This window comes from Arthrobacter sp. 01L42, assembly GCF_056400005.1.
In genome coordinates, this window is the sequence record NZ_JBFTSL010000007.1 from 55,750 (window position 1) to 167,885 (window position 112,136).

General features: G+C 68.4%; 106 protein-coding genes and 1 tRNA gene (2 of these 107 only partly in view). 37 read left to right on the forward strand and 70 right to left on the reverse strand.

Annotation, left to right across the window (positions count from 1 at the left end):
• The 5 genes from AC1DN2_RS07680 to AC1DN2_RS07700 all read right to left on the reverse strand — a co-directional run.
• Positions 1-148 carry the 5' portion of a hypothetical protein gene (locus AC1DN2_RS07680; protein ID WP_223914633.1) on the reverse strand. Its footprint begins 92 nt before the window's first position, so only the first 148 of its 240 coding nucleotides appear in the window; it begins with the start codon at positions 146-148; its stop codon lies beyond the left edge, outside the window.
• A gap of 108 nt (positions 149-256) precedes the next feature.
• The gene (locus AC1DN2_RS07685; protein ID WP_476849852.1) at positions 257-568 is read right to left on the reverse strand and encodes an AzlD domain-containing protein; all 312 of its coding nucleotides are present in this window, start codon (positions 566-568) and stop codon (positions 257-259) included.
• Positions 565-1,374 (reverse strand): AzlC family ABC transporter permease, encoded by an 810-nt coding sequence (locus AC1DN2_RS07690; RefSeq protein ID WP_476849853.1) that lies wholly within the window; start codon positions 1,372-1,374, stop codon positions 565-567. The genes AC1DN2_RS07685 and AC1DN2_RS07690 overlap by 4 nt, the downstream gene beginning before the upstream one ends.
• Complete coding sequence (locus tag AC1DN2_RS07695) at positions 1,335-1,781, reverse strand: DoxX family protein (protein ID WP_476849854.1); 447 nt, start codon at positions 1,779-1,781, stop codon at positions 1,335-1,337. The genes AC1DN2_RS07690 and AC1DN2_RS07695 overlap by 40 nt, the downstream gene beginning before the upstream one ends.
• Before the next feature lie 96 nt (positions 1,782-1,877).
• Positions 1,878-2,777, reverse strand: coding sequence for a glycerophosphodiester phosphodiesterase (locus AC1DN2_RS07700; RefSeq protein WP_476849855.1), 900 nt, complete (start codon positions 2,775-2,777; stop codon positions 1,878-1,880).
• A gap of 50 nt (positions 2,778-2,827) precedes the next feature.
• On the opposite strand from AC1DN2_RS07700, the gene AC1DN2_RS07705 reads away from it, so the two are divergent.
• Entirely contained in the window at positions 2,828-4,165 is a 1,338-nt protein-coding gene (locus AC1DN2_RS07705) for a DUF445 domain-containing protein (protein WP_476849856.1), read from the forward strand.
• A gap of 24 nt (positions 4,166-4,189) precedes the next feature.
• Here AC1DN2_RS07705 and AC1DN2_RS07710 read toward each other — a convergent pair whose 3' ends face one another.
• From AC1DN2_RS07710 to AC1DN2_RS07740, 7 genes are all read right to left on the reverse strand, one after another.
• Positions 4,190-5,413 carry an MFS transporter gene (locus AC1DN2_RS07710; RefSeq protein WP_476849857.1) on the reverse strand — a complete coding sequence of 408 codons (1,224 nt, stop codon included), beginning with the start codon at positions 5,411-5,413 and terminating at the stop codon, positions 4,190-4,192.
• A 75-nt stretch (positions 5,414-5,488) separates the two neighbouring features.
• Entirely contained in the window at positions 5,489-6,301 is an 813-nt protein-coding gene (gene narI / locus AC1DN2_RS07715; RefSeq protein WP_476849858.1) for a respiratory nitrate reductase subunit gamma, read from the reverse strand.
• Positions 6,302-6,303: 2 nt separating this feature from the next.
• Positions 6,304-6,924, reverse strand: coding sequence for a nitrate reductase molybdenum cofactor assembly chaperone (gene narJ / locus AC1DN2_RS07720; RefSeq protein ID WP_476849859.1), 621 nt, complete (start codon positions 6,922-6,924; stop codon positions 6,304-6,306).
• Positions 6,921-8,663, reverse strand: coding sequence for a nitrate reductase subunit beta (gene narH, locus AC1DN2_RS07725; protein WP_476849860.1), 1,743 nt, complete (start codon positions 8,661-8,663; stop codon positions 6,921-6,923). Before narH ends, narJ begins: the two co-directional genes overlap by 4 nt.
• A complete protein-coding gene (locus AC1DN2_RS07730; RefSeq protein WP_476849861.1) occupies positions 8,663-12,373 on the reverse strand; it encodes a nitrate reductase subunit alpha in 3,711 nt (1,236 codons plus the stop codon). Before AC1DN2_RS07730 ends, narH begins: the two co-directional genes overlap by 1 nt.
• Positions 12,374-12,503: 130 nt before the next feature.
• Positions 12,504-13,253 (reverse strand): LamB/YcsF family protein, encoded by a 750-nt coding sequence (locus AC1DN2_RS07735; protein WP_476849862.1) that lies wholly within the window; start codon positions 13,251-13,253, stop codon positions 12,504-12,506.
• A complete protein-coding gene (locus tag AC1DN2_RS07740; protein ID WP_476849863.1) occupies positions 13,244-14,152 on the reverse strand; it encodes a hypothetical protein in 909 nt (302 codons plus the stop codon). Before AC1DN2_RS07740 ends, AC1DN2_RS07735 begins: the two co-directional genes overlap by 10 nt.
• A 126-nt stretch (positions 14,153-14,278) precedes the next feature.
• Here AC1DN2_RS07740 and AC1DN2_RS07745 point away from each other — a divergent pair, with 126 nt between their 5' ends.
• Complete coding sequence (locus tag AC1DN2_RS07745; protein WP_476849864.1) at positions 14,279-15,670, forward strand: MFS transporter; 1,392 nt, start codon at positions 14,279-14,281, stop codon at positions 15,668-15,670.
• A gap of 58 nt (positions 15,671-15,728) precedes the next feature.
• Here AC1DN2_RS07745 and AC1DN2_RS07750 read toward each other — a convergent pair whose 3' ends face one another.
• From AC1DN2_RS07750 to AC1DN2_RS07765, 4 genes are all read right to left on the reverse strand, one after another.
• A complete protein-coding gene (locus AC1DN2_RS07750; protein WP_476849865.1) occupies positions 15,729-18,059 on the reverse strand; it encodes a glycoside hydrolase family 65 protein in 2,331 nt (776 codons plus the stop codon).
• 63 nt (positions 18,060-18,122) lie between these two features.
• Positions 18,123-18,866 (reverse strand): HAD family hydrolase, encoded by a 744-nt coding sequence (locus tag AC1DN2_RS07755; RefSeq protein WP_476849866.1) that lies wholly within the window; start codon positions 18,864-18,866, stop codon positions 18,123-18,125.
• Positions 18,867-18,984: 118 nt separating this feature from the next.
• Positions 18,985-19,356 carry a substrate-binding domain-containing protein gene (locus AC1DN2_RS07760; protein WP_476849867.1) on the reverse strand — a complete coding sequence of 124 codons (372 nt, stop codon included), beginning with the start codon at positions 19,354-19,356 and terminating at the stop codon, positions 18,985-18,987.
• A 307-nt stretch (positions 19,357-19,663) separates the two neighbouring features.
• A complete protein-coding gene (locus AC1DN2_RS07765) occupies positions 19,664-20,281 on the reverse strand; it encodes an alpha/beta hydrolase (protein WP_476849868.1) in 618 nt (205 codons plus the stop codon).
• Between the two features lie 261 nt (positions 20,282-20,542).
• On the opposite strand from AC1DN2_RS07765, the gene AC1DN2_RS07770 reads away from it, so the two are divergent.
• From AC1DN2_RS07770 to AC1DN2_RS07795, 6 genes are all read left to right on the forward strand, one after another.
• Positions 20,543-20,806 (forward strand): DUF6458 family protein, encoded by a 264-nt coding sequence (locus AC1DN2_RS07770; RefSeq protein WP_476849869.1) that lies wholly within the window; start codon positions 20,543-20,545, stop codon positions 20,804-20,806.
• Positions 20,807-21,436: 630 nt separating this feature from the next.
• A complete protein-coding gene (locus AC1DN2_RS07775) occupies positions 21,437-22,255 on the forward strand; it encodes a DeoR/GlpR family DNA-binding transcription regulator (RefSeq protein ID WP_223914650.1) in 819 nt (272 codons plus the stop codon).
• Entirely contained in the window at positions 22,252-23,238 is a 987-nt protein-coding gene (locus AC1DN2_RS07780; RefSeq protein WP_230008209.1) for a 1-phosphofructokinase family hexose kinase, read from the forward strand. Before AC1DN2_RS07775 ends, AC1DN2_RS07780 begins: the two co-directional genes overlap by 4 nt.
• Before the next feature lie 2 nt (positions 23,239-23,240).
• Positions 23,241-25,319, forward strand: a complete 2,079-nt coding sequence (locus AC1DN2_RS07785) for a PTS fructose transporter subunit IIABC (RefSeq protein WP_476849870.1) — start codon at positions 23,241-23,243, stop codon at positions 25,317-25,319.
• Between the two features lie 67 nt (positions 25,320-25,386).
• Positions 25,387-25,668 carry an HPr family phosphocarrier protein gene (locus AC1DN2_RS07790; protein ID WP_018774864.1) on the forward strand — a complete coding sequence of 94 codons (282 nt, stop codon included), beginning with the start codon at positions 25,387-25,389 and terminating at the stop codon, positions 25,666-25,668.
• Positions 25,669-25,990: 322 nt separating this feature from the next.
• Complete coding sequence (locus tag AC1DN2_RS07795) at positions 25,991-26,278, forward strand: DUF7218 family protein (RefSeq protein WP_476849871.1); 288 nt, start codon at positions 25,991-25,993, stop codon at positions 26,276-26,278.
• 35 nt (positions 26,279-26,313) lie between these two features.
• Here the strand turns inward: AC1DN2_RS07795 and ku are convergent, their stop codons facing one another.
• Positions 26,314-27,312 carry a non-homologous end joining protein Ku gene (gene ku, locus AC1DN2_RS07800; protein WP_476849872.1) on the reverse strand — a complete coding sequence of 333 codons (999 nt, stop codon included), beginning with the start codon at positions 27,310-27,312 and terminating at the stop codon, positions 26,314-26,316.
• Positions 27,313-27,421: 109 nt separating this feature from the next.
• Here ku and AC1DN2_RS07805 point away from each other — a divergent pair, with 109 nt between their 5' ends.
• Positions 27,422-30,007 (forward strand): ATP-dependent DNA ligase, encoded by a 2,586-nt coding sequence (locus AC1DN2_RS07805; protein ID WP_476850004.1) that lies wholly within the window; start codon positions 27,422-27,424, stop codon positions 30,005-30,007.
• A 25-nt stretch (positions 30,008-30,032) separates the two neighbouring features.
• On the opposite strand, the gene AC1DN2_RS07810 is transcribed toward AC1DN2_RS07805, so the two are convergent.
• Complete coding sequence (locus AC1DN2_RS07810) at positions 30,033-30,290, reverse strand: hypothetical protein (RefSeq protein WP_476849873.1); 258 nt, start codon at positions 30,288-30,290, stop codon at positions 30,033-30,035.
• Positions 30,291-30,660: 370 nt separating this feature from the next.
• Here AC1DN2_RS07810 and AC1DN2_RS07815 point away from each other — a divergent pair, with 370 nt between their 5' ends.
• Together AC1DN2_RS07815 and AC1DN2_RS07820 are read left to right on the forward strand one after the other, a co-directional pair.
• Complete coding sequence (locus AC1DN2_RS07815) at positions 30,661-32,262, forward strand: MFS transporter (RefSeq protein ID WP_476849874.1); 1,602 nt, start codon at positions 30,661-30,663, stop codon at positions 32,260-32,262.
• A 215-nt stretch (positions 32,263-32,477) separates the two neighbouring features.
• Positions 32,478-33,533 (forward strand): FUSC family protein, encoded by a 1,056-nt coding sequence (locus AC1DN2_RS07820; RefSeq protein ID WP_476849875.1) that lies wholly within the window; start codon positions 32,478-32,480, stop codon positions 33,531-33,533.
• 12 nt (positions 33,534-33,545) lie between these two features.
• Here AC1DN2_RS07820 and AC1DN2_RS07825 read toward each other — a convergent pair whose 3' ends face one another.
• From AC1DN2_RS07825 to AC1DN2_RS07860, 8 genes are all read right to left on the reverse strand, one after another.
• Positions 33,546-34,328: an SDR family NAD(P)-dependent oxidoreductase gene (locus AC1DN2_RS07825; protein ID WP_230008345.1), complete on the reverse strand. Its 783-nt coding sequence runs from the start codon at positions 34,326-34,328 to the stop codon at positions 33,546-33,548.
• A 25-nt stretch (positions 34,329-34,353) separates the two neighbouring features.
• A complete protein-coding gene (locus AC1DN2_RS07830) occupies positions 34,354-35,118 on the reverse strand; it encodes a hypothetical protein (RefSeq protein WP_230008346.1) in 765 nt (254 codons plus the stop codon).
• A gap of 123 nt (positions 35,119-35,241) precedes the next feature.
• On the reverse strand, positions 35,242-35,586 hold the full coding sequence (locus tag AC1DN2_RS07835) for a GNAT family N-acetyltransferase (protein ID WP_028276599.1): 345 nt from the start codon (positions 35,584-35,586) through the stop codon (positions 35,242-35,244).
• Positions 35,583-36,923: an acyltransferase family protein gene (locus AC1DN2_RS07840; RefSeq protein ID WP_476849876.1), complete on the reverse strand. Its 1,341-nt coding sequence runs from the start codon at positions 36,921-36,923 to the stop codon at positions 35,583-35,585. The genes AC1DN2_RS07835 and AC1DN2_RS07840 overlap by 4 nt, the downstream gene beginning before the upstream one ends.
• Positions 36,924-37,045: 122 nt before the next feature.
• On the reverse strand, positions 37,046-37,930 hold the full coding sequence (locus AC1DN2_RS07845; RefSeq protein WP_476849877.1) for a class II fructose-bisphosphate aldolase: 885 nt from the start codon (positions 37,928-37,930) through the stop codon (positions 37,046-37,048).
• Positions 37,930-39,396 carry a GntP family transporter gene (locus AC1DN2_RS07850; protein WP_476849878.1) on the reverse strand — a complete coding sequence of 489 codons (1,467 nt, stop codon included), beginning with the start codon at positions 39,394-39,396 and terminating at the stop codon, positions 37,930-37,932. The genes AC1DN2_RS07845 and AC1DN2_RS07850 overlap by 1 nt, the downstream gene beginning before the upstream one ends.
• Positions 39,397-39,514: 118 nt before the next feature.
• Complete coding sequence (locus AC1DN2_RS07855; protein ID WP_476849879.1) at positions 39,515-40,414, reverse strand: NAD(P)-dependent oxidoreductase; 900 nt, start codon at positions 40,412-40,414, stop codon at positions 39,515-39,517.
• An 88-nt stretch (positions 40,415-40,502) separates the two neighbouring features.
• A complete protein-coding gene (locus AC1DN2_RS07860) occupies positions 40,503-41,990 on the reverse strand; it encodes a four-carbon acid sugar kinase family protein (protein WP_476849880.1) in 1,488 nt (495 codons plus the stop codon).
• A gap of 190 nt (positions 41,991-42,180) precedes the next feature.
• Between AC1DN2_RS07860 and AC1DN2_RS07865 the strand changes: the two genes are divergently transcribed.
• Entirely contained in the window at positions 42,181-42,891 is a 711-nt protein-coding gene (locus AC1DN2_RS07865) for a FadR/GntR family transcriptional regulator (RefSeq protein WP_223914664.1), read from the forward strand.
• A gap of 31 nt (positions 42,892-42,922) precedes the next feature.
• Here the strand turns inward: AC1DN2_RS07865 and AC1DN2_RS07870 are convergent, their stop codons facing one another.
• A complete protein-coding gene (locus AC1DN2_RS07870) occupies positions 42,923-43,180 on the reverse strand; it encodes a metal-sensitive transcriptional regulator (RefSeq protein ID WP_018774886.1) in 258 nt (85 codons plus the stop codon).
• A gap of 133 nt (positions 43,181-43,313) precedes the next feature.
• Between AC1DN2_RS07870 and AC1DN2_RS07875 the strand changes: the two genes are divergently transcribed.
• The 5 genes from AC1DN2_RS07875 (at position 43,314) to AC1DN2_RS07895 (ending at position 46,644) form a co-directional block, all read left to right on the forward strand.
• Complete coding sequence (locus AC1DN2_RS07875; protein ID WP_476849881.1) at positions 43,314-44,276, forward strand: SGNH/GDSL hydrolase family protein; 963 nt, start codon at positions 43,314-43,316, stop codon at positions 44,274-44,276.
• A gap of 52 nt (positions 44,277-44,328) precedes the next feature.
• The gene (locus tag AC1DN2_RS07880) at positions 44,329-44,538 is read left to right on the forward strand and encodes a dodecin (protein WP_223914666.1); all 210 of its coding nucleotides are present in this window, start codon (positions 44,329-44,331) and stop codon (positions 44,536-44,538) included.
• Positions 44,539-44,634: 96 nt separating this feature from the next.
• Positions 44,635-45,606: an aldo/keto reductase gene (locus AC1DN2_RS07885; protein WP_476849882.1), complete on the forward strand. Its 972-nt coding sequence runs from the start codon at positions 44,635-44,637 to the stop codon at positions 45,604-45,606.
• Between the two features lie 149 nt (positions 45,607-45,755).
• Complete coding sequence (locus tag AC1DN2_RS07890; RefSeq protein ID WP_018774889.1) at positions 45,756-46,019, forward strand: GlsB/YeaQ/YmgE family stress response membrane protein; 264 nt, start codon at positions 45,756-45,758, stop codon at positions 46,017-46,019.
• 169 nt (positions 46,020-46,188) lie between these two features.
• Positions 46,189-46,644, forward strand: a complete 456-nt coding sequence (locus tag AC1DN2_RS07895) for a hypothetical protein (RefSeq protein ID WP_476849883.1) — start codon at positions 46,189-46,191, stop codon at positions 46,642-46,644.
• A 38-nt stretch (positions 46,645-46,682) separates the two neighbouring features.
• On the opposite strand, the gene AC1DN2_RS07900 is transcribed toward AC1DN2_RS07895, so the two are convergent.
• Complete coding sequence (locus AC1DN2_RS07900; protein WP_476849884.1) at positions 46,683-47,513, reverse strand: putative protein N(5)-glutamine methyltransferase; 831 nt, start codon at positions 47,511-47,513, stop codon at positions 46,683-46,685.
• Between the two features lie 267 nt (positions 47,514-47,780).
• Here AC1DN2_RS07900 and AC1DN2_RS07905 point away from each other — a divergent pair, with 267 nt between their 5' ends.
• A complete protein-coding gene (locus AC1DN2_RS07905) occupies positions 47,781-48,881 on the forward strand; it encodes a lactonase family protein (RefSeq protein WP_476849885.1) in 1,101 nt (366 codons plus the stop codon).
• 66 nt (positions 48,882-48,947) lie between these two features.
• Here the strand turns inward: AC1DN2_RS07905 and AC1DN2_RS07910 are convergent, their stop codons facing one another.
• From AC1DN2_RS07910 to AC1DN2_RS07920, 3 genes are all read right to left on the reverse strand, one after another.
• The gene (locus AC1DN2_RS07910; protein ID WP_476849886.1) at positions 48,948-49,295 is read right to left on the reverse strand and encodes a hypothetical protein; all 348 of its coding nucleotides are present in this window, start codon (positions 49,293-49,295) and stop codon (positions 48,948-48,950) included.
• Between the two features lie 64 nt (positions 49,296-49,359).
• Positions 49,360-49,854, reverse strand: coding sequence for a MarR family winged helix-turn-helix transcriptional regulator (locus tag AC1DN2_RS07915; protein ID WP_028276609.1), 495 nt, complete (start codon positions 49,852-49,854; stop codon positions 49,360-49,362).
• A gap of 193 nt (positions 49,855-50,047) precedes the next feature.
• A tRNA-Lys gene (locus tag AC1DN2_RS07920) sits at positions 50,048-50,120 on the reverse strand.
• Positions 50,121-50,323: 203 nt separating this feature from the next.
• Between AC1DN2_RS07920 and AC1DN2_RS07925 the strand changes: the two genes are divergently transcribed.
• From AC1DN2_RS07925 to AC1DN2_RS07935, 3 genes are all read left to right on the forward strand, one after another.
• Positions 50,324-50,977, forward strand: coding sequence for a hypothetical protein (locus tag AC1DN2_RS07925; RefSeq protein WP_018774895.1), 654 nt, complete (start codon positions 50,324-50,326; stop codon positions 50,975-50,977).
• A gap of 374 nt (positions 50,978-51,351) precedes the next feature.
• Entirely contained in the window at positions 51,352-51,969 is a 618-nt protein-coding gene (locus AC1DN2_RS07930; RefSeq protein WP_476849887.1) for a DUF47 domain-containing protein, read from the forward strand.
• Between the two features lies 1 nt (position 51,970).
• Positions 51,971-52,987 carry an inorganic phosphate transporter gene (locus AC1DN2_RS07935; protein ID WP_476849888.1) on the forward strand — a complete coding sequence of 339 codons (1,017 nt, stop codon included), beginning with the start codon at positions 51,971-51,973 and terminating at the stop codon, positions 52,985-52,987.
• Between the two features lie 11 nt (positions 52,988-52,998).
• Here AC1DN2_RS07935 and pstB read toward each other — a convergent pair whose 3' ends face one another.
• The 4 genes from pstB to pstS form a co-directional block, all read right to left on the reverse strand.
• A complete protein-coding gene (pstB, locus tag AC1DN2_RS07940) occupies positions 52,999-53,778 on the reverse strand; it encodes a phosphate ABC transporter ATP-binding protein PstB (protein ID WP_018774898.1) in 780 nt (259 codons plus the stop codon).
• A gap of 46 nt (positions 53,779-53,824) precedes the next feature.
• Complete coding sequence (pstA, locus tag AC1DN2_RS07945) at positions 53,825-54,934, reverse strand: phosphate ABC transporter permease PstA (protein WP_476849889.1); 1,110 nt, start codon at positions 54,932-54,934, stop codon at positions 53,825-53,827.
• Entirely contained in the window at positions 54,935-55,867 is a 933-nt protein-coding gene (gene pstC, locus AC1DN2_RS07950) for a phosphate ABC transporter permease subunit PstC (protein WP_230007456.1), read from the reverse strand.
• Positions 55,868-56,077: 210 nt separating this feature from the next.
• Positions 56,078-57,199, reverse strand: a complete 1,122-nt coding sequence (gene pstS, locus AC1DN2_RS07955) for a phosphate ABC transporter substrate-binding protein PstS (RefSeq protein ID WP_476849890.1) — start codon at positions 57,197-57,199, stop codon at positions 56,078-56,080.
• A gap of 291 nt (positions 57,200-57,490) precedes the next feature.
• Here pstS and AC1DN2_RS07960 point away from each other — a divergent pair, with 291 nt between their 5' ends.
• From AC1DN2_RS07960 to AC1DN2_RS07975, 4 genes are all read left to right on the forward strand, one after another.
• Positions 57,491-58,618, forward strand: a complete 1,128-nt coding sequence (locus AC1DN2_RS07960) for an FUSC family protein (RefSeq protein WP_230007454.1) — start codon at positions 57,491-57,493, stop codon at positions 58,616-58,618.
• A gap of 86 nt (positions 58,619-58,704) precedes the next feature.
• Positions 58,705-60,078: a DNA repair protein RadA gene (gene radA / locus AC1DN2_RS07965; protein WP_476849891.1), complete on the forward strand. Its 1,374-nt coding sequence runs from the start codon at positions 58,705-58,707 to the stop codon at positions 60,076-60,078.
• Positions 60,079-60,235: 157 nt separating this feature from the next.
• The gene (locus tag AC1DN2_RS07970; RefSeq protein WP_476849892.1) at positions 60,236-62,362 is read left to right on the forward strand and encodes a copper-translocating P-type ATPase; all 2,127 of its coding nucleotides are present in this window, start codon (positions 60,236-60,238) and stop codon (positions 62,360-62,362) included.
• A gap of 16 nt (positions 62,363-62,378) precedes the next feature.
• Positions 62,379-63,014, forward strand: a complete 636-nt coding sequence (locus AC1DN2_RS07975) for a class I SAM-dependent methyltransferase (RefSeq protein WP_476849893.1) — start codon at positions 62,379-62,381, stop codon at positions 63,012-63,014.
• An 89-nt stretch (positions 63,015-63,103) separates the two neighbouring features.
• Here the strand turns inward: AC1DN2_RS07975 and AC1DN2_RS07980 are convergent, their stop codons facing one another.
• Positions 63,104-64,315: a fatty acid desaturase family protein gene (locus tag AC1DN2_RS07980; protein WP_243178328.1), complete on the reverse strand. Its 1,212-nt coding sequence runs from the start codon at positions 64,313-64,315 to the stop codon at positions 63,104-63,106.
• Between the two features lie 13 nt (positions 64,316-64,328).
• Positions 64,329-65,408: a ferredoxin reductase gene (locus tag AC1DN2_RS07985; protein WP_028276907.1), complete on the reverse strand. Its 1,080-nt coding sequence runs from the start codon at positions 65,406-65,408 to the stop codon at positions 64,329-64,331.
• A 97-nt stretch (positions 65,409-65,505) separates the two neighbouring features.
• On the opposite strand from AC1DN2_RS07985, the gene AC1DN2_RS07990 reads away from it, so the two are divergent.
• Positions 65,506-66,714, forward strand: a complete 1,209-nt coding sequence (locus AC1DN2_RS07990; protein ID WP_476849894.1) for a PucR family transcriptional regulator — start codon at positions 65,506-65,508, stop codon at positions 66,712-66,714.
• A gap of 26 nt (positions 66,715-66,740) precedes the next feature.
• Here AC1DN2_RS07990 and AC1DN2_RS07995 read toward each other — a convergent pair whose 3' ends face one another.
• Both AC1DN2_RS07995 and AC1DN2_RS08000 read right to left on the reverse strand, forming a co-directional pair.
• Entirely contained in the window at positions 66,741-68,099 is a 1,359-nt protein-coding gene (locus AC1DN2_RS07995) for a protein kinase domain-containing protein (protein WP_476849895.1), read from the reverse strand.
• A gap of 172 nt (positions 68,100-68,271) precedes the next feature.
• The gene (locus AC1DN2_RS08000; protein WP_028276909.1) at positions 68,272-69,885 is read right to left on the reverse strand and encodes a peptide chain release factor 3; all 1,614 of its coding nucleotides are present in this window, start codon (positions 69,883-69,885) and stop codon (positions 68,272-68,274) included.
• A gap of 376 nt (positions 69,886-70,261) precedes the next feature.
• Here AC1DN2_RS08000 and disA point away from each other — a divergent pair, with 376 nt between their 5' ends.
• A complete protein-coding gene (gene disA, locus AC1DN2_RS08005; RefSeq protein WP_476849896.1) occupies positions 70,262-71,338 on the forward strand; it encodes a DNA integrity scanning diadenylate cyclase DisA in 1,077 nt (358 codons plus the stop codon).
• Positions 71,339-71,392: 54 nt separating this feature from the next.
• Here the strand turns inward: disA and AC1DN2_RS08010 are convergent, their stop codons facing one another.
• A complete protein-coding gene (locus AC1DN2_RS08010; RefSeq protein ID WP_476849897.1) occupies positions 71,393-72,109 on the reverse strand; it encodes a hypothetical protein in 717 nt (238 codons plus the stop codon).
• A gap of 275 nt (positions 72,110-72,384) precedes the next feature.
• On the opposite strand from AC1DN2_RS08010, the gene AC1DN2_RS08015 reads away from it, so the two are divergent.
• Both AC1DN2_RS08015 and AC1DN2_RS08020 read left to right on the forward strand, forming a co-directional pair.
• On the forward strand, positions 72,385-73,221 hold the full coding sequence (locus tag AC1DN2_RS08015; RefSeq protein ID WP_476849898.1) for an HhH-GPD family protein: 837 nt from the start codon (positions 72,385-72,387) through the stop codon (positions 73,219-73,221).
• A 16-nt stretch (positions 73,222-73,237) separates the two neighbouring features.
• On the forward strand, positions 73,238-73,735 hold the full coding sequence (locus AC1DN2_RS08020) for a hypothetical protein (protein WP_476849899.1): 498 nt from the start codon (positions 73,238-73,240) through the stop codon (positions 73,733-73,735).
• A 3-nt stretch (positions 73,736-73,738) separates the two neighbouring features.
• On the opposite strand, the gene dhaM is transcribed toward AC1DN2_RS08020, so the two are convergent.
• From dhaM to lysS, 10 genes are all read right to left on the reverse strand, one after another.
• Positions 73,739-74,410 (reverse strand): dihydroxyacetone kinase phosphoryl donor subunit DhaM, encoded by a 672-nt coding sequence (gene dhaM, locus AC1DN2_RS08025; protein ID WP_476849900.1) that lies wholly within the window; start codon positions 74,408-74,410, stop codon positions 73,739-73,741.
• On the reverse strand, positions 74,407-75,039 hold the full coding sequence (dhaL, locus tag AC1DN2_RS08030) for a dihydroxyacetone kinase subunit DhaL (RefSeq protein ID WP_223914688.1): 633 nt from the start codon (positions 75,037-75,039) through the stop codon (positions 74,407-74,409). The genes dhaM and dhaL overlap by 4 nt, the downstream gene beginning before the upstream one ends.
• A gap of 2 nt (positions 75,040-75,041) precedes the next feature.
• The gene (gene dhaK, locus AC1DN2_RS08035; RefSeq protein WP_476849901.1) at positions 75,042-76,043 is read right to left on the reverse strand and encodes a dihydroxyacetone kinase subunit DhaK; all 1,002 of its coding nucleotides are present in this window, start codon (positions 76,041-76,043) and stop codon (positions 75,042-75,044) included.
• A gap of 157 nt (positions 76,044-76,200) precedes the next feature.
• Positions 76,201-76,482, reverse strand: coding sequence for a hypothetical protein (locus AC1DN2_RS08040; protein WP_476849902.1), 282 nt, complete (start codon positions 76,480-76,482; stop codon positions 76,201-76,203).
• A gap of 231 nt (positions 76,483-76,713) precedes the next feature.
• The gene (locus tag AC1DN2_RS08045; protein ID WP_230009315.1) at positions 76,714-77,247 is read right to left on the reverse strand and encodes an amino-acid N-acetyltransferase; all 534 of its coding nucleotides are present in this window, start codon (positions 77,245-77,247) and stop codon (positions 76,714-76,716) included.
• Between the two features lie 61 nt (positions 77,248-77,308).
• On the reverse strand, positions 77,309-79,432 hold the full coding sequence (locus AC1DN2_RS08050; protein WP_476849903.1) for a S9 family peptidase: 2,124 nt from the start codon (positions 79,430-79,432) through the stop codon (positions 77,309-77,311).
• Positions 79,433-79,684: 252 nt separating this feature from the next.
• Positions 79,685-82,177, reverse strand: coding sequence for an ATP-dependent Clp protease ATP-binding subunit (locus tag AC1DN2_RS08055; RefSeq protein WP_028276917.1), 2,493 nt, complete (start codon positions 82,175-82,177; stop codon positions 79,685-79,687).
• A 583-nt stretch (positions 82,178-82,760) separates the two neighbouring features.
• Positions 82,761-83,087: a histone-like nucleoid-structuring protein Lsr2 gene (locus tag AC1DN2_RS08060; RefSeq protein ID WP_028276918.1), complete on the reverse strand. Its 327-nt coding sequence runs from the start codon at positions 83,085-83,087 to the stop codon at positions 82,761-82,763.
• A gap of 152 nt (positions 83,088-83,239) precedes the next feature.
• Positions 83,240-83,410 carry a hypothetical protein gene (locus AC1DN2_RS08065; RefSeq protein WP_223914693.1) on the reverse strand — a complete coding sequence of 57 codons (171 nt, stop codon included), beginning with the start codon at positions 83,408-83,410 and terminating at the stop codon, positions 83,240-83,242.
• A gap of 2 nt (positions 83,411-83,412) precedes the next feature.
• Positions 83,413-84,945, reverse strand: a complete 1,533-nt coding sequence (gene lysS / locus AC1DN2_RS08070; protein WP_476849904.1) for a lysine--tRNA ligase — start codon at positions 84,943-84,945, stop codon at positions 83,413-83,415.
• A 100-nt stretch (positions 84,946-85,045) separates the two neighbouring features.
• Here lysS and AC1DN2_RS08075 point away from each other — a divergent pair, with 100 nt between their 5' ends.
• From AC1DN2_RS08075 to AC1DN2_RS08085, 3 genes are all read left to right on the forward strand, one after another.
• The gene (locus AC1DN2_RS08075; RefSeq protein ID WP_459383604.1) at positions 85,046-86,023 is read left to right on the forward strand and encodes an alpha/beta fold hydrolase; all 978 of its coding nucleotides are present in this window, start codon (positions 85,046-85,048) and stop codon (positions 86,021-86,023) included.
• Positions 86,024-86,079: 56 nt separating this feature from the next.
• On the forward strand, positions 86,080-86,706 hold the full coding sequence (locus AC1DN2_RS08080) for a thymidine kinase (protein WP_028276920.1): 627 nt from the start codon (positions 86,080-86,082) through the stop codon (positions 86,704-86,706).
• A gap of 138 nt (positions 86,707-86,844) precedes the next feature.
• Positions 86,845-87,678 (forward strand): alpha/beta fold hydrolase, encoded by an 834-nt coding sequence (locus AC1DN2_RS08085; RefSeq protein ID WP_028276921.1) that lies wholly within the window; start codon positions 86,845-86,847, stop codon positions 87,676-87,678.
• Positions 87,679-87,793: 115 nt separating this feature from the next.
• Here the strand turns inward: AC1DN2_RS08085 and AC1DN2_RS08090 are convergent, their stop codons facing one another.
• The 15 genes from AC1DN2_RS08090 to dacB all read right to left on the reverse strand — a co-directional run bounded on the left by AC1DN2_RS08090 (position 87,794) and on the right by dacB (position 103,241).
• A complete protein-coding gene (locus tag AC1DN2_RS08090; RefSeq protein WP_476849905.1) occupies positions 87,794-89,293 on the reverse strand; it encodes an MDR family MFS transporter in 1,500 nt (499 codons plus the stop codon).
• Between the two features lie 184 nt (positions 89,294-89,477).
• Positions 89,478-90,380: a pantoate--beta-alanine ligase gene (gene panC, locus AC1DN2_RS08095; protein ID WP_476849906.1), complete on the reverse strand. Its 903-nt coding sequence runs from the start codon at positions 90,378-90,380 to the stop codon at positions 89,478-89,480.
• A 1-nt stretch (position 90,381) separates the two neighbouring features.
• On the reverse strand, positions 90,382-91,302 hold the full coding sequence (locus tag AC1DN2_RS08100; protein ID WP_476849907.1) for a Rossmann-like and DUF2520 domain-containing protein: 921 nt from the start codon (positions 91,300-91,302) through the stop codon (positions 90,382-90,384).
• The gene (locus tag AC1DN2_RS08105; RefSeq protein WP_476849908.1) at positions 91,295-92,893 is read right to left on the reverse strand and encodes a PH domain-containing protein; all 1,599 of its coding nucleotides are present in this window, start codon (positions 92,891-92,893) and stop codon (positions 91,295-91,297) included. The genes AC1DN2_RS08100 and AC1DN2_RS08105 overlap by 8 nt, the downstream gene beginning before the upstream one ends.
• An 18-nt stretch (positions 92,894-92,911) precedes the next feature.
• A complete protein-coding gene (locus AC1DN2_RS08110) occupies positions 92,912-93,424 on the reverse strand; it encodes a PH domain-containing protein (RefSeq protein WP_476849909.1) in 513 nt (170 codons plus the stop codon).
• Positions 93,405-93,929, reverse strand: a complete 525-nt coding sequence (locus AC1DN2_RS08115; protein ID WP_476849910.1) for a DUF3180 domain-containing protein — start codon at positions 93,927-93,929, stop codon at positions 93,405-93,407. The genes AC1DN2_RS08110 and AC1DN2_RS08115 overlap by 20 nt, the downstream gene beginning before the upstream one ends.
• On the reverse strand, positions 93,926-94,495 hold the full coding sequence (gene folK / locus AC1DN2_RS08120) for a 2-amino-4-hydroxy-6-hydroxymethyldihydropteridine diphosphokinase (protein ID WP_476849911.1): 570 nt from the start codon (positions 94,493-94,495) through the stop codon (positions 93,926-93,928). Before folK ends, AC1DN2_RS08115 begins: the two co-directional genes overlap by 4 nt.
• Positions 94,492-94,851 carry a dihydroneopterin aldolase gene (gene folB / locus AC1DN2_RS08125; protein WP_476849912.1) on the reverse strand — a complete coding sequence of 120 codons (360 nt, stop codon included), beginning with the start codon at positions 94,849-94,851 and terminating at the stop codon, positions 94,492-94,494. Before folB ends, folK begins: the two co-directional genes overlap by 4 nt.
• A gap of 13 nt (positions 94,852-94,864) precedes the next feature.
• The gene (folP, locus tag AC1DN2_RS08130; RefSeq protein WP_476849913.1) at positions 94,865-95,806 is read right to left on the reverse strand and encodes a dihydropteroate synthase; all 942 of its coding nucleotides are present in this window, start codon (positions 95,804-95,806) and stop codon (positions 94,865-94,867) included.
• A gap of 11 nt (positions 95,807-95,817) precedes the next feature.
• Complete coding sequence (gene folE / locus AC1DN2_RS08135) at positions 95,818-96,462, reverse strand: GTP cyclohydrolase I FolE (RefSeq protein WP_476849914.1); 645 nt, start codon at positions 96,460-96,462, stop codon at positions 95,818-95,820.
• Positions 96,463-96,471: 9 nt separating this feature from the next.
• Positions 96,472-98,538, reverse strand: a complete 2,067-nt coding sequence (gene ftsH, locus AC1DN2_RS08140) for an ATP-dependent zinc metalloprotease FtsH (protein WP_223914706.1) — start codon at positions 98,536-98,538, stop codon at positions 96,472-96,474.
• 198 nt (positions 98,539-98,736) lie between these two features.
• Positions 98,737-99,288 carry a hypoxanthine phosphoribosyltransferase gene (gene hpt / locus AC1DN2_RS08145; RefSeq protein ID WP_018774939.1) on the reverse strand — a complete coding sequence of 184 codons (552 nt, stop codon included), beginning with the start codon at positions 99,286-99,288 and terminating at the stop codon, positions 98,737-98,739.
• A 30-nt stretch (positions 99,289-99,318) separates the two neighbouring features.
• Positions 99,319-100,353, reverse strand: coding sequence for a tRNA lysidine(34) synthetase TilS (gene tilS / locus AC1DN2_RS08150; protein ID WP_476850005.1), 1,035 nt, complete (start codon positions 100,351-100,353; stop codon positions 99,319-99,321).
• Between the two features lie 98 nt (positions 100,354-100,451).
• Complete coding sequence (locus AC1DN2_RS08155; protein WP_476849915.1) at positions 100,452-101,612, reverse strand: zinc-dependent metalloprotease; 1,161 nt, start codon at positions 101,610-101,612, stop codon at positions 100,452-100,454.
• A gap of 135 nt (positions 101,613-101,747) precedes the next feature.
• Positions 101,748-103,241 carry a D-alanyl-D-alanine carboxypeptidase/D-alanyl-D-alanine endopeptidase gene (dacB, locus tag AC1DN2_RS08160; RefSeq protein ID WP_476849916.1) on the reverse strand — a complete coding sequence of 498 codons (1,494 nt, stop codon included), beginning with the start codon at positions 103,239-103,241 and terminating at the stop codon, positions 101,748-101,750.
• A gap of 142 nt (positions 103,242-103,383) precedes the next feature.
• On the opposite strand from dacB, the gene AC1DN2_RS08165 reads away from it, so the two are divergent.
• The 3 genes from AC1DN2_RS08165 to AC1DN2_RS08175 all read left to right on the forward strand — a co-directional run bounded on the left by AC1DN2_RS08165 (position 103,384) and on the right by AC1DN2_RS08175 (position 105,437).
• Positions 103,384-103,875, forward strand: coding sequence for an inorganic diphosphatase (locus AC1DN2_RS08165; protein ID WP_018774943.1), 492 nt, complete (start codon positions 103,384-103,386; stop codon positions 103,873-103,875).
• Between the two features lie 127 nt (positions 103,876-104,002).
• Positions 104,003-104,758: a DUF429 domain-containing protein gene (locus AC1DN2_RS08170; protein WP_476849917.1), complete on the forward strand. Its 756-nt coding sequence runs from the start codon at positions 104,003-104,005 to the stop codon at positions 104,756-104,758.
• A gap of 79 nt (positions 104,759-104,837) precedes the next feature.
• Entirely contained in the window at positions 104,838-105,437 is a 600-nt protein-coding gene (locus tag AC1DN2_RS08175; RefSeq protein ID WP_223915353.1) for a hypothetical protein, read from the forward strand.
• 51 nt (positions 105,438-105,488) lie between these two features.
• Here the strand turns inward: AC1DN2_RS08175 and AC1DN2_RS08180 are convergent, their stop codons facing one another.
• Both AC1DN2_RS08180 and serS read right to left on the reverse strand, forming a co-directional pair.
• Positions 105,489-106,424, reverse strand: coding sequence for an HAD family hydrolase (locus AC1DN2_RS08180; RefSeq protein ID WP_476849918.1), 936 nt, complete (start codon positions 106,422-106,424; stop codon positions 105,489-105,491).
• A 144-nt stretch (positions 106,425-106,568) separates the two neighbouring features.
• Entirely contained in the window at positions 106,569-107,849 is a 1,281-nt protein-coding gene (serS, locus tag AC1DN2_RS08185) for a serine--tRNA ligase (protein ID WP_230008894.1), read from the reverse strand.
• Between the two features lie 78 nt (positions 107,850-107,927).
• Here serS and AC1DN2_RS08190 point away from each other — a divergent pair, with 78 nt between their 5' ends.
• Positions 107,928-108,992: a diacylglycerol/lipid kinase family protein gene (locus AC1DN2_RS08190; protein WP_230008895.1), complete on the forward strand. Its 1,065-nt coding sequence runs from the start codon at positions 107,928-107,930 to the stop codon at positions 108,990-108,992.
• 35 nt (positions 108,993-109,027) lie between these two features.
• On the opposite strand, the gene AC1DN2_RS08195 is transcribed toward AC1DN2_RS08190, so the two are convergent.
• The 3 genes from AC1DN2_RS08195 to AC1DN2_RS08205 form a co-directional block, all read right to left on the reverse strand.
• Positions 109,028-109,249: a hypothetical protein gene (locus tag AC1DN2_RS08195; protein WP_018774949.1), complete on the reverse strand. Its 222-nt coding sequence runs from the start codon at positions 109,247-109,249 to the stop codon at positions 109,028-109,030.
• Positions 109,250-109,343: 94 nt separating this feature from the next.
• Positions 109,344-110,327 carry a prephenate dehydratase gene (pheA, locus tag AC1DN2_RS08200; protein WP_476849919.1) on the reverse strand — a complete coding sequence of 328 codons (984 nt, stop codon included), beginning with the start codon at positions 110,325-110,327 and terminating at the stop codon, positions 109,344-109,346.
• An 18-nt stretch (positions 110,328-110,345) separates the two neighbouring features.
• The gene (locus AC1DN2_RS08205) at positions 110,346-110,672 is read right to left on the reverse strand and encodes a rhodanese-like domain-containing protein (RefSeq protein WP_223914713.1); all 327 of its coding nucleotides are present in this window, start codon (positions 110,670-110,672) and stop codon (positions 110,346-110,348) included.
• Between the two features lie 288 nt (positions 110,673-110,960).
• Here AC1DN2_RS08205 and AC1DN2_RS08210 point away from each other — a divergent pair, with 288 nt between their 5' ends.
• On the forward strand, positions 110,961-112,136 hold the 5' portion of the coding sequence (locus AC1DN2_RS08210; protein WP_476849920.1) for an amidase. 300 nt of this gene lie beyond the right edge of the window; only the first 1,176 of its 1,476 coding nucleotides appear in the window; the start codon lies at positions 110,961-110,963; its stop codon lies off the right edge, out of view.

The following is a 112,136-nucleotide window of genomic DNA, read 5'->3' on the forward strand; positions in this document are numbered from 1 at the left end:
CCCGGGTGGACTCAGCCCCGCCGGAAACATACGGCTCGTGCTGCTTGGTGCGCTGATCCTTGCGCGGCTCCGCGGCCTGCTGCTCCGCGGCCTGCTCGTCGGCAGCCTCCCGGCCGGCAGCCGGCAGCTCGCCGTCGTGTTCAGTCATGTTCGAATGCTCCCATGCGATCCCGGCACCAAGTAGGGACTAAAGACCGTTCCGGCGGCACCCACAGCCCATCCGCGCTCCAGCGCGGTCAGGCGTTCCACTGGCGGGTCAGTCCCAGCCGAGCAGCCGGAGCCCGGCGGCCGCGGCCGCGCCGGCGATCACCACCACCAGGAACGGCGCACGCAACCACAAGGCGATGCCCGCCGCCGCCAATGCGCCCAGCCGGGCGTCCAGGACGAGCGACTGGCCGGAGGCGACAGCATTGACCACCGTCAGGGACGCCAGCAGCCCGATTGTCATGGTCCCGGCAATCCTGGACATCCGCGGGTTGCGGAGCAGGCTGGCCGGCACCAGGTAACCGAGCAGCTTCCAGGCGTAGGCGAGCAGGCAGGAGAGCAGCAGCCACATCCAAAGAGTCATGCGTCGTCTCCGGAGCGGTCACCGCGGGATTCGCGGGCCGGGTCGTGGCGGTGGTGCACGTGGTCCTCCGCGTACGGATCGACGTCCGGTTCCAGGCCCTCATCGCTGCGGCCGTGGCTGAACCAGCCGATCCCTGCCGCGACCACGGCGGCGACGAGGATCGGCACTCCCGGGGGCACGAACGGCACGGCCAGCACGGTGGCCAGCGCGCAGACCACCGCGATGGCCACAGGTTCCCTGCCTTTCAGCCGCGGCCAGAGCAGGCCCAGGAAGGCCGCCACGGCGGCGCCGTCCAGTCCCCACTGTTTGGGATCCCCGAGCGCCCCGCCGGCCAGTGCGCCGAGGGCGGTGAACAGGTTCCAGAGGACAAAGACGCCGATTCCGGCGGTCCAGAAGCCGCGTTTCTGCTCGTCGGGGTCCGTCTGCCCTGTGCTGGTGGCGGTGGACTCGTCGATGGTCAGCTGGGCCGCGGCAAACTTCCGCCACCCGCGCGGCTGCAGGAGGGCATTGATCTGCATGCCGTAGATGCCGTTGCGCATGCCCAGCAGCGTCGCGGCGCCCATCGCTGCGACGCCGGACCCGCCTCCGGCCACCACACCGATGAAGGCGAACTGCGAGCCGCCGCTGAACAGCAGCAGGCTCAGTGCCATGGTCTGCCAGAAATCCAGGCCCGAGGTTACGGACAGCGCGCCGAAGGAGACGCCGTAGAGACCGGTGGCGATGCTGATCGACAAACCGATCCGCACCGCCGGTGAGTGCAGGATTTTCACGGGCGCCGGTTCCGCCGCGTCAAAGTCCAGGCCCATGCGATGAGGGGCGCCTGGAGCGGGAGCCGCAGGGTGTGCATGCGTCGCCGGCGCGGCGAGCCCTCCGGCCCGTAGGCTTTGCGCAGGGCATCCACGTGGCCGGCGAGGAAGGCGGCGAACATCGCCGTGACGCAGCCCGCGGCGGCCCTCCGGGTGGCCGGGACCAGGAGCCCGACGGCGGCGGCGGCTTCCAGCAGCCCGCTCACTGCCACCCATTCCTCACGGGACAGGACGGCCAGGGGCCCGTTCGGCTGCTCGCCGGAGTCGTCCCGGCACAGGAAGTCGGGTACCACCGGGTGGAAAAATTCAGGCTCGCGGAAGTGCTTGGCGGCACTGGTGAGCAGCAGCGCGCTCATCGCTGCCGCGGACAGCGTCTGGAGGTCCGGGACGGGCCGGCGAAATGGCATGCAACAACTCAACCACAGCGGCCACGCCGGCCGTAATCCGCCCGGGACGCGGGGATGTAAAGATGTCAGCCCGGGATCCGTGGTGCGGCCAGGCGGCTACCGTGGGGGCCGGCTGTCCGCCATGAGCTGGGAGAGGACCTGGGCGGGCCAGTTGGTGGTGATCTCCTGGATCCCGAGTTTCCGGCACCGTTCGACGTCGTCCTCGGTGTCAACCGTCCACACCCGGCACCGCAGCCCCGAGGCGAGCCAGCGCTGAACGGCCGGGGTGTGCGTGCGGACGTACCCGATGCCGGGGCCGGCAATGCCGGCCCCGGCCGCCGCCAGGATCCGTTCCCCCTCAGCCTGGGCGGCCTTCATCACGTTGGCCAGCGCCCCGCCGGTCAGGGCACCGAGGCCCAGTTCCTCCCGGATGTCCGCCACATTGACGTCATCCACGAGCTGGCAGACGGCCGCGGCCGGTACGGACTCCAGGAGGTGTTTTACGGAGTCGGGGCTAAAGCTCATGAAGGAAACCGTGATGTTCTCCAGCATCGACGTCCGCGGATCCCAGCCCTGGGCCCTCAGGACCTCGAGGGCCCGGTCCTCGAGTCTGAGCTGGTACGGGCTCGGGTGTTTGAACTCGATCGCCAGCCCGATCCCGCGGCCGGCCGCGCGCAGGATGTCGAGCAGGTCCGGCAGGGTCAGGAACTGCCCGGACTTGGCGCCGTAGGCCTCCGGGATCCGGGCTCCCTTCCAGGAGGAGAAGTCCAGTTCCTGGAGTTCTTGCAGCGTCCGGTCGGCCACCTGGCCGGTGCCGTCCGAGGTGCGGTCCAGGGTGGCATCGTGCAGGAGCACCACGTGCTGGTCCCGGGTCAGGTGGACATCGCATTCGACGCCGTCGGCGCCGTCGGCGATTGCCTGCAGGTACGCGGCCCGGGTGTGCTCGGCGAAAGTTCCGCTGGCGCCGCGGTGGGCATAGACCAAAGGCCGGGCGGCGGCAGGCTCATCAGTGGTCATGGTGCCACGTTAGCGGACCGTCCGTTTCCGTGGCGGGCTAGGCTGGGCTCATGCAGGTCAATACTGAGTCAACTTCCCTGACCGGCGCCGCGGGACGTCCGGGCGGCGCCCGGCCGGGCGGTCCCCCCGGACAGCGTTCCGCTGCCTCCAGTGACGTCGAGAAGGCCGCGGCGCTGCGCCGGATGAAGCTCCTGGCCCTCTCGCTGCTGGTCGTCATGGCGGTGATCTTCATCGTCGCGTTCGCCCTGCAGAAGCAGTATCCGGGGTTCGAATACGTCCGCGCCGCGGCCGAGGGCGGCATGGTCGGTGCCCTCGCGGACTGGTTCGCCGTCACGGCCCTGTTCAAGTACCCCATGGGCATCAAGATCCCGCACACCGCGATCATCCCGCGCCGCAAGGACCAGATCGGCGCCTCGCTGGGCGAATTCGTGGAAACCAATTTCCTCTCCGAACAGGTGGTCCAGGAGAAGCTGGCGTCCGCAGACATTGCGCGCAAGGCCGGCGCCTGGCTGTCCAGCCCCGGCGGCCCGGACCGGGTCGCCAAGGAGGGTGCCGCCGTCATCCGCGGCGCGTTCAAGGTCCTCAACGACGACGACGTCCAGGCCGTGATCGAGTCCATGGTCCGCAAGCACCTGCTCACCCCGCCGTGGGGGCCGCCGGTGGGCCGCCTCGCCGAGCGGATTTTCGACGACGGGCACCACCATGCGCTGGTGGACCTAATGGTGGACCGCACCGTGGACTGGGTGCGGGACAACCAGGAGACGGTCAACAGGCTGGTCACCGACCGGTCCCCGACGTGGGTGCCCTCGTTCGTGGACGGGCTGGTGGGCGACAAGGTGTACGTGGAGATCCTCAAGTTCACCCGCGCCGTGCAGTCCGACCCGCAGCACCAGGTCCGCCTCTCGATCGACAAGTACCTCAAGGAACTCGCGCAGGACCTGCAGCATGATCCTGTCATGATCGCCCGCGCCGAGGGCATCAAGGCCCAAGTGCTCGGCGACCCGGAGGTCCGCGAGCTCGCCTCCCGCACCTGGGACACCATCAAGACGGCCCTGCTCACCGCCGTCGATGACCCGCACAGCGAACTGACCGTCAAGTTCAAGGCGGCCGTGCATGACTTCGGCACCCGGCTGCTGGTCGATCCCGAGCTCGCCGGCAAGGTGAACGCCTGGATCGGCGACGCGGCCGGCTACCTCGTGAAGACCTACCGCTCGGACATCGCGGGCGTCATCACGGACACCGTGGCCCGCTGGGATGCCGACGAGACGTCGCAGAAGATCGAGCTGCAGGTCGGCAGGGACCTGCAGTTCATCCGGATCAACGGCACAGTGGTGGGCGCCCTGGCCGGGCTGGCCATCTTTACGCTGGCCACCCTCCTGTTCGGCTAGCCGGGCCCCGCTCCGCGGCACGGGCTAGGCGGCCGCGACCTTGGCCTTGGTCCGGCCGTGCATGGCGAAGATGGTGAAGGCCAGCGCCGCGAGCGCGGTCACGACGAGCAGCAGCAGCCCGATCGCGTAGCTGTGCGCCGCGGCGTCATAGGTGGCGCCCATGATCAGCGGCGGGAAGTAGCCGCCCAGGCCGCCGGCCGCGCTGACCACCCCGCTGATGCTGCCGACCTTGCCCTCCGGCGCGAGGACCCCCACCCAGGCGAATACCCCGCCCGTGCCCAGGCCCAGCGCCGCCGCCATGGCGACGAACGTCAGGCCGGCGGGGACGTCGCCGTCGGGTTGCAGGTTCACCACCCAGGCAAGGACGGCGACGCCGGCGAGGGCAGCGATCACCACTGGCTTGGGACCGATCTTGTCGGCGAGTACGCCGCCCACCGGCCGCGCCAGCACGGCGGCGAGCGCAAACCCCGCGGTACGGGCGCCGGCCGCGCTGGGATCGAAGCTGTACACATCCCGGAGGTACGTGGGCAGATACGTGGCGAAGGAAACGAAGCCACCGAAGAGGACTGCGTAGAGGAAGCACAGCTTCCACGTGACCGGGGTCTTCGCGGCGTCGATCAGCTTGGGCATCACGGGCGCGTTGCTGCGGGTCCAGCCCGGCGCCTCCTTCAATCGGAACCAGATGATGGCGGCCATGACCGCCAGAATCGCGGCGATCAGCAGGTGGGTGGGAACGTAGCCGATGGCGGCGACAAGCCGGGGGTTCAGGAAAGCGGCCAGGGCCGTTCCGCCCATGCCCGCGCCGAAGACGCCGGTGGCGAAACCCCGCCGGGCGGGCTCGTACCAAGCGCTGACAAAGGGGATCCCGACGGCGAAGACGGTTCCGGCGACCCCCAGCAGCACGCCGGCAGCCAGCACCAGGGCGAAGGAGTCGAGGCTGCCGCCGACGGCCACCAGCAGGATCGGGACGATGGAGGCCAGCAGGACAAAAGTGAACATGGCGCGGCCGCCGTACTTGTCCGTCAAGGCGCCGACGACGATCCGCCCCAGCGAGCCGACGAAGACGGGCATGGCCACGAGCACACCGGTGGTGGCCGGATTGAGGTGCAGATGCTGGGTGTAGAACGCGCTCAGCGTGGCGATGGAGTTCCAGGCCCAGAAGCACACCACGGAGGTCGAGGTGGCGAGCGTCAGATTGAGCGCCCGGCCCGCAGGGGCGGCGACGGGCGGGGACACTGCTCCGGCCACGGCGGTCTCCTTCCTGGTTCAGCAAAGCGGTTCAGCAAAGCGGTTCAGCAAAGCAGCTTCAGCGATGGCACCGGGTCACCGGTTCCTGGTGTCCCGGTCCCGGGTTCCGACGGCGGACCAGCCCCGCCGGGCGCCGGCCGTGGAGCTCCGGGCGCCGGCGGCGTCCCGGTCCCGGGAGCGGTAGACGATGTAGGGGCGGAAGAGGTAGTGGAACGGGGCCGTGAAGGCGTGGACCAGGCGCGTGAACGGCCAGATCACGAACAGCGCCATGCCTACCAGGGTGTGCAGGTGGAAGGAGAACGGCGCCGCGGCCATCGCCGCGATGTCGGGCTGGAAGATGAACAGCGAGCGGAACCACGGGGCCACGGTCTCGCGGTAATTGTGCCCGTGCTCGCCCTCGAAGACACTCGCCAAGGTGGTCCACAGCCCGAACACGATGGCCGCGGTGAGCACCACGTACATGGTCTTGTCATTGCCGGTGGTGGCCATGAAGACCGGCCCGGTGGTCCGGCGGCGGTAGATCAGCAGGAGGATCCCGCCCAGCGTTCCGACCCCGGCGATCCCGCCGACCAGCAGGGCGTTGAAATGGTAGAACTCCTGGCTCATCCCGGCCGCCTGGGTCCACGCCATCGGAATGACCAGGCCGAAGAAGTGACCGGCGATCACGGCGAGCAGGCCAAAGTGAAACAACGGGGACGCAATCCTCAACAGCCTGGACTCATAGAGCTGGGAAGACCTCGTGGTCCAGCCGAACTGGTCGTACTTGTAGCGCCAGAGAAGTCCGCCGACCAAAACCACCACCATGACGTACGGCAGCACGCCCCACAGCACGATGTCCAGTGCGGTGAGTCCGACGGCGGATCCGGGTTCCGCTTCGAATGCCAGCATGCTCAGGCCCCCTTCACGGGCAGCAGGCGCGGATCGTACGGGTCCAGGCCCACGGCCTCCGTGGGCGGGCCGTAGCCGGCCATCCGCATGACGGCCTGCTCGTCCGCCGGGGATTTCCCGGGCAGCGTGGCGCAGACGGCCTGCAGGATCCGGGCGTGCGGCAGCTGGTCCCGGAGCAGCCCGAAGCGGAGCATCTCCAGGCTCGCCCGGAAGCGCGTCAGCAGTTCGCGGCCGGCCTCGAGGTCCACCAGCGCGGCGTATTCGAGGACCATCGGGAGGTAGTCGGGCAGTTCGCCGTGGGTGTCCACCAGGATGTCGCTTTGCCGGTAGGTCTTCTTGAAGTTGCCCAGAACCTCGCCGCGGCGCCGGGTGTCCCCATCAGTCCAGTAGGACAGGTGCAGGGCGTGGCGCTTTCCGAGGTCGAACTCGCGCACGTACTGGGACTGGAGCTGGATCGGCGGCGTGGACTCCAGCTGGTCCAGGACCGCAACGAAGTCCGCCGTGGCGCCGGGGAACTCGGCCAGCGCGGCCCGCATCAGCGGGACCCGGCCGGTCAGTTCCTCGTCAGGGTAGGACAGGCACCAGGCCGCGGCGAGGTAGAGGACCTGCTGGCGGCGGGTCATGGCTGCTCCCCCGCCGGAGGGGATTCCGCGGGGCCTGCCGGTTTCGGCGGCGGCGGTTCCGCCGGAGGCGGTTTTTCCGGAAGCAACGCCTTTTCCGGAAAAAGCCCGGAGGGTGCTCCGGTGCCGTCCCAGTTCAGCAGGTTCACCCTGCCGCGCAGGGTGGTTTCGCCGGGCGCGGTGCCGGAGGTCTGCCGGTCCCGGAGGGCGTTGAAGGTTTCCACCGCCACGGGGACGGGCCGGCCGCTGGCTTCGCCGAAGTGGGCGGTATCCTGCATGCCGGGGCCGCCCTCGAAGTCGAGCGAACAGCCCATTTCCTCGAGGTCGTGGGCCTGTTCCACGTGGGCCTTGGGGATGACGTAGCGCTCCTCGTATTTCGCGATCGCCATCAGCCGGTACATCTCGTACATGCTCTGGCTGTCCATCCCCACGGCCTCCGGGATGGCGTCGTCCGGGTCGTTGCCGAGGCTGATGCCGCGCATGAAGGAGCGCATGGCGGCGAGCTTCTTCAGCACCGCGGTGACCCGGTCCGCGTCGCCGGCGGTGAAGAGTTCAGCGAGGTATTCCACCGGGATGCGCAGCGCGTCGATGGCGCCGAAAAGGTTGCCGGTGTCCTCGCCGTCGTGGCCTTGGTCGCGCAGCAGGTCCACCACGGGTGAGAGCGGCGGCACGTACCAGACCATCGGCATGGTCCGGTATTCCGGGTGCAGCGGCAGCGCCACCTTGTAGACCTTGGCCAGGGCGTAGACCGGCGAGCGCCCGGCGGCGTCGATCCAGTCTTCGGGGATGCCCTGGGCCCGGGCCTCAGCCTGGACGGCGGGGTCGTTCGGGTCCAGCAGCACGTCCATCTGGGCGTCGTAGAGTTCCCGGGGGTCCGTGACGGCGGCCGCCGCGGTGACGGCGTCGGCGTCGTACAGGAACAGCCCCAGGTACCGCAACCGGCCCACGCAGGTCTCGGAGCAGACTGTCGGGAGCCCCACCTCCACCCGCGGGTAGCAGAAGGTGCACTTCTCGGCCTTGCCGGTCTTGTGGTTGAAGTAGATCTTCTTGTAGGGGCAACCGGTGACGCACTGGCGCCAGCCGCGGCATTTGTCCTGGTCCACCAGCACAATCCCGTCCTCCACCCGCTTGTAGATCGCGCCGGAGGGGCAGGAGGCCATGCAGGACGGGTTCAGGCAGTGCTCGCAGATCCGCGGCAGGTAGAACATGAAGGTTTGTTCGTACGCGAACTTGATCTTGTCCTCGGATTCCCGCCGGACCTTCTCCACGATCGGGTCCAGGTGGCCGTTCTCGGCGGAGCCGCCGAGGTCATCGTCCCAGTTCGCGGACCAGGTGATCTTGGTGTCCTCCCCGGTGATCAGGGACTTGGGCCGGGCCACCGGGAAGTCGTCGCCCAGCGGCGCGTCAACGAGGGTCTTGTAGTCGTAGGTCCACGGCTCGTAGTAGTCCTTGAGCTCGGGCTGGACCGGGCTGGCGAAGATCCCGAAGAGCTTCTTGACCCGGCCGCCGGCCTTGAGCACCAGCTTCCCGCGCTTGTTCAGCGCCCAGCCTCCGCGCCACTTCTCCTGGTCCTCGTAGCGGCGCGGATAGCCCTGCCCGGGCCGGGTTTCGACGTTGTTGAACCAGACGTATTCGGTGCCGGCACGGTTGGTCCACGCCTGCTTGCAGGTTACGGAACAGGTGTGGCAGCCGATGCATTTGTCCAGGTTCATGACCATGCCCATTTGGGCCATGACACGCATCAGTACTGCACCTCCTGGGAACGACGCCGGACGGTGGCCACCATGTCGCGCTGGTTTCCGGTGGGGCCAAGGTAGTTGAACGCGTAGGCGAGCTGGGCGTAGCCGCCGATCAGGTGCGAGGGCTTGACCAGCAGCCGGGTCACGGAGTTGTGGATGCCTCCGCGCCTCCCGGTGGCCTCGGACTTCGGCACGTCGATGGTGCGTTCCTGCGCGTGGTGGACGTAGACCACACTGGCCGGCATCCGGTGGCTGACGATCGCCCGGGCCACCAGGACGCCGTTGATGTTCAGGCACTCCACCCAGTCGTTGTCCTTGACCTCGATGGCCGCCGCGTCGGCGGGGCTCATCCAGACCGTGGGCCCGCCGCGGGAGAGCGAGAGCATCAGCAGGTTGTCCTGGTATTCGGAGTGGATGGACCATTTGGAATGTGGCGTCAGGTAGCGGACCACCACCTCCATGGACCCGTCCTGGCCGAGCCTGGGTTCGCCGAAGAGCCGGTGCATGTCCAGCGGCGGCCGGTAGATCGGCAGCGCCTCGCCGATGTCCCGGATCCAGTCGTGGTCCAGGAAGAAGTGCATCCGGCCGGTCAGGGTGTGGAAGGGCTTGAGCCGCTCGACGTTGATGGTGAAGGGTGCATAGCGCCGGCCGCCAGTCTCGGAGCCGGACCATTCCGGCGAGGTGATCACCGGAACCGGGCCGGCCTGGGTCTGGGCGAAAGTGATGTATTTTTCCTCGGAGCCCTCGGCCAGGTCCGCCAGTTTCCTCCCGGTGCGGATTTCCAGGTCCTTGAAGCCCTGCACGGCCAGCGCCCCGTTGGTGGTGCCGGAGAACGCCAGGATGGCCTCGGCCATCTTCGCGTCCGTATCGATCGCGGGACGGCCGTCCGCGGCGCCGCCGAGCATCACCCCGTTGGAACGGCTGAGCCGGTCCAACGGGCCGGCAAGTTTGTACGTGACGTTCTTGACCGTGAAGCCCAGTTTGTCCGCCAGCGGCCCGACGGCGGCGAGCTTGTCCGCGATGGCGGTGTAGTCCCGCTCGACGACGGAAAAAATGGGCATGTTCTGACCCGGGACCGCCGGGACGGACATGTCCCGCCAGTCCCGCACAATCCCGCCGGGCTGGGCCAACTGGCCGGGCGTGTCGTGCTGCAGCGGCACGCTCACCAGGTCCCGGCGGACGCCGAGGTGGGTTTTGGCCTGCCGGGAGAACTCCTGGGCCAGCAGGTGGAAGGTGTCGAAGTCCGTCTTGGTCTCCCACGGCGGGTCAATCGCGGGGGTGAAGGCATGCACGAACGGATGCATGTCGGTGGAGGACAGGTCGTGTTTTTCGTACCAGGTGGCGGCCGGGAACACGACGTCGGACAGCAGGGTGGTGGAGGTCATCCGGAAGTCCGCGGAAACCAGCAGGTCGAGCTTTCCTTCGGGCGCCTGCTCATGCCATTTCACATCCTTGGGCTTGAGCCCCTCGGCATGGTCCTGGCCCAGGACATTGTTGTGGGTTCCCAGCAGGTTCCGCAGGAAGTACTCGTTGCCCTTGGCCGATGAGCCGAACAGGTTGGAGCGCCACAGCACGAGGGTCCGAGGCCAGTTTTCCGGGGCGTCCACGTCCTCGATCGCCGGGTTCAGGGTGCGGCTCTTCAGGGCATCGGCGATGTAGCCGGCGGCGTCCGTAGCGGTGCCGGCGGCGACGGCCGCCCCGGCTTCGTCCGCGAGGTCCAGCGGGTTCCGGTCGAACTGCGGGTAAAACGGCATCCAGCCGAGCCGGGCGGACTGGGCGAGGGCATCCGCGGTGTGCATGCCGTCCAGGGCCCCGGTGGAGAGCGGGGACTTCAGCGCATCCGCGGAGTAGCCGTCCTGCCGCCACTGGTCCGTGTGCATGTACCAATAGCCGGTGCCGATCATGGTCCGCGGCGGCCGGGACCAGTCAAGGGCGTTGGCCAGCGACAGCCAGCCGGTGACCGGCCGGGTCTTTTCCTGGCCGACGTAGTGCGCCCAGCCGCCGCCGTTGCGGCCCATGCAGCCGGTCAGCATCACCAGGGCCAGCACCGCCCGGTAGGTGGTGTCGCCGTGGAACCACTGGCAGATCCCGGCGCCCATGATGATCATGGACCGGCCCTTGGACTGTTCGGCGTTGCGGGCGAATTCGCGGGCCACCCGGATGCAGGCCTGCGCCGGGACGGAGGTGATCTCCTCCTGCCAGGCCGGCGTGTAGGGCGTCGCGGCGTCCTGGTAGCCGGCGGCCCAGTCCCCCGGAAGCCCGTCGCGGCCGACCCCGTACTGGGCCAGCATGAGGTCGAAGACGGTGGTGACCAGCTGGCCTTCCACCGCCAGGACGGGCACGCCGCGGCGGAGCACGCTGCCGTCCCCGCCGGCGTCCTCGAAGCACGGCAGCAGGATCTCGGCGCTTTCCGTTGACACTTCCCGGAGGGACAGCGCCGGTTCGATCGCTCCGAGATCCAGGTTCCACTTGCCCTCGCCGCTCTCTGAGTAGCGGAAGCCCATCGAGCCGTTGGGGACCGCCGGCAGCCCGGTCTTCTTGTCGAACACGACGGTGCGGAACGCCGCGTCCTCGGCCAGCGACTCGGCGGGAAGGTCCTTGGCGGTGAGGAACTTGGCCGGGGTGAGGGAGCCGTCGTCGCGCCGTTCGAGACGGACCAGGAACGGCAGGTCGGTGTACCGGCGGACGTAGTCGGCGAAGAACGGCACCTCACGGTCGACGAAGAATTCCTTGAGCATGACGTGCCCCATCGCCATGGCCAGCGCGGCGTCGGTTCCGGCCTGTGCGGGGAGCCATTCGTCGGCGAACTTCGTGTTGTCCGCATAGTCCGGGCTGACCGTGACCACCTTGGTGCCGCGGTACCGCACCTCGGCCATCCAGTGCGCGTCCGGGGTGCGGGTGACGGGGACGTTGGAGCCCCACATCATCAGATACCGGGCGTCCCACCAGTCCCCCGATTCCGGGACGTCGGTCTGGTCCCCGAACACCTGCGGGCTGGCCACGGGGAGGTCGGCGTACCAGTCGTAGAAGGACGTCATCACCCCGCCGATCAGCTGGATGAAGCGGGTTCCCACGGCGTGCGAGACCATGGACATCGCCGGGATGGGCGAGAAGCCGGCGCAGCGGTCCGGGCCGTAGGCCTTGATGGTGTTCACGTGCGCGGCGGCGGCGATTTCGATCGCCTCCTGCCAGGAGACCCGCACCAGGCCGCCCTTGCCGCGGGCGCGCTGGTAGCGGCGGCGCCGCTCGGGGTCGCCCACGACGTCGGCAAAGGCCAGCACCGGGTCATCCAGCCGGGCCTTGGCCTCGCGGTACATCTCGACGAGGACGCCCCGCGCATACGGAAAACGCACCCGGGTGGGTGAGTAGGTGTACCAGGAGAAGGCCGCGCCGCGCGGGCAGCCCCGCGGCTCGTATTCCGGGCTGTCCGGGCCCACGGAGGGGTAGTCGGTCTGCTGGGATTCCCAGGTGATGATGCCGTCCTTGACGTACACCTTCCAGGAGCAGGAGCCGGTGCAGTTCACCCCGTGCGTGGACCGGACCACCTTGTCGTGGCTCCAGCGGTCCCGGTAAAAGATGTCGCCCTTGCGGCCACCCTCGCGGAACACCGCCCTGCCGTCGTCGGTCTGGTCCCATTTCGTAAAGAATCGGCCCAGCTTCAACATTGCATCCGAGGCGGGCCCGTCCAGCCCCGCCGCGTCTCCGGCAGTCATTCCTTCAAGCTAGGGTGCCCCTTCTGGCCGGAACAGGGCCTTAGGACACTGTGGCGGGCCCGGGTCCGGGCGGCCCGGGAGCTGCCCGGCCGGCCCCGCAGTTCAGGGCCCGCGGGTCAGGGCCAGCGGGTCAGGCGAAGCTCTCCAGCTCGACGCCGGCAGCCTCCAGCGCCGCACGGATCGCGGTCGCCGTGGCAACGGAGCCGGGGGTGTCGCCCTCGAGGCACAGCGACTGCGGCTCGATCCGGAGCACCGTGCCGTCGACGGCCTCGATTTCGCCCTTCGTGGCGAGCCTGACCGCCCGCTCGGCAACCTGTCCGGCGTCGAGCATCACCGCCCCCACCTCGGTGCGCGGCACGAGGGTGCCGTCGGGGAAGTAGGCGCGGTCGGCGAAGGCCTCGGAGAAGACGGGGTGCCCGGCTTCCTTGGCGATTTCCAGCAGGGCTGAGCCGGGGAAGCCGAGGACGGGCAGTCCGGGATCGTACGCCTGGATGGCGGCGATCACGGCGGAGGCCTGCTCGCCGTCGTGCACGGTGCGGTCGTAGAGCGCCCCGTGCAGCTTGACGTAGTCCACCGAGGCGCCCACGGCATGGGCGACGCCGTCGAGCGCCCCGAGCTGGTAGAGGACCGCGCCGAAGAGATCGTCAAAGGTCATGTCCAGCGAGCGCAGGCCAAAGCCGGCCAGGTCCGGGTAGCCGATGTGGGCACCGACGTTGACGTCTAGCTCGTACGCCGCCCGGCAGGTGTCCAGCATGGTCACAGGGTCGCCGGCGTGCATCCCGCAGGCCACGCTGGCGCTCGTGACCAGCGGAAACATCGCGGCGTCGGAGCCCTTGGTCCAGGTCCCGAAGGACTCCCCCAGGTCAGTGTTCAGATCCAAAACGTGCCGCCGTCCTTCGTTGAAGTCTTCGGGGCGCCGCCGCCCGGGGCGCCCCCGCCGTGAGCGCCGCCGTCCGGGGCGCCACCATTCGGCTGCGCGTCCAGGGAAGTTTCGTAGAGCGCGGCCGGCCCGGTGGTTTCCGCAAGGGCCTGCAGTTCTCCCGGAATCGTGTCCGGGATGGGCCCGAATGCTTCCTTGGCGTTCGCGACGACCGCATGGCCCATCACCCGGTTGCCCACGCCGCCTACGACGGCGCCGATACCGAAGGGCAGGGCACGGCCCAGCCAGGCTGTGCCCTGGGTCTTGAGCAGGGAGCGCAGGAACATCGTCTGGATCTTGGCCCGCACTGTACCGAAGCCGGCGAGGGGGACGCGGCGGGTGAAGGCCGCGGTCCAGGCCTGGGTGGGCCCCTTGCCCCGGCCCGCCGCTTGTCCGCTCAGCGAACTCAGCAGCTGGGTGCCTTCCTCGCCCAGCATGACCGCCATGACCAGGGTGCTGGCTCTGTCCGGGTCCACCATCCGGATGCCGTGCAGTTCAGCAAGGGCCGTGGAATACAGTGCGGTGGCTTCGAGGAACCCGACTGCTGCGGCGGCCGAGAGACCCAGTGCGGCCGCAGTTCCGACGCCCGGAATCACGGCAGCCCCGCCGACCAGCGCACCGCCGCCGGTAACGGCCAGCAGGTAGTCGCGCTCCAGGATGGCGGCGAGCTGCGCCGCGGTGGCCTGCGGGTGCCTGCGCTGAAGCCTGCGGATATTGGCCAGCACCAGCGGCCGCTGGACTTCAACCGCCCGCAGGAGCACCTTGTGCAGGCCGGGCCGGGGCTGGCCTGCCGCGTCGAACATCGCGCTGTGGGCTGTTTCCTGGGCAATCTTCATTGCCGGGTTGCTGCGCTTGGCCATGATCGCCTCTCGTCGGAACCATAAAACTAAGTGCACTTAACACTACACACGGGCAGGCAGGCGGGGTCGCCGCTGCGCCCCGGAGGGGTCCAGCCCGGCCGCGCGGCTGGCTACTAGACTGGGCCCATGCCCGCCCTGCGAGCCCTCCGCCCCTTCGCGCACCGGGAGTACCGCGTGCTGATCACGGCGCTGGCCATCTCCATCTTCGGTTCCGGGATGTGGGCCGTCGCGATGGTCTACGAGGTGATCCACCTGGGCGGCGGACCGCTGGAGCTTTCGGTCGTGGCCGCGGCGGGCAGCGTCGGGCTGGTGACGTTTCTGCTCGCCGGCGGCATCGCCGCGGACCGCGTGCCCCAGCGGCTCCTGATCATCGCGGTCGAGGGCGCCAACCTCGCCGTCGTTGCCACTGTCAGCGGGCTGGCCCTGGCCGGCTTACTCGAGCTGTGGCATCTCGCGCTGGGGGCCTTCGTGCTCGGCGTCGGGGCTGCGTTCTTCTTCCCCGCCTACTCCGCCATCCTGCCGCGGATCCTGCCGCCTGAGGACCTGCTGGCGGCCAACGGCCTGGAAGGCACCATGCGGCCGCTGTTGCAGCAGGCCGCCGGACCGGCCGTCGCGGGCATCCTGGTGGCGGCCCTGTCCCCCGCCTACGCCGTCACCGGAGTGGCGGCCTGCCATCTGGTGGCCTTCTGCATCCTGAACCTCCTCCACCGCCAGCCCGCGGCGGGAGTCCCGGTCAGCGGCGAGGCTACCGAATCTGGCCAGCCGCGGGCCAAGACGTCCCTGCGCCACGACCTCCGCGAGGGCGTCAGCTACACCGTCCGGACGCCCTGGCTGCTGTGGACCCTGCTCTGGGCCTGCATTTCGGTGCTGTTCCTGATCGGCCCCATCGAGGTCCTGATCCCCTTCGTGGTCCGGGACCAGCTCCGCGGGGACGCGCGCATGTTCGGCTTCCTGCTCGCCATCATGGGCGTGGGCGGTGCCGCAGCCTCGCTGGCCACGGCTTCTTTTCCCCTCCCGCGCCGCTACCTCACCGTGATGATGGTGTCCTGGGGAGCTGGAAGCCTGCCGATCGCCGCCGTCGGAATCATGGACAGTTTCTGGGCCGTGGCCGCCGCCCTCTTCATCTTCGGCGCCACCGGCGGCGTGGGCATGGTGATCTGGGGAACCTTGCTCCAGCGCCGGGTGCCGCCGCATCTGCTGGGCCGCGTCTCGAGCCTGGACTTCTTTGTATCCCTGGCCCTCATGCCGGTCTCCATGGCACTCGCCGGGCCGGCCGCCGAGGTGCTGCCGGTGTGGCTGATCTTCCTCGTCGCCGGGACCGTGTGCCCGGCGATGGCCGTCGTCGCGATGGTCGTGGCGCGGATGCCTGCCGATGAACTGGCCCACCCCCTCGCCGGCGGCGAGGAGCCCACCGGCGGTGAGGAGCCCGCCGGCGGTGAGGAACCCGCCGACGCCCCGGCGCCTGCCGAATCCTCCGGACCAGGGCAGCCCGGCCCAGACCAACGCGGGGTCACCTAGCGCCCATGTCCGGGGGGATCATGGGCGATAGGTGACCCCGCGTTGCTTCGGCGGCGGTTTAGACTGCGGCGCGCACCACCGGGATCGACGACGTCGGAAGGCCGCTGGGGAAGATGGTCGGTTCCGGGACGGTGACGGGCGCCAGCGGGACCCGGACCGGGCCGCCGTCGACCGTGAGCAGTTCCCCGCGCACGTCGACCTCCAGCGGCGCGCCGTCGCGGACGGTCAGGCTGATCGAATCCTGTTCGAGCCCGACGTGCAGGAGCCTGCCCTGGATCTTCAGGTGGAACTCGAGGCCGTCCCATTCGGCAGGCAGCCGGGGGTCGAAGTACGGCACAGCGCCCTGGTCCCGCAGCCCGGCGAAGCCGCTGACCAGCGAGCTCCACACCCCGCCGGTGGAGGCGATGTGGACGCCGTCGATCGTGTTGCCGTGGGTGTCGTCGAGATCGATGAACAGGGCGTGGGTGAAGTGGTCCAGCGCGGCCTTGCCGTAGCCGACCTCGGCCGCCATGATGCCCTGGACGCAGGCGGACAGCGTGGAGTCGCCCGTGGTGATGGGGTCGTAGAAATCGAAGGCGCGGCGCTTTTCCTCGGCGGTGAAGTCCTGCCACTGCAGGAACATGGCCAGCACGGTGTCGGCCTGCTTAAGGACCTGGTGCCGGTAGATCACCAGCGGGTGGAAGTGCAACAGGAGCGGGTACTTGGACCGGGGCGTGGTCCAGTCCCACGGTTCCAGGGTCATGAAGTCGTTGTCCTGGGAATGGACCTGGAGGTCCTCGTCGTAGGGCAGCTGCATGCGGTTGGCTGCCTGCTCCCAGAGCTGGCGTTCGGCGTCGTCGATCTCCGGGTGGTCCAGTGCCGCCGCGGCGCGCAGGTTGAAGCGCGCCATGACGTTCGTGTACAGGTTGTCGTTGACGACGGCGGTGTACTCGTCGGGACCCGTGACGCCGTGGATGTGGAACAGTCCGTCCTTGCCGAAGAAGCCGAGTGAGACCCACATCCGTGCAGTCTCGATCAGCAGATCGGAGCCCAGGGTGGCCTGGAACTCGGTGTCCCCGCTGGCCCACATGTACCGGTTGGTCGCGAAGGCGATCGCGGCGGCGATGTGGAACTGCGCGGTGCCGGCCGCGTAGTAGGCGCTGGCCTCGAGTCCGTTGATGGTGCGCCAGGGGAAGAGGGCGCCGTCGACGCTGAGTTCCTTGGCGCGGATCTTCGCCTCGGGCAGGAGGTCGTGGCGGAATTCCAGGACCTGGCGGGCGTTGCCCGGGTTCGTGTAGGTCAAGTAGGGCAGCAGGTACACCTCCTGGTCCCAGAAGTAGTGGCCGTCGTAGCCGGAGCCGGACACGCCCTTGGCCGGGATGCCGGCCACATCGGCGCAGGCCGTGGCCTGCGCGAGCTGGAAGAGGTTCCAGCGCACGCCCTGCTGGAGCTCGGTCTGGCCCGCAAGGACGATGTCGCTTGTGCTCCAGTAGGCGCGGTAGTGGTCCTCGCTCTCGGTGAAGATCTCGCTGACCGGCTTGAGGCTGGCTTCGGCGTTGTCGGCGAGGTCCTCGGCGGCCTGACCCACGGCGTAGCTGACGCTTTTCTCCAGCACGAACGGTGCGTCCGCGCTGACGGCGAGCACGTAGCGCACGCTGCTGTCGTCCTGGTCCACCTGGGTGTCGAACGGCTGCACGCCGGCCGAGGTCCAGTGATCCACGGCCATCCCGAGCCGCTGCTTGGATTCCGAGGCTTCCCAGGACAGGCGCAGGGAGCCGTCCCCGCCGTCGAGCCGCAGGGGCAGCAGCACACGGCCGGCGTGGCGGCCGGCGCGGCGCGGATCATGGGCGGAGTGGTCCTCCACCGGCTGGTCCTGGCGGTTGATGACCGAGGACGTGACGTCCGCGGAGATATCCCGGTCGGCCGCCACTTCGAGGCTGATGCCCAGCGCCCCGCGGGTTGCGTAACCGACGGCGCGCCGTTCGGTGGTGGTCACGGTCGCGCCGGAACGGCACTGCCAGGTGATCCGGCACTCGTAGATACCCGTGGCGAAATCCACCGAGCGGCGGTAGTCCAGCACGGTGGACTCCTCCAGGCTCAGCGGCTCGCCGTCGATGATGACGGTGAAGTTGTTGGCGTCCGGGACGTAGAGGATCCGCTGGCCGGTGCGGGCGAAGCCGTACGCGTTTTCCGCGTGCTTGATGTCCCAGGTCTCGTGGAAGCCGTTGATGAAGCTGCCCGGAAGTTCGGCGTCCGCGGCACCCCAGTGCGCGCCGCGGATGCCCAGGTGCCCGTTGCCGAGGCTGAACAGCGTCTCCAGGGTGCCGGCATTGCCGGGGAGGTGAACGGTCTCGACCAGCTGCCAGGGATCGTTGGGGAACCGGGCGCGGTCCGAGGTGATGAGAGCCATGGTTTAGGGGGTTCCTTCGGCGGGAGTGGGCAGTGGGCTGGGCGGTGGGGTGAGCGGGCCGGGCTAGAGCAGTTCGGCGAGGTCGTTGACCACGACCGTGGCGCCGGCGTCGAGCAGGGTCTGCCGGCCGGCGCCGCGGTCGACGCCGATCACCGAGCGGAAGTCTCCCGCGCTGCCGGCCTGGACGCCGGAGACGGCGTCCTCCACCACGACGCACTCCTGGCTTGGCAGGCCCAGAAGCCGCGCGGCGTATTCGTAGGTGGCCGGGCTGGGCTTGCCGGGCAGCCCCTCGGCGACGGCGACGACGCCGTCGACCACCACCGGGAAGTAGTCGGACAGGCCGGCAGCCTTCAGCACGGCAGGGGCGTTGCGGGAAGAGGAGACGACGGCGAGCTTGAGCCCGCGGGCCAGCGCGGCCTCAACCAGCCGGACGGAGCCCTCGTACGGCTGGACTCCGCCGGCCTCGACGATGTCGTTGAAGACCTTGTTCTTGCGGTTGCCGAGTCCGTGGACGGTGTCATGTGCGGGCTCGTCGTTCAGCGGGCCCTCGGGCAGCACGATCCCGCGGGAGGCCAGGAAGTCCCGGACGCCGTCAAACCGCGGCTTGCCGTCGATGTGGTCGAAATAGTCGCTCTCACGGTAGGGCTCAGCACCGGGGACCGACGCCAGGAAGCCTTCAAAGAGCTGCTTCCAGGCGTGCTCGTGCACCACGGCGGTGGGGGTCAGGACGCCGTCGAGGTCAAAAAGGATGGCGGTTGCACCGGAGAGCGCACCGGCGAGGCCGGAGGTGTCGGGAACTACAGTCATGAGTCGAGGTCCTTTCAGACGACGGGCAGGCAAGACGGTTTGGTCAAAGCGATGGTCTAAGGCAGGCAGTTCAGGGCTGCTCTGTTGGGGGCCGTTCCGGCGTCGGACGCCGTCCGGATCAGCGTCGGCGCGTGCTGGTGCGCTCTACCAATTTGGTGTCCAGCAGATGGTTCGACGGCGGACTGGCAGGCGGCGTGGCAAGTCCTGAGCGATGAAGTCTTTCAATCAGCAGGTTGGCCGCGAACGCGCCCTGGCCGGCCAGTGGCTGGGCAATTATGGTCAGGCCCAGGAACCAACTCATCTGATGATCGTCTATTCCTATGATGGACACGTTTTCCGGCGCTGACAAACCGAGCTCCCGCATGGCCATGAGCGCACCGCAGGCTGTCTCGTCGCAACCGGCGAAGACCGCGGACGGCATCCCGGGGTTTTCCACAGGCTGCACCATGGCCAGCCGGCCGCCTTCGATGCTGGAGCCGGCGTCGAGCACGAGGTCCGGAGGAGACGGTGCAGATGGGGAGTCCGGGGAGCGCGGGGAGCGCGGGGACGTGCTGGATACTCACGCGCGGGGTATTGGCCTGCGGCACGGGCTCAGCCCTTTCTTCCCCCCGAAGTAGTGGGCCCGGTGTTCATGGCCGAGGTCGATTGTAAGCGCTTACATATTTGGCATGCAAGTGGATGATCCGGAGTTTGGCAGCGGAGCGGGAACGGGCTGGCAGGCCTGCTTGGCCGTGGGTTGGCGGGGCCGGGCGGGCGTCCTGGTCAGCGCCCGGTCAGCGCAGGACGTAGTGCCCTGGTCAGCGCAGGACGTAGTGCCGCAGGAACGCACTGACGTCCACGAGTTCGGCCAGCGAGATCGTGTGGCCCATGCCCGGATAGGTCCTGGCTGTGAGCTGGGTATTCCGGTTCAGCCAAGCCTCGGTGTGCTCGGTAGCGGCGTCGTTGATGACGACGTCGCCCTTGTCCCGGCCCCAAAAGAACGGCGGCCGGGCGGTGAACGATTCACTCATCGCCAGCAGTTCGTTGTCCAGGACAAAACCCGAGAGCCCCACAGCTGCGCGGAATTGTTCCGGCCGGAGCCGCAGGAGCGTGCTGGCCATCGCCATCCCCTGCGAAAATCCGAACAGGCTGACGCTGCTGTGCCGGGCTTTGACCGACTCGATCCAGGCGAAGACCGCGTTCGTGGAGGCGATGACGTCGGCAAAGTCATGGGTGAGGAAATAGTCCAGCAGGAACCAGCCGTAGTGGTCTCCAATGTCCTTGGGTCCACGCAGGGCGGCGCAGCTGAACTCGGGCGGCAGGGAAGCGAACAGCTTGGACATGCGGAATTCGTCCGTGCCGTAGCCGTGCAGCATCACCAGCAGCGGGGTGCCGCCGCGTTCGTGTTCGGGTTTTGACCAGATCACCGTCTCCATTGGCTCAGCCTATCCAGCACCGCCACGCGTCCCGCCCCGCACGGGGCCGCGCTCCGCGGCTTCCGCGGCGGAAACGGACCTCCGCCCCTCGGATCCGTGGCGCATCCGTCCGGAAAAGGCGAGGCTGGCCGAAACCGGCGCCGAAATTTTCCCCGCGGGGCGGAGGGCGCTTCATTGAAACAGTATGAGCGGGGTTGTAGCGTGACGCTGGACAGCATGCTTACCATCATCAGTCCGCCCCCGGGCATCAAGGAGCACGTTATGAGAATCGGTTCCGCAATCTTCCTCATCGCCATCGGCGCCATCCTCGCCTGGGCCGTCGCCCCGGGGCTGATCCCCAATGTGAACCAGGCCATGATCGGCTACATCCTGATGGCGGTCGGCGTGATTGGACTCATCGCTTCTCTCGTCCTCGCCGGCCCCGGACGCGGCCGCACGCGCCGGGTCAGCGAGAGCCGCACGGTAGTGGACCCCAGCACCGGCGAGACCATCACCCGCAATGAGAGCCGCGACGCAGGCATCTGAGATTTCCCCGCACCCACTGAGCGGCGCGGAATCAAACGACCCGGAAGCCGGGCCGGACCTCGAGGTCGGGCCCGGCTTCCGCCATCCCGGCCCACTACCACCACAAGCGCAGCGCATGCCCAGTCCCCGCGGCGGCCCATGGACACATTGCCCAAATGCCCACTCCCCGGCCCGAACACTGGACATGTCCCCCGGCAGCAGGCCCGCAACCACCACAACCGCAGCGCATGCCCAGTCCCCGCGGCGGCCCATGGACACATTCCCCAAATGCCCACTCCCCGGTCCGAACACTGGACATGTCCCCAGGCGCCAGGCCCGCAACCACCACAACCGCAGCGCATGCCCAGTCCCCGCGGCGGCCCATAGACACATTGCCCAAATGCCCACTCCCCGGTCCGAACACTGGACATGTCCCCAGACGCCCGGCCCCAACACTGGACATGTCCCGCGGCGAAAGCCCACCCTTCTGCGTTCATGTGGTTTTTCATTGACAAACCAACAAGAACAAAGATAAAGTCAAATAATTCCACTTCATGTGACGGGAGTCACCGAAGCGGCCAGGGCGCAATTCCAGCTCAACGCACGGCAAGAACAAGAACCAAGTCAGACGCAGTACGCAATGGAGGGTAAGTGTTCGCCGAAGAACGCCAGCAGCTGATCGTGGGGCTCATCTACGCCAGCGGCCGGGCCAGTGTCACGGACCTGGCCGAGCGCTTCAGCATCACCACCGAAACCATCCGCCGGGACCTCGCCGCCCTGGAAGCCTCCGGCAGCGTGCGCCGGGTGCACGGCGGCGCGGTCTCCCCGGACCGCTTCAGCACCACGGAAGAAAGCATCCTGGAGCGGACCGTCCAGCGGCAGCCCGAGAAGACCCGGATCGCCGAGGCCGCCTTGGCCCTCATTCCCCAGGGCCTCACCGGCAGCATCCTGATCGACGCCGGCTCCACCACGGAGGCCCTCGCCGAACTCCTGTCCGCCCGGGCCGCCGGAGCCGCCGCGCAGGGCACCGTTGCGGCGTCCGGGTCCGACGCCGAACTCGTCGTCATCACCCACTCCCTGCCCATCGCATCCCGGCTGTCCGGCGGACCCGGGATCGCCCTGCACCTGCTCGGCGGCAAGGTCCGCGGCCTGACCCAGGCCGCCGTCGGCCAGTCCACGGTGGAAGCCGCCCGCCGGATCCGCCCGGACATCGCCTTCATCGGCACCAACGGCATCCATGCAGCCTTCGGGCTGAGCACACCCGATCCTGAAGAAGCCGCCGTCAAGGCTGCCTTCGTCCAATCAGCGCGCCGCATTGTGGTGCTGGCTGACTCCTCCAAGCTGGACGCGGAAACGCTGGTCCAGTTCGCCTCGTTGAAAGATCTGGACACCGTGATCACAGACTCGCAACCCAGCCGGGAACTCGCCGACGCCCTTGCGGAAGCCGGAGTGGAGGTGGTGGTCGCGTGATTGTCACCCTCACCGCCAACCCCAGCCTGGACCGCACCGTGGCGCTGCCCGGCCCCCTCCTCCGCGGGGAAGTTCAGCGGGCCATCTCCGTCCGCCAGGAATCCGGCGGCAAGGGAGTCAACGTCTCCCGCGCCCTCGTCGCGTCGGGGCTGAAGACAGTCGCCGTTCTCCCCGGCGCCGAGGCCGACCCCGTCCTCACCGGCCTGCGGGAGACCGACGTTCCGTTCGCGGCCCTCCCGATTGGCGAGCCGCTGCGCAGCAACGTGGCCCTCACCGAGCCCGGCGGCGTCACCACCAAGATCAATGAACCCGGACCGGCCCTCAGCGAGGAGCAGCAGGAGGCCCTGATCAGCCTGCTGCTGGACCACGCCCGCGGTGCCGCCTGGGTAGTCCTGGCCGGCTCGCTCCCACCCGGGGTCCCGGCCGACTTCTACGCGACCGTCACCCGGCGGCTGCGGTCCATGTTCGACGGCGAGGCCGCACCACGGGTCGCCGTCGATTCATCCGGCGAACCCCTCGCCGCAGCGGTCTCCGGCGACACCTCGGGAAAGCCGGACCTCTTGAAACCCAACGCCGAGGAACTGGTGGAACTGGCTGCCGCAGCCGGTTTCGCCACGAACAAGTCCGCCGAGGAGCTCGAAGCGGACCCGGAGGCTGCAGCAGCCGCCGCCTCCGCCGTCGTGCGCTCCGGAGTGGGTGCCGTACTGGCCACCCTCGGCTCCAAGGGTGCCGTTCTTGTGACGGCCGACGGCGCGTGGCTGGCCACGCACCCGCCGGTCACCGCGGTCAGCACTGTCGGCGCCGGCGATTCCTCGCTGGCCGGATACCTGCTCGCATCCAGCCAGGGCGCCGCCCCGGTCGATTGCCTCCGACAGGCGGTGGCCCATGGTGCCGCCGCCGCTTCCCTGCCTGGCTCCACTGTCCCGGCAGTCAACCAAACCACCCCTGATGCCGTAACCATCACGGCCCTCCGGAAGGATTGACAGTGACACAGCTCATTACCACCGAACTGGTCGAGCTCGACCAGAATCTGGGCAGCTCGCCCGAGGACGTGATCCGGCATCTGGCAGGCAGGGTTGCAGCCACCGGACGCGCCACCGAGGCCGAAGGGCTTTTCGCCGATGCCTTCGCCCGGGAATCCAAGACCGCCACGGGCGTCCCGGGCGGCATCGCGATCCCGCACTGCCGCTCGACGGCGGTCACCGAACCCACGCTGGCGATGGCGCGGCTGTCCCAGCCGGTAGACTTCGGCGCCAAGGACGGGCCCGCTGACATCATCTTCTTCATCGCCGCTCCTGAGGGCGCGGACCAGGACCACTTGAAGCTGCTTTCGAAGCTGGCGCGGTCGCTGATCAAGAAGGACTTCACAGCCAGCCTGCGCGCCGCGACCTCCGAGGCGGAAATTGTCGACCTCGTCGACGCCGCCCTGGCGGACAAGCCGGCCGCCCACACCGCTGCCGAAGCGACCGGCGCCGCATCCGCGGCCGGCGCCTCAGCCGCGGCGGCCGCAACCGGTGAAGGTGCCGGCGCGGCGAAGGCCAAGGGGCCCAAGCGCCTCGTCGCCGTCACCGCGTGCCCCACCGGCATCGCCCACACCTACATGGCCGCCGACTCGCTAGTCGCCGCGGCCAAGGAAGTCGGCGTGGACCTGCAGGTCGAAACCCAGGGATCCTCCGGCGCCAAGGCACTTGACCCCGCCGTGATCGCCGCCGCCGATGCCGTGATCTTTGCAGTGGACGTGGACGTGCGCGGCAAGGAGCGCTTCGCCGGCATGCCGGTGATCAACGCGCCGGTCAAGCGCGGTATCGACGAACCGGACAAGATGGTCGCCGAGGCACTCGCCGCAGCGGACAACCCGCACGCCCACCGCGTGCCCCACTTCGGCGCCGAGGAGCAGGCTGAGATGGCCGCCGAGGAAAAGAGTGAGCACATTGGCACGAAGCTGAAGAAGGCCCTCCTGACCGGTGTCAGCTACATGATCCCGTTCGTGGCTGGCGGCGGTCTGCTGATCGCCCTCGGCTTCCTGCTGGGTGGCTACAACATCACCGCCTTCGCGGACAAGATCCTGGCGGAGAACAGCCTCACGAACTTGCCCACCGCGTACCCGGAGCTGGCCTGGGGCCCGCTGGGCGCCTACCTGGGGGCCGTGCTCTTCAAGATCGGCGCCCTGTCCCTGGGCTTCCTCGTACCCGCGCTGGCCGGCTACATCGCCTACGCCATTGCTGACCGGCCCGGCATCGCCCCGGGCTTCGTTTCCGGCGCCGTTGCCGTCTTCATGGGTGCCGGGTTCCTCGGCGGCATCGTGGGCGGCCTGATCGCCGGCTACGTGGCCCATTCGATCGGCAAGCTTAAAGTGGCCCGCTGGCTGCGCGGCCTGATGCCGGTGGTCGTTATCCCGCTCGTGGCGTCGCTCGCGGCGTCGGGCCTGTTGTTCGTGTTCCTGGGCGCTTACATCGCCCGGGTCACTGTCGGGCTCAACGAGTTCCTGTCCGGCCTCACCGGTGCCAGCGCCATCGCCCTGGGCGTCATCCTGGGCCTGATGATGTGCTTCGACCTCGGCGGTCCCGTCAACAAGGTTGCCTATTCCTTCGCAGTCGCCGGCCTGGGCGCAGCCTCCATCACCAACCAGGCCCCGTGGCAGATCATGGCGGCCGTCATGGCCGCCGGCATGGTCCCGCCGCTGGCCATGGCGTTGGCCGCGACCGTGCTGAACAAGAGGCTCTTCAGCCTTGCGGAACAGGAAAACGGCAAGGCTGCCTGGCTGCTGGGGGCCTCCTTCATCACCGAAGGCGCCATCCCGTTCGCCGCCGCGGACCCGCTCCGCGTCATCCCCGCCAGCATGCTCGGCGGCGCCGTGACCGGTGCCATCTCGATGGCGGCCGGCGTGGGCTCGAAGGCCCCGCACGGCGGAATCTTCGTCTTCTTCGCGATCGATTCGTTCCTGTGGTTCTGCATCGCCATTGCGGCCGGTACCGTTGTCGGCGCCTTCGCCGTGATCGGGCTCAAGCGCTGGGCAGTCAAGAAGCCGGTTGATACGGTGGAAACGGTTCCCGTAGCCGCCTGAACCGGGACGATTTTCCAAGCAGATACTCACAGCTGACAAACACCCAAGCTGACTTCAAGGAGCAGAAATGACCGAACGTAACGCCACCATTGCCAGCCGGGTCGGGCTGCACGCCCGTCCGGCCGCCATCTTCGCCGAGGCTGCAGGCGAGTTCGACAACCTCGAGATCACGATTGCCCGGCTGGGCGAGCCCGAGGACGAGGCGATGGACGCCGCCAGCATCCTGTCGCTGATGAGCCTCGGCGCATCGCACGGCGAAGTTGTGGTGTTGCGTGCCGAAGGTGAGGGCGCCGACGCCGCACTTGACCGCCTCGTGCAGATCCTTGAGACGGATCACGACGCCGAATAGCCCCACCTTCCGGCCCCGCGCCGGAACACCGGCAACTTCAGTTGGCCCGGCCGGCCCCGATCAGGGGCCGGCCGGGCCTTCGCGTTGCCTGCCGCTTCGTTCAGAAGCAACGCGGGGTCATTTACGGCCCATTCCGGTGGGGAACTTGGGCGCTAAGTGACCCCGCGTTGCTCTGGCGACGGACCGTCGGGGCAACTTTTATAAGCGGCCTTAGCAAATGCTTGTCACGGCCCCGCGGCGCGGCTAGTTTGGAATCCCCCGCGGCACCGACCGCGGGACGCCGCCCAGGTGGTTCCCGGCCGAAGGAGATGATCGCGCAGCCATGCCAACGACGAAAGGCGAGCCACAAGGCTCAGAGAGCCCCAGCATCAAGGACCCCGAGCTCTATGAGAAGTTGCTCGAGGACGGCGCCTCCAAGCAAAAAGCCGCCAGGATCTCCAACGCCGCCGCCAAGCGGGGCCGTTCCTCGGTCGGCCGCAAGGGCGGCAAGGCCGGAGACTACGAGGACTGGACAGTGCCGCAGCTGAAGGCACGCGCCAAGGAGATCGGCCTCAAAGGTTACTCGGCCAAGAAGAAGAGCGAGCTCATCTCCACCCTGCGGAACTCCTGATTAACGTGCACGACGGCGCCAGCCGGCATCCGGGCTCAGGCACGCTTTCGCGCCGTCTTCGACGCCGTCACTTTAGGCGCCGCTTCAGTCTTGGAAGCCGCCGCAGTCTTGGAACCAGTCCTGGTTGCCGCCGTCTTGGCGGCCGTGGATTTAGTGCCCGTGGACTTGGCTGCCGCCGTCTTGGCGGAGGTCCTCGGGGCGGCCTTGGCAGCAGAACCGGAGCCCCCGGCAGGAGTCTCCGCCGGCCCGCCGCCGCGCTTTTTCTCGATGCTGCGCTTGAGTGCTTCCATCAGGTCGATAACTTCGCCCTCGCCGGCCTCGGCGGGGGCGCCGAAGGTCTCCTCCGTGTCCAGCGACTCCCCCTTGTCCAGCTTGGCCTCAATCAGCTGACGCAACTGCTCCTGGTAATCATCCGTGAACTGGTCCGGCTCAAAGTCGGAGGCCATCGAGTCAACCAGGGCCGCGGACATCTCGCGTTCCTGCGCCGAGATCCGGATGGAGGTCTCGAGTGCAGAAAAGCTGGCCTCGCGGACCTCGTCGGCCCACAGCAGCGACTGCAGCACCAGGACCTCGTCGCGAATCCTCAGCGCGCCAAGCCGGGTCTTGTCCCGGAGCGCGAACTGCACAATTGCCACCCGGTCCGTGTCCTCGAGGGCGCGCCGCAGCAGCACATAGGCCTTGGGCGACTTGGAGTCGGGTTCAAGGTAGTAGCTCTTTTCAAACATCATCGGATCGAGCTGGTCGACCGGAACGAACTGGACCACTTCGATTTCGTGGCTGTTTTCCGCCGGGATGGACTTGAGCTCGTCGCGCGTCAGGACCACCGTGCGGCCGTCGTCCTCGTAGGCCTTGTCGATGTCCTCGTAGTCGATGACCTTGCTGCAGACCTCGCAACGGCGCTGGTAGCGGATCCGGCCGCCGTCGGCGTTGTGGACCTGGTGGAGGCTGATGTCGTGGTCCTCGGTGGCGCTGTAGACCTTGACCGGCACGTTGACCAGCCCGAACGCTATTGCGCCTTTCCAGATGGCTCTCATGGATCAAGTGAACATCACAGTTGCGCGGAGGTGAAGGGTTTTGCCCAACGGTAAGGAACGCGTCCGCGTGGACGGGCGCGAACTGGTGCTCACCAACCTGGAAAAAATCATGTACCCGGAGACGGGCACCACCAAGGCCGACGTCCTGGCCTACTACGCCGCCGTCGCGCCGGTGCTGATCCCCGCCGCCCGCAACCGGCCGGCCACGCGGAAGCGCTGGGTCCACGGCGTCGGGACCGCAGATGCCCCGGGAGAGATGTTCTTCCAGAAGAACCTGGACCATTCAACGCCCGGCTGGGTGCCCCGTGCCGCCATCACGCACAAGGACCGGACCATCCAATATCCCCTGGTCAATGATCCCGCCACCCTCACCTGGCTGGCCCAGATCGCGGCCCTGGAGATCCACGTGCCGCAGTGGCGGGTTGACTCCCACGGCAACGCCATGCCGCCCGACCGGCTGGTGCTGGACCTGGACCCGGGCGAGGGCGCGGGACTGGCGGAGTGCGTGGAGGTGGCCAGGCTGGCCCGCACCATCCTGCAGGACGTTGGCCTGGACCCCGTACCGGTGACGAGCGGCAGCAAGGGCATCCACCTCTACGCGGCCCTGGACGGGTCCCAGAGCTCGGACCGGATTTCCGACTTCGCCCGCGAACTGGCCCGCTCGCTCGAGGCAGACCACCCGGATCTCGCCGTCAGCGACATGAAAAAGACCCTGCGCACGGGCAAGGTGCTGGTGGACTGGAGCCAGAACAACGCCGCCAAGACCACGATCGTGCCGTACTCGCTGCGCGGCCGGCTCCGGCCGACGGTGGCCGCCCCGCGGACATGGCGGGAACTCAGCTCCGCGTCGCTGCACCAGCTGGATTTCCAGGAGGTGATGAAGCGCGTCGCAGCCGGCAAGGATCCGTTCGCCCCGGTTTCCGGTGGCCGGCACGGCGCCGGAGCCCCGGCGGCGCACGCGCCGGACCGCCGGGTGGACCACCGGGACGTCCACCTGCCCGGAGGGCGGGCCGAAATCTCTCCCGAGCCGGCCGGCGACGGCGGCGACACCGATCCGCGGCTGGAAAAGTACCGCACCAAACGGGACAGGTCGGCCACTCCCGAGCCCTTCACCGCGGACCGTCACCACGCCGGGGACGACGGCGGGACACGGCGGGAGAAGTTCGTCATCCAGGAGCACCACGCCAGCCGGCTCCACTACGACTTCCGGCTGGAACGCGACGGCGTGCTGGTGTCCTGGGCGCTGCCCAAGGGCGTCCCGACCAGCAAAACCAAGAACCACCTCGCGGTCCAGACCGAGGACCACCCGCTGGACTACGCCGACTTCGAGGGTGACATTCCCAAAGGCCAGTACGGCGCCGGGACGGTCAGCATCTGGGACCACGGACACTACGAATGCGAAAAATGGATCGCGGGCAAGGAGGTCATCGCCACCCTGACCGGCGCGGAGGGCGGCGGCCTCGGCGGACCGTGCAGGTTCGCCCTGATCCACACCGGCCGGGCCGATGACCAGTGGCTGATCCACCTGATGGACCCTGCGGGCCCGCAAGGCCGTCCCGGCCCGCGGCCCCCGGCCGGGACAGCGGACAACCCGGCCGGCACGGCGGAGCATACCGAGAAAGACACTGACGAGGCAGCGGACGACGGCGGGGAGGACGGCTCAGCGGACGGCCGCGGCCACCGCGAGGGCGGAGCGGAAACCGCCGCCGGCACCGAACGTGCCCCCGGCGCCTCCGGATTCAGCCCGATGCTGGCCACATCCGGGACCCTGGCGGACCTTCCGGACCTGGACTGGCAGATCGAGCTCAAGTGGGACGGGGTGCGGGCCCTGGTGATCGGCGACGCAACGACAGTCCGGCTCATCAGCCGCAATGGCATCGACATGTCAGTGAGCTACCCCGAGCTGACGGACCGGTCCTGCTGGCCGGAGCAGGGCTTCGTCGCCGACGCCGAGATCATCGCCGTCGGCCGCTCCGGCCGGCCCGACTTCGGGCTGCTGCAGGGCCGCATGAAACTGAGCAGGGCCGCCGACGTCGCCCGGGCGCAGCAGTCGACGCCCGTGCGGCTGATGCTGTTCGATCTGCTCTTCGACGCCGGCGAGGACCTGCGGCGCCAGCCGCTGAGTGAGCGGCGCCGCCGGCTGGAGCAGTTTTTCCGCCCTTCCGCCGCCCCGGTGGAGCTTTCCGGCGTGATCGATGGCGACGTCGCGCACATCCTGGAAAGCGCCGCCGAGCTCGGACTCGAGGGGGTCATGGCCAAGCGCACGGACGGGCGCTACGTCGGCCAGCGCAGCCGGTCCTGGCTCAAGCTCAAGGTTGAACGGACCCAGGAGGTGGTGGTGGGCGGCTGGCGGCCCGGGAAAGGGGGGCGCCGGGAATCCGTGGGCTCGCTGCTGCTGGGGATTCCGGACGGCTCAAAACTACGGTATGTGGGCCGGGTGGGCAGCGGCTTCAGCACCCGTGAACTCAAGGAACTCAGGCAACAACTCGACGCCCTGCCACGGAAGACCTCCCCGTTCCGGGACGTGCCGGACGCTGACGCGGCAGACGCCAACTGGGTGAGCGCAAAACTCGTCGGCGAGGTCACCTTCGGGGAATGGACCGGCAGCGGGAAGCTCCGGCACCCGGTGTGGCGCGGCTGGCGCCTGGATAAGGCGCCAGCCGACGTCGTGGCTGACCCTGCCGCCGGCCCCTAGTCGTGTGGGGCCAGCGGTGATGGGGCTAGTCGTGGTGGGGCAGCTGCGGACGGCTTTGCCGGTGCATGGCGCCGGCGGCCACCTGCTGGCCCCGCCGCCCGCGGGCGGTGTCGCGGTCCTTGGGGTGCCGCTGCTTGCCGCTGCCGTCCGGCCATTGCTGTCCCTGGCCGGGCCCGGGGGGAGCGTGGTGCAGGGCCTCGGGTCCCGGGGCTTCAGCCATGGACTGCGCCAGATGGCTCGCGACCTCGGGCTCGATTTCTTCTCCGAACTGATGATCCGCCATTGATCTTCCTTCCCGCTGTAATTAACCGCTGTGAAATGAAGTGTCCATCAATCGTAGGACTGCCCCGGGGAGATGTCTGTAGCGCCCGCCGTCGGACTTTCCGTCGGCCCGAATCCCGTCGGAAACCCCCGCAATCGAGGGCTGGCGCGGAAAATTTTGGGCGCGGCGCCGCCCGGATGGCCGGTTCCCAGTATCCGCGCGGCGAAAGCGGGCAAAAGAAATTAGTGAATTGCCCCCAATTTGCACGCGAAATGGGCGATCATACGGCACGCAACTCGGAAACTCCAGAGAATTCCCGTAAAATTGAAAGCCTGCCCAGAGCGGGGCAGCTACAAGTCGCAAGCAAATGATCTCCCTAGGAGCTTCCCAAATGCCCACAGACCGAAGCACGACCGACTCTTCAGCAGGCGTCATCGACGCCAGCAGAACCAACCAAGGCGCACCCAAGGGTGTGAAGAAACCGAAGCTACGTCGCCGTCGACTCCGCGAGTCCGACGTCAACGTTGTCGACCAGCCGATGCTCAAGAAGGCACTCGGCGGCACCATCGTGGGTAACACCATGGAGTGGTACGACGTCGGCGTGTTCGGCTACCTGATCACCACCATGGGACCGGTATTCCTGCCGGAGGCGGACAAGTCCGTCCAGACCCTGTTCCTGCTCGGAACCTTCGCCGCCACCTTCATCGCCCGCCCCCTCGGCGGAGTCGTGTTCGGCTGGCTTGGCGACAAGATCGGCCGCCAGAAGGTCCTCGCCGCGACCCTGATGATCATGGCCGCCAGCACCTTCGCCGTCGGGCTCCTGCCCGGCTACGCACAGATCGGCATCTGGGCTGCGGTCCTGCTGGTCCTGTTCAAAGTTATCCAGGGCTTCTCTACCGGCGGTGAATACGCCGGCGCCACGACCTTTGTGAGCGAGTACGCCCCTGACAAGCGCCGCGGATTCTTCGCCAGCTTCCTGGACATGGGCAGCTACCTCGGTTTCGCCCTTGGCGCGGCCCTCGTTTCGGTGCTGCAGCTGACCCTCGGCCAGGACACCATGGAGCAGTGGGGCTGGCGCATCCCGTTCCTCCTTGCCGGCCCGCTCGGCCTGATCGCCGTGTACTTCCGGAGCAAGATCGAGGAATCCCCGCAGTTCCAGGCAACCCTGGATGCCCAGGAGAACCTCGCAAAGGACGCAACCGCCTCGGACACCACAGCCTCCAAGGGCCCGGTGGGCATCGTGAAGGCGTACTGGCGCTCCCTCATCGTCGCGATGATCCTGGTCGCGGCAGCAAACACCGCCGGCTACGCACTGACCTCCTACATGCCGACGTACCTGACGGAGTCCAAGGGCTACGACGAGCTGCACGGCACGCTGCTGACCATCCCCGTGCTGGTCATCATGAGCCTCTGCATCCCGCTGACCGGCAGGCTTTCTGACCGGATCGGCCGCCGCCCCGTGCTGTGGATCGGCGCCATCAGCACCGTCGTCCTCGCCACCCCCGCCTTCCTGCTGATCGGCATCGGTGAAATCTGGTCAACGCTGGCCGGCCTTTCCCTGATTGCCTTCCCCGTGACGTTCTACGTGGCCAACCTGGCGTCGGCCCTGCCGGCCCAGTTCCCGACGGCCAGCCGCTACGGCGCCATGGGCATCGCGTACAACTTCTCGGTGGCCATCTTCGGCGGCACCACGCCGTTCATCGTTGCCGCCCTGATCAGCGCAACCGGCAACGACATGATGCCGGCCTACTACCTGATGGCCACCTCGGCGATCGGCGCAGTAGCGATCTACTTCCTCAAGGAATCCGCGCAGATGCCGCTGCCCGGCTCCATGCCGAGCGTGGACACCCAGGCTGAGGCCCGCGAGCTGGTCGCGACGCAGGACGAGAACCCGCTGATCGACCTCGAGCACATGGACATGCCCATGGTCGCACCGGCCGTCGATTCCACCGCAGGGCGCGGGGATGCCGAGAAAGTCCCGGCCACAGCCTAAGCCTGCCGGTCCGCCCGGACCGGCAGCAGCAGTCCAGGCTACGTAGCTGACAGCCCCGCCCTTTGAGGCCTGTTCCGGATGCTTACCCGTTGGGGGACGCATCCGGGCAGGCCTTAGGCGTGTCCGAACCACTATCAGCACCCGGGCCCCGCGAACCCCGCAAACCCCGGGCCCCCGGGGAAACCACAGGAACCACAGGAATCGGAGAGGCAGTTGTGAAGTCCCTGCTGCACCACATCCGTTCGCTGCACAGCCTGGCCCCGGCCAACAAGGACCACGTGTCGGCTTGGCGGGTGGCGATCAGCGTGGCCGTTCCGTCCCTGGCGCTCCTGGCGGCCGGTCGCCCCGGGCTGGCGGGCTACGCTGTTTTCGGCGCGCTGACCGGCATGTACGGCCGCACCGAGCCTCACCAGCTCCGGCTCCGGCATCAAGGCCAGGCGGCTGTCCTTTTGGTTGCCGGCGTAGGAGTCGGCGTCTTCCTCTCGGCCCACCACATTCATTCGTGGGCCCTGGTGATCATTGAGGCCGCGTTCGCCGGCGTGGGCTCGGTGTTCACGGACAAGACGGCCCTGAAACCCGCCGGCCCCTTCTTCGGGATCCTGGCCCTGGGCGCGTGCGCCTCCGTTCCCGCCGCCGTCCCCTGGCACACGGGCGTTCTCATCGCCGCGGGATCGGCCGCGTTCTCCATCATGGTCGGCTTTGGCGGCTGGTTTGTCGGCCGCACCTGGCAGCGCGGGAGGCGGCGGGACGTCACAGTGCTGCGCGGGGCCGGGCGCCGGGCGGCGTGGCTGCATGCCGCCCGCTACGTCACCGCTGTCGGCGGCGCCGGGACCCTGGGGGTCCTCAGCGGCAGCGGCCACCCGCACTGGGCCATGGCCGCGGCGGCGGTGCCGCTTGCCGGTGCGGACCTGCCCAGCAGCGTGTACCGCGGCGTCCACCGGATCGTCGGGACACTGGGCGGTCTCGTGGTGGTCGCGGCGGTCCTGTTCCCGTGGCCGGGGTCACCGCTGCTGGCCTTCCCCGGGCAGGACGCCGCCGTCCTGGTCTGCCTGGTGATCGTGTTGCAGTTCAGCACCGAGCTGTTCATGACCCGGCACTACGGCCTTGCCATGGTCTCCTTCACCCCGGTGATCCTGCTGGTCGGACAGCTTGCCGCGCCGGCCGATCCCGCCGTGCTGGTGACCGAACGGGCCGTCGAAACACTCGTGGGCGCCGCCGTCGGGATCGCCGTCGTCGTACTGATCCGCCGACGGCGCCTGGCCGTCCGCTGATGTACCCGGCGGCTACTTGGCGCGCCGCGCCGGCCCGGCGATGAGCTTTGAGGGCAGCACCCGCGAAACCGAGGTCAGGACTTTGTAGCGCTTGCTGGGGATCGAGACGGCCTTGCCCTTGGCGTTGTCCGCCAGTCCCTCGCTGACCACTTGCCGGGCCTCGAGCCACATCCAGCGCGGCGTCGCCGTCTTGTCCATCCCCATCCGGTCGTGGAACTCGGTGTGGGTGAAGCCGGGGCACACGGCGGTGACCTTCACCCCGCGCGCCGCATAGGCCATGTTGGCCGAGCGCGAGAAACTCAGCAGCCAGGCCTTCGCTGCGGAATAGGTGCCGCGGGGCAGGAAGGCCGCCACGCTGGCGACGTTGATGATCCTGCCGGACTGGCGCCCGAGCATGCCTTGCAGGGCGGCGTGGCTGAGCTCCATGGCGGTTTCGACATGGAGCTTCAGGTGTTTCTTCTCCTCGGCAATGTCGTTGTCCTCGAAGGGCCGCAGCAGGCCGATTCCCGCGTTGTTGACCAGGATCTCCACCGGCCGCGCGGGGTCGGTCAGGCGCGCGACGACGGCGGCAATCCCTGCGTCGTCGGTCAGGTCCGCGGCGATCGTCTCCGTCGCGGTCCCGTAGCTGTTCTCCAGCTCCGCAGCGGTGGCCGCGAGGCGGCCGGCGTCGCGGGCCACGAGCACCACGCGGTGGCCCTGCTCGGCGAGCTGGCGGGCGAACTCGGCGCCAAGGCCCGCCGTCGCGCCCGTGACCATGGCTGTGCTGCCGGATGTAGAGGCTGTTTGAGGGTTCATAGCGACAGCCTAGTCTCGTCCCGGCTCAGGCCAGGGCCGTGTCCTGCGCCAGTTCGTCCCCTGCCGGGTCACCGTCATCGAGCAGGTGGCGGTTTTGAAGCTCTTCGGCCGCAAGCTCGTACCAGGTGTGCGCCCCGAAAGAGGGGCTGCTGGTGTCGAGGTGGCGGTAGAGAGCGTCAGCGAGCCGGCACAACGCCGTGTCGGACAGTGCCCGGACCGTGGCCACAGGATCCAGCGTTCCCTCGAAGTACTCCGAAAGCGCCAGCCCGTCGATGGAGCCAAGGTCGCTGGCGCCGCCGGTTTCCGCGGCCAGCGGGCTGTTGGCCTCCCCCAGCCCGGAGTCGGATCCGGAGCCGGGCCCGACGTCGAGCAGTCCGGCAGCTTCGCTGTCTCCGTTCCCGGCGACGGCAACGGGGGCTGGGCGGTCGTCGGTGTCGAGTCCGGCGAGGACTTCGGCGTCGGCGCCGACGTGCACGAGGCAGATTGGCAGCACCGCCGGCTCGTCGAGGGTGAAACGAAGCGGTCCGGACTCTGCGGAGCCCCCGGCATCGGGAGAGGGCAGGTGTCCGGCATCAGCGAGACGCCGGAGATCCAGCAGCACCTCAGGGTCCAGGTGGGAGGCGCCGTGGAGATCGATGACCACGGCGGCGCCCGGTTCGAGGCGGCAGGCGCGGCGCACAATGTGCAGGAGGGTTGCTGAGTCAGACTGGGTAACGCAGCCGGTAATTTCGAGGGTGACCTGTGCGGGATCGACGTCCACCCGGACAAGCACACGCAGTTTATGGTTCATGGGGTACTCCAAAGTCACCTGTCCAAGAGCCAACTGCATAACTCTGGTCAAACTTTACGAGGTTGGTCCGCTGCCCACAAGCGGGCAGGCCGATGATGCCGTTCCGGCCCCCGCGCCAGGCGCTCAGGCTCCCTCTGGGACCCGCTCCGGCCAGTCCACATACTGGTGGTACGACTCATGTTTGCGCAGGTAGCGGTACATGAACGGGCAATTCGGGATGATCCGCTTGCCGGAGGCAACCACGTCATCGAGGGCGAAGTGCGCCAGCACTTTGGCGAGCCCTTGGCCCTGGAACTGCTCTGCGGTATCCGTGTGGATAAAGTCGATATGGCCCGGCCTGTCGATGAAGCGCACCTGGACGGCCAGCTTGTCGCCGACACGGAGTTCGTAACGGTGCAGCTCGTCGTTCCGGGTGGTGGAGACGTCCGGGGTGAAGGTGTCTTCCGTGGTTGCCGAGTTCTCCGTCATGGTTCGACATTGGCACTTAATGGCGGGCGTGGCAATGGCGGTTCCGATCCGCCCTGCCCGTCAGGTGGCGTCGTGAGCCGAACCGGAATCCGGCCCAGGAGCACGACGGCGAGCGCGAAGCAGGCGGCACCCCCGCCGAGGAGCCCGGGCGTGAGCCCGGTGAGCGCGGCGTTGACTGCCGGGACAAAAACGGCGACGGCGGCGAGCAGCACGGCGGCCGCCGGCCGGCTCGGCGACGGGCCGGACGCCGTCGGCCGCTCCTCCAGCCTGCCAAACAATGCCACCACCGGCAGCAGCAGGGCGATGACGCCCAACAGCACCAGGGGCCGCCCCCACCACCAGGCCGCACTACCCCCGGGGGGCTGCGGGAAATCCGTCAGCAGCAGCACACCGGACATCGCCGCCAGCAGGGGCAGATGCCACAGATAAACAGTCATGGACCGCCGGCCGGCCACGCCCATCATCCGGCGCACCCCGGCCACGGACGCGATCCGGGACAGCACCGGCCGGAAGAGCTGGAGGGCGGCGGCCTGCGAGATGCCCAGGAGCAGCAGCGTCACATTGGGCGGATTGAGGTTCACCAGCATGTTCCCCGAATACAGCCCCAGCAGGACTATCAGCCCCAGCAGCATGTTGCTGGCAACCATGATGCCCAGGTGCGCCGGCCGGCCCGGCAGCAGCCGCGGGCCATCCGCCACGATGAATCCGAGCTGCTGCACGGCGCACCACAGGAACAGCATGTTCAGGTATGCCAGCAGCGGCAGCACTCCCCGCAGGCAATCGACCGTCACCACCAGGGCGGTGAGGCCGGCGAAGGTCAGCCATGGCGCGCGGGTGTGGAGGGCCGCCAGCCAGGGAAGGTTGAGTTGCGCGGCGAGGTACGCGGCCAGGAACCACAGCGGCATGCCGGCTCCGCTGGTGAGCAGCTCGATGACCTGAGGGTCAACCCCTGCGAGGCGGGCCGCCGACAGGCCAACGAACATGACCGCCAGCAGGACGGCGGCCGGCCGGATCAGGCGCAGCAGCCGGGCCTGCATGAAATCGAAGGCGTTGCCGCCCCTGGCGCGGAGCCGGCGCCAGGACTGCAGCCCGGTGATGCCTCCGGCCACAAAGAACAGCGGCATGATCTGGAAGACCCACACCACTGGTTCAAACCAGTGCTGATCGCCCAAGGTGTTCTCGGACGTCACGGTGCCGTCCGGGTGCAGTACGGGACTCACCATCATGGTGTGCGCGACCACCACCAATGCCAGGCAAAAGAACCGGACAAGGTCGATCACCGGGTCTCGGTCCGGCATCGGCGCCGGGTCGCCGGTTGGCCGCTGCTGCGCAAGCATGGCACCCCTCGGGAAGACAGGCTGTGTTGCCATCATTGTCGGGCCGCGGCGCCCTGGCTGCCAGAGCAGTATGGCCCGGATGCGCGCCGGCTGCGGGCCATACTGCTCTGGCAGTCACAGTGTCAGCGCGAGAGTGTGGCCAGGGCGGTGGCCGCGAAGGTCCTGGCCGAGGCATTCCACAGGCCCAGCAGTGCCTGGAGGTTCTCGCCGTCGGCCCGGTGCGCTGTGGTCTGTTCCTCAAGGACCGCCAGGACGCCGGTGCGCAACTCCGTGTTGAAGTTGACCTTGCCCACGTTCATCGCGGCGGCCTTGACCAGTTCCTCGGCCGGAATGCCGGAGGCGCCGTGCAGGACCAGCGGGATCCGGGTCCGCACGGCGATGTCCTGCAGCACGTCCCAGCGCAGCCGGGGCTCCCCTTTGTACTTGCCATGGACATTGCCCACAGCCACGGCGAGCAGCTGCGCCCCGGTGCGGGCCACGAAGTCCTCCACCTGGGCGGAGTCGGTGAGCCCGGCGGGGGCGTCCGCCACTGTGCTGCCTGCGTTATCCGCGGCGTCGGTCCCGAAGGCCCGGTCCTCGTCGCCGGCGAGTCCGCCGAGTTCTGCTTCAATGACGACGTCGGCCCGGCCCTGCGCTGCCAAGGCCGCGCGGACGTTCCGGACCAGGGCGATGTTGTCCTCGTACGGCAGCGAGGACCCGTCGACCAGCACCGAGTCGGCCCCGGCACTGACGGCGTCGGCGATCACCTGCGGGTCGGTGGCATGATCCAGCTGCACCGCAATCGGCACGGAGGCTGCGTCGGCGAGTCCGCGCAGGGCGGCGATCAGCCGCAGCCCGTTGGGCGTTGCCGCGGTTTTCGGTGCGACCAGCAGGATGGCGCCCCGGCCGGATTCCTCGGCCGCCCCCACAACGGCGAGCGCGGTGGTGAAGTCGTAACAGGTGAACGCCGGAACGGCAGAGCCTTGCTGCAGGGCGCCGGTCACCAGGGTGTCCAGTTGGGTACGCATCAGGCGCTCAGTCCCCCCACCAGCATCCAGGCGACGAATGTCAGGGCGAAGCCTGCCAGTCCCAGCACGGTGGTGAGCACGGTCCAGGTCCTGAGGCCGTCAGCGACGGTCAGTCCGTAGTAGCGCACAACCACCCAGAAACCGGCGTCGGTCACGTGGGAGAGGCCGAGGGCGCCGAATCCGATGGCGATCACGATCACGGCGGTCTGCGCCGGCGTGTAGCCGCCGCCGGCGACGGCGGAGGAGAGCAGGCCGGCCGTGGTGACGATCGCGACGGTGGCCGAGCCCTGGGCTGCGCGGAGGGCGAGGGAGATGATGAAGCCAAGCAGCAGCAGCGGAACGCCGAGCGTGTCGAGGGATTCGGAGAGAGCCTTGCCGATTCCGCTCACCTGCAGGACGCTGCCGAACACGCCGCCTGCCGCAACAACCATCAGGATGGACGCGATCGGAGGCAGGGCGCCTTCGAAGATTTCGCCGGTTTCCGTCAGCGACCATTGCCGGCGGACGGCCAGGAGGAAGAAGCAGAGCGCAACGGCCACCAGCAGGGCGAAGACGGGGTTGCCCACGAACGCCGCGACGCCGTACCAGAAGTCGTTCTTGTCGATCACCAGGGTGCCGACGGTGCCGAGGAGGATCAGCACGATCGGGGTGGCGATGAGGAAGATGATCAGTCCCGGGCGGGGCGGGGCGATGGCTTTGCTGCCCGGGCCCTCGTGGCCGACGCGGACCATGGTGGCGGAGCCGAACTCGTCCACCTGGGTTTTGACGGCCGGCAGCAGTTCGTAGGTCTTGCGGTTCATGATGGACGCGACCCAGTAGGACAGGAAGCCCAGCGGCACGCAGATCGTCAGCGAGATCAGGGCGATCAGTCCGATGTCGGCGCCGAGCACGCCGGCACCGGCAACAATCCCCGGGTGCGGGGGCACGGCCACGTGGATGGCCAGCATGATGCCGGCCATGGGCAGGCCGAACTTCACCGGGTGGACGTTGGCAATTTTAGCGAAGGCGTAGACGACCGGCACCAGGACAATGATGCCGACCTCGAAGAACACCGGAATCGCCACCAGGAAGCCGACTGCGGTGAGGGCGACGGCCACCCGGGTGGCCCCGAGCTTGGCGGTGAAGTGGTCGGCGAGGGACTGGACGCCGCCGGATACCTCGATCATCCGCCCCAGGATCGCGCCGAGCGCAATCAGGAGGGCGACCTTGCCCATGGTGCCTCCCACCCCGGCGGCCACCACGGTGAACACGTCCTTGAGCGGGATCTGCGCGGCCACGGCCACCAGGATACTGACGGTCAGCAGGGCCACGAAGGCCTGGATCTTGAAGCGGATGATAATCACCAGCAGCAGGGCGACGCCGGCCGCCGCGATTGTCAGCAGCAGCGGAGTTCCCAGCTCCACGGCCGGCTTGATGACGGGCGCGTCGGCTGCGCGCACCATCAGGGAATTGAGCAGGGGGGTCATGAAGAGGTGTCTCCTTTGACAGGAAGGTCGCCCAGCGAGTCAGTCGCCGGGAACAGTGGGGTGGGGACCCGGCGACGGCGGAGGGGGGACCGCCGTCGTCGGGGATGGGGGTGGCTGGTTAGGCGGTGCGCCTGGTGGGCGCGACGACCTTGATGACGGCGGAGTCATCGGCGGCGGCGAGGCCCTGGGCCTGGCCAAGGAGGTAGAGCTGCTCGGCGGCGGCGGCCACCGGGGCGGCGAGGCCGGCGGCGCGGGTGGCCTTGCCGACGATCCCCATGTCCTTGACGAAGATGTCCAGCCGGCTGAGGACTTCGGCGCCGTCCTCGGTGTAGGCCTCCAGGATGCGCGGTCCGCGGTTGGAAAGCATGAAGGAACCCGCCGCGCCGGCTTCAAGGGCGGCGAGGGTCTTGGCCTGGTCCAGGCCGAGGGCGTCGGCCAGGGCCATCGCCTCGGCGGCGGCGGCGATGTGGATGCCGCAGAGCAGCTGGTTGACGGTCTTGAGAGCCTGGCCGTCGCCGGGCTTGTCGCCGACCACGGTCAGGGTGGAGGCCAGCAGCTCAAGGGCCGGGCGGGCCTTTTCCTGGGCCTCGGGCGAGGCGCCCACCACGATCAGGAGGTCGCCCTCGCCGGCACGCTTGGGGCCGCCGGACAGCGGGGCATCAACCAGTTCGACGCCGTATTCGGCCAGGCGGTCGACGGCGGCCGGGATGGCCTCGGTGCCCACGGTGCTGCCCAGGATCACGACGGCGCCCGGCTTGAGCACGGAGGCCACGCCGTTCTCGCCGAACAGGACATCGTTTAGCTGTTCACCGTTGCGCACTGCCAGCAGCAGCGCGTCGGCGCCTTTCGAGGCTTCCCGTGCGGAGGCGAAGGTGCGGATGCCGGCCTCTTCAGCCAGCTTCAGGCGCGGTTCGGCGATGTCGAAGCCGTGGACGGTGAGCTCGCTTGCCAGGCGCGTGGCCATGGGCAGGCCCATGGCGCCAAGGCCAAGGACGGTGATGGTGTAGTTGCTGGTCATGGTGTTCTCCATCGAATGACGTGTGGTGCTGGGCCCATACCGGCGAGGGGCCCTGCCTGAGGTTGTGAAGGCTGGGAGCCGGCGGGGATTAGAAGGTGTTGCTGAGCTTGCGCGTGACATCGGCGAGGGACTGGTCGTCGCCCACGTTGCCGGCGAAGACGATGTACGGGATGCCCTTGGCGGGACCGTCCACCGGTTCCCACAGGCTGACGATGCCCGGCAGCATGGGCCCGCGGACTATCGCGTGCCGGATTTCCAGGCCGTGTGCGGCCACGTCCGAGGACGTGATGCCGCCCTTGGCGATCACGAAGCGGGGCGGGAAGGTCTTTAGCGTGCGGTTCACCACGGCAACGACGGCGGCAGAGACGGTGCGGGCGATCCGCAGGCTTTCGGCGGCGTCGGAGGTCTTGATCAGGAGCCGGCTCGTGTGCACGATCACGTCGCCGCCGCGGAGGGCAGCGACGACCGTGTCCACGGTTTCGTCCAGGTACTCCCCCGCGTTGTCGCCGAGGAGCTTCTCGACGTCGATCTCCACGATCCGGGCCGCGCTGTGCTGCTCGGTGAGGGCGTTGAGCTGGCGGGTGGTGACACCGACGTGCGAACCGACCACGATCAGGCCACCGGCTTCCGAGGGGATGTTGCCCGCATAGGCTTCCTCGCCGCTGAGTTCGGTGCGGATTTCCTGGCCGATCCGTGCCCGAACAAACGGCGGGCCCACGCGGTAGAGCAGCTTCTTGCCGCGGCTTTCCGCTTCTTCCAGGCCCAGGGCCAGCGCCCGCAGGTCGTTTTCGGTGACGATGTCCGCCACGATCGGAGTCGAATCCGTGGCGGCGTCGATGGCATCGGCAATGGCCTTGGCGGAGATCATCGGATCGGCGGACGCCCGGATGATGTCCAGATCCAGCACGATCACCGAATCCGCGGGGAACCGGCCGTTCGACTTCTCCTCGACATACTTGGCCATCTCCGAGTTGGCGAAGCCGAAGCTGGCGTCCCGGGCGAATTCGGTCTCGGCCACGGGGGTGAGCTGCCCGGCGTCCGGGCCTGTGCCGCGGGTGAAGTGCACGCCGCCGACCGTGACGCGGCCGGCGTCGGGGAACGCGGGAACAATCACGACGCCGTCCGTCTTCTCGCCGTTGACGGCGGTGACGGTGGCTGCGATGACGTCCGGTTCGAGCGGGTAGTGTCCGCGGAGGGTGGAGTCGCTGCGGCTGACAAAGCTGAGCCGAAGCGCGGGTTCAGCGGACGCTGCGGCCGCGAGTGCGTTGCGGACGATCTCCTCGTTGCGGGCAGCCGCCTCGGCAGGGTCAAGGCTGCGGGTGTTGGTGAGCACGTAGACCGCGCGCTGGCGCTGGCCGTCGACTTCGTAGGCGAACGCCCAGGCAAAGTCCGCCACTTCCCAGCGGGTGAGGACCGGCAGGTTCGCCACGGACTGGGTGCCGGTGGGGTCGTCGTCGAGTACGACCAGGACACGGGGGGATGCCTCGGAGGAGGCGGCCACGCTGTCTGCCACCAGCCGGGCGGGGATCTGTACTTCCGCGGGGAAAGCGGCCAGCACGTCTGCTTCGAGGGGCACTATGCACTCCATTGTGTGTGGATCTTTCAGTGGAAAACTGCGGTTCTCCGCGAGCCGCAGCAGGAACAAAATGTAAGATGTCAGACATCTTGCATATGAATGCTAGTGTGGCATATGGCACAACGACGCGCAAGTAGACTTGGCCATCACGGAGCACGCCATCAGGCAACAAGTCGCTGGACGGGGAGAATTGGCTAGGAAATCGCTGGTCGGCGTTGTGGCCGACGAACTGCTGGACCGGATTATTGGCGGCGAGTTCCCGCCCGGCGCGAGCGTCCCCGGCGAACTGGAGCTCAGCTCCCGGCACGAAGTCAGCCGCATGACCGTGCGCGAAGCCATGAAAACCCTTGAAGCCCAGCGGATCCTCAGCGTGGAACGGGGCCGGGGCACGTTCGTGAACCCGGTGAACCGCTGGGGCTCCCTGGACGCCGTGCTGCGGGCAGCCTCGGAGGGCACGAACGACGCCTCGGCCGCCATCCAGCTCATCGAGCTCCGGCGGATGCTGGAGACGGGCGCCTGCGAACTGGCTGCCGGGCGGATGTCGGACACGGACATCCAGGCCCTCCGCGCGCACGTCGACAGGATGCGGCTGGCCCACGAGAGGAATGATCTCGCGGCATTCGTGGAGGAAGACCTCGCTTTCCACGACCTCATCCTGCAGGCCTCGGAAAACGTCTTCGTCGCCGTGTTATTCGAACCCTTGCACCGCGTGCTGGAAAAACGGCGGACGGAAACTTCCAAGGTGCCGGAGATCCAGGAGCACGCCATCGGGCACCATCAGAACATCGCTGACGCCCTGGCCTCCCGCGACCCGCACCGCGCCCGCGACGCCATGGACGCCCACATGCAGCAGACCCTTGACGATCTGAAGACCTTCGTGCTGGCCGGAGGCCCCGCCTGACGCGGACCCGCGCTTTGCCCGGATAATGAACTCAGGCGAGCGAGAGGAAGAGCTTCTCGAGTTCGGCGCGGTCCAGGCTGGGGTCTTCCTGCTGCATGCACTGCTGCAGGCCCGTCGCAATGATGGAGAATCCAGCCTTGTCCAGGGCACTCGACACGGCCGCCAGCTGGGTCACGACGCTCTTGCAGTCACGGCCCTCCTCGATCATCCTGGTGACGGCCGCGAGCTGGCCCTGGGCGCGGCGAAGCCGGTTAATAACAGGCTTCATGTCGGTGGGATCGAGTTCCATTGGTTCCTCCGGTTCGATGCGTCAGGCTCCACATTATACCCCCCTGAGTATTTCGCCTCCCGGGTGGCGGACGGCCGGGGGTGGCCGCGCGGCCGCATGCCGCCCCGCTAGGGGCATAAGTACCTAGCGAGGCATGGAATATCGGCGTATTGCTGGTGATGTGAACGCCGCCAGGTTCCTAGAGCCGGACGCCGGCGGTACCGGCGTCAACCTCCCCGCCGCGGGGCCGTGGCATCCAGGGGATCAGAGCTCCGCACGCGGCCGTGCCGGTGACCTGCGTTCCCGGCCCTGGAGCCGGTATGTCGCTTTGGGCGACTCGTTCACGGCAGGCGTCGGCGACCCGGAACCGCTGAGCCCCGGGGGCATTCGGGGGTGGGCGGACCGCATCGCCGAGGAACTCGGCGAGGGCCGCCGCGAGTTCGGGTACGCAAACCTTGCCATCAGCGGCCTGGTCCTGCGCGAAATACTCGACCAGCAACTCGGACCGGCCCTGAACCTGAAGCCTGACCTCGTCTCGCTCTCCGCCGGCGGGAACGATCTCGTGTTTCATCGCGGCGATCCGGACCGGATGGCCGCGGCCCTGGACGACGCCGTGGCAGCCCTCTCTGCCACCGGGGCCACGGTGGTCCTGTTCACCGGGCCGGACTGGGGCGAAACCGCTGTGTTCGGACACATCCGGGGGAAGGTCGCGGTATTCAACGAGAACATCCGTGTCATCGCCGCCCGGCGTGATGTCGTCATCGCCGATTTGTGGGCCCTGCGGCAACTGAGCGATCCGCGGATGTGGGATCCGGACCGCCTGCACTTCTCGCCGCTGGGACACCACACCATTGCGGCCATGGTCCTGGACACGCTCAGCGTGCCACACCGTCTGCGGCCGCTGGAACCGAAGCCGATGCCGCCGGGCAACTGGCGGGAGACCCGGGCCGGTGACCTGGCATGGATGGCGCACTACATGCTGCCCTGGATGGTGAGCCGGATCAGGCCGCGCGCAGACACCCCGCCCCGGCAGGCCAAACGCCCGCTGCCCGGACCGCCTCCCGGGGTCCCGGACTCCGGGCACAAACCCCTAGTCCGGCCGGGTTCGGTCGGCTAGTCTGCAGGAACGGCCCACAGCCGGGCATCGATGGCGATCACGAGGAGCGAAGTTGCCTAATCACACTTACAGCATTTCTGAAATTGTCGGAACCTCGAACGAGGGCGTCGATGCGGCCGTCCGGAACGGCATCGCCGAGGCCGCCAAGACCCTCCGGAACCTTGACTGGTTCGAAGTCAAGGAGATCCGCGGCCACCTTGAAAACGGGCAGGTCGCCGACTGGCAGGTCACCATCAAGCTGGGGTTCCGCCTGGAGCGTTGACGCCAGACTCCGGAGCGGGCCGGCACGCACCGTCCCGCTCCGGAGAAACCCGCAACCCGTCAGGGCAGAGGAGGCCAGGGCGGAGAGGAAAACTTCATGCGCTATACGCATCTGGGCCGCTCCGGCCTGACAGTCTCGCGCCTTTGCCTGGGCACCATGAACTTTGGCCCGCAGACCGAGGAGACGCAGGCCTTCGCCATCCTGGACTCCGCGCAGGCCGCCGGCATCAACTTCGTCGACACGGCCAATGTGTATGGCGGGTCCAGCCACCGCGGCTGGACGGAGGAAATACTCGGCCGCTGGTTCGCCCAGGGGGGCGAGCGCCGCGAGCGCACGGTGCTTGCCACCAAGTTGTTCGGCACCATGACCGACCGGCCCAACGAGTCCAAACTCTCGGCACTGCACATCCGCCGGGCGCTCGATGCCAGCCTGAAGCGGCTGCAGACGGACTATATCGATCTGTACCAGTTCCATCACGTGGACCGGAACACGCCCTGGGATGAGATCTGGCAGGCTATCGAGGTCGCCGTCCAGCAAGGCAAGATCCTGTACTCCGGCAGCAGCAACTTCGCCGGCTGGCACATCGCCCGGGCCCAGGAAACAGCCGGCCGCCGCAACTACAACGGGCTGGTCAGCGAGCAGTCGATTTACAACCTGCTGACCCGGGACGTGGAATTGGAGGTCATCCCGGCCGCCCAGCAGTATGGCCTGGGGATCCTGCCATGGTCGCCGTTGCACGGCGGCCTGCTCGGCGGAGTGCTGAAGAAGGAGAACGACGGCGTCCGTCGCATCGCGGGCCGGGCCCTCGAGGCGCTCAAGTCGCACCAGAAACAGATCCGGCGATACGAGGAATTCGCCGCCGAACTGGGTCAGGAACCCGCGGACCTGGCACTCGCGTGGCTGCTCCACCAGCCGGCAGTCACCGCTCCGATCATCGGCCCGCGTACCCTCGAGCAGCTCGAAGCCTCCGTCAGGGCGCACAAATTGAAGCTCGACACCGATGCGCTCAAGCGCCTCGACGAGATCTTCCCGGGCCACAGGACGGCTCCGGAAGACTACGCATGGTAGGGCGCAGTCGGCTGTTTTGGCACCCCGCCCGGCGAACCCACGGGTGTCGGGTGGCTCTTTGATACTAAGCATGATTAGTATTAGGGCAGAAGGATGTAGCGCACCCGGCGATCCGGGTGCCTCCTCTATGAAAGAAGAAGGAACGAAAAATGGGTTTTCTCGCATTTCTGATTCTGGGCCTCATCGCCGGCGCCATCGCTAAGGCTATCCTCCCGGGACGTCAGGGCGGTGGCATCATCATCACTCTGATCCTGGGCGTCGTCGGCGCCCTGCTCGGCGGATTCATTGGCAGCGCACTGTTCGGCGTTGGCATCAACGAGTTCTTCTCGCTGTCGACCTGGCTGCTGGCCATCGGCGGTGCGATCATCGTCCTGCTCGTTTACGGCATGATCAGCAAGCGCTCAGCCCGCTAACACGGAAGCTGACCGGAAACCGGCCCTGGGTTATTCCCGGGGCCGGTTTTTTGCACTATTTTGACAGCAAGGCGGCCTGCCGGCCGCATGGTCCGGCACTGCCACCCACTGTCCACGAACTGTTCAACAACGTCTACTTTTCACCTACGTCAGGGAGCAGGAGCACAGCATGAAGGGCAAATTTCTTTTCGCCACCGGACTGGCAGCAGGGTACGTCCTGGGATCGCGGTCAGGCCGCGCAGCCTATGACAAGCTCAAGGCCAGGTCGGCAGAGCTCTGGAACAGCAAGCCGGTCCAGGACAAGGTGGCCGCGGCAGCAGAAACGGTCAAAGACAAAGCCCCCGAGGTCTCCGAGCATCTCGGCGAAGCCGCGCGCCGCGCCGGTACCGTCATAAGCTCCGCTGTCCACCGCGATGCCGGCCACGGAAGCACGTCCGCGGCCACGCCCGGAACGGCCACGCCAGGAAAACCGGGAGCAGCCACGCCCGGAACGCCGGCACCCGCGGCCCGCGATGTCCATTCCGACCCTGCGCTCACCGACCAGACCGGCCAGGACTGGTCAGACGAGGGCGGCGCCACCCCGGCGGGCCCCGCCACCAACGTGGACGGGGACAAACTGCCCTAGGAGTTTCTTTGAGGGGCCACCGTCGCCGCCCCTGCCGGCTACCGCCCGCCGGAGGGCAGCAGCACGCCGGCCACCACGGTGGCCCCCAGTTCCTCCGAGTGCAGCACCCGGGCCGCCAGTCCGTGCCCGCGGAGGATTCCGGCCGTCTGCGCGGACTGCCGGCGGCTGGTCTCTATCAGCACGTGGCCGCCGGGCGCCAGCCACTGCCGCGCGCCGGCGGCGACCCGCCGCTGCACCTGAAGCCCGTCGGCGCCGCCGTCGAGGCAGGCCCGCGGCTCGTGGACGCGCGCTTCCTGCGGCATGGTTTCGATGTCTGCCGAGGGAACGTAGGGGGCGTTGACGGCCAGCAGCCGGACCCGGCCCCGGAGGGCCGCCGGGAGGGGAGCATAGAGATCACCCTCGTGGACCTCCCCGCCCAGGGGCAGGACGTTGGTGCGTGCACAGGACACGGCCGCGGGGTCGATATCGGCGCAGTGGAGTTCGGCGGGGCCGGCGAGGGCCGCGAGCGCCGCACCGACAGCGCCGGACCCGCAGCACAGATCGACAACGACCGGTGCCGGGGCGTCGCCCCGCGCCATGCGGCTTGCGTCCAGGAACGCAGCGGCCTGCCGGACGAGGAATTCCGTCCGGCGGCGGGGCACGAAGACTCCGGCGTCGACCGCGATGCGGAGTCCGCAGAATTCCGCCCAACCGAGAATGTGTTCAAGGGGAAGGCCGGCGACCCTCCGGCCGGCCATCCGTTCGAGCGCCTCCGGGGTCGGGGCCGCGTCGATCAGCAGGCGGGCCTCGTCTTCGGCAAACACGCAGCCGGCTGCCCGGAGCCTGGCCGTGAGTATCTCGTGCGGGGAAAGATGGCGGATTACTGGCATGGGTGCGCCTTTCGGTCGGGTGTCAGACGCCCTCACCGTGAGCTGGCCGAGGCCGGCACTGCTGGGCGGGCATCCTTTCTGGACTTGCGTGAACGGGACCCACCTCCTTTTGCTGCAGTTGCTCGATTGCCCCATGCTACCGAAGCCGCCCGCGGCCAGCTGTGATTGGGTCTGCTGTGATTAGTCCGGGTTTTGCGGCGGACTGCGGCGGCGGATTGTGACGCCTGCTTGGGATGCCTTGGCGGCGGCGGCTGGCAGGATGGCAGCATGGACTCCCTCCCTGCCCACGATCTCATCTGGACCGGCTCCTACACGGCAGATTCCGGCGGCCGCGGCACGGGGATCGGCGCGGTTGCCGCGGCGGCCGACGGCACATTGCGCTGGTTGGGTGTTGCGGCGGCGGCCGACTCGCCGTCCTTCCTGGCGGTCCACCCGTCTCTCCCTGTGGTCTATGCCGTGGCCGAGCAGGCCAGGACCGTCCGGGCCTACCGCCGGGCCGGCGCGTTTGGACTGGAGCCCGCGGGCCCGGCGTGGCCGGCCGGTGACGCGGCCTGCCATGTCGCCGTCGAGCCTTCCGGCCGTTTCCTCGTTGTCTGCTGCTGGGGCGACGGCCAGGTGCTGTTCTATGAGCTCGACGCCGACGGCGGCATCGTTGACCGGACGGCCGGCGTCGAATCGCGCGACCCGTACGGTGAGACTCCCGGCGGCGGCCCCGGCGAACGGGAAAAACGGCCGAGCCGCGCTCATGCGGCACTTATGCTGGCCGACGGCAGGGTGATGACCACCGACCTCGGCCACGACCTGCTGCGGATCTGGAATGTCGGATCCGGACCGGGGCTGGCTCTGGGGCCGGCCCTGGACCACGAGGTGGTCCTGCCGCGGGGCAGCGGCCCCCGGCACCTGGTCCAGCATCAGGGCGGCCATGTCTTTGTAGTGACCGAGTATTCAATCGAGGTGGCTGTGGCCGGGTTGTCGCCGGACTCCGGGGACTTCCGGCTCGGATTCGTCGGGCCCGCCGCCGCCGCCGGGGCGCAGCCGGATGATTCGGCGGCAGAGATCGCGTTGGCGGCCGACGGCAGGTACGCCTATGTGGGCGTCCGCGGTTCGAACCGGGTCTGCGTGCTGGAGGTGGAGGCCGGGGGCGCGGCGCTGCGTCCGGTGGCCGACGTCCCCAGCGGCGGCGACTGGCCCCGGCACCACCTGGCCCGCGACGGCTTGCTGCACGTCGCCCACGAACGCTCCGGCGACATCGTGACGTTTCCTCTGGACGCGGCATCAGGGTTGCCGGGTATCCCTGCGGACCGGCTGCAGGTGGCCTCCCCCACCGCGCTGGTGCCGGCCCGGCCCCGGTTGGTGCACCGGGGGTGAGAAGCCGGCGCCCGGCTGACGCGGTGCTGCGGTGAAGAGCAGGCCGGCGAAGAGCAGGCCGCCGGGTCAGCAGGCCGCGGCAAGCCCCGCAGCAGCCTGATGGACGCCCTGTTCGCCCCCATCCAGCTGGATCCCGCCCAGCTGAAACCCTCCCTCCGGCTGGAACACGCTCTCCGCCTGGAAACCGTCGGCGAAGTGGAGTCCGTCCCCCGGCTGGATACCGCCGTCGAGCTGGAAGCCACAGGGACAGCGCCACAGGGCCGGAAGATCGAGGGACGGGTCCGCGGGCCCGAACGAGTAGGAGGGCATCGCCGGCTCCGGCGAGGTCCACTGCATGGGTGCGCCGCAGTGCAGCGGGGCGCCGGGCGGGAGCACTGTCGCAGGGTCCCCGGTCAGGGTTGCGGATTCAGCCACGGCGCCTACTCTCGTTGAGATCTAAAAAACAAGTAGTAAGCATACATATAACTAGTTAAACGAGCTAGTTATGCCGCTCGGCGCCGATGGCCGCGCTCATCCGGCGGAGGAAAGTAATGACCACGCGGGCGTCCTCCGCGCTCATGGACTCTGCCACCTCCATCATGCGCCGGTGCATGTGTCCAAGCGTGGCGCGGACTTCGGAATCCGTCGCCACCGTCGGCACGATCACAAGGGAGCGCCGGTCCGTCGGGTGCGGCTCCCGCCGGACGTGCCCGCTTGCTACCAGCCGGTCGATCAGGGACGTTGTGGAAGCGGTGGTGATGCCCAGGACGCGGCTGAGATCCTTCGGGCCAACCCGTTCGCCTGTCGCCTTAGCCCGCAGCAGGTAGCGCAAAGCCAGCAGGTCCGTCTCTCCCATGCCCATCGAATCGCGGGTGGACCGCCTGGTCGCCACCTCCGAGATCCGATAGTCGCGGAGGGCCTGCAGGATCGCCGCCGGAGGATCCAGGCTGTCATCGGGGCCATACCAGTATCCGGAGGCGCCGTGGGAGTCCATTCGCCAAGCCTAGCGGAACTGGTAACTAGCCAGCCGTGCAATCCGGGTGGCTGCAGCCACAGGGCCCCAGGGCCCCGGAGCCCTGGCGGCTAGGGCCCCGAACCGCCCGGACTGGACCCCGGTGGCGGGCACAAAAAAACCCCGGCCTCCTGTTGCCAGGAAACCGGGGTTTTTCCACTCTTCGCTAAAAGAGTGGGCCCTGTGGGGATCGAACCCACGACCCACGGATTAAAAGTCCGATGCTCTACCAACTGAGCTAAAGGCCCCAGCCGACAGCCCCGAACCAGCGGATAAATCCGCTGATGCAGCGCGTTTCGGCCCAGTCCATTTCTGGACGTTAACACTGTACCCCAGACCCGGGCCGGCTTTTTTCACGTTGGCCGCACCGGCGGCGTCGGCCCCCGGCGTCTACGGGCAGCAGCGCGCACCGATCCTCGATTCCCTTGCGGCACTGGAGTAGCGTGGGGGCATGAGCGAGCAAGCAGGATCAAGCGCCCCCGGCCCGCGGCACCACAAGCCGAAACCCTTCGCACCGATCGACTTTGAGCCTTTCGCCGGAGGGGCCGATCCTGCCCGCGTCTCGGAGGCGGCCCATCTGGCCGCGCAGGCTCTCGTGCGCCGCGGCCGGGACAGCGACGACCCCAAAGTCACCAAACGGCTCGTCAAACTCGCCGATGAGCAGGGCCTGGAAGCAATCGCCGAAATGTGGGCCGAAAGCCCCGCCCGGTCCCTCCCCGGCGCGCTGTGGCGCCTGTACGCCCTGCGGGCCGCCACCATCCAGGATCCCGAGCGGATCTCCGTCTACTTCAAGGCGGGCAAGGACACGGCCCAGGTTTCGCATGTGGTCGCCGGCGCGGCCGAACCGCCCGGCGCCGATGAGATGAAATCCATGGCGGACGCCATCCTCTCCGGGGCGTTCGACGGCGAATTCGACGTCGCCCTGGAACGCTCCGCAGCGTTCTGCCGCGTGGTGGCCCTGGGCCAGGCAACGCTTGCGGATAACGCCGAGCACAGCAACGAAAACCACGCCAGCAAACTCACCCGCAACTCGCATCTGCTCGTCAAGACGGCCGAGGACCTCGAGCACGCCGCCAACGCGTGGCGGCTGGGCGAACTGGACTGAGGGGCCGGGCGGCAAGGGCCCGGATGACGGGCCCGCAGCACCCAGGACACGCACGACGCGGGCAGGCTGTCAATGTTGACTTGCATGAACCTACGTAGAAAACTAAAAGCGGTGCCGAACCGCGAAACCCCCGGGCTTCAACATTTAGCCGCCTAGAGCGGCCTACCGCCGAGAGGCGTATCCGGTTCGGCACCATTTTCATGCCTTCTTACCCTGATGTTCGCCCGGTTTTCACCTGCGCCGTCACACGCCGCGTCGGGCCGGGCCGGACCCGCCGGGGACGGTAAAGTGATGCGTATGCACTGGTCACCGTCAAGTCACACGGCCGGCCGACTCAACCCGCGAACCTCCTCCCGGAAGACCGGTGACACCACGTGAAGCTGCGCCTGTTCCCCCAGGAGTCCGCCGGACTGCACCTGCTCTCCCAAATGGCGCGCCAGATCGTGCTCGGGACCGGAACACTCTCGGAGATCCTCGGCGCCCCGGCCAGCGAGCATGCCCGGCTGGTGGAGGACATGCACAACCACGAGGCCAAATCCGCGGAGCTGCACTTTGCCCTCCTGACCCACATGCGCACCAGTTTCGTGAACCCGCTGCCGCGCGAGGACATGTACACGCTGTCCCGGTTCCTCAACGAGGCCATGGAGAAGCTCGACGCCGCCGCCGAGCTCGTCTCCCTCTACAAGCTCGAACGGCTGCCCAGGCGGGCCGCCGACCAGCTGGAAATCATCAGCCGCCAGGCCGAACTAACGGTCGATGCGATGCGGCGGCTGAACAATCTGGACGACCTCGAGGACTACTGGATCGAGATCCTGCGCCTGGCCAAGCGTGCCGAGCGCACGCACCGGGTCTGGGTCGCGGACATGCTCCACGAGATGAAGGCCATGCAGTACGCGCGCAACCGCGACGTCGCGAACCAGCTCGTGGAAGTCACGAAGGACATGCGCCGGATCGCCACCCAGGTGGGCAGCATCATCGTCAAGGAATCCTGACGTGGTGCTCTTCTTCCTTGCCCTGGTGCTGCTCTGCGCCGGGGCCTTTGCATTCCTCAACGGGTTCAGGGACGCGTCCTCGTCGGTGGCGCTGGCCGTGCGGACGCGGGCGCTGACCCCAACAGTGGCGGTGATTCTGGCCAGCCTGTTCAACTTCATCGGCGCCGGGCTGAGCGCCGCCCTGGCGCTGGCCGTCAGCCAGGCGTGGCTGTCGCTGCCGCCGGGCACAAACGGCCTGACGATTCTGCTGGCCGCGCTGCTGAGCGCCATCCTCTGGGGCGTCTACTTGTGGTGGCGCGGCATTCCCTCGTCCTCCACCCATGCCCTGGTCGGCGGCCTCGCCGGGGCGGGGGTCGCGAGCGTCGCCGTCGGCGGAAACCCCGTCATGGGCGTTGACGCCTCGCTCCTGTCCCAGGTGGTGCTCCCGCTGCTGATCTCACCGGTGATCGCCTATGCGGGGTCGTTCCTGCTGGTCTGGCCCGCGGGCTGGGCGGCCCGGTACACGCCGCCCAATGTCGTCAACACCCGCTCCCGGCGGGCCCAGGCCATTGCCGCGGGCGCCGTCGCCTTCGGGCACGGGCTGCAGGACGGCCAACGCACCAGCGCGGTGGTGATCCTGGCGCTGCTGGCGGCCGGGCTCTCCGACGGCGGTTCAGTGCCGGTGTGGGTGGCCCTGCTGACGGCCGTCTTGCTGTCGGCGGGAACCCTCGCGGGCGGGTGGCGGATTTCCTACACCATCGGCTACCGGCTGACCCGGGTCGATCCCCTGCGCGGATTCGTCGCGCAGATGTACAGCGCGGTGATGCTGCTGGTGGGCGCGATCGGGCTGCACTGGCCCGTCTCCACCACGCACACGGTGACGGCGGCAACCCTTGGCGCCGGCGCCAACCAAAGTTTCCCGGGCACCGACCGGCGGCTGGTGATCCGCATCCTGGTGTTCTGGGTAGCGACCCCGGTTGTCACCGCCGCCGCCGCGTTCGTCCTGCAGTTGGCGCTCTCGACGGTGGCCGGCCTGTAGGACTCGGTTGGTTATCCGAAGCGGCCGGAGACGTAGTCCTCGGTGGCCTTCTCTGTCGGGTTGCTGAAGATCGTGGGGGTGTCGCCGAACTCGATCAGCTTGCCCGGCTTGCCGGTGCCGGCAATGTTGAAGAAGGCCGTCTTGTCCGACACGCGGGCTGCCTGCTGCATGTTGTGCGTCACGATCACCACCGTGTACTGGTCCTTGAGCTCGTTGATGAGGTCCTCAATGGCCAGCGTCGAGATCGGGTCCAGGGCGGAGCAGGGCTCGTCCATGAGGATCACCTGGGGTTCAACGGCAATCGCGCGCGCAATGCACAGGCGCTGCTGCTGGCCGCCGGAGAGCCCGGAGCCGGGCTTGGCCAGACGGTCCTTGACCTCGTTCCAGAGGTTGGCCCCCTGCAGGGACCGCTCCACCAGGACATCGGCCTCGCCCTTGGAGATCTTCGTGTTGTTCAGCTTCACGCCGGCCAGCACGTTGTCCCGGATGGACATGGTGGGGAACGGGTTGGGGCGCTGGAACACCATGCCGATCTGGGACCGGACGGTGACCGGATCGACGCCGGGGCCGTACAGGTTGTCCCCGTCCAGCAGCACTTCGCCTTCAACCCTCGCGCCGGGAATGACCTCGTGCATGCGGTTCAGGGTGCGCAGGAAGGTGGACTTGCCGCAGCCCGAGGGGCCGATGAAGGCCGTGACGGACTTGGCGTCGATGTTGATGTTGACGCCTTCGACGGCCAGGAATTTGCTGTAGTAGACGTTCAGGTCCTTGACGTCGATGCGCTTAGACATGGTGTTCCTTCACTTGCTGGAGGTAGGGGCGGCGGGCGCGGATGGCCTAGCGGCCTGTCTTGGGGGCGAAGATGCGGGCAATCAGGCGGGCGCCGAGGTTGAGCAGCATCACCAGGATGATGAGCACCAGGGCCGCCCCCCAGGCCCGTTGGGAGGACGGATCCGGGTTGGACGGCGAGGTGGGGTTCAGGATCTGGGTGTAGATGAAGGTCGGCAGCGAGGCCATCCAGCCGCTGAACACGTTGGTGTTGATGGTGGTCGCGAATCCGGCGGTGACCAGAATCGGCGCGGTTTCGCCGATCACGCGGGCGATCGCCAGGGTGATGCCGGACGCGATGCCGGAGATCGCCGTCGGGAGAACCACCTTGAGGATGGTCCGCCACTTGCGGACGCCGAGGGCGTAGGCGGCCTCGCGGAGTTCGTTGGGCACGATCTTGAGCATTTCCTCGCTGGAGCGGACCACCACCGGGATCATCAGCACCGACAGTGCGACGGCGGCGACGGCGCCGGTCTTGGTGCCCGGGCCGACCACCGCGAAGAACGCGGCGGCGGCGAACAGGCCGGCGACAATCGAGGGGATGCCGGTCATGACGTCCACGAAGAAGGTGATGGCCCGGGCCAGTGCGCGGTCCTCGCCGTATTCCACGAGGTAGATCGCGGTCAGCAGGCCCACGGGGACCGAGATGAGGGTGGCGAGCACCGTGATCAGCAAGGTGCCCATGAGCGCGTGGTAGATGCCGCCCAGCAGGGGGGCACCTTCCTCGACCGTCTTGTTGTCAAAGGCGCCGGTGACACCGTTCATGGAGGTGGTGAGGAAACCGGGATCCAGGAGCCCGGGTAGCCCATTGATCAACACGGTCCAGATCACCGAGAACAGGGGCAGCAGGGCAACCAGGAAGGCCCCCACAACCAGGCAGGTGGCCAGCTTGTCCTTGGCTTTGCGGGCGCCTTCCACAATAAGGCTCCAGCCCACCAGGCCGGCGGCGAAGAGGATGGCGGAGACGATTCCCCAGCCGAAGGCATTGAAGCCGATCAGCGCGAGGATCGCGGCGCCGAGGATCAAGGCAACGGCCAGGACGATGTACGGCGCGGCCTTGGGCAGTTGGCCCCTGGTCAGCGCCGAGCGCTTGCGTACCGGAGTCAGGGTGGAGGTCATTTAGTTGGCTCCCGAGAATTCTTTGTGCCGGCTGATGATTCCCCGGGCAATCATGTTCACTCCGAGGGTAATGACGAACAGCACCAGGCCCGCGGCGATCAGCGTGCTGACCTTGAGCCCGCTGGCCTCGGGGAAGTTCAGGGCGATTTCGGCGGCGATGGTCTGGTTGCCGGTCTGGATCAGGCTGGCGGTCAGGGCTCCGGAGGACAGCACCAGCGCGACGGCCATGGTCTCGCCGAGGGCCCGGCCCAGTCCCAGCATCACGGCGCTGATGATTCCCGGCCGGCCGAACGGCAGCACGGTCATCCGGATCATCTCCCAGCGGGTGGCCCCGAGCGCCAGCGCGGCCTCTTCGTGCAGCTTGGGGGTCTGCAGGAAGATTTCGCGGGTCAGGGAGGTGATGATCGGCAGGACCATGACGGCGAGCACGATGCCGGCCGTCAGGATGGTCTTGCCGGTGGCGGAGGCGGGGCCCTGGAAGATCGGCAGCCAGCCCATGTTCTCGGCCAGCCAGTTGTACGACGGCGAGATTTCCTTGGCCAGGAACGCGACGCCCCAGGCGCCGTAGACCACGGACGGGATGGCGGCGAGGAGGTCAATCACGTAACCCAGGCCGGAGGCGAGCTGGCGCGGCGCGAAGTGCGAAATGAACAGCGCGACGCCGATCGCGATCGGCGTCGCGATCACGAGAGCGATCACCGAGGCGATGAGGGTGCCGATGACGAGCGGCCAGATGTAGGTGAAGAATCCTTCGCCGCCCTGGATCTTGTCCGCCGGAGCCACGAGGGCGGGGAGCGCCTGGATCACGAGAAACAGTGCCACGCCGAAGAGCACGACGAGGATCAAACACCCTGCTGCCAAGGTGGCTGCGGAAAAGACTTTGTCACCGGCGTGGCCTGCGCCCCGGGACTTGGTCAGGGAGGTGGTGGTCACTTCACGGTCCTTCGGTTTGGATGGGATCCGGGCGCCGGGTGCGGAGGCCTCCGCGGCCGGTGCCCGGCAAATCTAGATGTATGGAACAAACGCGTCAGTTCCCTGCTCCATGGCGGCCGCCGGTGACGGCCGCCATGGAGCAGGGAACCTCGATCAGGCCGGTGTTTCCACTATGCCTTTTTCCACTTCGCCTCGCGGCGCAGCGTATCCCTAGGCCTTGGCCTTGACGGAGTCGACGGCAGCCATGGCCTTGTCCTGGAGGGTCTTGGACAGCGGCGCCGACTTGGCGGCGTCGGCGGCGGCCTGCTGGCCCGCGTCGGAGGCGGCGTACTTGACGAAGGCCTTGACCAGGTCAGCGGTGGCCTGCGTGTCGTAGCTGGTGCAGACGATGTGGTAGGACACCAGGACGATCGGGTAGGCACCCGCGACCGTGGTGGTGCGGTCCAGCTTGATGGCGAGGTCGTTGGCGTTGCGGCCCTCGACCGGCTTGCCCTGGTCGACTGCCTTGGAAGCTGCCTCGGCGGAGATCTTCGTGAAGGAGTCGCCGACCTTGATCTGCGCGGTGCCGAGCTTGCCGCTGACAGCGGAGTCGTCGGCGTAGGTCACGGCGCCGGGGGTGTCGGTGACAGTCTTGACGACGCCGGAGGTGCCCTTGGCGTTCTCGCCCTTCAGGCTGGCGGGCCAGACGCCGGCTGCCTTGTCGGTCCACACGGAGGGGGCTACGGCGGACAGGTAGTCGGTGAAGTTGGTGGTGGTGCCCGAGTCATCGGAGCGGTTCACCGGTGTGACCTTGAGGTCCGGCAGCTGGACGCCCGGGTTCATGGCCGCGATGGCGGGGTCATTCCAGTTGGCGACCTCGCCGCGGAAGATCTTTGCGACGGTGGCGGCGTCGAGCTTCAGGTCCGTGATGCCAGGGACGTTGAAGGCGACGGCGATCGGGGAAATGTAGACCGGAATGTCAATGGCTCCGTCGGGACCACACTTTTCCTTGGAGCTGGCGAGTTCGTCATCCTTGAGGTAGGCATCGGAGCCGGCGAACTGGGCCGAGCCGTCGAGGATCGCCTTGCGTCCGGCGCCGGAACCGTCCGGGGAGTACTGCACAGTTGCGCCCTGGTTCGCGGTAGCGAAGTTGGTCTTCCAGACATCCATGGCTGCGCCCTGGGCGGAAGAACCGATGCCGGTCAGGGTGCCGGTGACCGCGGGACCCGAGGCGGACGGCGCCGCGGTCTGGGCCGTGTTGGTTGCGTTGTCCGAACCGCAGGCGGTCAGCGCAAGTGCGCCGACGGCGATTACAGCGATAGCCGCGTTGCGGCCGAAGCGGAGAGCCTTCACTGAGTTGTACCCCTTCCAGGGCTGTGAGTGCCGGGCCTGGAGAAGGCCCGCAGGGATGCGTACGGGTTTGTACCTTTACCGACCGTAAGTGGCCCAGGTGAAGAGAATTGCGGACCAAAGTGAACGGCCGGTGAACGACGCGGGACTATTGGCTTACATATGCCGGGCCGCCATTGTGTTCTGTGCGTCACAGTCGTATCAGCCACACAGTGCCCGCGGCCCGCGGCCCGTGCCGCGTCCTGCCGTGCCGGCCGTCCCGGCCGTCCCGGCGCAGCAAATAGACTGGAGGGCATGGCCTCCGCGACTGGACTCTCCGCAAGCGCACGATTCCTGCGCGGCCGGGTCCGCACCGGCTTTGTCCGGAGCCGGAACTCCCTGGGCCCGGCCATCCAGATGACCACTTGCGCCGTGGGCGCTTACGCTTTCGCAGAATACGTCCTGGGCCACAGCGGGCCGTTGTTTGCGGCCACGTCATCCCTTATTGCGCTCGGTTTTTCCCGCGACCCCAGACTGCGCCGCGTCATCGAGGTGGGCTTGGGCTGCACGCTCGGAATCGTGGTCGGAGACCTGCTGCTGCACTGGCTGGGCTCCGGAATCTGGCAGGCCGCCGTCGTGCTCCTTTTCTCCATCCTGCTGGCCAGGTTCCTGGACAGCGGGACGATTTTCACGACGCAACTGGGCCTGCAGTCGGTCCTCGTGGTGCTCCTGCCCGCACCGATCGGGGGCCCGTTCACCCGCAGCATCGACGCCGTGGTGGGCGGAGTGTTCGCGCTGCTGATGACCGTGCTCGTTCCCAAGGATCCGCGGCGTGAACCCCGCAGCGACGTCAAGAAGCTCCTGCACGAGCTCGCCGAGGTGCTGCGGGAATGCGCCTCGGCGCTGAGCTACAGCGATTCCACCCAGGCCTGGCATGCCCTCATCCGGGGCCGGAACTGCCAGCCGCTCGTCGACGCCATGCGCCAGTCGCTGCGTGCCTCCGGCGAAGTGGCAACCCTGGCCCCAGCCTACCGGCGGCACCGGGACGAGCTGGACCAGATGGAGCAGTCGCTGGACTACATCGATCTTGCGCTGCGCAACAGCCGGGTCTTTGCGCGCCGCCTGACCAGCGCCATCAACCATGCGGCGCTCTCGGACGAGGCCACCCAGAACATCGCCGAGGTCCTGCAGGAGACGGCCGCCGCCGTCGACGAACTCTCGCTCGGCCTGGCGGAAGTCCACGACGGCGCCCGCCGCGCCCACCTGCGGACAGCACGCTCGGAGCTGCGCGAGATCGCCGTCCGGCTGCATCCGCGGATACTGGACGTCCAGCGGCTGGAGGGCGAAACGGTGGTCATGTTGTTCCGCCCGCTCATGGTGGACCTGCTCGAGGCCGCCGGGCTGGATTCCAAGGAAGCCCGGGACATCCTGCCCCCGCTGTAGCTGCTGCAGCTGGCGCACGGCGCGCTTGTTGTCGCTGGCCCGCCGCCGGCGCACTTGTTGTCGCTGGCCCCCGATAGTGTGGACCAATGGCTACGAAGACTTCCCGGGGGCCGAAGGCGCCCGGCTATAAATGCGCCGAATGCGGCTGGACGACGGCCAAGTGGGTGGGCCGCTGCGGCGAGTGCCAGGCGTGGGGCAGCGTGGAGGAGACCGGCACCGCCGTCGCCCGGACGACGGCGGCCACGACCGTCCTGGAACCGGCCCGCCGGATCGCCGACGTCGACGCCACTACCGCCGCTTTCCTGCCCACCGGCGTGGATGAACTCGACCGTGTGCTCGGCGGCGGGCTGGTGCCAGGCGCCGTGATCCTGCTGGCGGGCGAGCCCGGGGTGGGCAAGTCGACGCTGCTGCTGGACGTTGCGGCCAAGTTCGCCCGCACGGCGCAGGACGTCCTCTACATCACCGGTGAGGAATCCGCGGCCCAGGTCAAGCTCCGCGCGGACCGGATCGACGCCGTCGCCGAATCCCTGTACCTGTCCGCCGAAACTGACCTGGGGCAGGCCCTGGGGCAGGTGGAGAGGCTGGAGCCGCGCCTGCTGGTGGTGGACTCAGTGCAGACCCTCAGCAGCGCCGACGTCGAGGGCAGCGCCGGCGGCGTGTCCCAGGTGCGCGAGGTGGCGGCGTCCCTGATCGCCGCGGCCAAGCGCCGCAACATGACCACGCTGCTGGTCGGGCACGTGACCAAGGACGGCTCCATCGCCGGGCCCCGGCTGCTGGAACACCTCGTGGACGTCGTTTGCCAGTTCGAAGGCGAAAGGCACTCGCGGCTGCGGCTGCTGCGCGCGGTCAAGAACCGCTACGGACCCACCGACGACGTCGGCTGCTTCGATTTAAACGAGGACGGCATCGAGGGCCTCGCCGATCCCAGTGGGCTGTTCGTCTCCCGGACCAAGGAGCCCGTTTCGGGAACCTGCATCACGGTCACGCTGGAGGGCCGCCGGCCGCTGCTGGCCGAGGTGCAGGCGCTGCTCGCCGAGAGCGCCAGCTCCCAGCCCCGCCGCGCCACCAGCGGGCTCGACAGCTCGCGCGTCGCGATGCTGCTGGCCGTCCTGCAGCAGCGCGCCGGCTGCCTGCTGAACAAGGACGACTCATACGTGGCAACGGTCGGCGGGGTCAAGCTCAGCGAACCCGCCACGGACCTCGCCGTGGCCCTGGCGGTGGCCTCGGCCAAGGCCAGGAAGCCGCTCCCCCAGCGGCTCATAGCCTTCGGCGAGGTGGGCCTGGCGGGCGAAGTCCGCCCGGTGCCCGGCATCAACCAGCGCATCCAGGAGGCGCACCGGCTCGGCTTCACCCATGCCGTGGTACCGGCCAGCCCCAACGGGCACGGACCGGTTCCGGCGGGCTTCTCGGTCCGCGAGGTCGGCCACCTGGCCGAGGCCCTGGGACTGCTGATCAGCTGACGCCGCAAATGCCGGGTGGTCTGGTGGTCTGGGACCTCGGGATGATGGGCGTTATCGAGGTCCGCTGAGGCTGGAAATGCCCTCTTGCCAAAGATACCCCCCGGGGGTATGTTTGGCGTAGCCGCAGATGACTGAGCATCCGTCAGGAGCACACACCATGGAACACCGGCACAGCAGCCCCGGCGCGGACCAGGGCCTCGGGAACCACAGCCCGGGCGGGACGCCGCACGGCAACCATGCCGTGGGCTCCGCCGCGGATGAGCACACGGTACACAGCCACGGCCAGCATGCCGGGCACAGCGTCGCGATGTTCAGGGACAGGTTCTGGCTGTCACTGGCCCTGGCCGTGCCGGTGGTCTTCTTCAGCCCCATGTTCGCGGAACTCCTGGGCTACGCTCCTCCCGCCTTCCCCGGCTCAGCGTGGATCCCGCCGGTGTTCGGCACGGCGATCTACCTCTACGGCGGCCGTCCGTTCCTCAAGGGCGGACTCAATGAACTGAAGACGCGAAAACCGGGGATGATGCTGCTGATTGCCATGGCCATCAGCGTCGCCTTTATCGCCTCGTGGGTGACCAGCCTCGGCATCGGCGGTTTCGATCTCGACTTCTGGTGGGAGCTGGCGCTGCTGGTCCCCATCATGCTGCTGGGCCACTGGATCGAGATGCGCGCCCTCGGCTCGGCGCAGGGTGCGCTGGATGCCCTGGCGGCGCTGCTGCCCGACGAAGCGGAACGCGTCACGGCAGCCGGCACGGAGACCGTCAGCCTCGCCGAACTCCGCGCCGGGGACACCATCCTGGTCCGCCCCGGCGGCCGGATGCCGGCCGACGGCACCGTCAGCGGCGGGCAGGCCGAATTCGACGAATCCATGATCACGGGCGAATCAAAAACCGTCCTGCGGGCCCCTGGGGATCCCGTGGTGGCCGGAACCATCGCCACTGACAACTCCGTGCGGGTCCGGGTGTCGGCCATCGGCGAGGACACGGCCCTCGCCGGGATCCGGCGCCTCGTGGCCGAGGCGCAGGCGTCCTCCTCCCGGGCCCAGGCCCTGGCCGACCGGGCTGCGGCCTTCCTCTTCTACTTCGCGGCCGGCACCGGCGTCCTGACGTTCATCTTCTGGACCCTGATGGGCAGCATAGGAGACGCGGTCACCCGCACCGTGACGGTCCTGGTAATCGCCTGCCCCCACGCCCTCGGCCTTGCCATCCCGCTCGTCATCGCCATTTCCACCGAGCGCGCCGCCCGGGCGGGCGTCCTGATCAAGAACCGGATGGCGCTGGAGCGCATGCGGACAGTCGATGTCGTGCTGTTCGACAAGACCGGAACCCTGACCAGGGGCGAACCGGAACTCAAGGAAGTCGCCGCCGCAGACGCGGGAACGACCGGCCAAGACGCCGCGCAGGATACGGTGCTGGCACTCGCGGCCGCCGTGGAGGCCGACAGCGAACATCCCCTGGCCCGCTCAATCGTTGCCGCCGCCCGGGAACGAGGACTGAAGCTTCCGACGGCGGACGGGTTCACGTCGCTGACCGGCCGCGGGGTCCGCGCCACGGTCGATGGCCGCACGGTCCAGGTGGGCGGTCCGGCCCTGCTCCGGGAGCTGGGTCTGCAGGAGCCGCCGGAGTTGGCCGCCACGACCGGCACCTGGCTGGAGCGCGGCGCAGCGGTGCTCCATGTCGTGGACGGCGGCAGGGTCCTGGGTGCTGTCAGCCTCGAGGACGCTGTACGGCCCGAGTCCCGCCAGGCCGTCCGGGCCCTGCAGGCACGCGGCATCAAGGTGGCCATGGTCACCGGCGACGCCCGGCAGGTGGCGCACGCCGTCGCCGCCGAGCTCGGCATCGACGAAGTGTTCGCCGAGGTGCTCCCCGCCGACAAGGACAAGAAAGTGGCGGAGCTCCAGGGCCGCGGGCTGAAGGTGGCCATGGTGGGCGACGGCGTCAACGACTCCCCCGCGCTGGCACGGGCGGAGGTGGGGATCGCGATTGGCGGCGGCACGGACGTGGCCGTGGAATCCGCCGGCGTGGTCCTGGCCGGCAACGATCCGCGGGCTGTGCTGTCAATGCTCGATCTTTCCAGGGCGAGCTACCGGAAGATGTGGCAAAACCTCGTGTGGGCCACCGGATACAACATCATCTCGGTGCCGCTGGCTGCCGGTGTCCTCGCCTTCGCCGGAATTGTCCTGTCCCCCGCCGCGGGCGCCGTGATGATGTCGGCGTCGACCATTGTGGTTGCCCTGAACGCCCAGTTGCTGCGCGGGCTCAAGCTCAACCCGGCCGCGGTCAGCTGACCTGGTGGAGGCCCCGATGCCGGAAACCACCCGCCGTGAGTCATCATTCGGGAGATCGTATGCCCGGGTGGGTCCGCGGATGGACGCCCGCGGCGCAGCAGAGCACCGCCGCCGGCTCGTCGCGCCGGCGCACGGCTTCGTCATCGAAATCGGGGCGGGCTACGGGGCCACCTTCCCGTTCTACCCTTCCACGGTGTCCGGCGTGCTGGCCCTCGAACCGGACCCCACGCTCCGTGCGCTGGCCCTCGCCGCCGCCGGCAAGGCGCCTGTGCCCGTCACGGTGAGGGACGGCGTGGCGGAAGCGCTGCCGGCGGCGGATGACTCGGCCGACGTCGTCGTCTCCAGTTTGGTGCTTTGCAGCGTGGCGGACCCGCCCCTCGCCCTGGCGGAGGTGGTCCGGGTCCTGCGCCCCGGCGGCCTGCTGCTGTTCTACGAACATGTCCGCTCAGCGCACCGCCTGCTGGGGGCCGCCGAAGACCTGCTCACACCCCTGTGGGGCCGGATGGCAGGCGGATGCCACCCGAACCGTGACACCGCAGCCATGATCGCCGCGGCAGGCCTGAGCGTGCAGGGCATCGAGCGCTTCGGCTTTTCGGTGCTTCCCGGCAATCCGCGGCTGGCCCACGTCCTCGGCATGGCGGGCAAATCCTGACCCCGCCCCGGCACAACGAAGAGGGGCGCCTGCCCCGATGGCAGACACCCCTCTCATGATTTCGCTCCGGCTGAGCCGGCCTGGATTTGCTAGGCCTTCTTGGGCGGCAGGGCCAGCTTGAAGATCTTCGCCCACGTGGAGCCGACCTGCTTCAGCAGCGGACCCGTGGTGTACGGCAGTCCGTAGCGCTTGCAGATCTCCTGCACCTTCGGCTGCACCTCCGCGTAGCGGTTCGAGGGCAGGTCCGGGAACAGGTGGTGCTCAATCTGGTGCGAGAGGTTGCCGGTCATGAGGTGCATGAACTTGGAGCCGGAGATGTTGGCCGAGCCGATCATCTGCCGCACATACCAGTCACCGCGGGTCTCGCCCTCCACCATTTCCTCGGTGAAGGTGTCGGTGCCTTCGGGGAAGTGGCCGCAGAAGATCACTGCGTGCGCCCACACGTTGCGGACGGCGTTGGCGGTCAGCGTGCCGTAGAGGGCCTGCTTGCCGGAACCGGTCAGCATGGCGACGGCGGGAGTGGCGGCGTAGTCCTTGGTGAACTGCGTCAGTGCCTTGCGGCCGAGGGCCTTCAGGTCCTTGGTCAGGGCTTCCTTGGACTTCCGGCCCTCTTTGTAGTCCACCAGTTCGAGGTCGTAGATCGCGATGCCCCACTCGAAGACCGGTGCCAGCAGCGCGTTGTACAGCGGGTTGCCCAGGTTGAAGGGCGTCCATTTCTGGTCCGGATCCATCCGCAGCAGGTTGTATCCGATGTCGTTGTCCTTGCCGACCACATTTGTCCAGCGGTGGTGGAGATCGTTGTGGGTGTGCTGCCAGGAGCGCGCGGGGGTGACGAAGTCCCATTCCCAGGTGGTGGAGTGGATGTCCGGGTCCCGCATCCAGTCCCACTGCCCGTGCAGGATGTTGTGCCCAAGTTCCATGTTTTCCAGGATCTTGGCGAAGCTCAGCAGCGCGGTGCCGGCGAACCAGGCGGGCTTCTTCTTGCTGACAAGGAGCAGGGCACGGCCGGAGAGCTCGAGGCCTCGCTGGATCTTGATCATGCGGCGGATGTAGGCGGCATCGGCGGACCCGCGCTTGGCGAGGATGTCATCCTTGATGGCGTCGAGTTCGCGCCCCAGCTCCGCCACCTGCTCGTCGGAGAGGTGGGCGGCCGCGGGCGGACGCAGCAACGGGCTGCCGGTCTCGGCGAGGGCGCCGGGCCGCGTCTTCGCGACCGTGACGACCTTTGCTGTGTCGGCTGAACCGCTGGTGGCGGGGGTGTCGGCGTCGGAAAGGTCCGGTTTGTTGGAAACAATCGTCATGCGGTGATACTCCTCAGAGGTCGAGGTTAACGGGGCCGGCGGCTGCCGACACGCACGTCTGGATTAGTTGGCCGGGCTCGCCGTGCACTTCGTTGGTGCGCAGGTCACGGACGTGGCCGGCCCGCAGCGGGATGAGGCAGCTGTGGCAGATACCCATCCGGCAGCCGCTGGGCATGAGGATGCCGGCGTCCTCGCCGACATCGAGCAGCGGGGTGTCGCCATCGGCCTCGACTTCACGGTCGGAGGCCTCGAAGGTGACCAGGCCGCCGTCGTGCCCGGCGCCGCCGGCGAGGCTGGTGCTGAAGCGTTCGATGGTCAGGGTGCCCGAGCTGGCCGCGGCCTGCTGGGCGTCCTCCGCTTCGGCCTCCCACAGCGCCTCGGCGTCGTTGAGGAACCCTTCCGGACCGCATGCGTAGGCGGCGCGCTGGCGCCAGTCCGGGCAGAGCCGGTCCAGGTCGGCGGCCGAGGTGAAGTCCAGCCGTCCGCTCTCACCGGTGAACCAGTGCGTGACGCGCAGGTTGGGGAACTGGTCGGCGAGCTCGGCGAGTTCTTCACGGAAGATGGTGTCCGCGGCGGTGCGGGCTGTGTGGATCAGGACGACGTCCGAATCCGGGCGGTGCGGAACGAGCGTGCGGATCATCGACATCACCGGGGTGATCCCGCTGCCGGCCGTGAGCATGAGCAGCGGCCGCGGATGCTCGGGCAGGACGAAATCGCCCTGCGGGGGCGCCAGGAACAGGACGTCGCCGGGCTTGGTGCCGCGCACGAGGGCCCCGGAGACGGCGCCCATGTCGGTCACGGTGATTGCCGGGTCCTGTCCGGCGGGGGCGCTGAGCGAGTAGGACCGCCAGTGGCGGACACCGTCGAGCTCGACGCCAATACGGGCCCACTGGCCGGCAAGATGTGCTTGCCAGCCGCGGCCGGGACGGAAGAAAATGGTGGCGGAATCGGCCGTTTCTGGAACCACCCTGGTGACTACGCCGCGCAATTGGCGGGCGGAAAACACAGGATTGAACAGCGACAGAATGTCTTCTGGAGCTAGTGGGGTGGTCAGTAGAGATGCGGCGCGCGCCAGCTTACGGAGCCGGATCATTCACCAAGCTTATGTCAGATTGCGCCATACTTCTTCACCCAAGGCATACGATCGACTCAAGAAAACTATCCCGCCGCAACAACTCATCGGACTGTTCATGAACACATCCCCTGCCCGGGAGCCTGCCGGCCCCACCCCCGCCTACGATCCTCCCTGGCTGGCCCTGCCGCGGGAGGTCAGCGACATGCTGCGGCCGCGGATGCCCGGCATTGTGGAGGCCATCATCGAAGCCGTCCCGCAGCTCGTCCCGGCGTACGCCAGGCCGATCGAGGGGCGCTTTGGCAGGGGGCTGCGCAGGGGCGTGGCCGCGGCACTGGACCGCTTCCTGCAACTGCCCGGGACCCGGCTGCCAGCGCTGTCCGAGGAAAGCCGGGAGCTGGTGGCCGGGCTGGGCAGCGGCGAGTTCCGGCAGGGGCGGAGCATGGACGCGCTCCTGAGCGCCTACCGGATGGGCGCCCGCGTGACGTTCCGGGAGATGTCCAAAGTCTCAGTGGAACATCATCTGGGCCAGGGCGTCGTGGTGGATCTGGGCGAATCGATCCTCGCGTACATCGATGAGCTGTCAGCGGTCAGCGCCGAGGCCTACGCCTTTGAGCAGTCCGAACGGGCCGGAGCAGTGGACCGGCGGCGCACCGAACTGCTGGACCTGCTCCTGCTCGGCCAGGCCGACGAGGCGGCCCTGCGCCAGACGGCGGCGATGGCGGACTGGTCCCTGCCCCAGCGCATGGCGGTGGTGACGCTGCCGCTGGACCGCGCGGCCGGGCTGCGGCTGCGCCTGGGCCCGGGCACCCTTGTGATTGAGCGCGAGACCGATGTTGTCGCCCTGGTGCCGGCGCGGATGTCGCGCTCCGCCCGGGACGACCTGGACCGTGCCCTGAAGGGGCGCGGCGCTTCCGTGGGACCGGCCGGGGGCTGGGAGAGGGTTCCGGATTCGCTGCGGCTGGCCGTGCTGGCCGCCGCAGCACTGCCTCCGCGGGAGGGACCGGATGACCCCCCGATCTGGGCCGACGAGCACTTGGCGCAGGTGATTCTCGGTGCAGAACCCTCGGCGATCACCGAACTCGCCAACCGCCGGCTCGCGCCGCTGGAAGGGCTCCGGCCCGCACAGCGCGACCGGCTCGCCGAAACCCTGCTCTCCTGGTTGCGCCACTGGGGCCAGCGGGCGCCCGTGGCCGCCGAGCTCGGGATCCACCCGCAGACCGTGGGCTACCGGGCAGCGCAGCTGCGCGAGCTCTTTGGCGACGCCCTCGAGGACCCAACGGCGCGCTTCGAACTCGAACTGGCCCTGCACGCCGGCCGGCGGTAGGCCAAGCCCGTCGGGCGGACCGCAGGTTACCCGGCGAGCGCCCGCCGGCTGTGGAGCCGCAGCTCCAGGTCGTGCATCACGAGCGCCGCCAGGTCCTCCAGCGCGGCAGTGTCCTCATCGCTGAACTCGCGGGGCTCACGGTCCAGGATGCAGAAGGTGCCCAGGTTGTAGCCGTCCGGAGTGCGCAGCGGCACCCCGGCATAGAACTGCAGGCCGAACTCGCCTGCCACGAGGGGGTTGGCCAGCGTCCGGGGATCGTTGACGGCGTCCCAGACAATCCAGGCATCGCCCTGCAGGACGGCGGAGGCGCACAATCCGGGGTCCCGGCCGATTTCCGTGACATCCGTGCCGTGGTGGGACTTGAACCAGATGCGGTCATGGTCCACAACACTGACAATCGCCACGGGCACCGAGAACATGCGTGCGGCCAGCGCCGCGATCCGGTCAAAGACGCCGTCCGCGGGAGTGTCCAGGATCCGGTACCGCTCGACCGCACGCATGCGCCCTTCTTCGTCGGTCAACAGCGCGGCCGGGTCCCGGCGGCGGCGTCCTGTGCCGCTGATGACTTCCTGGCGCAGGGCCAGGGACACTTCCCGGGCCGGCGGGCGGGCGGCCGGATCCCTGTCCAGCATGGAGGTCAGCAGGGCCGCCCACATGGGCGCGATGTCTTCGGGGACGTCCGGGTCGTGGAGCAACCGGGCCAGGGCGGACTGCACCGGCGCGCCCGGATAGGCCATTTTCCCTGTCAGGCCTTCCAGCAGGACCAGCCCCAGCGAATAGACGTCGCTGGCGGGGCCTGCCGGTTCGCCGGCAGCCTGTTCAGGGCTGAGGTAGGCCGGGGTGCCGGAGCTGTCATCGGGGTCGCCGTGGTGGCCTTCGCGGATGGTGATGGCCACGCCGAAGTCGCTGAGTTTGGCGCGGGCGCGCCGGTCCTCGACGCTGTAGTCCACGAGCAGGATGTTGGCCGGCTTGACGTCCCGGTGGATGATGCCGTGGTGGTGGATGTGCGCAAGACCGTCGGCGAGATCGTGTCCGATCAGCGCCATGTGGGCCGCCGACAGCGGACCCTCGGCCGAGCGGCGGCGCAGGTCGGGGCCGCGGACGAGTTCCATCACCAGATAACTGAGCCGGCGGGTCGGGTCACTGAGGTCCGTGCCGGCGTCGAACAGTGTCACGAGGGCGTGGTGGGCCATCCCCGCCAGGATCCGCACTTCATCGGCCTGCCTGCGGGTCCGCTCTTCGTCCACTGTCCCGTCGCGGAAGAGTTTGACTGCCACTTCACGCCCCAGGACCTCGTCCGTGGCACGGTACACGCTCGATTGGCTGCCCCTGCCAATGAGTTCTTCGATCCGGTAGCGCCCGCTGAGCAGGAAACCGGGGTCCATGGTTGTCAAAGGTCTACGTGGTCCCTCTAATGGGGCCGCCGCTGGAAGCGGGCGGATCAGTCCAAAGCCGGGACAAATCCCGGCACCCGCACCATAAGCAAGCTTACTTATCATAACGCGGAAACCGGATTCCGGAAGACTTCCCGGGACCCTTTCGGTCCGCCGCCTTGGGCTATTTTGCGGGGTTGTGGGTCCCGATCGGCACCAGGGTGAGGTCAGGGTGGTTCTTTTCGATCCGGCGCAGGGCCCAGACGTCGTTGAACAGGGCCAGGTATTCCCCGTCGGAGCGCAACAGGACTTCGGCGCCGGGGACGTTGGCCAGCGCCGGCATGGCGTCGGCGGTCGAGATCCGGGCCATGGAATACGGGAGCCGCTCCAGCCGCATCGGGGCGCTGAAGTCGTGCGCCATGCGGTCCTCGACCACTTCGAACTGCATGGGGCCGACGGCGGCAAGAACGGGCGCCTGGTCACCGCGGATGTCGGAGCGGAGCACCTGGATGACACCCTCGTGCTCGAGTTGTTCGATGCCGCGGCGGAACTGCTTGAACCGGCTCGGGTCCTTGGAGCGCGCCACCTGGAAGTGCTCCGGGGCGAACAGCGGGATCGCCGGGAACTCCACGGGCTGGTCCAGGAACAGGCTGTCCCCCACCCGGAGGGAGGAGGCGTTCACGAGGCCCACCACATCGCCCGGGAAGGCCTCGTCGATCACCTCGCGTTCGCGGCCGAAAACCTGCTGGGCGTACTTGGTGGCGAAGGATTTCCCCGTCCGGGTCTGGGTGACCACCATGCCGCGCTCGAACATGCCGGAGCAGACACGGATGAAGGCAACGTGGTCGCGGTGGGCCTTGTTCATGCCGGCCTGGACCTTGAAGACGAACCCGGCGAACGGGGCATCCACGGGGCGGGGGTCGCCGTCGACGTCGGGCCGCGGGGCAGCGGGCGGGGCGAAGTCGACGAGGGCGTCGAGGATTTCCTTGACGCCGAAGTTCAGCGCGGCCGAGCTGAACAGGATCGGCGTCGCCTTGCCGGCGTGGAAGGCCGCGACGTCGAACGCCAGGTTGGATTCGATGACCAGCCCGGCCTCGTCCACGGCGTTGGACCAATCGTCGCCCTGGCTGGCGGCGGCCTCGTCGGGGGTGAAGTATTCGGTGAGGGCGATGTTGGCGCCGGCGTTGTTGCGCTTGAACTGCGCGAAGCGGTCGTTGCGCAGGTCCCAGACGCCGCGGAAGTCGCCGGAGATGCCAACAGCCCAGGTCAGCGGCATCGGCTGCAGGCCGGTGCGCTCGGTGATCTCGTCCATCAGCGCCAGGGCGTCCAGGCCGGGCCGGTCCCACTTGTTGATGACAGTGATGATGGGCAGGTTGCGCTGCTTGCAGACCTCGAAGAGCTTCATGGTCTGGGTTTCCAGGCCCTTCGCTGCGTCGACCAGCATGACGGCACAGTCCACGGCCGCGAGCACGCGGTAGGTGTCCTCGGAAAAGTCGGCGTGGCCCGGGGTGTCCAGAAGGTTGATGACGGTGTCCCGGTAGGCGAACTGCAAAGCGGCAGAGCTGATGGAGATGCCGCGGTCCTTTTCCATCTGCATCCAGTCCGAGACCGTCTCCTTGCGGTTGGCCTTTCCGCTGGAGGCGCCGGCCGTGCCGATCACCTTTGCGTGCAGCGCCAGGGCCTCCGTCAGGGTGGATTTGCCGGCGTCGGGGTGCGAAATGACCGCGAAAGTCCGGCGCCGGGCCGCCTGCTTGTGAATCTCCTGGACTCGGGCGGGGCTGAGGACTTCTTGAGACACGATGCTACTTTCGCTGCGGCAGTGGACGGGTCACGGCGCGGAGAGCCCGCGGTACACCCAAGAATCCAAGTTTATCGCAGGCCGCGGACCACGGTCGAAGCTGCGTCCGGACCGCGCATGAAGCTGCGCGAGGCCCGGGCACGAAGCTGCGGCCTTGCGGCGCCAAAATGCCGTCACGGACGGCGCCCGGGGCAGCCCTTCAGGAGGCCCGCGGCGGCACGCCGCAATGGACCACTTTAAGGCTTGCCTGTGCGGAAGTGGCCTTGCTTTACCCCTATCATGGGGAGAGCGGGGAACTGAGTACTTTGATCCTGCCGGGAGACCCTGGAATCCGGCGCACTTGCAGGCTCGTCCCTGCACCTTTGAAGGGAAATCTATGGCTCGGAGCCCTGAAGATGCGCTCAAGGCGACCCTGGCCAGGGTGGCACCGGGCACAGCCCTCCGCGACGGCCTGGAACGCATCCTCCGCGGCCGGACCGGCGCGCTGATCGTGCTGGGCATCGACAGGACCATCGAGTCCATCTGTTCGGGCGGCTTCGAGATCGGCATCGACTTCTCCCCCACCCGGCTGCGGGAACTGGCGAAGATGGACGGCGCCATCGTCTGCGACAAGGATGCCAGCAACATCCTGCGCGCGGCGGTCCAGCTCGTCCCGGATTCGAGCATCGAAACGCAGGAATCGGGCACCAGGCACCGGACCGCGGAACGCGTGGCCATCCAGACGGGCGTCCCGGTCATTTCGGTCAGCCAGTCAATGCAGATCATCGCGCTGTACGTGCACGGGCTGCGCCACGTCCTGGAGGGCTCCGAAAAGGTCCTGGCCCGCGCCAACCAGGCCCTGGCAACCCTGGAACGCTACCGCTCGCGCCTGGACCAGGTCACCAGCTCGCTCTCGGCCCTGGAAATCGAGGCCATGGTGACGGTCCGTGACGTCGCGGTCACCCTGCAGCGCCAGGAAATGGTGCGCAGGATCTCCGAGGAAATCTCCCAGTACGTCCTGGAACTGGGCGAGGACGGCCGCCTGCTCTCGCTGCAGCTGGACGAGCTCACCGTCGGCCGCGGCCCGGGCAGCGACGTCATCATCCGCGACTACTCCGGGCCGGCCGCAACAGCGGATGACATCGACAAAGCGGTTAAGGCCCTCGTCAGCCTGGGCCCGACCGAGCTGATCGACCTGGGCAAGATCGCCGGCATCGTCGGCTTCGCCGGCGGCGAGGCCAACCTCGACGCCGTCGTGCAGCCGCGCGGCTACCGCCTGCTCTCCGGGCTCAAGGCCGTGCCGAAGGCCGTCGCCGACCGGCTCGTCGACCACTTCGGCGGCCTGCAGTTCCTGATGGCGGCAACAATCGATGACCTCATGACCGTCGACGGGATCGGTGACCAGCGTGCCAGGACCGTCAGGGAGGGCCTGAGCCGCATGGCCGAGGCCAGCCTGCTGGACCGCTTCCTCTAATCCCCTCCACAAGCCCACCGGGGGGGTAATCGGGGGTAACAGGAGTTATGCGGGTCAGCTGAGCTGGAACACGGCCTTGGGGCTGTTCTTGTTCGCCAGCCGCGCGGTGAAGACGTAGTAGGCGCCGCCGGCACCGGGCGTGGCCTCGACGGGCTCGCAGCCCTGCACCGTGCGGTTGCGCTGCCACGGGAAGTTCGCCGTCTCGCTCTTGCCCGGAGCAATGGTCTTCATCAGGTCCGCGCTCTCCGCCTGGCAGTCCTTGGAGGAGAAGATCCGGTCCGAGCCGCTGGTGATCATGTACTCCATCTGCGACGTCCCGATGTTGACCTCGCACGGGACCTTGTTGTTGTTGGTCACCGTGAGGCTCAGCAGCGGCTTCTCACCGGCGGTGTAAGCCTGTTTGTCGGTGGCGGCCGTAACGGTGATCAGATTCTGCTCGCAGCCCTCCCCCGAAGTGGCCGTGGGTGAGGCCGAAGCCTCCCCGGACGCCGTCGGGCTCCCCGACGCGGAGCCAGCCGGGCTGGCCGCCGGCGACGCTCCTGCCCCGGACGGCTGGGCGCCGGCGGACTGGCCTCCGCCCATGGCATTCGAGACCGCCACAAAGCCGCCGAAGGCTACGGCGATGGCGAGCAGCAGGACCACCCCTGCAAACAGCCGGCGGCGGCGGTAGACCCGGCGCAGCGGGGGCCGTCCGGATTTGCGCCCGGATTGCCCCGGGGCGGAACCTTTCGGCCGCGAACCGCCCGTACCTGAAGTGCCTTGCCTGACCATTCTTCTAGCCTAGAGAACCGCGCGGGCTATGGCGCCCGACCACGCCGCGGGACCTGACGCCGTCCCGATCCGTTACCCCGATCTATTACGCTGAATGGATCGAAACTCTAGCCCCCACGCCCCCCGTATCCGCCGCGGCACCGCGGGACCCCCTGCCCGCCGGGGCGCCCGGCCGTGCCGACAATCTCCCAGCGCTCCATGCGGCCCTGAATGACTGGTTCGCGTCCAACGCCAGGGATCTGCCGTGGCGGGCCGCGGACTGCTCGCCCTGGGGTGTGCTGGTCAGCGAAGTGATGCTCCAGCAGACGCCGGTGGTCCGGGTCCTGCCGGTCTGGGAGGAGTGGCTGCGCCGCTGGCCGGAACCGGCAGATCTGGCCGGCGAACCCGCCGGGGAGGCCGTCCGGTCCTGGGGCCGGCTGGGATATCCCCGGCGCGCCCTGCGCCTTCATGCTGCCGCCGTCGCCATCAGGGACAGCCACGGCGGGGCCGTCCCCGGCACCTACACCGAGCTCCTGGACCTGCCGGGCGTGGGCAGCTACACGGCCGCGGCCGTCGCCGCGTTCGCCTACGGATGCCGCGAAACGGTGGTGGACACCAACATCCGCCGGGTCCACGCGCGGCTGGTCACCGGCTCTGCCCTGCCGGCGCAGGCCCTGACCGCCGCCGAAATGCGGCTGGCGGCATCGCTGCTTCCGGAACGCCCCGGCGCCTCGGTGCGCTGGAACGCCGCCGTCATGGAACTCGGCGCCCTGGTCTGCACTGCGCGGACCCCCAAGTGCGGCCAGTGCCCTGTCCGGGAGTCCTGCGCCTGGCTGGCGGCCGGGGAGCCGGCGCCGACGTACACGCCCAAGGGACAGGCCTGGCACGGCACGGACCGGCAGGTACGCGGCGCCGTGATGGCCGTCCTGCGGGCAGCCGAGGAGCCCGTGGCGCCGGTCCTGTTCCACCAGGCTCCCGCGGACCTGGGCTTCGAACCGCAGGGCATCGGCATTCCGCTCGCGGCCCTGCACCGGCTCAACGCGGCCCCCGAGCAGCTGGAACGGGCGATGGCAGGGCTGCTGGGCGACGGCCTCGCCGAACTGCACCAGGGCGGCTTCCGGCTCCCGGGCTGAGGATCTACGCTGGAGCATGCGCAAGCTGGCGGCCGCGGCCGTGCTGGTCCTCACCGCAGTCGTGGCTGTCGCGTGCCGGCCGGAGGCCGCCTGCCCGGCGATCGCCCAGGCGCCCGTTGTGTCGCTCACGGTGGACCGGGAGTACGCCCCGTCAGTGCGGACCATCCATCTGGCCGCGTGCCAGGACGGCCGCTGCAAGGAGGCGGACCTCGAACTGGTTCCCGGGAGCACGGCCGTGGACCAAGGCTGCGAGCCGGGCCCCTACGGCGGCGACGGCGTCTGCTCGGCCACTTCTTCGCCCGACGGCACCCTGACCGGAATGCTGATGATGGAGACGCTGAGCGCCAGCCGGATCGAGGTGACGGCCACGGGCACGGACACCGCCGGGAACCCGCTGCCGGCCAGGACCGCGGCGTTCACGCCCCGGGCGGCACACCCGTTTGGTGAGCAGTGCGGAACCTTCATCACCGCCAGCGTGGTGCTCGACGCGGCCGGCCTCCGCCAGGCACCCTAGCGCTTACGGTTCTCCGAACCCCGAGCCGACCAGGCGTTCAAGGTAGTCGACCGCCTTGGCGGCGTCCGGGCCGCTGGCCTCCACGTGCAGGACGGTTCCCTTGCCGGCGGCAAGCATCATGAGCTCGGTCATGGAGGCGCCATCGGCGCCGTTCACGGTCACCTCGGCGTCCATGGCGGACAGGCCTCCGGCGATCTTCGCTGCCGGCCGGGCATGCATGCCGGTCTGGTTGACGAGCACAAAGTCCCCGGTGGCGTCCGGCGGCTGCTGGTGCACATGCCCCGCCTCCGCGGGATGGGCGGGGGGCCGGTAGACGGCCTCGGCCGCGTCCTTCACCGCTGCCGCTTCGGCCCCTGCCTGGGCAGCCACCGCGGCCGCGACGAGTCCTTCGACGATGGGCGCGTCAGCAATCAGCACCGAGCCTGGATCGGCTGCAAACTCCGCAGCGGACTCGGCCGTCATCACCGCGGAGCCGAGGTCGGCGAGCACCACCACACCGTCACCGGCAGCCTGCTCCAGGGCCGCCATGACCTTGTCCAGGCTCGTGCCGATGCGGCCGTCGTCGGTGCCGCCGGCGGGGAGGATCAGGACGTCGGGAGCCATCTGCGCGGCGAGTTCGACGGCGCCGTCCGCGATCTTGGAGCTGTGCGAGACGACCACCAGCCGGACTGTCATTCGGCCGCTCCGGCCGCGGCGCGCAGAATCAGCGCGCTGGAGACCGCTCCGGGGTCGCGGTGGCCGATGCTGCGCTCCCCCAGGTAGCTGGCCCGGCCCTTGCGGGCGAGCATCGGATCCGTGGACACGGCGCCGGCTTCGGCGGCTTCCGCCGCGGCAAGCAGCACCTTTCTGACGTCCCCGTCGCCGTCGCCAGCCGCTGCGGCGGCCGCCTCGATCGCGGGAGTCCAGGCGTCCACCATGGTCTTGTCGCCGGATTCGGCCTTGCCGCGGGCGACGATCCCGTCGCGGGCGGCCTGCAGCGCGGCGGCGAGGGTGGCGGCGTCGACGTCGGAGCTCTCACCCAGGGCCGTGGCGGCCCGCAGGAACGCCGTGCCGTAAAGCGGGCCGGCCGCCCCGCCAACCTTGGACATCAGCGTCATGGCCGTCAGTTTCAGCGCCGCGGCCGGGGTTTCCGGCGGCGCCTCGGCAAGTTTGTCCATCACGGCCCTGAAGCCGCGGTCCATGTTCTCGCCGTGGTCCGAGTCCCCGATGGGCCGGTCCAGCTCGATCAGTTCCACCCGGTGTTCCGCCATGGCCTGCGCCGAAAGCGTCAGCCACCGCACCGCCCAGCCGACGTCCAAGCCCACGGTCAGACGCCCCAGCGAAGGGCCGGAGTGTGCACTGGAGCGTCCCAGAGCGTTGTCATCTCGTCATCGAGGCGCAGGACAGTGATGGAGCAGCCCTGCATTTCGAGGGAGGTGATGAAGTTGCCCACCAGGGAGCGGGCCACGGTGACGCCCTGCTCGGCCAGTTTCTGCGCGGCCCTGCGGTAGACGATGTACAGCTCGCTTTGCGGGGTGCCGCCCATGCCGTTGACGAACAGGAGCACCTGGTCCCCGGAAGCAAGGCCGAGGTCGCTGACCACCGGATCCAGGAGCCGGTCGGTGATGCCGTCGGCGTTTTCCATCGGGATGCGGTGCCGTCCCGGTTCGCCGTGGATGCCGATGCCGATCTCGATCTCGTTTTCCTCGAGCTCAAAACTGGGCACCCCGGCATGCGGAACGGTGCAGGCGGACAGCGCCACGCCCATGCTGCGCACGTTCTGGTTGACGCGGTCACCGATCGCGGCGACGGCGTCCAGGTTGTCACCGCGCTCCGCGGCCGCACCGGCGATCTTCTCGACCAGGACGGTGCCGCCAACGCCCCGGCGCCCGGCCGTGTACAGCGAATCCTCCACGGCGACGTCGTCGTTGACGAGCACGGTGCGGATCTCGACGCCTTCGGCCTGCGCGAGTTCGGCGGCGGTTTCGAAGTTCAGGACGTCACCGGTGTAGTTCTTCACGATGTGCACGACGCCGGCGCCGGAGCTTACGGCCAGCGTGGCCGGCAGGATCTGGTCCGGAGTGGGAGAGGTGAACACGGCGCCCGGGACGGCGGCGTCGAGCATGCCCAGGCCCACGTACCCGCCGTGCAGCGGCTCGTGTCCGCTGCCGCCGCCGGAGACGAGCCCGACTTTCCCTGCGACGGGAGCGTCCTTGCGCACGATGTATTTCGGGTCCGGGAAGACGGTCACGAGGTCGGCGTGAGCAAGCCCGAACCCTTCCACTGACTCGTCGACCACGGCTTTGGGATCATTGATGAGTTTCTTCATGGCGGTGCTCCCTGGATGGTGTCCTGGCTGCTTGCTTAGACCCTACTACCGGGGCACGGCCGGCGGTAGGCTCCCCGTTCCCCCGGCCCGGGCTCCCTTGCGGGCTGCGAATCCCGGGGCGGCGGGGTTGTGGCCGTGCGTTCCGAACCCACGCGCTTCAGGCTTGTTGGTCGGCCCACGCCGGAGAATGCGGCCAGGCATCGACGCCCAGCCATGAGAACGGCGGTGCGGCGAGCCGGCCCTTGCGGGCGCGGGACGCGGCCGGCGGTCCTGACGCGGCAGATACCGCCCCGGCGGTCTGCCCCGTCACGCCGGCGCCGGCGCCGGGCGAGGAGTGGTTGGCGGGCTCGGGCGGCAGCGCTTCCAGCGGCTGGTCCGGCGGCCCTGCCGGAGCACTGGCGATTGACCTGTGGATTGCGGAGAGATCGGGAAAAATCACGGCTTTGTGCAATTTTTTGCCTCCGGAAGTATGGCGGCCCACCCCCTGGGCCGGCATCAGTTTATCCATCAAATTTATTGAAGGGAAGCCCTACGTGGACGTCGAGTTCCTGGCGGCCGCCGACGCCGGCGCCGTCTTCGCCGGCCGGGACGCCCCCTTCGCCGACCGGGGCGCCGCTTCGGCTGCCGGCACCGCCCTCGCCGGCCGCGGAGCAGCCGCAACCCGGCGGGGCTACAGCTCCTTGATCATCCTGGTGTTGCCCAGCGTGTTCGGTTTAACCCGCGCCAGGTCCAGGAACTCGGCCACGCCTTCGTCGTGCGAGCGCAGGAGCTCGGAATACACCACGGGGTCGACGGCGGTCTGGTCAGCCATGACTTCAAAGCCGTGCTTCTTGAAGAACTCCACTTCGAACGTCAGGCAGAAGACCCGGGAGACTCCCAGCGCGCGGGCATCCTCCAGCAGGCGCTCCACCAGCGCGTGGCCCACGCCCTTGCCGCGCCAGACGTCCGAGGCCGCGAGCGTGCGGACCTCGGCGAGGTCCTCCCACATGACGTGCAGCGCCCCGCAGCCGATCACCTCGCCGTCTTCGGATTCTGCGATCCGGAACTCCTGCAGGCTTTCGTAATAGGCCACGGTTTCCTTGGCCATGAGGATCCGCTGGTCAGCCAGCGGCGCCACGAGGGTCTTGATGGCGCCAACGTCGTCGGTGCGGGCGGGGCGGATGCGGATCGTCTCAGTGGCGGTCTCAGTCACGGTCTCAGTCACAGCCCAATCTTACGGGTGCCCCGGGCGCGGCCGGCTCCCTGCCGGCACGGGCCCCGGGCCGTCAGAGACCTAGTTCGTCGGGGACGGGAACGTCCTTGTCCAGCAGGTTCCTGGCCAGGAAGTGCTCCACGACGCCGTACCAGACCTTGGCGTGCTGCGGCTGCAGGATCCAGTGGTTCTCGTCCGGGAAATACAGGAAACGGTGGTCCGTTTCGCCGTTTCCGTCCGCCGCCAGCTGCGACTTGGCGAGCAGCTCGTACCAGAGCCGGAGTCCCTCGCCGATCGGTACGCGGTAGTCCTTGTCGCCATGGATGACCAGCATGGGAGTGCGGATGTTCTCCACGTGCAGGTGCGGGGAGTTCTCCAGCGCCATCTCTGCCGTCATCTCCTTGAGCCAGTACTGCGCGGCGTCGGTGGTGGGGCCGAACTGGTCCAGGGCCCAGAGGCTGGCGTGCGTGACGATTGCCTTGAAGCGGTCCGTCTGCCCGGCCACCCAGTTGGCCATGTACCCGCCGAACGAGCCGCCCATGGCGGCCGTGCGCGTCTGGTCGATGTCGGAGCGCTGCACGACGGCGTCGGTGATGGCCATCAGGTCGGTGAACGGAGCCTTGCCCCATTCCCCCCAGCCGCGCTGGATGTGGTCCTGACCGTAGCCGGTGGAAAGGGCAGGGTCCGGGAGCAGCACCGCGTAGCCGCGCGCCACCAGCAGCCACGGGTTCCAGCGCCACGTCCAGGCGTTCCAGGATCCCAGCGGGCCGCCATGGATCCAAAGCAGCAGCGGGGCCGGTGCCGCGGCGGACGCGCCCTCGGGGAGGGCCAGGTACGCGGGCACACGGGCGCCGTCGGCCGCCGTCGTCTCCACGCGCTCCAGCGTGCCCTTGAAGTGCGGGCGTTCCGCGGGCGCGGGCAGGCGGACGACGTCACCGGAGGCGAGGTCGATCCGCACAGGTTCGGCGGGGAATTCGTAGGAGCTGCGCAGGGCGTAGGCGCTGCGTCCGTCCGGTGCGACGACGACGTCGGTGTACGCCGCGGCGTCGGCCGTCAGGCGTAGCACCTGGGCCGCCCCGTCCGGGTCTCCGGCCACACCGATCCGGAATACCGGCGATGCGCCGTCCTCGTCGGCGGTGACCAGCAGGGCCGATCCGTCCGGCAGCCATGCGGCGGGGCGGGCCCAGCGGTCCCAGTCATGGGCGAGCGGCGTCAGGGCGCTGCCCCCTGCCGCCGGGCCAGTGACGTGGAGGAGGTGCAGCTTGACCTGCGGCGCCGCCAGCGGCGTGGTGTCGCTTTCGCTGACCACCACCAGGCTCCGGCCGTCCGGGCTGACCGGGCCCGGGAAGTAGCTCAGGCCTTCCGTGTCCAGCAGGACCGTGCGGGTGCCGGTGGCGACGTCGATGGCGACCAGCACGGAACGTGAATCGGCGTTGGCGAGGGGCTTGGCGAAGCTGCTGTAGATCGTCGTGCCGTCCGGACTGAGCACCGATTCGGCGTCCCTGAGCCGCGTTCCGGCGTCGGGCGTCAGGTTGCGCAGCTTCAGCGGCGGCGCGGCGTCGACGGTGGCCGGCTTTCCGGCCTCCAACGGGTCTCCGGGCTCGACGGCGAACAGCCGCGGCTGCGCCGGGCCCAGGTCCGCGTCCCAGTAGCGGACTGGGTAGCCGCTGTGCAGGATGGCCGCGACCTTGTTGTCTTTGCGCGCTTTCCGGCGTTCCTCGTCATTGTCCTCGTCCGTGGAGCCTGCCAGGACCGAGGCCGCGACCACCACGGTGTCGGCGTCCTTGGCGGCGTGGACCCCGCCGATTCCGCCGGCCCGGGACAAGGCCACCCGGGCTTCGCCGCCGTCGGACGGCAGGATCCAGAGGGCGTTCACCGGGTCGGCCTCGGGGCTCTCCGGATCGGGACGGGCCGAGGTGAAGTACAGGTCGCCATTGGCGGCAAACACCGCACCGGCCTCCCCTTTGGCGCTGCGCGTGATCCGGCGGGCCTGTTTGGCCCCGCCCGGATCCACCTCCCACAGCGCGGTGCAGTATTCGGTGCCCTTCGCGCCGAGTGTCGCCACGGTGGTCACCAGCCGGGCGCCATCCGGGCTCAGCGTCAAACCGCTCACTCTGGGGATCGCGAGGTAGTGGTCCAGATCGTGGAAGGGGGTCTCGGGTTGTTCGCTCAGGGTCTCTGAGTCCTTAGCAGCCATGCACCGATTCAACACCGAATGTGGCATCGATCACAAAACGTTCACTAAGAGTGAAACATTGCTTTCAGATAGGGCTCCCGAATCATGCGGGACGGCCCCTGGCGCTTCAGCACGGACACCGCCCACCGCCCGCCGAAGATGGCCGCTAAGCCAGGTCCCATAGCGGCCCTCTCTGGCAAATGCTTCCCGGCGGCGGGCAACGCAAAGGCCCCGCCGTCCCTTTCGGGGCAGCGGGGCCGTTGTTGATGGTGCTTAGACGCTCGGAGCGATCTCCGGGATGCGCGGCTTGGCGTTGCCGGCGAAGGTGAACTTCGCGTCGTCGCCTTCGCCTTCGACGTCCACCACGACGATGTCGCCGGAGTGCAGTTCGCCGAAGAGGATCTTCTCGGAGAGCTGGTCCTCGATCTCGCGCTGGATGGTGCGGCGCAGCGGCCGGGCACCCATGGCGGGGTCGTAGCCGCGGGTCGCCAGGAGCACCTTGGCCGCGGACGTGAGCTCGATGCCCATGTCCTTGTCCTTGAGGCGCTTCTCCAGGCGGGCGACGAACATGTCCACGATCTCGATGATCTCGTCCTGCGTCAGCTGTGGGAAGACCACAACATCGTCAACGCGGTTCAGGAACTCGGGGCGGAAGTGCTGCTTGAGCTCCTCCGTGACCCGGGCCCGCATCCGGTTGTAGCCGGTCTGCGTGTCAGTGCCGGACTGGAAGCCGGTGGCAACGCTCTTGGAGATGTCCCGGGTGCCGAGGTTCGTGGTCATGATGATCACGGTGTTCTTGAAGTCCACCACGCGGCCCTGGGAGTCGGTCAGGCGGCCGTCTTCCAGGATCTGCAGGAGCGAGTTGAAGAGATCGGCGTGCGCCTTCTCCACTTCATCGAACAGGACTACGGAGAACGGACGACGGCGGACCTTCTCGGTCAGCTGGCCGCCTTCCTCGTAGCCCACGTAGCCCGGAGGGGCACCGAAGAGCCGCGACACCGTGTGCTTCTCCGAGTACTCGGACATGTCCAGGGTGATCAGGGCGTCTTCCTCGCCGAACAGGAACTCGGCGAGGGCCTTGGCCAGTTCGGTCTTGCCGACGCCGGTGGGGCCGGCGAAGATGAACGAGCCGCCCGGACGCTTGGGGTCCTTGAGGCCTGCACGGGTGCGCCGGATCGCCTGGGACAGGGCCTTGATGGCCTCGTTCTGGCCGACCACGCGCTTGTGGAGCTCGTCTTCCATCTTCAGCAGGCGCGAGGACTCTTCCTCGGTCAGCTTGAAGACCGGGATGCCGGTGGAGTTCGCCAGCACTTCAGCGATGAGGTCTTCATCAACTTCGGAGATGTCGTCCATGCCGCCGGTCTTCCACTGGCGTTCCTTTTCGGCGCGCTCGGCAATGAGCTTCTGCTCCTTGTCGCGCAGCGACGCGGCGCCTTCGAAGTCCTGCGCGTCGATCGCGGATTCCTTCTCCAGCTTCATGGCGGCGATCTTCTCGTCCATGATCTTGAGCTCCGGCGGAGCAGTCATGCGGCGGATACGCAACCGCGCACCGGCCTCGTCGATCAGGTCGATTGCCTTGTCCGGCAGGAATCGGTCCGAGATGTAGCGCTCGGAAAGGGCCGCCGCCGAGGCGAGGGCGCCGTCGGTGATGGTGACGCGGTGGTGTGCCTCATACCGGTCGCGGAGGCCCTTGAGGATCTCGATCGCGTGCGCGACGGAGGGTTCCTTGACCTGGATCGGCTGGAAGCGGCGCTCCAGCGCGGCATCCTTCTCGATGTGCTTGCGGTATTCGTCCAGCGTGGTGGCACCGATGGTCTGGAGTTCGCCGCGGGCCAGCATGGGCTTCAGGATCGAGGCCGCATCGATGGCGCCTTCGGCGGCACCGGCGCCCACCAGGGTGTGGATCTCATCGATGAACAGGATGATGTCGCCGCGGGTGCGGATCTCCTTGAGGACCTTCTTCAGGCGCTCTTCGAAGTCGCCGCGGTAGCGGGAGCCGGCCACGAGGGACCCGAGGTCCAGCGTGTACAGCTGCTTGTCCTTGATGGTCTCCGGGACGTCCCCGCGGACGATCGCCTGGGCCAGGCCCTCGACGACGGCGGTCTTGCCGACGCCGGGCTCACCGATCAGCACAGGGTTGTTCTTGGTGCGGCGGGAAAGGACCTGCATGACGCGTTCCATTTCCTGCTCGCGGCCGATCACGGGGTCCAGTTTGTTCTCGCGCGCCGCCTGGGTCAGGTTGCGGCCGAACTGGTCCAGGACAACGGACCCGGCCGGGGTCCCCTCAGCCTGCCCGGGGCCGACACCGGCGCCCGTGGCTTCCTTGCCCTGGTAACCCGAGAGCAGCTGGATGACCTGCGAGCGGACCCGGTTCAGGTCTGCGCCGAGCTTGACGAGCACCTGGGCGGCAACGCCTTCACCCTCCCGGATAAGGCCGAGGAGGATGTGCTCGGTACCAATGTAGTTATGGCCCAGCTGCAGCGCCTCGCGCAGCGAGAGCTCCAGGACCTTCTTGGCGCGGGGGGTAAAGGGGATGTGGCCGGAGGGCGCCTGCTGGCCCTGGCCGATGATCTCCTGGACCTGTTCGCGGACACCGTCGAGCGAAATGCTCAAGGATTCAAGGGCTTTGGCGGCAACACCTTCACCCTCATGGATCAGACCCAAGAGGATGTGTTCGGTACCAATGTAATTGTGGTTCAGCATGCGTGCCTCTTCTTGGGCAAGCACAACTACGCGACGGGCACGGTCCGTAAATCGCTCAAACATTTCGCCACACTCCTAGCTACGACGTACTTTGATGCTACGTGGCCGGGTTCCAGATTTGGGGCTTGTTCGCCACAGGGGAAACCGGAGGGTTGCGCAACCGCGCCCGGACTGGGTCCCGGACAAGGGGCAAGAACCGTCCGGAACCCCTCCGGACCGGCGCAACCCGCCGATCCGGAAGGGCGAAACCGGCCCTTCCGGACGGGCGCAACCGGCCGCCAAGCGCGCCGCCGGGCCGGAAGGGCGCACCGCCGGACGGGCGCCGTCGGACGGGCGCCGTCGGCATGGCAAAGGTGCCCGAATTGACGAAGATGGCCGCTAAGCCTGGACCCATAGCGGCCATCGTCGGCGAATGGTTCACCTCGTGCGGGACATCTCCCTGGAAATGCTGCAGCGGAGGAACATGGGCGGCGGAGCCTGTTCATCACCGGACGGGCGCACCGACGCCGGCATGGCAATGCCCCCGTCACATAACGGGGGCATTGGCATTTGACAGACGCTCGATTACGAAGGCATGAAACGTGATTGCGGCTTGATACTGCGCTCACATGCCGGGCCCGGCACTGCGGCCTGACGCCGGGCCCTGCTAGGAATTAGCCTTTTGGTAGGCTTCCTGAATTTCAGCCTGGATGCGTCCGCGGCTGTTTACCGCATAGCCGTTGTCCCGTGCCCACTGGCGGATCTGGGCAGAGTCCTGATTCCGTCCGCTGGAAATTTTCGTGCGCGTGGCGCGTCCGCTTGACGTTTTGCGCGCGTGCGTCACAAATCGGTCCACCGCGGAGCGCAGTTCTGATGCATTGCTTGACGACAGGTCAATTTCGTAGCTGACGCCGTCAAGGCCAAACCGGACAGTTTCGTCCGCGGATCCCCCATCCAGATCATCAACGAGGATGATTTTTACTTTCTGTGCCATAAAGGACTCTCTTTCCAAAGATCGAGCGTTTAGAAAAGCAGGATGTATCTGGAATAAGTATCCTCCGCGTTACAGCAGGGAGTCAAAGCGCAAAATTCTGTCCAAAGGAAAACCTAAGGCGGCAATAGGGAACTATTACTTCTTTCGGGTAATTAGCTTCCCAGGGTCCCGGATTCCGGTCCTTTGGCCCTAGTTTCGGCCTCGGCATGGGCGCGGGCTTCTGCCTGCCGCTCTGATTTGTCGGCATTGAATATGGATTTCATGGCAAACCAGAAAAGCAGGCCCACCACGATGGGGGGCAGCAATACGGCGATATAGTCCATGCTCAGTGTCCTTCGGGCTTCAACAGGGGGAAGAGGATCGTTTCGCGGATGCCGGCTCCGGTGAAGAGCATCACGAGCCGGTCGATGCCGAGGCCGATCCCGCCCATGGGCGGCGCGCCGTACTCGAGCGCACGGAGGAAGTCTTCGTCCAGCTGCATTGCCTCCACGTCACCCGCGGCGGAACGGCGGGACTGTTCGGTGAGGCGTTCGCGCTGGATGACCGGGTCGATCAGTTCGGAGAACGCAGTGCCCCGCTCCATGCCGCCGATGATGAGGTCCCAGGCCTCGATCAGGCGGCCGTCTTCGCGGTGCTGGCGGGCCAGCGGCTGCGCGGACGGCGGATAGTCGTAGACGAACGTGGGGTTGAGCAACGTCGGCTCCACCAGTTCACCGAAGAGTTCGACGACGAGCTTCTCGGCTTCCCAGGCGGCGTCGACCTTGACCTCGTGCTTGGCAGCCAGCTCCAGCAGCTCGGCAACCGGGGTGTCGGGGGTTACTTCCTGGCCCACGAAGTCGGACAATCCCGGGTAGACCGCCAGCCAGGTCCATTCGCCGTCGAGGTTGATCTCCCCGGCTTCGATCTGCAGCACGCGGCCCACACCGGCGGCGTCGGCGGCGTCCAGGATGATCTCCTTGATCCGGTCCGCCATGACGAACTGGTCCGCCCACGCCTCGTAGGACTCCAGGGTGGTGAACTCGGGGCTGTGCGTGGAGTCCACGCCCTCGTTGCGGAAGACCCGGCCCATGTCGTAGACACGGTCGATCCCGCCGACCACCGTGCGCTTGAGGTAGAGCTCGGTGGCGATGCGCAGCGTCATCTTCTGGTCGAAGGCGTTCATGTGCGTCTCGAAGGGACGGGCCGTGGCGCCGCCGTGAACCAGCTGCAGCATGGGGGTTTCCACCTCAACGTAGCCCTGGCGGTGCAGGGTTTCGCGGATGGAGCGGGTGATCGCGGCGCGGGTGTACACCATCTCGCGGGCTTCGTCTCGGACAATGAGGTCCACGTAGCGCTGGCGGACACGCGTTTCTTCGTTCAGCCCGGCGTGCAGCACGGGCAGCGGGCGCAGCGCCTTCGAGGCCATGGTCCAGGAATCCGCCATGACGGAGAGTTCGCCGCGGCGTGAGGAAATGACCTCGCCCTTGATGAAGACGTGATCGCCGAGGTCCACGAGAGACTTCCACTCCGCGAGCGCCTCCTCACCGATGTTGGCCAGGCTCAGCATGACCTGCAGCCGCACGGCCTTCCCGTCCAGGCCGCCCTCCTGGAGGGTGGCGAAGCAGAGTTTGCCCGTGTTGCGGATGAAGACGATGCGGCCGGTCACGCCAACGGCGTCGCCAGTGGTTTCATCGGCCTGCAGGTAGGCGTATTTCTCCCGGATTTCCGTGAGCGAGTGCGTGCGTTCGACACCCACCGGATATGCCTCGACGCCGCGTTCGATCAGCTTGGCGCGCTTCTCCATCCGGATGCGGGTCTGTTCGCTGGAATCATGCGGCTCGGCGGCGTTGTTCGGGGTGGGGGTGTTTTGGGAAGTCACAATCCCCAAGTTTACCGTCGATTTGCGTCCGGGAAGGTCCCGGCCCGGTTCTGCCCGGGCGGCAGCCAGGCGGACGGGGTGCGGGAATAGACTCGAAGTTGTGGAGACATGGACAGTGAGGACCGACGACGGCAAGGGACACCTTGAGCTGCACACCATCCGCCCGGCGGGGCACGCACCGGGCAGAACAGCCGCGTCCGACGCCGCCGTGGCGTCCCGCGGCGAAGGATCCGGCGTCGTCGTCGTGCACGGGACCCTGATCACCGATGCGCTCTACCGGTCCTTTGCCCGAAAACTTTGCCGGCTGCTGGACCAGCCGGTGCACTGCTACAACCGCCGCGGACGCGCAGGTTCCTCGCACCAGCCGGCCGACTATTCCGCCGCCACCGAGGTGGCCGACCTGGCAACCGTGCTCCGCGAGACCGGCGCCAGCGACGTCGTGGCCCACAGCTATGGCGGGTTCGTGGCCCTCGAGGCCGCCCGGCGCCTGCCGATCCGCAGGATGGTGACTTACGACGCCGCCGTGAGCCTCTCCGGGAACCTCACCCAGCGCTGGCGGCCCGAACTGGAAAGGTCCGTGGCTGCCGGCGAACTCGACCACGCCTGGGCGCATTTGGTGCAAGGCCTGGAGACGGCCGGCCCGGTGTCCATGCTGCCCCTGGGCGCGCTGCGCATGCTCAGCATCCTCTCGGCCCGGACCAGGCTCGGCGCCGAAATGCGGCAACTGCTGCCCACGGCCGTCGCCGAGATGCGCGCCGTGCTGGATGCCGACGCCGAACTCGAGGATTTTGCCGCCATCACCACCCCCACCCTCATGCTCAGCGGCGGCTGGAGCCCCGGCTACTTCGCCGACACGAGCCACCAGCTTGCCGACGCCGTCCCCGCGGTCAGCTTCGCCGTGGTCCCCGGGCAGCTCCACGAAGGCCCCATCCGGCCGGGAAGCCGGCTGGCCCTCCGCACGGCCCGTTTCCTCCACGGCGGGCCCGGGGCAGCGACCCCGCCGCCCGTCAGCTTGGCCGGCAGCCTTGCAGCCGCGGGCGTGCCGGCCCGGTGGCGGCGCAGTGGGCCCGGCCGCTGAGGGCTGCGACGCGACCGACCGCTAGAATCGGGGGCGACCCTTTCGAAAGGACCCCCTTGGCCAAGCTCTACTTCCGCTACGGCGCCATGAACTCCGGCAAATCTACGGGGCTTCTGCAGGCGGCCTTCAACTATGAGGAACGCGGCCAGCGGGTCCTGCTGGCCAAGCCGGACGTGGACACCAAGGGCGACTCCGACGTCGTGTCCCGCCTGGGCATGACCCGTTCGGTGGACTTCCTGATCCCCGCCGGCGCGTCGGCCCGCGATCTGTTCACCGCCCAGGCCCACGGCGACGATCCCGACGCCCTGCTGCAGCACGTGGACACCCCACCGGTGGCCTGCCTGCTGGTGGACGAGGCCCAGTTCCTGGAACCGGAGCAGGTGGACGACCTCTTCCGCATCGCGGTCCTGGACAACGTCCCCGTCCTCGCCTACGGCATCCGCACCGACTTCCGGACCCGCGCGTTCCCCGGTTCCCTGCGCCTGCTGGAGATCGCGCACACCCTCGAAGAGCTCAAGACCATCTGCCGCTGCGGACGGAAGGCCATCTTCAACACGCGCCGGATCGGGGACCACGTGGTGTTCGACGGGAACCAGGTTGCGATCGATGGCCAGGACGTCTGGTACGAGTCGCTCTGCGGCGCCTGCTACCTCGAGGTCTCCGGCGGCCGGCTGGGCAACTAGCGCCGGCGCGATCATGCAGCGCCGCTGCGACGGGACCACAACTGAACTGCGGTCATACTGAACTGCGCCCTGCTGGACTGGCGCCATAGTGCACCGCGGCTTACTGCACTGGGGCGTGGCCTCGGCTAGGCTCGGAGCATGACCCGCGAGAACATCAGAACCCCCAACGGCGGAACGATCGAGCTTTTGAGCACGGGCGCCGAGCTCGCCTCGGCGGGTTCGGGCATCGTCGTCGTGCCGGCCTCAATGGTGACGGCCGCCGACTACACCCGTTTCGCGCAGAAACTCAGCGCGTCACTGGGGCGGCCGGTGCACACCTTCAACCGTCGCGGCCGCGGCTCGTCCTCCCCGCAGCCTGAGGATTACACCCTCGACGTGGACATCCACGACCTCGACGCCGTCATGAAGCACACCGCCAGCACGGACGTCTTCGGCCACAGCTTCGGCGGGGCAGTGGCCCTGCACGCGGCCCGCACCCTGCCGGTGGAACGGCTGGCCGTGTACGACCCCGCCGTGTCCGTCAATCACAGCGTCACGGCGGACTGGACGCCCGAATACGAGCGGGCGACCGCAGCCGGCGACGACGACCGCGCCCTCGCCGTCCTGCTCAAGGGCCTGGAGACCGGCAGCGCCCTGTCCCGGATGCCGCTGTCCATGCTGACGCTGGCGAACAAGCTTTCGGCGGGCACCCCGATCGGCAAGCAGCTGCGCGACCTCATGCAGACCGGCGTCCGCGAGATCAAGGCGATCATCGCCGCGGACATGCCGGCCGAACCCTTCCTGGAACTGCCGCTGGAAACGCTGATCATCGTGGGCGAGAAGAGCCCGGCCTATTTCGGCGTGGCCTGCGCCCAGATCCACGATGTCCTCTCCGGCTCCAGCTACACGATCCTGCCCGGCATGGGCCATGACGGTGTCAACAAGGCGCCGGACAAGCTGATCGCCGAGCTCAGCGCGTTTTACGCAGGCTGACCCGCAACACGCAACGCCCTACAACCAACGCCCTACAAGCAACGCGGGGTCACTTAGCGCCCATTGCGAGGTCCAGACCGGCGCTAAGTGACCCCGCGTTGTTTGTTAATTGCAGCTAGTGGGCGGCCGGGTGTGCCGCGCCTTCGGTTTTGCGCATCATGGCGGACAGCACGACGGCGGCGATGGCTATGACGGCCGCCGTCAGGAAGGCAGCATGCATGCCGGCGACCATGCCCGAGGCAACGGCCACGAAAGCGTAGATCGAGACCAGCAGCGCCGTGCCGGCGGCACCGGCCACCTGCTGCAGTGTGCTCATGATGGCCGAGCCGTGGGAGTACAGGTGCGGCGGCAGCGGGTTCAGCCCGGTCGTGAAGGCGGGGGTGAACAGCAGCGCCAGGCCCAGGCTCAGTGCCACGTGCAGGGCGATGATCCACCCCAGCGGCGACGTGGCGTCCAGCATGGAGAACTGCCAGAGGGACAGCACCATCATGATCGAGCCCGTCACTGTCAGTGGGAGGGGCCCGACCCTGTCGAATACGCGGCCGATGAAGGGCCCCAGCAGGCCCATGGCGAGGCCGCCGGGCAGCAGCACCAGGCCGGTCTCGAGGGACGTCAGGCCGCGGATCTCCTGCAGGTACAACGGCAGCAGGATCACCGCGCCGAAGAGCGCGATCATGGCCACGACCAGCAGCAGCACCGAAACGGTGAACATCCGGAAGGTGAAGGCGCGCAGGTCCAGCAGGGGGCCGCCGGTCTTCTGCAGCTTCAGCTGGCGCAGAACGAACGCTGCCAGGGCCAGCACGCCAACGGCCAGCGCCACCACGGCGGGGGTGCGGGAGCCTGCCTGGCCGCCGCCGATCTGGCTCAGGCCGTACACCAGGCCGCCGAAGGCGGGGACCGTGAGCACCACGGAGAGGGCATCGAGCCGGGTTTTCTCGGTCTCACCGATGTTGGTCAGATACCTGGCCCCAATGGCAAGTGCGGCGAGGGCGATCGGCAGCACGAAGACGAACATGAACCGCCAGGAAAAATGCTGGAGGATCAGGCCGGAAACTGTCGGGCCCAGTGCCGGCGCAACCGAAATGGCGATGCTGACGTTGCCCATGACGGCGCCGCGGCGCTCCAGCGGCACGAGCGTGAGGATGGTGGTCATCAGGAGCGGCAGCATGATCGCGGTGCCGCCGGCCTGGACGATGCGGGCCAGCAGCAGGACTTCGAAGCCCGGCGCGAGGGCGGCCAGCAGGGTGCCGCCGGAGAACAGTCCCATGGCCAGCATGAACACGGCACGGGTGGTCAGCCGCTGCAGGATGAATCCGGTGGTGGGAATCACGACGGCCATGGTGAGCATGAAACCGGTGGACAGCCACTGCACGGTGGGCGCATCGATGTTCAGGTCCACCATCAGCCGTTGCAGGGCCACGTTCATGATGGTCTCGTTGAGGATCACGACGAAGGTGGCCACCAGCAGCGTGGCGATGATGGCCACGGACTCCCGGGGCATCTTTGCCGGCGCGGTGGGCGCGGCCGGCGCGGCCGGCACGTTCTGCGCGGCGACGGCGGGGGCAGCGCCCGGTGCGGGATCGCCAGAGGCGTTGGAAGAGACGTCTGTTGACATGGGAATTCCCTCAGGGAGTTTGGTGTGGGTCCGGCGAGCGTCGGCGCTGCTGCAGGTTCCAACAGTCTAGGGCCCGGAGGCATTCCCGTCACCGCGAAAGCAACGCGGGGTCAGTTACGGCCCATGACGGGCGGCGGCATGGGCCGTAACTGGCCCCGCGTTGCTTTGTGGTGGGGCTGGGGGGCTAGGAATTCAGGGGCACGTTGTCGATGAGGCGGACGGGGCCGACCGTGGCGGCGATGATCGCCAGCCCCTCGCCGCGGAACGGGGTGTCCCGGCAGTTCTCCGCGAGGGGCTCGAGGGTGCGCGGATCCACTACCTCGAAATAGTCCAGCTCCACGAGCGGCTGGGACCGGACGAGGGCCTGCGCCGATTCGATGTCCAGCGGCTCATGGGCGTTGGCGCGCTCCTCGATGAGCCGCAGTGCGCGGGAGAGCACCAGGGCCGCCTCGCGCTGGTCTTCGGAGAGGAAGCGGTTGCGGCTGGACAGCGCCAAGCCGTCGGCCGAGCGCACAATGGGCACCGGCACGATCTCCACGGGAAAATTCAGGTCAGCCACCATGCGCTGGACCAGGGCCAGCTGCTGCGCGTCCTTCTGGCCGAAATAGGCGCGGTACGCGGGCTGGCCTCCACCGGGCACGCCGGCCCCAGGGATGCCGTAGTGGAGCAGTTTCGCGACGACGGTCAGCGCGCCGTCGAAGTGCCCTGGCCGGGACACGCCTTCCCATTTTTCGCCCAGGAGTCCCGCCGTGATCCGCACGAGGGGTGCCCCGCCGGGGTAGACCTCCTCAACACCCGGCGCGAACGCCAGGTCCACCCCTTCGGCGTCGAGCAGCGCGAGGTCGGCGTCGAGCGTCCGGGGGTAGCGTTCGAGGTCCGCGGCCTCGCCAAACTGAAGCGGGTTGACGAAGATGGTGGCCGCCACGACGTCGTTCTGGGCGACGGCCGTCCGGGCCAGCTGGGCATGTCCCTCGTGCAGGGCGCCCATGGTGGGCACGAGGCCCTGGGACGTGCCGCCTTTCTGTGCCAGCAGCCGGGCGCTTGCGGCGCGGAGCTGGGCAGCTGTGGTGACGAGTTGGATTGCCATGTCAGGGTCCTTCCGGGGCGGGCGTCCCGTTCTGGCCGGGGCCGCCGAGCGCCTGTTCGATGCCGTCGAGTTGTTCCGGCTTCAGCAGTCCGCGGCTTCCTGCCCGGCGGGCTGTCGCCCGGGCCATGGCCAGGTACGCCTCAAGAATATCGCCGGCGTCGCCGCCGTCGTACTCGCGGAGGGCGCCGGCGTGCGCGGCCACCGTGCCGGTGTCGCCGCGGGCCACGGGCCCGGTCAGGGCCGTTTCGCCGGAGGCGAGGGCGTTCTCGAGGGTGGCGCGCAGCAGCGGGCCCAGCATCCGGTCCGGGGCCTCGACGCCGACGTCGCGGAGCAGCTGCGAGGCCTGCGCCACGAGCGTGACCAGGTGGTTGGAGCCGTGCGCGAGGGCAGCGTGGTAGAGGACGCGGTCGGCCTCGGCGATCGCGACGGGCTCGGCGCCCATTTCGACGACGAGTGCCTGGGCGATCGGCAGCATCGCGGCGTCGGCCGTGACGCCGAAGGTGCAGTCCAGGAGCCTGGTGAGGTCCAAGCTCATGCCCGTGAACGTCATGGCCGGGTGCAGCGCGAGCGGCACGGCACCGGCGGCGCGGACCGGATGCAGGATCCCGACGCCGAAGCGCCCGGAGGTATGCGCCACGAGCTGGCCGGGCTGCCAGGCGCCGAGCTTGGCCAGTCCGTTCACCAGCGGGCCCAGTGCATCGTCCGGGACGGCGAGCAGGACAAGTTCGGCCCGTTCCACGATGTCCTGCACGTCCAGGATCGGGACGCCGGGCAGGAGCGTTTCGACGCGTTCTTTGCTGGCGTCCGAAACGGCCGACGCCCCGATGACGGCGTGCTCGGCTCCACGCAGCGCCGCCCCCAGGACGGCTCCGACCTTCCCCGCGCCAATGATTCCGACGCCGAGGCGTCCTGGTTTAGCCATGATGCGGGCCTTCCTGGTGGTCTTCTGCGGGTGGTGCGGCCGGCTGGGCCGCCGGCTCCAGCCAGTGTTCGCTCTTCTGGTGCTTGCGCGCGGCACGGGCACGGGCCGACTGGGCATCGAACAGGGCCCGGGCTTCGTCGAGCCCGGCCTGTATGAGCCGCGGGGCCACCGGACCCGCCGTGGTGTGCAGGACCAGGTCGGCCACCCGGAACCACCGGGCGAGCGGGCCCTGCTGGAGCGCCATGGACTGGGTGCGCTGGTGCGGCACCACCACGAAGTTCCGCCACCAGCGGCCCGACCTCAGGAGCAGGGCGGTCTCCGTTGCCGCGAAGCCGTTGCGGCGCCAGCCCAGCGGCGCCAGGAACCGGGCCCGGCGCGGGCTGGTGACGAAGCCGCCGTCGGAGGCCTTCCCTGCTGCGCTGCCCGGGGTCCCGGCAGGGTCCGCGAGGCCGGTGATCCCCGCGGTGAACAGCCCCACCGGGTCCTGGGTCCCGGGATCCGGGAGCACCAGGGAGAGGATGTCCATGACGTCGCCAAGATATCCCACCGGAAGCAGCGTTGTCCGGGCCGATCCTTCGCCGGCGCTGCCGGCCAGGCCGTAGCCGGCCACGTTGACCTGGATCCGGTACCAGCCGAACATCCGCCACAGCGGCGGCTGGCTGACCTTCAGCGCCTGGATCCTGCCCGGCGGAACGGTCTGCGCCTGCGTGTCCAGCAGGCCGTAGCGCAGCCGGATGCCGTCCGGGGAAATGGCGGCGGTGAAGTTGTAGCCCTTGTTGAACGAGGACCAGTAGGAGGCGATGAGCCCGATTGCGGCTGGGATCAGGAAGACCGTGAAGTTCCGGTTTTCCGTGACGGCGGAGAGCATCACCGAGGCAATGCCGCCAGCCAGGATCACGACACTTTGTTCGCTCAGGAGCAGCGAGCCCACCAGGCGCGGCGGCGGCACGGTGAGCACGGCCTGTTCGGGGGCTTCCACGGCGGCGGCCGCCGGCTCTCCGGACTCCGGGTCTCCCGGCTCCCGCGCCGGCTTCCCGCCCGCGGCACCGGAGGCTCGGGCCAGGATTGTCGCGCGGAGCTGCCGGGCCTCGTCCGCGCGCAGGTACGCCAGGCGCACCGCGGACTGGCCGGCGTCGGCGACTTCGAACCGCAATTCAGCCAGTCCGAAGATCCGTGCCAGCAGGGGTTGCACGACGTCGATCGCCTGCACCCGGTCCAGCCTGGCCTGCCGCTGCTGCTTGAACAGGAAACCGGTGTTGACGCGCACGTAGCCGCCGGCTACCTGGTAGCGGGTGAAGTACCAGCTCAGGACGTAGCCGAGAACGGTCAGCAGAATCAGGGCGCCGCCGCCGAGCAGCAGCCAGGGCGCCCGTCCGGCCAGCCGCTCGTCAAAAAGCGGGCCGCCCTGCAGGAACCGTTCGAAACTGTCGCGTCCAAAAAAGAACAGCAGTGCAGCCAGCGCCACCCAGCCGCGGACAAAGGGCGACGCGGGGTGCACGCGCAGCCAGCCGGCGTCGGCAGTTCCTTCGATACCGGAGCCGACGGCGGTTCCGTCGGCGGCGCGCCCGGCATCCTCCGGTGTCAGCGCCATCCCGTCACGGCCTTCCCGTCACAGCCCGGCCAGCCGGGCTTCGCCGCGGGCGGACAGTTGTTCGCGGAGCCGGGCGCCTTCGCTCGCGGGCAGCCCGGGAATCTCGGCGCTGGTCGCGGCTGCCGCGGTGTGCAGCTTCAGTGTGCACAGGCCCAGCGGGCGTTCGACCGGGCCCACCGCGATGTCGACGTACTGCATCCGCCCGTACGGAACCACGAGCGTGCGCTGGAAGAAAATGCCGCGCCGGATCAGGAGGTCATCATCACGCTCGGCGTAGCCGATCGAGCGCACCTGCCGGGGAATCAGCGCGAGCCGCCACAGGGCCAGCAGCAGCGCGACAGCGGGCAGGGCGACGGCCAGCCAGACAGGCAGCCAGGTCCACCCGCCGGTCAGCACCAGGATTAGGGGAAGCGACAGCAGGGCCACCGCGACCAGGGTTCCCAGCGCCCATCCCGCGAGGCGCACCGTGACATACTTCGGGGAGACCCGGAGCCAGTCGATGCCCGGAGGATCAATCGCTTCGGTAGGCATATTCGCCTTCCGCCGAGGGCTTGCTGCGCTTTCCCTGCACGCCGGGCCGGGATTCGGCGTCGCCGTCCTCGGGGGGAATCCGGCAGAACCGCTCGACGACGAGCCCGACGATCACCATGACCAGTCCGCCGCCAGCCATGGCCAGGGCCTGCCAGGTGATCTCCTGGTTGCTGCGCAGGTTCCACAGCCGCAGTTGCTCCACCACGATTCCCGCGTGCCAGCCCAGCAGGACCGACCCGGTGTAGGCGCAGGCCTGCGCGAGGACCAGGGTCCAGGCAGCCAGGATGGGGTTGAGGATTTTCTTCTTCTTGCCGTTGCGCCACCGGAGCACGCGGATGCCCAGCACCAGCGTGAGGGCCACGATCACGCCCATGGTCACCAGGCCCGTCAGCGGCAGCACCGGGGTGGCCAGGCCGTAGCGGCCGGAGAGCATGGTGGCGAACCAGCCGGCCACGGCCAGGACCACGCAGATGGCCAGCAGGAGCAGGGGGCTGGTCAGCTTCACGGCCGCTCCGCCGCACCGGGCACGCCGGTGGTCTCCGTGGCAGTGACTTCCGCTGCGGCGGGGTTCTGGAAGCCGTCAAAGGTGGCAAGGTCGGCGAAATCGGCGGCTTTCGACGCGAGGTCGCCCACGCGTTCGCCGTTGAGCTCCGCAGCGGGATCGATCAGCGACCACGGATAGAGCACGAACGCCCGTTCCGCGGCCCGGGGATGAGGCAGGGTGAGCTCGGGATCGGAGCTGACCACATCCCCGTACGTGATGATGTCCACGTCCAGGGTCCGCGGCCCCCACCGGACCTCGCGCACGCGCAAATGCTTCTGCTCCACGTCGTGGCAGTGCTCGAGCAGCCCGCGCGGCGGCAGCGACGTCTCGACGGCAATCACCATGTTCAGGAAGTCGGGCTGGTCCGGCGGGCCTCCCACGGCCTTGGTCTGGACGATCGGCGAGATGGCCAGCAGGCGCACCTCCGGCGGGTCGACGAGGTCTGCGACGGCGGCGGACAGGGTGTCGCTGCGCTCCCCCAGGTTGCTGCCGAGCGCGATCACGGCACGGGTGTAGAGCGGGCTCACGTCCGCCTCCGGTGCACGCTGACGGCGACGTCGCCAAAGTCGACTTCGATCGGGGCCTTGGGCTTGTGCACGGTGATGTCCACGGCGTCGACGGCGAATTTCTGCAGGATGTCCTCGGCAATCCGCACCGCGAGGGCCTCGATCAGGTTCAGCGGCTCACCCGTGATCCAGTCCCGGATGCAGTTGGCCACCTCGCCGTAATGCGCGGTGTCCAGGACGTCGTCGGAAGCGGCCGCTTTGCTGAAGTCCAGGTGCAGCACCGCGTCGACGACGAAGGGCTGCCCGTCGCGGCGCTCAAAATCGAACACACCGTGATGGCCGACGGCGGTGACGCCGCTCAGCGTGATCTGATCCATGGTGCCGGCCGGATCAGTTGGTGCCGGCGTGGGCGGAACCGGCCGGTGCCGGGGGAACCATGCGGGCGGCGACCTTGACGGCGTCCAGGCTCGCGCCGACGTCGTGCACGCGCACAGCCCAGGCGCCGCGGAAGGCGCTGATGGCGGTCATGGCGGCGGTGGCGGCGTCGCGTTCAACCGGCTGGGCGGCCTTGCCGGCCACGGTCAGGAGGCTGCCGAGGAAGCGTTTGCGTGAGCCGGCGACGAGGACCTTGTGGCCCATGGCCTGCAGGACATCCAGGTGCTGCAGGAGCTCCCAGTTCTGGCCCTCGTTCTTGGCGAAGCCCAGTCCCGGGTCCACAATGATCTGTTCCGGCGCGACCCCGGCGGCGTACAGCTTGTCGCGGACGCCGGCGAGCTCGGTCACGACTTCCCCGGCGACGTCACGGTAGTCCGTCAGGGAGTTCATGGTGCTGGCGTCGCCGCGGCGGTGCGTGAGGATGTAGGGGACCTTGGCGCGGGCGGCGAGTTCGGCCATTTCCGGTTCCATGGTCAGGCCCGAGACGTCGTTGATGATCGCGGCGCCGGCCTTCAGGGCCGCGGCAGCCGTCGCGGCGTGGGTGGTGTCGATGCTGACCAGGGCGCCGGCCTTGACCAGGGCCTCGATGACCGGCAGGACCCGGCGCTGTTCCTCGTCAGCGCCGACTGCCGTGGCGCCCGGGCGGGTGGACTCGCCGCCGACGTCTATGATGTCCGCCCCGGCATAGAACATCCGCAGCCCGGCCGCGATCGCCGTGTCCGCCGTCGCGTGGGCTCCGCCGTCGCTGAAGGAATCAGGGGTGACGTTGAGGATTCCCATCACCAGTGTCCGGTCCGTGGGCAGGTCCTGGAACTTCGCCGCCGGGCGCGGTTTGCGCAGGATGGGCAGGGGCGAAGTGGCGGGGCCGGTGCCCGGGGCTGCAGCTAGGGAGTCCATGGTCTGTGTTCTTACCTTCCGAGTATGAGGCTCATGGCTTCGGCACGGGTGGCCGGGTCATGGAGTTGCCCGCGCACTGCGCTGGTGACGGTCTTGGCGCCGGGCTTGCGGATTCCCCGCATGGACATGCACAGGTGTTCACATTCGACGACGACGATCGCGCCACGCGGATTGAGGTGCGTAACGAGGGCCTCGACGATCTGGGTGGTCAGGCGTTCCTGGACCTGCGGGCGCTTGGCGAACATGTCCACCACGCGCGCCAGCTTGCTCAGGCCCGTGACCTTGCCGTCGTGGGACGGGATGTAGCCCACATGCGCCACCCCGTGGAACGGCACCAGGTGGTGTTCGCAGGTGGAATAGAACGGAATGTCCTTGACCAGCACGAGTTCCTCGTGCTCGAGGTCGAAGGTGGTGGCCAGGATCTCGGCGGGGTCGTGGTGCAGGCCTGCGAACATTTCCACGTAGGCCTTGGCCACCCGCTTCGGGGTGTCAATGAGGCCGCCGCGGTCCGGGTCCTCACCGATCGCCAGCAGGATTTCCCGTACTGCCGCTTCGATCCTGGGGCGGTCCACTTTGGACTTTGAATGCGGGGATCCTCCGTCCCCCGCCGAAGCAGCGGCGGGGGCGGGAACGTCGTCGTCGAAGTTAGAAGTCACAGAAGAAGCCTAGCCGGGATGACCATCAGTCCCGATATCTGTTGCACCGCCCTGGAAGGACTCCTGCCCGCCGACGCCCTGGGCATGCGGGGGCTGGGCATCCAAGGGCTCTTCGAGCCGGGCGTGGGTGGCTTCCTCCTGGGCTTCACGCTCCGCCTTTTCGCGGCGTGACTCCACGGGGCCGGCGGTCTGAAGCGTGCGGGTCTCCTTGGAGAGCCAGACGTCGCGGAAGTCGCGCTTGCGGATGTTGGTGAAAATTTGCGCGATTTCGGCCTGGTTCAGTGTTTCGCGTTCGAGCAGTTCCAGCGCCAGCTCGTCCAGGACATCCCGGTTTTCGGTCAGGATGGCGTAGGCCTCATCATGGGCACCGTCGATCAGGCGGCGCACTTCCTCGTCGACGATGTAGGCGATCTGGTCCGAGTAGTTGCGCTCGTGGCCGGCGTCGCGGCCCAGGAACGGCTCGCCGCCGCCCTGGCCGAGGCGCACGGACCCGACCCGTTCGCTCATGCCAAACTCGGTGACCATCTTCCGGGCGATCCCGGTGGCCTTCTCGATGTCATTCGACGCGCCCGTGGACGGATCATGGAAGACGAGTTCCTCGGCGACGCGGCCGCCCATGGCGTAGGCCATCTGATCGAGCAGTTCGTTGCGGGTGATGGAGTACTTGTCGTTTTCCGGGACCACCATGGTGTAGCCGAGGGCACGGCCACGGGGCAGGATGGTGATCTTGGTGACCGGGGCGGAGTTCCGCAGGGCAGCCGCGACGAGGGCGTGGCCGCCTTCGTGGTACGCGGTGACTTTGCGTTCGTGTTCCTTCATGACCCGGCTGCGCTTCTGCGGGCCGGCCATGACGCGGTCGATCGCCTCGTCCAGGGCGCGGTCATCGATCAGGTTGGCGTTGGACCGGGCCGTCAGCAGGGCGGCCTCGTTCAGGACGTTGGCCAGGTCCGCGCCCGTGTAGCCGGGGGTCTTCTTGGCAACAGCCTTGAGGTCGACGCCGGCAGCCATCGGCTTGCCCTTGGCGTGCACCTGCAGGATCTGGTCGCGGCCGATCAAATCGGGGGCCTCAACCCCGATCTGCCGGTCGAAGCGGCCCGGGCGCAGCAGGGCGGGGTCCAGGACGTCGGGGCGGTTCGTGGCGGCAATCAGGATGACGTTGGTCTTGACGTCGAAGCCGTCCATTTCCACCAGCAGCTGGTTCAGGGTCTGCTCGCGCTCGTCGTTGCCGCCGCCGATTCCGGCGCCGCGGTGCCGGCCGACGGCGTCGATCTCATCGACGAAGATGATCGCCGGCGCGTTGGACTTGGCCTGCTCGAAGAGGTCGCGGACACGGGAGGCACCCACGCCGACGAACATTTCCACGAAGTCGGAGCCTGAGATGGAGAAGAAGGGTACGCCGGCCTCGCCGGCAACCGCGCGGGCCAGGAGGGTTTTGCCGGTGCCCGGAGGGCCGTAGAGCAGCACGCCCTTGGGGATTTTGGCGCCAACGGCCTGGAACTTGGCAGGTTCCTGCAGGAATTCCTTGATCTCCTCGAGTTCCTCGACGGCCTCATCGGCGCCGGCGACATCGCTGAAGGTCACCTGGGGCATGTCCTTGTTGACGAGCTTGGCCTTGGACTTGCCGAACTGCATCACCTTGGACCCGCCGCCCTGCATCCGGGAGAGCAGGAACCAGAACAGGACGCCGAGCAACAGCACGGGCACCAGCAGGGAGAAGAGCCCGGAGAACCAGTTGTTTTCGATCGGCTGGTCGGTGAAGCCGCCGGACGGTTTGGAGTCCGTGACGGCCTTGACGACGTCCTGGGCGCGGGCGTTGACGAAGTAGAACTGGACGTTCTTGCCCTTGTCCTGCCCGTCGACCTGAAGGTTGTCCTTCAGGACCAGGTCCACCCGGTTCTCGGCGTCAAAAATCTTGGCCTGTTCAACCTTGCCGCCGGCTGTCAGCAGCTCAAGGCCCTTGTCGGTGTCAATCCGGCTGGCGCCGCCCGGCGCAAGCGTGGCAAATGCCAGCAGCAGCATGGCCACCACGACGACAATCCAGATGCCGGGGCCCTTGAAGAAACTCTTAGCTTTCATCTGTTCGGGGCTGGCCCCGTCCCTCCTGGTAGTGCTGCACGGCGACCGGTCTGCGCGCGTGTGGTGCTGCGTCAGCTTCTAGCTATACACCGTCGCACTACCTCACGCACGGCAAAGGGCAAAAGTTCCCTGTGGGCGTAGCGGGGCCGGGCCTCCGGCCACCCGGGGCCCGGGCGGGGTTGCCTTCGCGTGAACGATTTACTCGTAGACGTGCGGAGCCAGGGTGCCGACGAAGTCCAGGTTGCGGTACTTCTCGGCGTAGTCCAGGCCATAGCCCACCACGAACTCGTTGGGGATGTCATAGCCGACGTACTTGACGTCGATCTTGACCTTGGCGGCCGTCGGCTTGCGGAAGGCGGTGCAGATTTCCACCGACGCCGTGCCGCGGGATTCCAGGTTCGTCTTGAGCCAGGACAGCGTGAGGCCGGAATCGATGATGTCCTCGACGATCAGGACGTCTTTGCCCATGAGGTCGGTGTCGAGGTCCTTCAGGATGCGGACGACGCCTGAGGACTGCGTGCCCGAGCCGTACGAGGACACGGCCATCCAGTCCATGGAGACGTGGGTGTGCAGCGCACGGGCCAGATCAGCCATGACCATGACGGCGCCCTTGAGCACGCCGACGATCAGGAGGTCGCGGCCCTCGTAGTCCTTGTCGATCTGCGCCGCGAGTTCGGTGATCCGTTGCTGGATCTGTTCCTTGGTGTAGAGAACGTGTTTGAGGTCTGCCTGGACGTCGTTTGAATCCACCAATGGCTCCTGTGTAGATGCGGGGTGCGACTAATTTCGGGGCGGCTGTTGAGGCCGGAATACAAGCTTCCCACAGCGGGCGGCTTCGCGGGGAACACCGGCGGCGGACGGCTCCGCCGCAAGGAGCTGCGCGAGCGAGAGCCGGTAGACGCTGACCGCGCCGGGAAGCTCCACCGGGCCGGCCGATCCCTGCCGGCGCAGGAGCGCTTCCGCCGCGAGCAGCCGCTGGTAGCTGGGCTGCTGACCGCCGACAGCGGCGGCGGCCTTGGCGATCACCCGGAACCTCACGGCCGGGGCCAGGTCCCTCAGCCCGGCCTCCGGAAGGCTGATCTCCTCCCCTGTCTGCTGGCGCAGCCGCTCGAAAGTGTCGTTCGCCACGTCCTCCAGGTAATCGGCGTCGAGCTGCAGGATCGCGGCCGTGCGGGCGAGCGATTCGGCAACGCCGGGGCCAAGCTTGTCCTCCAGCAGGGGCAGCACCTCAACCCGGGTCCGGGAACGCGCGTACACGGGATCGGTGTTGGACGGGTCGTGCCAGGGCTCGAGGTCCTCCACCCGGCAGATCTCCAGGGTGTCCGCGCGCCGCAGGCCCAGGAACGGGCGCAGCAGCCGGCCGCGGGCCGGCCGCATCCCCGCGAGGGACCGGGTACCCGACCCGCGCGCCAGGCCCAGGAGCACTTGTTCCGCCTGGTCATCGAGGGTGTGGCCGAGCAGGATTGAGGCTGCACCTGCCTCGTCCGCGGCGGCCTCAAGGGCCGCATGGCGGGCGTCCCGGGCGGCGGCCTCGGGGCCCGCGCCGCTGGAGGCGACGTCGACAGTCCTGATCGTCACGGGAGAGAGCCCGAGCTCCTCGAGGGTCCGGGCCGTGGTGGCCGCGACCCCGGCCGAGCCCGGCTGCAGCTGGTGGTCCACGACGACGGCGCCGACAGAGACAGGATGGCCGTCCACGTGGCCCCGGCGCCCGAAATAGGCGGCGACGGCGGCGAGAGCCAGCGAGTCCGGTCCGCCGCTGCAGGCGACCAGGACGCGGTCCGGGTAGCCGGCCGCGGCGAGGGCGTCCTGCAGCATTTTTCGTGCCGTGCCGACCACCGGCGCGAGGCGGCCGGGCCGGCGTCGTCCGCTGGAAATCGAGGTCGAACCGGCGCCGTCGGGGGCAGTCATGGCGGCTAGAGGCCCATCCGGTCGAGCCAGAGCCGGGAGTCGTGGATCTCGGGTTCGCTGGGGAGGTGGTCCGCGGACTCCCAGACTTTGTTGAAGCCTCCCATGCCGGCGGCGGCCACCACTTCCCGGACGAACTTGGCGCCGTCACTGTACTGGCGCATCTTGGCGTCGAGGCCGAGCAGGTTGCGGATGAATTTCTCGATCATGCCGCGGTCCTGGCCGCGGTCGTTGAAACGTTGCCGGATGGTCTTCACCGAGGGAACGATGCTGGCGTCCACGGCGTCCATGACCACATTGGCGTGACCCTCGAGCAGGCTCATGAGGGCAGTCAGGCGGGACAGGGCCGCCTTTTCCTCCGGGTTCTGGAGCAGGTCCAGGATGGCGCCGCGTCCGGGCGCGGCGCCGGGTGCCGCGCGGTCCTTCAGCGATTTCGCGGCCGCCGAGGCCCGTTCCATCAGGGAATCGACATTGCCCAGCAACAGTCCGCTGAGGTTTTCGATCTCCTGGAGCATGTGGTGCCGCAACCACGGTGCGGCGGCGAACTGCACCCGGTGGGTCTGTTCGTGGAGGCAGACCCAGAGCCGGAAGTCCGCGGGTTCGACTTTCAGTTCGCGTTCCACGGAGATGATGTTCGGCGCTACGAGCAGCAGCCGTCCGGAAGCGGGGGCCGTGGAGTTTTCGGCCAGCGCGGAGAAGGGATCGTACTGGCCCAGGACTTTGCTCGAAAGGAAGGCCAGGATGGCGCCGAGCTGGCTGCCGGTGATGGCCGCGCTGACCCCGGCAGCTCCGGGGCTGAGGGAACCGCGGCCCTCCAGCAGCTTTCCCATGGCGGGCTTGAGCATGACGGCGAAGCTCTGCGTGTTGGCCTTGGCCCATGAGGCCCGGTCCACGACGAGGACCTCGGAGTCGCGCAGGTCCCGGGCGGCGTCCAGTCCGGTGATGTGGTGGACGTGCGGCACGGAAATGTCCGCCATGAGCCGCAGATTTTCGACGGCGGCGCCGATCTCGGCGCTGCCCAGGACGGGGCCTGCCGGCGTCAGCCGGGCTGCCGTGGACGCGGCGAGCTCCCAGTTGATGAGATCCGGGACCTGGACCGATGCCGCACTCGGCGTCTTGGGTGATGTCTCGCTTGATGTCTCGCTTGCAGAGGACTCCATGGGGTCCATCAGATCACAGGGCCCCGACAATGCGCCTTAATTTTCGCTGACCGGCGAACCGGCCGGGGCTCCGTGACCCCGGGCCGAAGGGCCAGACCGGCGCGAAGGGCCAGACCGGCGCGGGGTCCGGGCCGGCCCGCGCTGTCAGCGGCAGCCGCAGCCGGCGAGGACGGCGGCGGAGCGGTCCAGTGCGGCTTTGTTCGCGGCGCCGGGGGTCAGCCCGTTGCCGACGAAGGAAAAGACCAGGAGCCGGCCGTCGGCGTCGACCACGGAACCGCTAAGCGCAATGACCGTGTTCAGTGTGCCCGTCTTGGCGCGGACCAGCCCGGCGCCCGCGGCCGAGGCCGCATCCGTGTAGCGGTCCCCCAGGGTGCCGGTGAGCCCGGCGACCGGGAACCCGCTCAGGGCTGCGCGCAGCCGGGGGTCTGTGCCCGAGGTCATGGCCCGGACCACGTCCGTGAGCTGCCGGGCCGAGACCCGGTTGGCCAGGGCAAGGCCGGAGACGTCCGCGGCCCGGAGCGAGTCAGTGGGAACGCCCATGTCCTTGACCTGCTGCAGCACGGCGGCAATGGCGTCGTCGCTGCTGCCGGGCCGGCCGACGCCGAGGGCGGTCATCCGTCCCATCACCTCGGCGAGGTAGTTGTCCGAGGTCTGCAGCATCATGTCCACCTGCTGCCCCACCGTGGCGGACTGGACCTCGGCCAGGACTTTGGCGTGCCCGCCCTCCGGCGCGTCACCGGTCCGGCCCCGGGCGACGCCGGGGGCAACGGACAGCCCCCCGGCCGCCGCGGCCGCCGTGAGCCGGGCGGCGAACACCTCGGCGGCGGTCATGGCGGCGTCCTGCGGGCGGGGTCCGGTGGTCTTGGCGGGATCGAACCTCGCGGAGTTCAGCGCCAGCGGGTACAGCGGGGCCATCTCCCCGGCGGCGACGTCCTCTGGGCTCCACGCCTGGCTGAGCGAGGGGCCGCTGAAGAGGGAGTCATCCAGCAGGACGGTCACCGTGCCGGTGACGCCGCCGGCTTTGAGGGCATCGATAGTGGCCTTCGCGAGCGTGGTCAGCCCGGCGCGGCCCAGAACGGCGCCCGGGGCCGATTCCCCGGCGCCCAGGAGGACATCGCCCCCGCCGGTCAGGACCACCGAGCCGGGGGTCGGCCCCGCCAGCACCCGGGTGCTGAAGCGGCGGTCGGGGCCCAGGACGCGCAGGGCCGCGCCGGCTGTGAGGAGCTTCATGTTCGACGCCGGAACGCGGGCCTCGTCGGCAGCCTGGTCGAAGAGGACCTGCCCCGTGGCGGCGTCCTGGACGATGCCGGTGAAGGTGCCGGCGCCGTCGGGCTTAAGGGTCTGGTTCAGCTGCGCGGCGAGGGCGGCCCCGGCCGGAACCGGCGCGGAAGCGCTGAGGGGCCCGATTGCCCCCGAACTGTTGCCGGGAGGGCTCAGTGTGGCGGGGATCTGCTGCCAGGGCGGTGCTGTCTGCGAGGCGTCGGAGGACCTGTCATGGCCGAGGAACGCCGGGGCGATGGCGATGCCGGCCGGCACTGCCACGGCCACCACGAGGAGGGTCTGGAGCAGCAGCGCGGGCATCCTGCGACCCCTGCCGGGCGCCGGCTGGGTACCCTCGCGGCTGGTTCTCGGTTTCATGCTGTTGCTGGTCCTTAGTCCTGAAATGTCCCCACTAGTTCCTGAAACCAGCGCCTCTCGCTATATCCTCAATAGTAGTCGGCGGCACCGACAGCCCTTATGCACGTGCCGCGCACCCCCTGAATTCGTCAAGGAGCATTCCATGAAGCATGACGTGACCATCGAGATCCCCAAGGGATCGCGCGTCAAGTACGAAGTCGACCACGAGACCGGCCGCGTCCGCCTGGACCGCGTCCTGTTCACGTCGATGCAGTACCCCACCCACTACGGTTTCTTCGAGAACACCCTGGGTGAGGATGGGGATCCGCTGGACGCGCTGGTGCTCCTGCAGGACTTCGACCTCTACCCCGGCGTGATCGTCGAGTCCCGCCCGATCGGCGTGTTCAACATGACCGACGACGGCGGCGGCGACGCCAAGGTCCTGTGCGTCCCGACCGATGCCCGGTTCGACCACATCAAAGAGATCAGCGATGTCAGCGAGTTCCTGATCAAGGAAATCGAGCACTTCTTTACCCGTTACAAGGACCTGGAGCCGGGCAAGTGGGTCAAGGCCGAGGGCTGGGGCGACCGTGCCGCCGCCGAAGCCGAACTGGCAGCCTCCATCAAGCGTTACGTTCCGGCAGCCGGCCACTGACCGTTCCTGCACTCCAGCGCGGGGTCACGTACCGCCCATCCGGGGTTCCGGAACGGGCGGTAGGTGACCCCGCGTTTTTGTTGGGCGTTTTTCGATTGGCGTTCAGTCAATTGGCTGGGGCGCGGTGATGCGGACTCTCGGCGTCGACCTCGCTGCCGCCGCGAAGAAGACGGCGGCGGCAGTCATCGAATGGGATGGCGGCGCGGCGCGCCTGGCGCATCTGTCGTTGAACGTGGGCGACGAGGAGATCCTCCGCCTCTTCGGCACCAGCGCCATGACGGGGATCGATTCCCCCCTCGGCTGGCCGGACGCGTTTCTTCCCTTCATCGCCGGGCACCTGAGCTTCGAACCCCATCCGGTGCTGGACCATGACGGGATCGAGGGCCGCCGGCTGCTCGCCTACCGCGACACCGACCGTTTCGTCACCGGCAACACCGGCATGATCCCGCTCAGCGTCTCCGCGGACCGGCTGGCCCACCCGGCGATGCGTTGCGCGGTGATTCAGGCGAAGATCGCAAGGGAGTACGGTCCGCAGGCCAGGGACGGCAGCGGCCGGCTTGCCGAGGTGTACCCGGCGGCGTCGCTGAAGCTCTGGGGGATCCATGCCCGCGGCTACAAGGGGCGCGGGGCGCCGGAGGCGGAAATGCTGTCCTCAGCGGTGGCGGACCTGGCCGTGAAGGCGCCGTGGCTGGACCTGGCGGAGTACCGGGCCGATCTTGCGGCGTCCGATGACATGTTCGATGCCCTCATCGCCTCCCTGTCCGCGCGGGCCGTCGCCGTCGGCGCGACGCTGCGGCCCGGGCCCGGGCACGCCGCGGCGGCCCTGACCGAAGGCTGGATCCACCTGCCCTCCGGCCAGCTTTCCGGCCTCGCTTCCCGGTAACCGCCTCTGTTACGGCCCCGGCACAGCACGCCCGCCAACAACTTGCCCCGCAAGTGCCAGCAGGTAGTGTGTCATCAGAATGTTCACGCTGACCATCAATCAAACCGACAGCCGGCGCGACGGCGACCGCGTGCCGCAGCTCCTCAAGGACCTGCGGCACATTCCGGCGCGCCTTGATTTCGACCGTTCCGTCGAGGATGAGGTCCAAGGGATCCTGGACTGTCCGCATCAGACGGTGGAAGCGGCCATGATCGCCCTGCGCAGCGGCAGCTGGTACGTGGGCATTGGCGTGGGCCCGGTCAATGAACCCCTGCCGAACCAGATCAAGGACGCCTCCGGGCACGGGCTGATCTATGCCCGGCGCGCGGTGGATCGTCTCCGGAACCACAAGGACCGCGTCCGGGTGGCCGTGGAGGGTCCGCTGGCCGATCTTGCCGCAGAGGCGGAAGCCGTGCTGCGCCTCCTGGGCCACATTGTGCACGACCGCAGCCACGCGGAATGGCGCGTACTGGACTTGCTCACCCCGGGGGTGCGGGGTCAGCAGAAGGCGGTCGCAGAGGAACTCGGGATCACCACCCAGGCCGTGAGCAAGGCCGTGGCCCGGTCCCAGTGGAATGAAGAACACGCGGCCCGGCCCGCTGCGGCGCGGCTCCTGGGCCTCATCCTCGACGTCCGCTAGCCGTCCCGGCCCCTCCCCGGAACCGCCCGACCCTGCCGCGCCTTTGAGGCCTTAGAGGAGGCTGCGAAGCACGTGCGCGGCGCCGTCGTCGTAGACCGATTTCGTCACTTCGTCAGCGGCGGCAATCACCTCAACGGGGGCCTGGCCCATGGCCACGCCGCGGCGCGCCCAGGTCAGCATCTCGATGTCATTGCGGCCGTCGCCGACGGCGACAGTGCGGTGCGTTTCGATGCTGAGCCGGTCGCGGAGCTGTTCCAGTGCGCTGGCCTTCGTGACACCGGCAGCGGCGATGTCCAGCCACGCCGTCCAGCCCACCGAATACGTGACGCCGGCGAGCCCGATGTGGCGGATCGCGGTGTTGAATTCTTCGGGCGTATTCTCCGAGCTGAAGACCACCACGCGCACGGCGGTTGCCTCCAGCATGGTCTGGAAGTCGACGCCGACCGCTTCGACGCCGAAGCTGGCGTCCTGGAAGCGTTCCGTGGACAGGAAGTTGCCGTCCCCGTCCTCGAGCGCGTACTTGGCCGAGGGCAGCCGCTTGCGCAGCGCGCGAAGGACCGGCCCGGGGTCAAACGTTGCCTTGTGGAGGATTTCGTAGCCCTCGGGCAGGCCGGAGTCGACGCGCAGGATCACACCGCCGTTGGAGCACACGGCGTAACCGTTCTCGATCCCGATGTGTTCGATGACGGGCAATGTGGCGTTGAGCGAGCGGCCGGTCGCGATCATGACGTGGTGGCCTGCGGCCACCACGGCCTGGGCGGCCTCGCGGACGGGAACCGACATGTGCCCGTCGTGGTCCACGAGGGTGCCATCGACGTCCAGGGCGATCAGCATCTTGTCGCCGGCCCGGTTCCGGGAGTTTCCCACCCGGGCCGCGCTGGCCGGGGCCGCCGTGTTCTGGTCTGTCGTGTTCTGGTCTGTCGTGTTCTGGTGTGTGGTGCGCCGGTCATCGTTGCCGGCGACTGAGGATTCAGTCATTGTTGTCATCTCACAAGTAGAGCAGAGACCCCCGACTGCCGCTAGGACACACGCCGCAGCGAGGCGTGAACTTGCGGTAAACACCCACGGAATGTCCCCGTTGTGGGCGTTTACCCGGCGGCCATCGGAGGCCTGGCTGGGGTCGGATCGGGGTTAGAGGACGGGGAAGACCGTCATGCCGCCGAGGTACTTCTGCAGGGCGGCGGGGACGTTGACGGAGCCGTCGGGGTTCTGGTGGTGCTCCAGGATGGCGACGATCCAGCGGGTGGTGGCCAGGGTGCCGTTGAGCGTGGCGACTGCCCGCGTGCCCTTGGGCGCGCCGTCCTCGTTCAGAACCCGTTCCCGGATGTTCAGCCGGCGCGCCTGGAACGTGGTGCAGTTCGACGTCGAGGTCAGCTCCCGGTATGCGCCCTGGGTGGGGACCCAGGCCTCACAGTCAAACTTCCGGGCCGCGGAATTGCCCAGATCGCCGGCGGCGGTGTCAATGACGCGGTACGGGAGCTCGCACTTGGCCAGCATCTCCTCTTCCCATGCCAGCAGGCGGGCGTGCTCGGCGGCAGCGTCCTCAACCGTGGTGTAGATGAACATCTCCACCTTGTTGAACTGGTGGACCCGGATGATGCCGCGGGTGTCCTTGCCGTGCGAGCCCGCCTCGCGCCGGTAGCACGAGCTCTGGCCCGCATAGCGGATGGGGCCGGCCGAAAGGTCCAGGATCTCGTCGGCGTGGTAGCCGGCGAGGGCCACCTCCGAGGTGCCCACAAGGTACAGGTCGTCCTCGGCGAGACGGTAGATCTCGGCGTCGTGCTTGACGTCAAAGCCGGTGCCCTGCATGGTTTCCGGGCGGACCAGGGTGGGCGTGATCATGGGGACGAACCCGGCGTCGATCGCCTGTTCCATGGCCATCTGGAGCAGCGCCATTTCCAGCCGGGCGCCGACGCCGCGCAGGAAGTAGAAGCGTGAACCGGAAACCTTCGCCCCGCGTTCCATATCGATGGCCCCGATCAGCTCACCGATCTCGAGGTGGTCCTTCGGCTCGAAGTCGGGGAATTCGCGCGGCGTGCCCACCGTCTTGACCACAATGTAGTCGTCCTCACCGCCGGCCGGGACGCCGTCCTCGATCAGGTTCGGGATGGTCCGGAGGAGTTCGTCCTGGGCGGCCTGGACGAGATCGGCCTCGGCCGATGCCGCCTTGACGGAGGCCGCCAGAGCCTTGACCTCGGCGAGGAGGGTCTGCTTTTCCTCGCCCTTGGCCTGCGCGACCTTCTTGCCGTACGCATTCTGCTCGGCCCGCAGGTTCTCGAACCGGATCAGGGCTGCCCGCCGGGCCGAGTCCCCTGCGATGATCGCGTCCACCGCGGATTCGTCGGCGCCTCGGGCGCGCTGGCTGGCACGGAACTTGTCCGGATTTTCGCTGAGGTCTTTTACGTCGATCACCAGACAAGAGTATCCAATCCGGTCACGGTTGCCCGGCAAGCCGGCCTGCATGCGCTGGCGGGATACTGTTGGATCACAATGCGCGACTGGCTGCTCTACCTCGTCATCGCTGGGGCCCTGGTCTTTGCCGTCTCCAGCTGGTGGGGGGTGCGCCGGCTGAAGGCCAAGCACACCCGCCGTGCCGTGTGGGAGGAAACCCACAGCCCGGGCCCGGGCCGCCAGAAGGTGGCCGTGGTCCTGAACCCCATCAAAGCCAAGTCTGCCGAGGCCCGGGGCCTGATTGAGGCAGCGTGCGCGGCGGCCGGCTGGCCGGCGCCCCGCGTCTTTGAAACCACCGCAGAGGATCCCGGCTTCTCGCAGGCGCGGGCTGCGGTGGCCTACGGGGCCGACGTCGTCCTGGCCGGCGGCGGCGACGGTACCGTGCGTGTGGTGGCGGAGGTCCTCGCCGGGACGCACACCGCCATGGGCGTGATCCCGCTGGGCACCGCAAACCTCTTGGCCCGCAATGTGCATCTGGAGGTCAACGACCTCGCCGGCAACGTGCAGGCCGCCCTGTTCGGGCACCAGCGGTTCATCGATACGGCGCGGCTCACCCTGGAAAATTCCCTCACCGGGGAGTCAGCGCAACACACGTTCCTGGTGATTGCGGGCATCGGCATGGACGCCGAAGTAGTCAGCGACACCCTTGACGGCCTGAAGAGGGCGGTGGGCTGGCTGGCGTACACGGAAGCCGGGGCCAGGCACCTTCTGGGGCGCCGCAAGAAGGTCTCCATCGCGCTGGATGGCCAGCCTGAGCAGGCCCGGAAGATCCGCAGCGTCCTGTTCGCGAACTGCGGCCTGATCCCCGGGGGAATCGACTTCATCCCGCAGGCCATGATCGATGACGGGATGCTGGACGTGGTGGTGATGAGCCCGCGCAGTGCGATCGGCTGGCTGGCCATGTACACAAAGATCGTCCTGAAGCACAAGAAGGACCTGCCGGTCATGACGTATTACCGGTGCGGCAAGATCACCATCCGGTGCCCGGAACCTATGCCCACCCAGGTCGACGGCGATCCTTCCGGCGAGGCCACGATGGTCACCGTCGAGGTGGACCCGGGATCCCTGCTGGTGAGGGTAAAGGACGGCGCCAAAGGCCGCTAGGCCGACGGCGGCTGGAGCGCGCCAGGAGCGAGGGACTAGGCGCTGGCGGCCTTCTTGGCCTCTGCCGCCTTCTTCGCCTCGGCCGCAGCCTTGGCGGCCCGGGCTTCGGACTGCTCACGGATCATTGCCTGCTCCTCTTCGAAGCGCAGGCGGTCCGCGCGGTCGGCGTCGTCGCCGTCCCAGTCCTGATTTTCAGCTGTGGGCTTGGGATTGACAATCATTCCCTGGCCGTCATTTTCTGTGCTGGTGCCTGACATGACCCGCTCCCTCCCGTAGGGGAATTCCCCAATATGGATCAGGCAAGCATACGCACAGTTGGGAGGGCGTGGAAGTGCGCCATATGGCATTTGCCTACGCTCTGGGCGAAGCCCCCGGGGTATATTCCGGCACAGCAGATGCGCCGCCCAGTATGTCTTTCACCCACGCATGCGCGGCGCGGAATGCCTGGTCGGAGGTGTGCGGCGCGACGCTGGTCCGGTGGCCGTCGGCACGCTGGTAGGACCCGAGGAAGCGGGTGGCCGGGCTGATCCGGTGAAGACCTGCGAGCGCGTCGGCCACCCGGGCGTCGGCGACATGGCCGTCGGCGTCAATGCTGAAGAAATAGTGGCCCAGGTACTGCCCGGTGGGCCGGGATTCGATCCGGCTCAGGTTTACGCCGCGGGTGGCGAACTGGTCCAGGATCTCCATCAGCGCACCCGGCCGGTCCTCGGGCAGCGGCACCACGACAGTGGTCTTGTCGGCTCCGGTGGGGGCCGGCAGTTCGCCCGGGCGGCCCACCAGCACGAACCGGGTGACGGCTCCGGGGTTGTCGCCGATGTTTTCCGCCAGCACCTTCAGGCCCGGCTGCTCGGTGGCCACGATCGGGGCGCAGATCGCGCCGTCGTAGTGGGCGCCGTCGCCATCCAGCAAGCCCATGGCGGCAGCGGCGGTGGAAGAACCGGGAATGTATTCCGCATTGGGAATATTGGCGTCCACCCAGAGCCTGCACTGGGCCCAGGCGTGGCCGTGGGTGGAGACGCGCCGGATGTCCCCGAGCGCCACGCCGGGCCTGGCCACCAGGACGAAACTGATGGGCACCAGAGCCTCCCGGAGGATCCGGAGTTCCTGGCCGGTGGCGATGGCGTCGAGGGTGGCGGTGACCCCGCCCTCGACCGAGTTTTCGATCGGTACCATGGCCGCATCGGCGGAGCCGTCCCGCACCTTGTCCAGCGCCGTGTTCACATTCGAGGACGGAATGCGGATGGCCTCCGCCGCGTCCGGGACCTGCATCAGGGCCGCTTCGGTGAAGGTGCCCTCGGGTCCGAGGAATGTGTAGGTGAGCGTCGGTGCGGGCATCAGTTCTTCCTTCTTCAGTTACAGGACAACCGGTTTGAGGCCGTTGTCGGACACCAGCGGCATGCCGGTCTCAACCCACTGGTCCATGCCGCCGGCCACATTCACGGCGGAATATCCCATTCCGACCAGCCACTGGGTGGCCCGGAAGGAGCGGCCGCCGGTGCGGCAGATGACGTAGACGTCCTCGTCCGGGTCCAGCTCCTCGATCCGGGCCGGCAACTGGTCCATGGGAATGTGCAGGGCACCCTCGGCGTGGCCCGCAGCCCACTCATAGTCCTCGCGGACGTCCACGATCTTGGCACCATCGGGGATGCCAGACACGCTTACGCTCTGGAAGTCGCTCATGTTGACCCTTTCCGCAGAATTCAAGCTCCGATCCCAGCGTATCCCCCGCCGCTGGCACCGCACCCCCGCTGGCGGCACGTTACGCTTCTGGGGACCGCAAAGGAGACCTCATGGCTGCCGAACACCCCGCGGAGCGGCCGGTCCGCGGCCCCCGCCACGGGACATGCCCTCCCCTGGCCGCGCGCGCTGGGCATGATGCCAACGTGTCCTTCCGCCGGACCCAGGAATGGGCATGTCCCCCGGGTAGCCGGCCCGCGCGGCCCCACGTACGGCCGGAGTCCCGCCTCCTTGGCTGAAATCCACGAACTCTCCGCCGTCGAGCTCCGCGATGCGCTCCGTTCCGGCGAGCTGTCCGCCAGGGCCGCCGCCGATCATTTCCTCGACCGGATCGAAGCCGAGAATCCGCACCTCGGTGCCTTCATCACGGTCACTGCGGAACAGGCGCGGAAAGACGCCACGGCAGCTGACCGGCGCTACGCCCTCCGGAGGCGGAACGGCGGCGCCTTGCCCCTGCTGCATGGAATGCCGGTCGCCTTCAAGGACCTGACGGATGTGGCAGGGGTCGTCACCACGCATGGAAGCGCGGCCCTGGAACGCAAGCCGGCCTTGGCCGATGGCGCAGTTCCCGCCGCGCTCAAGGCCGCCGGGGTCCTCTCGCTGGGCAAGACACAGGTCCCGGAGTTCGGCCTGACCGCCTACAGCGAGAACCGGATCGCCCCGCCGTCGCGCAATCCGTATGCACTCAGCCGCAGTTCGGGCGGCTCCTCGGGCGGCAGTGCTGCCGCGGTGGCCGCGGGGCTGTTGCCGTTCGCCCCAGGGTCCGACGGCGGGGGCTCCGTGCGGATCCCGGCCGCGGCATGCGGACTGGTCGGGTTGAAGCCCGGACGTGGGCTTCTGCCGGCCGGGGAAAGCTCAGGCGATCCCGCGCAGCTCGTGGTTGCCGGACCGCTCGCCCGCTCCGCCGCCGACGCCGCGCTGCTGCTGGATGCTCTGGTGCCGGGCCCGGACAATCAGGGTGCGGGCGAACAGGGTGCGGGCGGTCCGGGCATGGGCAGCCGGACGCACGCCGGCTACCTCGAACTGACCGCCAGCGAGCCCCGACCGCTGAGGATCGGCATAAGTCTCGACAGCCCGTGGCAAGCGAAGTTTCCCTTCATCCCGGACAGTGAGGCGCTCGACGCACTCGCGGACGGCATCTCGCGGCTGGAGGCGGCGGGGCACGAGACGATGGAAGCCGCGATTCGCTACGACAACCGCTACCCGGATGCTTTCACCACATCCTGGACGGCCGGCATTGGCAGCGCGCGCATCTCGCCGCAGCGCGAGGCGCTCCTGACACCGCTCACCAGGACTTTCCGCCGGCGGGCACAACAGCGCAGTGCAGCCAAACTCAACGAATCCCTCGGGTTCCTCAGGCAGTTCCAGCAGGACACGATTGTCCAGTACGCCCAATGGGACCTCATA

Coding starts and splice junctions, on each gene's coding strand:
- pheA (WP_476849919.1), bottom strand. CDS start 110,327: ATGCCCGCACCGACGCTCACCTACACATTCCTCGGACCCGAGGGCACC.
- AC1DN2_RS08170 (WP_476849917.1), top strand. CDS start 104,003: ATGCGGACTCTCGGCGTCGACCTCGCTGCCGCCGCGAAGAAGACGGCG.
- AC1DN2_RS07750 (WP_476849865.1), bottom strand. CDS start 18,059: ATGGCTCTCATCACCTCGGACCGCGCCCGGTTCCCCAACGATCCCTGG.
- tilS (WP_476850005.1), bottom strand. CDS start 100,353: ATGCTGCAGGACGCCCTCGCCGCGGCCGGCTACCCGGACCGCGTCCTG.
- AC1DN2_RS08180 (WP_476849918.1), bottom strand. CDS start 106,424: ATGACAACAATGACTGAATCCTCAGTCGCCGGCAACGATGACCGGCGC.
- AC1DN2_RS07915 (WP_028276609.1), bottom strand. CDS start 49,854: ATGGACTCCCACGGCGCCTCCGGATACTGGTATGGCCCCGATGACAGC.
- AC1DN2_RS07875 (WP_476849881.1), top strand. CDS start 43,314: ATGGAATATCGGCGTATTGCTGGTGATGTGAACGCCGCCAGGTTCCTA.
- AC1DN2_RS08155 (WP_476849915.1), bottom strand. CDS start 101,612: ATGGACCCCATGGAGTCCTCTGCAAGCGAGACATCAAGCGAGACATCA.
- AC1DN2_RS08175 (WP_223915353.1), top strand. CDS start 104,838: ATGTTCACGCTGACCATCAATCAAACCGACAGCCGGCGCGACGGCGAC.
- AC1DN2_RS07995 (WP_476849895.1), bottom strand. CDS start 68,099: ATGGACCCCGGTTTCCTGCTCAGCGGGCGCTACCGGATCGAAGAACTC.
- narJ (WP_476849859.1), bottom strand. CDS start 6,924: ATGACCCGCCGCCAGCAGGTCCTCTACCTCGCCGCGGCCTGGTGCCTG.
- AC1DN2_RS08085 (WP_028276921.1), top strand. CDS start 86,845: ATGACCCGCGAGAACATCAGAACCCCCAACGGCGGAACGATCGAGCTT.
- AC1DN2_RS08060 (WP_028276918.1), bottom strand. CDS start 83,087: ATGGCACAGAAAGTAAAAATCATCCTCGTTGATGATCTGGATGGGGGA.
- AC1DN2_RS07730 (WP_476849861.1), bottom strand. CDS start 12,373: ATGACTGCCGGAGACGCGGCGGGGCTGGACGGGCCCGCCTCGGATGCA.
- AC1DN2_RS07790 (WP_018774864.1), top strand. CDS start 25,387: ATGACCGAACGTAACGCCACCATTGCCAGCCGGGTCGGGCTGCACGCC.
- dacB (WP_476849916.1), bottom strand. CDS start 103,241: ATGAAACCGAGAACCAGCCGCGAGGGTACCCAGCCGGCGCCCGGCAGG.
- AC1DN2_RS07825 (WP_230008345.1), bottom strand. CDS start 34,328: ATGAACCCTCAAACAGCCTCTACATCCGGCAGCACAGCCATGGTCACG.
- narI (WP_476849858.1), bottom strand. CDS start 6,301: ATGCTGGCATTCGAAGCGGAACCCGGATCCGCCGTCGGACTCACCGCA.
- AC1DN2_RS07765 (WP_476849868.1), bottom strand. CDS start 20,281: ATGGAGACGGTGATCTGGTCAAAACCCGAACACGAACGCGGCGGCACC.
- AC1DN2_RS07970 (WP_476849892.1), top strand. CDS start 60,236: ATGGAACACCGGCACAGCAGCCCCGGCGCGGACCAGGGCCTCGGGAAC.
- AC1DN2_RS07745 (WP_476849864.1), top strand. CDS start 14,279: ATGCCCGCCCTGCGAGCCCTCCGCCCCTTCGCGCACCGGGAGTACCGC.
- ftsH (WP_223914706.1), bottom strand. CDS start 98,538: ATGAAAGCTAAGAGTTTCTTCAAGGGCCCCGGCATCTGGATTGTCGTC.
- AC1DN2_RS07895 (WP_476849883.1), top strand. CDS start 46,189: ATGAAGGGCAAATTTCTTTTCGCCACCGGACTGGCAGCAGGGTACGTC.
- AC1DN2_RS08100 (WP_476849907.1), bottom strand. CDS start 91,302: ATGGCTAAACCAGGACGCCTCGGCGTCGGAATCATTGGCGCGGGGAAG.
- AC1DN2_RS08165 (WP_018774943.1), top strand. CDS start 103,384: ATGAAGCATGACGTGACCATCGAGATCCCCAAGGGATCGCGCGTCAAG.
- AC1DN2_RS07770 (WP_476849869.1), top strand. CDS start 20,543: ATGAGAATCGGTTCCGCAATCTTCCTCATCGCCATCGGCGCCATCCTC.
- AC1DN2_RS08110 (WP_476849909.1), bottom strand. CDS start 93,424: ATGCCTACCGAAGCGATTGATCCTCCGGGCATCGACTGGCTCCGGGTC.
- AC1DN2_RS07925 (WP_018774895.1), top strand. CDS start 50,324: ATGAGCGAGCAAGCAGGATCAAGCGCCCCCGGCCCGCGGCACCACAAG.
- AC1DN2_RS08105 (WP_476849908.1), bottom strand. CDS start 92,893: ATGGCGCTGACACCGGAGGATGCCGGGCGCGCCGCCGACGGAACCGCC.
- AC1DN2_RS07960 (WP_230007454.1), top strand. CDS start 57,491: ATGGCCTCCGCGACTGGACTCTCCGCAAGCGCACGATTCCTGCGCGGC.
- AC1DN2_RS08190 (WP_230008895.1), top strand. CDS start 107,928: ATGCGCGACTGGCTGCTCTACCTCGTCATCGCTGGGGCCCTGGTCTTT.
- AC1DN2_RS07815 (WP_476849874.1), top strand. CDS start 30,661: ATGCCCACAGACCGAAGCACGACCGACTCTTCAGCAGGCGTCATCGAC.
- AC1DN2_RS07810 (WP_476849873.1), bottom strand. CDS start 30,290: ATGGCGGATCATCAGTTCGGAGAAGAAATCGAGCCCGAGGTCGCGAGC.
- folP (WP_476849913.1), bottom strand. CDS start 95,806: ATGGACTCCCTAGCTGCAGCCCCGGGCACCGGCCCCGCCACTTCGCCC.
- AC1DN2_RS07685 (WP_476849852.1), bottom strand. CDS start 568: ATGACTCTTTGGATGTGGCTGCTGCTCTCCTGCCTGCTCGCCTACGCC.
- AC1DN2_RS07805 (WP_476850004.1), top strand. CDS start 27,422: ATGTACCCGGAGACGGGCACCACCAAGGCCGACGTCCTGGCCTACTAC.
- AC1DN2_RS07980 (WP_243178328.1), bottom strand. CDS start 64,315: ATGACGATTGTTTCCAACAAACCGGACCTTTCCGACGCCGACACCCCC.
- panC (WP_476849906.1), bottom strand. CDS start 90,380: ATGGCAATCCAACTCGTCACCACAGCTGCCCAGCTCCGCGCCGCAAGC.
- AC1DN2_RS07695 (WP_476849854.1), bottom strand. CDS start 1,781: ATGCCATTTCGCCGGCCCGTCCCGGACCTCCAGACGCTGTCCGCGGCA.
- AC1DN2_RS08205 (WP_223914713.1), bottom strand. CDS start 110,672: ATGAGCGACTTCCAGAGCGTAAGCGTGTCTGGCATCCCCGATGGTGCC.
- folB (WP_476849912.1), bottom strand. CDS start 94,851: ATGGATCAGATCACGCTGAGCGGCGTCACCGCCGTCGGCCATCACGGT.
- AC1DN2_RS07830 (WP_230008346.1), bottom strand. CDS start 35,118: ATGAACCATAAACTGCGTGTGCTTGTCCGGGTGGACGTCGATCCCGCA.
- dhaM (WP_476849900.1), bottom strand. CDS start 74,410: ATGACAGTCCGGCTGGTGGTCGTCTCGCACAGCTCCAAGATCGCGGAC.
- AC1DN2_RS08055 (WP_028276917.1), bottom strand. CDS start 82,177: ATGTTTGAGCGATTTACGGACCGTGCCCGTCGCGTAGTTGTGCTTGCC.
- AC1DN2_RS07840 (WP_476849876.1), bottom strand. CDS start 36,923: ATGCTTGCGCAGCAGCGGCCAACCGGCGACCCGGCGCCGATGCCGGAC.
- narH (WP_476849860.1), bottom strand. CDS start 8,663: ATGCGTGTCATGGCCCAAATGGGCATGGTCATGAACCTGGACAAATGC.
- AC1DN2_RS07755 (WP_476849866.1), bottom strand. CDS start 18,866: ATGACTGTAGTTCCCGACACCTCCGGCCTCGCCGGTGCGCTCTCCGGT.
- disA (WP_476849896.1), top strand. CDS start 70,262: ATGGCTCGGAGCCCTGAAGATGCGCTCAAGGCGACCCTGGCCAGGGTG.
- radA (WP_476849891.1), top strand. CDS start 58,705: ATGGCTACGAAGACTTCCCGGGGGCCGAAGGCGCCCGGCTATAAATGC.
- AC1DN2_RS07855 (WP_476849879.1), bottom strand. CDS start 40,414: ATGACCAGCAACTACACCATCACCGTCCTTGGCCTTGGCGCCATGGGC.
- AC1DN2_RS08050 (WP_476849903.1), bottom strand. CDS start 79,432: ATGGCTGCTAAGGACTCAGAGACCCTGAGCGAACAACCCGAGACCCCC.
- AC1DN2_RS07975 (WP_476849893.1), top strand. CDS start 62,379: ATGCCGGAAACCACCCGCCGTGAGTCATCATTCGGGAGATCGTATGCC.
- AC1DN2_RS07705 (WP_476849856.1), top strand. CDS start 2,828: ATGCAGGTCAATACTGAGTCAACTTCCCTGACCGGCGCCGCGGGACGT.
- AC1DN2_RS08195 (WP_018774949.1), bottom strand. CDS start 109,249: ATGTCAGGCACCAGCACAGAAAATGACGGCCAGGGAATGATTGTCAAT.
- AC1DN2_RS07835 (WP_028276599.1), bottom strand. CDS start 35,586: ATGACGGAGAACTCGGCAACCACGGAAGACACCTTCACCCCGGACGTC.
- dhaK (WP_476849901.1), bottom strand. CDS start 76,043: ATGAAGAAACTCATCAATGATCCCAAAGCCGTGGTCGACGAGTCAGTG.
- ku (WP_476849872.1), bottom strand. CDS start 27,312: ATGAGAGCCATCTGGAAAGGCGCAATAGCGTTCGGGCTGGTCAACGTG.
- AC1DN2_RS08010 (WP_476849897.1), bottom strand. CDS start 72,109: ATGGTCAGGCAAGGCACTTCAGGTACGGGCGGTTCGCGGCCGAAAGGT.
- AC1DN2_RS07985 (WP_028276907.1), bottom strand. CDS start 65,408: ATGATCCGGCTCCGTAAGCTGGCGCGCGCCGCATCTCTACTGACCACC.
- AC1DN2_RS07990 (WP_476849894.1), top strand. CDS start 65,506: ATGAACACATCCCCTGCCCGGGAGCCTGCCGGCCCCACCCCCGCCTAC.
- AC1DN2_RS07900 (WP_476849884.1), bottom strand. CDS start 47,513: ATGCCAGTAATCCGCCATCTTTCCCCGCACGAGATACTCACGGCCAGG.
- AC1DN2_RS07740 (WP_476849863.1), bottom strand. CDS start 14,152: ATGGCCAAGCGCAGCAACCCGGCAATGAAGATTGCCCAGGAAACAGCC.
- AC1DN2_RS07905 (WP_476849885.1), top strand. CDS start 47,781: ATGGACTCCCTCCCTGCCCACGATCTCATCTGGACCGGCTCCTACACG.
- pstA (WP_476849889.1), bottom strand. CDS start 54,934: ATGACCTCCACCCTGACTCCGGTACGCAAGCGCTCGGCGCTGACCAGG.
- pstB (WP_018774898.1), bottom strand. CDS start 53,778: ATGTCTAAGCGCATCGACGTCAAGGACCTGAACGTCTACTACAGCAAA.
- AC1DN2_RS07690 (WP_476849853.1), bottom strand. CDS start 1,374: ATGGGCCTGGACTTTGACGCGGCGGAACCGGCGCCCGTGAAAATCCTG.
- AC1DN2_RS08065 (WP_223914693.1), bottom strand. CDS start 83,410: ATGGACTATATCGCCGTATTGCTGCCCCCCATCGTGGTGGGCCTGCTT.
- AC1DN2_RS07885 (WP_476849882.1), top strand. CDS start 44,635: ATGCGCTATACGCATCTGGGCCGCTCCGGCCTGACAGTCTCGCGCCTT.
- AC1DN2_RS07850 (WP_476849878.1), bottom strand. CDS start 39,396: ATGACCCCCCTGCTCAATTCCCTGATGGTGCGCGCAGCCGACGCGCCC.
- AC1DN2_RS07845 (WP_476849877.1), bottom strand. CDS start 37,930: ATGCGTACCCAACTGGACACCCTGGTGACCGGCGCCCTGCAGCAAGGC.
- AC1DN2_RS08020 (WP_476849899.1), top strand. CDS start 73,238: ATGCGCAAGCTGGCGGCCGCGGCCGTGCTGGTCCTCACCGCAGTCGTG.
- AC1DN2_RS07795 (WP_476849871.1), top strand. CDS start 25,991: ATGCCAACGACGAAAGGCGAGCCACAAGGCTCAGAGAGCCCCAGCATC.
- AC1DN2_RS07890 (WP_018774889.1), top strand. CDS start 45,756: ATGGGTTTTCTCGCATTTCTGATTCTGGGCCTCATCGCCGGCGCCATC.
- AC1DN2_RS08090 (WP_476849905.1), bottom strand. CDS start 89,293: ATGTCAACAGACGTCTCTTCCAACGCCTCTGGCGATCCCGCACCGGGC.
- AC1DN2_RS07870 (WP_018774886.1), bottom strand. CDS start 43,180: ATGGAACTCGATCCCACCGACATGAAGCCTGTTATTAACCGGCTTCGC.
- AC1DN2_RS07700 (WP_476849855.1), bottom strand. CDS start 2,777: ATGACCACTGATGAGCCTGCCGCCGCCCGGCCTTTGGTCTATGCCCAC.